Origin of the sequence: Arthrobacter ginsengisoli (assembly GCF_031456935.1) — a bacterium.
In the GTDB taxonomy this organism is placed as follows: Bacteria; Actinomycetota; Actinomycetes; order Actinomycetales; family Micrococcaceae; genus Arthrobacter; species Arthrobacter ginsengisoli.
Genome location: NZ_JAVDVQ010000005.1, coordinates 169,358 through 272,984, shown reverse-complemented (window position 1 = coordinate 272,984; position 103,627 = coordinate 169,358). Strand labels below are relative to the sequence as shown.

Annotated in this window: 87 protein-coding genes, 2 tRNA genes, 1 pseudogene and 1 riboswitch (1 of these 91 only partly in view); of the genes and pseudogenes, 31 read left to right on the top strand and 59 right to left on the bottom strand. The window is 68.6% G+C overall.

From position 1 onward, the window contains the following. The 8 genes and pseudogenes from J2X01_RS08485 to mtrA all read right to left on the bottom strand — a co-directional run. Positions 1-239, bottom strand: a pseudogene (locus J2X01_RS08485) (IS110 family transposase); the annotation flags it as partial. A 237-nt stretch (positions 240-476) separates the two neighbouring features. Next, positions 477-3,215, bottom strand: a complete 2,739-nt coding sequence (gene secA / locus J2X01_RS08480) for a preprotein translocase subunit SecA (protein ID WP_310055588.1) — start codon at positions 3,213-3,215, stop codon at positions 477-479. Positions 3,216-3,285: 70 nt separating this feature from the next. Beyond that, a complete protein-coding gene (locus J2X01_RS08475; RefSeq protein ID WP_310055586.1) occupies positions 3,286-4,545 on the bottom strand; it encodes a winged helix-turn-helix domain-containing protein in 1,260 nt (419 codons plus the stop codon). Positions 4,546-4,577: 32 nt separating this feature from the next. Next, entirely contained in the window at positions 4,578-5,303 is a 726-nt protein-coding gene (gene hpf / locus J2X01_RS08470; protein ID WP_310055584.1) for a ribosome hibernation-promoting factor, HPF/YfiA family, read from the bottom strand. 143 nt (positions 5,304-5,446) lie between these two features. Beyond that, on the bottom strand, positions 5,447-6,463 hold the full coding sequence (locus tag J2X01_RS08465; RefSeq protein ID WP_310055582.1) for a ComF family protein: 1,017 nt from the start codon (positions 6,461-6,463) through the stop codon (positions 5,447-5,449). Between the two features lie 132 nt (positions 6,464-6,595). Next, positions 6,596-8,317 carry an LpqB family beta-propeller domain-containing protein gene (locus J2X01_RS08460; protein WP_310055578.1) on the bottom strand — a complete coding sequence of 574 codons (1,722 nt, stop codon included), beginning with the start codon at positions 8,315-8,317 and terminating at the stop codon, positions 6,596-6,598. After that, a complete protein-coding gene (gene mtrB / locus J2X01_RS08455; RefSeq protein WP_310055619.1) occupies positions 8,314-10,209 on the bottom strand; it encodes an MtrAB system histidine kinase MtrB in 1,896 nt (631 codons plus the stop codon). Before mtrB ends, J2X01_RS08460 begins: the two co-directional genes overlap by 4 nt. 235 nt (positions 10,210-10,444) lie before the next feature. Continuing rightward, positions 10,445-11,119: an MtrAB system response regulator MtrA gene (mtrA, locus tag J2X01_RS08450; RefSeq protein WP_226761460.1), complete on the bottom strand. Its 675-nt coding sequence runs from the start codon at positions 11,117-11,119 to the stop codon at positions 10,445-10,447. Positions 11,120-11,304: 185 nt separating this feature from the next. On the opposite strand from mtrA, the gene J2X01_RS08445 reads away from it, so the two are divergent. Continuing rightward, the gene (locus tag J2X01_RS08445; protein ID WP_310055573.1) at positions 11,305-12,018 is read left to right on the top strand and encodes a DUF4166 domain-containing protein; all 714 of its coding nucleotides are present in this window, start codon (positions 11,305-11,307) and stop codon (positions 12,016-12,018) included. Between the two features lie 18 nt (positions 12,019-12,036). Here the strand turns inward: J2X01_RS08445 and J2X01_RS08440 are convergent, their stop codons facing one another. The 7 genes from J2X01_RS08440 to mnmA form a co-directional block, all read right to left on the bottom strand. Next, positions 12,037-13,080 (bottom strand): uroporphyrinogen decarboxylase/cobalamine-independent methonine synthase family protein, encoded by a 1,044-nt coding sequence (locus J2X01_RS08440; RefSeq protein WP_310055571.1) that lies wholly within the window; start codon positions 13,078-13,080, stop codon positions 12,037-12,039. Positions 13,081-13,082: 2 nt separating this feature from the next. Next, complete coding sequence (locus J2X01_RS08435) at positions 13,083-13,523, bottom strand: chorismate mutase (RefSeq protein ID WP_310055567.1); 441 nt, start codon at positions 13,521-13,523, stop codon at positions 13,083-13,085. Between the two features lie 154 nt (positions 13,524-13,677). Continuing rightward, on the bottom strand, positions 13,678-15,378 hold the full coding sequence (locus J2X01_RS08430; RefSeq protein WP_310055564.1) for an ABC transporter ATP-binding protein: 1,701 nt from the start codon (positions 15,376-15,378) through the stop codon (positions 13,678-13,680). Beyond that, on the bottom strand, positions 15,375-16,388 hold the full coding sequence (locus J2X01_RS08425) for an ABC transporter permease (protein WP_310055560.1): 1,014 nt from the start codon (positions 16,386-16,388) through the stop codon (positions 15,375-15,377). The genes J2X01_RS08430 and J2X01_RS08425 overlap by 4 nt, the downstream gene beginning before the upstream one ends. A gap of 2 nt (positions 16,389-16,390) precedes the next feature. After that, positions 16,391-17,482 (bottom strand): ABC transporter permease, encoded by a 1,092-nt coding sequence (locus J2X01_RS08420; RefSeq protein WP_310055557.1) that lies wholly within the window; start codon positions 17,480-17,482, stop codon positions 16,391-16,393. 134 nt (positions 17,483-17,616) lie between these two features. Continuing rightward, positions 17,617-19,245: an ABC transporter substrate-binding protein gene (locus tag J2X01_RS08415; protein WP_310055554.1), complete on the bottom strand. Its 1,629-nt coding sequence runs from the start codon at positions 19,243-19,245 to the stop codon at positions 17,617-17,619. Positions 19,246-19,571: 326 nt separating this feature from the next. Continuing rightward, complete coding sequence (gene mnmA, locus J2X01_RS08410) at positions 19,572-20,684, bottom strand: tRNA 2-thiouridine(34) synthase MnmA (RefSeq protein WP_310055552.1); 1,113 nt, start codon at positions 20,682-20,684, stop codon at positions 19,572-19,574. A 223-nt stretch (positions 20,685-20,907) separates the two neighbouring features. Between mnmA and J2X01_RS08405 the strand changes: the two genes are divergently transcribed. Then, positions 20,908-22,149 carry an NAD(P)/FAD-dependent oxidoreductase gene (locus J2X01_RS08405; RefSeq protein ID WP_310055550.1) on the top strand — a complete coding sequence of 414 codons (1,242 nt, stop codon included), beginning with the start codon at positions 20,908-20,910 and terminating at the stop codon, positions 22,147-22,149. On the opposite strand, the gene J2X01_RS08400 is transcribed toward J2X01_RS08405, so the two are convergent. Continuing rightward, the gene (locus tag J2X01_RS08400) at positions 22,128-23,387 is read right to left on the bottom strand and encodes a cysteine desulfurase family protein (RefSeq protein ID WP_310055548.1); all 1,260 of its coding nucleotides are present in this window, start codon (positions 23,385-23,387) and stop codon (positions 22,128-22,130) included. The two genes, J2X01_RS08405 and J2X01_RS08400, sit on opposite strands and share 22 nt — an antisense overlap. A 50-nt stretch (positions 23,388-23,437) precedes the next feature. Between J2X01_RS08400 and J2X01_RS08395 the strand changes: the two genes are divergently transcribed. Further along, positions 23,438-24,334: a DMT family transporter gene (locus tag J2X01_RS08395; RefSeq protein WP_310055546.1), complete on the top strand. Its 897-nt coding sequence runs from the start codon at positions 23,438-23,440 to the stop codon at positions 24,332-24,334. On the opposite strand, the gene J2X01_RS08390 is transcribed toward J2X01_RS08395, so the two are convergent. Then, the gene (locus J2X01_RS08390; RefSeq protein ID WP_310055543.1) at positions 24,331-25,083 is read right to left on the bottom strand and encodes a helix-turn-helix transcriptional regulator; all 753 of its coding nucleotides are present in this window, start codon (positions 25,081-25,083) and stop codon (positions 24,331-24,333) included. The genes J2X01_RS08395 and J2X01_RS08390 overlap by 4 nt on opposite strands. A gap of 89 nt (positions 25,084-25,172) precedes the next feature. Between J2X01_RS08390 and J2X01_RS08385 the strand changes: the two genes are divergently transcribed. The 5 genes from J2X01_RS08385 to J2X01_RS08365 all read left to right on the top strand — a co-directional run bounded on the left by J2X01_RS08385 (position 25,173) and on the right by J2X01_RS08365 (position 28,953). Then, entirely contained in the window at positions 25,173-25,592 is a 420-nt protein-coding gene (locus J2X01_RS08385) for a DoxX family membrane protein (RefSeq protein WP_310055540.1), read from the top strand. A 200-nt stretch (positions 25,593-25,792) separates the two neighbouring features. Continuing rightward, entirely contained in the window at positions 25,793-26,749 is a 957-nt protein-coding gene (locus tag J2X01_RS08380; protein ID WP_310055538.1) for a J domain-containing protein, read from the top strand. A gap of 21 nt (positions 26,750-26,770) precedes the next feature. Continuing rightward, positions 26,771-27,238 carry a tRNA (cytidine(34)-2'-O)-methyltransferase gene (locus tag J2X01_RS08375; RefSeq protein WP_310055534.1) on the top strand — a complete coding sequence of 156 codons (468 nt, stop codon included), beginning with the start codon at positions 26,771-26,773 and terminating at the stop codon, positions 27,236-27,238. Between the two features lie 229 nt (positions 27,239-27,467). Then, positions 27,468-28,073 (top strand): ECF RNA polymerase sigma factor SigK, encoded by a 606-nt coding sequence (sigK, locus tag J2X01_RS08370; protein WP_310055532.1) that lies wholly within the window; start codon positions 27,468-27,470, stop codon positions 28,071-28,073. A 1-nt stretch (position 28,074) separates the two neighbouring features. Next, a complete protein-coding gene (locus tag J2X01_RS08365) occupies positions 28,075-28,953 on the top strand; it encodes an anti-sigma factor (protein ID WP_310055530.1) in 879 nt (292 codons plus the stop codon). Positions 28,954-29,062: 109 nt separating this feature from the next. Here J2X01_RS08365 and J2X01_RS08360 read toward each other — a convergent pair whose 3' ends face one another. The 6 genes from J2X01_RS08360 to J2X01_RS08335 all read right to left on the bottom strand — a co-directional run bounded on the left by J2X01_RS08360 (position 29,063) and on the right by J2X01_RS08335 (position 35,630). Beyond that, positions 29,063-30,466, bottom strand: a complete 1,404-nt coding sequence (locus J2X01_RS08360) for a GntT/GntP/DsdX family permease (RefSeq protein ID WP_310055617.1) — start codon at positions 30,464-30,466, stop codon at positions 29,063-29,065. A 55-nt stretch (positions 30,467-30,521) separates the two neighbouring features. Further along, positions 30,522-31,055 carry a gluconokinase gene (locus J2X01_RS08355; RefSeq protein WP_310055527.1) on the bottom strand — a complete coding sequence of 178 codons (534 nt, stop codon included), beginning with the start codon at positions 31,053-31,055 and terminating at the stop codon, positions 30,522-30,524. A gap of 74 nt (positions 31,056-31,129) precedes the next feature. Beyond that, positions 31,130-31,909, bottom strand: a complete 780-nt coding sequence (locus J2X01_RS08350) for a PIG-L deacetylase family protein (protein WP_310055524.1) — start codon at positions 31,907-31,909, stop codon at positions 31,130-31,132. A gap of 4 nt (positions 31,910-31,913) precedes the next feature. After that, entirely contained in the window at positions 31,914-32,867 is a 954-nt protein-coding gene (locus tag J2X01_RS08345; RefSeq protein ID WP_310055522.1) for an electron transfer flavoprotein subunit alpha/FixB family protein, read from the bottom strand. 14 nt (positions 32,868-32,881) lie between these two features. Then, positions 32,882-33,682, bottom strand: coding sequence for an electron transfer flavoprotein subunit beta/FixA family protein (locus tag J2X01_RS08340; RefSeq protein ID WP_310055614.1), 801 nt, complete (start codon positions 33,680-33,682; stop codon positions 32,882-32,884). Between the two features lie 268 nt (positions 33,683-33,950). Continuing rightward, positions 33,951-35,630, bottom strand: a complete 1,680-nt coding sequence (locus tag J2X01_RS08335; RefSeq protein ID WP_310055520.1) for a S1C family serine protease — start codon at positions 35,628-35,630, stop codon at positions 33,951-33,953. 319 nt (positions 35,631-35,949) lie between these two features. Here J2X01_RS08335 and J2X01_RS08330 point away from each other — a divergent pair, with 319 nt between their 5' ends. From J2X01_RS08330 to J2X01_RS08320, 3 genes are all read left to right on the top strand, one after another. Continuing rightward, positions 35,950-37,995: a TPM domain-containing protein gene (locus tag J2X01_RS08330; protein ID WP_310055517.1), complete on the top strand. Its 2,046-nt coding sequence runs from the start codon at positions 35,950-35,952 to the stop codon at positions 37,993-37,995. 134 nt (positions 37,996-38,129) lie between these two features. After that, positions 38,130-38,915, top strand: coding sequence for a PspA/IM30 family protein (locus J2X01_RS08325; protein ID WP_310055515.1), 786 nt, complete (start codon positions 38,130-38,132; stop codon positions 38,913-38,915). A gap of 159 nt (positions 38,916-39,074) precedes the next feature. Beyond that, a complete protein-coding gene (locus J2X01_RS08320; RefSeq protein ID WP_310055512.1) occupies positions 39,075-40,514 on the top strand; it encodes a cryptochrome/photolyase family protein in 1,440 nt (479 codons plus the stop codon). Positions 40,515-40,585: 71 nt separating this feature from the next. Here J2X01_RS08320 and J2X01_RS08315 read toward each other — a convergent pair. The 4 genes from J2X01_RS08315 to J2X01_RS08300 form a co-directional block, all read right to left on the bottom strand. Continuing rightward, positions 40,586-40,659 (bottom strand) — tRNA-Met (locus tag J2X01_RS08315). Positions 40,660-40,815: 156 nt separating this feature from the next. After that, positions 40,816-40,889 (bottom strand) — tRNA-Met (locus tag J2X01_RS08310). Between the two features lie 179 nt (positions 40,890-41,068). After that, positions 41,069-44,044 carry a UPF0182 family membrane protein gene (locus J2X01_RS08305; protein WP_310055507.1) on the bottom strand — a complete coding sequence of 992 codons (2,976 nt, stop codon included), beginning with the start codon at positions 44,042-44,044 and terminating at the stop codon, positions 41,069-41,071. A gap of 171 nt (positions 44,045-44,215) precedes the next feature. After that, positions 44,216-45,364 (bottom strand): YlbL family protein, encoded by a 1,149-nt coding sequence (locus J2X01_RS08300; protein ID WP_310055504.1) that lies wholly within the window; start codon positions 45,362-45,364, stop codon positions 44,216-44,218. A 234-nt stretch (positions 45,365-45,598) separates the two neighbouring features. On the opposite strand from J2X01_RS08300, the gene J2X01_RS08295 reads away from it, so the two are divergent. Beyond that, entirely contained in the window at positions 45,599-47,053 is a 1,455-nt protein-coding gene (locus J2X01_RS08295) for a zinc-dependent metalloprotease (RefSeq protein ID WP_310055501.1), read from the top strand. Positions 47,054-47,140: 87 nt separating this feature from the next. Here the strand turns inward: J2X01_RS08295 and J2X01_RS08290 are convergent, their stop codons facing one another. The 3 genes from J2X01_RS08290 to nudC form a co-directional block, all read right to left on the bottom strand. Beyond that, positions 47,141-47,842 (bottom strand): M48 family metallopeptidase, encoded by a 702-nt coding sequence (locus tag J2X01_RS08290; protein WP_310055498.1) that lies wholly within the window; start codon positions 47,840-47,842, stop codon positions 47,141-47,143. Then, entirely contained in the window at positions 47,842-49,932 is a 2,091-nt protein-coding gene (locus J2X01_RS08285; RefSeq protein WP_310055612.1) for an ATP-dependent DNA helicase UvrD2, read from the bottom strand. Before J2X01_RS08285 ends, J2X01_RS08290 begins: the two co-directional genes overlap by 1 nt. Positions 49,933-50,134: 202 nt before the next feature. Beyond that, the gene (gene nudC / locus J2X01_RS08280; RefSeq protein WP_310055610.1) at positions 50,135-51,112 is read right to left on the bottom strand and encodes an NAD(+) diphosphatase; all 978 of its coding nucleotides are present in this window, start codon (positions 51,110-51,112) and stop codon (positions 50,135-50,137) included. Between the two features lie 350 nt (positions 51,113-51,462). On the opposite strand from nudC, the gene J2X01_RS08275 reads away from it, so the two are divergent. Further along, positions 51,463-52,830: a macrolide 2'-phosphotransferase gene (locus J2X01_RS08275; RefSeq protein WP_310055495.1), complete on the top strand. Its 1,368-nt coding sequence runs from the start codon at positions 51,463-51,465 to the stop codon at positions 52,828-52,830. On the opposite strand, the gene J2X01_RS08270 is transcribed toward J2X01_RS08275, so the two are convergent. From J2X01_RS08270 to J2X01_RS08260, 3 genes are all read right to left on the bottom strand, one after another. Continuing rightward, positions 52,827-56,357: an ATP-dependent helicase gene (locus tag J2X01_RS08270; protein WP_310055493.1), complete on the bottom strand. Its 3,531-nt coding sequence runs from the start codon at positions 56,355-56,357 to the stop codon at positions 52,827-52,829. The two genes, J2X01_RS08275 and J2X01_RS08270, sit on opposite strands and share 4 nt — an antisense overlap. Continuing rightward, on the bottom strand, positions 56,354-59,608 hold the full coding sequence (locus J2X01_RS08265) for an ATP-dependent helicase (RefSeq protein WP_310055608.1): 3,255 nt from the start codon (positions 59,606-59,608) through the stop codon (positions 56,354-56,356). Before J2X01_RS08265 ends, J2X01_RS08270 begins: the two co-directional genes overlap by 4 nt. A gap of 188 nt (positions 59,609-59,796) precedes the next feature. Next, on the bottom strand, positions 59,797-60,213 hold the full coding sequence (locus tag J2X01_RS08260) for an MGMT family protein (RefSeq protein WP_310055490.1): 417 nt from the start codon (positions 60,211-60,213) through the stop codon (positions 59,797-59,799). A 140-nt stretch (positions 60,214-60,353) separates the two neighbouring features. Here J2X01_RS08260 and J2X01_RS08255 point away from each other — a divergent pair, with 140 nt between their 5' ends. The 4 genes from J2X01_RS08255 to J2X01_RS08240 all read left to right on the top strand — a co-directional run bounded on the left by J2X01_RS08255 (position 60,354) and on the right by J2X01_RS08240 (position 64,117). Next, on the top strand, positions 60,354-61,064 hold the full coding sequence (locus J2X01_RS08255; protein WP_310055487.1) for a 3'-5' exonuclease: 711 nt from the start codon (positions 60,354-60,356) through the stop codon (positions 61,062-61,064). Between the two features lie 308 nt (positions 61,065-61,372). Then, entirely contained in the window at positions 61,373-62,446 is a 1,074-nt protein-coding gene (locus J2X01_RS08250) for a methionine ABC transporter ATP-binding protein (RefSeq protein WP_310055483.1), read from the top strand. Next, a complete protein-coding gene (locus J2X01_RS08245; RefSeq protein WP_310055480.1) occupies positions 62,443-63,114 on the top strand; it encodes a methionine ABC transporter permease in 672 nt (223 codons plus the stop codon). Before J2X01_RS08250 ends, J2X01_RS08245 begins: the two co-directional genes overlap by 4 nt. Before the next feature lie 160 nt (positions 63,115-63,274). Next, positions 63,275-64,117: a MetQ/NlpA family ABC transporter substrate-binding protein gene (locus tag J2X01_RS08240; RefSeq protein ID WP_310055478.1), complete on the top strand. Its 843-nt coding sequence runs from the start codon at positions 63,275-63,277 to the stop codon at positions 64,115-64,117. A gap of 110 nt (positions 64,118-64,227) precedes the next feature. Here the strand turns inward: J2X01_RS08240 and hemL are convergent, their stop codons facing one another. From hemL to hemE, 10 genes are all read right to left on the bottom strand, one after another. Next, positions 64,228-65,559: a glutamate-1-semialdehyde 2,1-aminomutase gene (hemL, locus tag J2X01_RS08235; RefSeq protein WP_310055474.1), complete on the bottom strand. Its 1,332-nt coding sequence runs from the start codon at positions 65,557-65,559 to the stop codon at positions 64,228-64,230. Positions 65,560-65,582: 23 nt separating this feature from the next. Then, the gene (locus tag J2X01_RS08230; protein WP_310055468.1) at positions 65,583-66,686 is read right to left on the bottom strand and encodes an LLM class flavin-dependent oxidoreductase; all 1,104 of its coding nucleotides are present in this window, start codon (positions 66,684-66,686) and stop codon (positions 65,583-65,585) included. After that, the gene (hemB, locus tag J2X01_RS08225; protein WP_310055466.1) at positions 66,686-67,666 is read right to left on the bottom strand and encodes a porphobilinogen synthase; all 981 of its coding nucleotides are present in this window, start codon (positions 67,664-67,666) and stop codon (positions 66,686-66,688) included. The genes J2X01_RS08230 and hemB overlap by 1 nt, the downstream gene beginning before the upstream one ends. Next, positions 67,663-68,559 (bottom strand): uroporphyrinogen-III synthase, encoded by an 897-nt coding sequence (locus tag J2X01_RS08220; protein ID WP_310055463.1) that lies wholly within the window; start codon positions 68,557-68,559, stop codon positions 67,663-67,665. Before J2X01_RS08220 ends, hemB begins: the two co-directional genes overlap by 4 nt. Positions 68,560-68,681: 122 nt before the next feature. Next, positions 68,682-69,680, bottom strand: coding sequence for a hydroxymethylbilane synthase (hemC, locus tag J2X01_RS08215; RefSeq protein WP_310055460.1), 999 nt, complete (start codon positions 69,678-69,680; stop codon positions 68,682-68,684). Continuing rightward, on the bottom strand, positions 69,677-70,951 hold the full coding sequence (locus J2X01_RS08210) for a ferrochelatase (RefSeq protein WP_310055457.1): 1,275 nt from the start codon (positions 70,949-70,951) through the stop codon (positions 69,677-69,679). The genes hemC and J2X01_RS08210 overlap by 4 nt, the downstream gene beginning before the upstream one ends. Beyond that, entirely contained in the window at positions 70,948-71,661 is a 714-nt protein-coding gene (gene hemQ, locus J2X01_RS08205; protein ID WP_310055454.1) for a hydrogen peroxide-dependent heme synthase, read from the bottom strand. Before hemQ ends, J2X01_RS08210 begins: the two co-directional genes overlap by 4 nt. A gap of 142 nt (positions 71,662-71,803) precedes the next feature. After that, positions 71,804-72,526 carry a hypothetical protein gene (locus J2X01_RS08200; RefSeq protein ID WP_310055451.1) on the bottom strand — a complete coding sequence of 241 codons (723 nt, stop codon included), beginning with the start codon at positions 72,524-72,526 and terminating at the stop codon, positions 71,804-71,806. Between the two features lie 132 nt (positions 72,527-72,658). Further along, the gene (gene hemG, locus J2X01_RS08195; RefSeq protein ID WP_310055448.1) at positions 72,659-74,119 is read right to left on the bottom strand and encodes a protoporphyrinogen oxidase; all 1,461 of its coding nucleotides are present in this window, start codon (positions 74,117-74,119) and stop codon (positions 72,659-72,661) included. 5 nt (positions 74,120-74,124) lie between these two features. After that, a complete protein-coding gene (hemE, locus tag J2X01_RS08190) occupies positions 74,125-75,222 on the bottom strand; it encodes a uroporphyrinogen decarboxylase (RefSeq protein WP_310055445.1) in 1,098 nt (365 codons plus the stop codon). A gap of 169 nt (positions 75,223-75,391) precedes the next feature. On the opposite strand from hemE, the gene J2X01_RS08185 reads away from it, so the two are divergent. Beyond that, entirely contained in the window at positions 75,392-76,729 is a 1,338-nt protein-coding gene (locus tag J2X01_RS08185) for a glutamyl-tRNA reductase (protein ID WP_310055441.1), read from the top strand. Between the two features lie 155 nt (positions 76,730-76,884). After that, complete coding sequence (locus J2X01_RS08180; RefSeq protein ID WP_310055436.1) at positions 76,885-78,558, top strand: HNH endonuclease signature motif containing protein; 1,674 nt, start codon at positions 76,885-76,887, stop codon at positions 78,556-78,558. 59 nt (positions 78,559-78,617) lie between these two features. On the opposite strand, the gene J2X01_RS08175 is transcribed toward J2X01_RS08180, so the two are convergent. Next, entirely contained in the window at positions 78,618-79,640 is a 1,023-nt protein-coding gene (locus J2X01_RS08175; protein WP_310055433.1) for an SDR family NAD(P)-dependent oxidoreductase, read from the bottom strand. 43 nt (positions 79,641-79,683) lie between these two features. Then, positions 79,684-80,904 (bottom strand): molybdopterin-synthase adenylyltransferase MoeB, encoded by a 1,221-nt coding sequence (gene moeB / locus J2X01_RS08170; RefSeq protein ID WP_310055430.1) that lies wholly within the window; start codon positions 80,902-80,904, stop codon positions 79,684-79,686. Positions 80,905-81,039: 135 nt separating this feature from the next. Between moeB and J2X01_RS08165 the strand changes: the two genes are divergently transcribed. Genes J2X01_RS08165 through J2X01_RS08155 form a run of 3 tightly spaced genes read left to right on the top strand, consistent with a single transcriptional unit; the run spans position 81,040 to position 82,296 of the window. Beyond that, positions 81,040-81,654: a TetR/AcrR family transcriptional regulator gene (locus tag J2X01_RS08165; RefSeq protein WP_374724952.1), complete on the top strand. Its 615-nt coding sequence runs from the start codon at positions 81,040-81,042 to the stop codon at positions 81,652-81,654. A gap of 54 nt (positions 81,655-81,708) precedes the next feature. Continuing rightward, positions 81,709-81,933, top strand: coding sequence for a DUF3107 domain-containing protein (locus J2X01_RS08160; RefSeq protein WP_310055424.1), 225 nt, complete (start codon positions 81,709-81,711; stop codon positions 81,931-81,933). Positions 81,934-81,993: 60 nt separating this feature from the next. Then, positions 81,994-82,296, top strand: a complete 303-nt coding sequence (locus J2X01_RS08155) for a hypothetical protein (RefSeq protein ID WP_310055421.1) — start codon at positions 81,994-81,996, stop codon at positions 82,294-82,296. Here J2X01_RS08155 and J2X01_RS08150 read toward each other — a convergent pair. From J2X01_RS08150 to thiO, 4 genes are read right to left on the bottom strand one after another with little or no spacing between them, the layout of a single operon-like run. After that, complete coding sequence (locus J2X01_RS08150; protein ID WP_310055418.1) at positions 82,293-82,631, bottom strand: 4a-hydroxytetrahydrobiopterin dehydratase; 339 nt, start codon at positions 82,629-82,631, stop codon at positions 82,293-82,295. The genes J2X01_RS08155 and J2X01_RS08150 overlap by 4 nt on opposite strands. A gap of 15 nt (positions 82,632-82,646) precedes the next feature. Next, positions 82,647-83,462, bottom strand: coding sequence for a thiazole synthase (locus J2X01_RS08145; protein WP_310055416.1), 816 nt, complete (start codon positions 83,460-83,462; stop codon positions 82,647-82,649). A 5-nt stretch (positions 83,463-83,467) separates the two neighbouring features. Beyond that, positions 83,468-83,704, bottom strand: coding sequence for a sulfur carrier protein ThiS (gene thiS, locus J2X01_RS08140; RefSeq protein ID WP_310055414.1), 237 nt, complete (start codon positions 83,702-83,704; stop codon positions 83,468-83,470). Continuing rightward, positions 83,701-85,032, bottom strand: a complete 1,332-nt coding sequence (thiO, locus tag J2X01_RS08135) for a glycine oxidase ThiO (protein WP_310055606.1) — start codon at positions 85,030-85,032, stop codon at positions 83,701-83,703. Before thiO ends, thiS begins: the two co-directional genes overlap by 4 nt. A gap of 91 nt (positions 85,033-85,123) precedes the next feature. Then, positions 85,124-85,258, bottom strand: a riboswitch (TPP riboswitch). 26 nt (positions 85,259-85,284) lie between these two features. Between thiO and thiE the strand changes: the two genes are divergently transcribed. Further along, positions 85,285-85,977, top strand: a complete 693-nt coding sequence (gene thiE, locus J2X01_RS08130) for a thiamine phosphate synthase (protein WP_310055411.1) — start codon at positions 85,285-85,287, stop codon at positions 85,975-85,977. 15 nt (positions 85,978-85,992) lie between these two features. On the opposite strand, the gene J2X01_RS08125 is transcribed toward thiE, so the two are convergent. Beyond that, the gene (locus tag J2X01_RS08125; protein ID WP_310055407.1) at positions 85,993-86,664 is read right to left on the bottom strand and encodes a ferritin-like fold-containing protein; all 672 of its coding nucleotides are present in this window, start codon (positions 86,662-86,664) and stop codon (positions 85,993-85,995) included. A gap of 41 nt (positions 86,665-86,705) precedes the next feature. Between J2X01_RS08125 and J2X01_RS08120 the strand changes: the two genes are divergently transcribed. The 3 genes from J2X01_RS08120 to J2X01_RS08110 all read left to right on the top strand — a co-directional run bounded on the left by J2X01_RS08120 (position 86,706) and on the right by J2X01_RS08110 (position 91,118). Further along, positions 86,706-88,190: an RNB domain-containing ribonuclease gene (locus tag J2X01_RS08120; protein ID WP_310055404.1), complete on the top strand. Its 1,485-nt coding sequence runs from the start codon at positions 86,706-86,708 to the stop codon at positions 88,188-88,190. A 301-nt stretch (positions 88,191-88,491) separates the two neighbouring features. Beyond that, positions 88,492-90,237, top strand: a complete 1,746-nt coding sequence (locus J2X01_RS08115; RefSeq protein WP_310055401.1) for a DEAD/DEAH box helicase — start codon at positions 88,492-88,494, stop codon at positions 90,235-90,237. Positions 90,238-90,245: 8 nt separating this feature from the next. Beyond that, on the top strand, positions 90,246-91,118 hold the full coding sequence (locus tag J2X01_RS08110; protein WP_310055398.1) for a DNA-methyltransferase: 873 nt from the start codon (positions 90,246-90,248) through the stop codon (positions 91,116-91,118). Between the two features lie 84 nt (positions 91,119-91,202). Here J2X01_RS08110 and J2X01_RS08105 read toward each other — a convergent pair whose 3' ends face one another. Further along, the gene (locus J2X01_RS08105) at positions 91,203-92,048 is read right to left on the bottom strand and encodes a PHP domain-containing protein (protein ID WP_310055395.1); all 846 of its coding nucleotides are present in this window, start codon (positions 92,046-92,048) and stop codon (positions 91,203-91,205) included. Between the two features lie 92 nt (positions 92,049-92,140). On the opposite strand from J2X01_RS08105, the gene J2X01_RS08100 reads away from it, so the two are divergent. Beyond that, the gene (locus tag J2X01_RS08100; RefSeq protein ID WP_310055391.1) at positions 92,141-93,724 is read left to right on the top strand and encodes an aminopeptidase P family protein; all 1,584 of its coding nucleotides are present in this window, start codon (positions 92,141-92,143) and stop codon (positions 93,722-93,724) included. Between the two features lie 78 nt (positions 93,725-93,802). Here J2X01_RS08100 and J2X01_RS08095 read toward each other — a convergent pair whose 3' ends face one another. Then, a complete protein-coding gene (locus J2X01_RS08095; RefSeq protein ID WP_310055387.1) occupies positions 93,803-94,699 on the bottom strand; it encodes a YflT domain-containing protein in 897 nt (298 codons plus the stop codon). 77 nt (positions 94,700-94,776) lie between these two features. Between J2X01_RS08095 and J2X01_RS08090 the strand changes: the two genes are divergently transcribed. Genes J2X01_RS08090 through J2X01_RS08080 form a run of 3 tightly spaced genes read left to right on the top strand, consistent with a single transcriptional unit; the run spans position 94,777 to position 98,079 of the window. Further along, positions 94,777-96,060 carry a magnesium transporter MgtE N-terminal domain-containing protein gene (locus J2X01_RS08090; RefSeq protein ID WP_310055384.1) on the top strand — a complete coding sequence of 428 codons (1,284 nt, stop codon included), beginning with the start codon at positions 94,777-94,779 and terminating at the stop codon, positions 96,058-96,060. Continuing rightward, on the top strand, positions 96,041-96,889 hold the full coding sequence (locus tag J2X01_RS08085) for a DUF1003 domain-containing protein (protein ID WP_310055381.1): 849 nt from the start codon (positions 96,041-96,043) through the stop codon (positions 96,887-96,889). Before J2X01_RS08090 ends, J2X01_RS08085 begins: the two co-directional genes overlap by 20 nt. A gap of 11 nt (positions 96,890-96,900) precedes the next feature. Further along, positions 96,901-98,079, top strand: a complete 1,179-nt coding sequence (locus tag J2X01_RS08080; protein WP_310055378.1) for an Mrp/NBP35 family ATP-binding protein — start codon at positions 96,901-96,903, stop codon at positions 98,077-98,079. Here J2X01_RS08080 and J2X01_RS08075 read toward each other — a convergent pair. The 3 genes from J2X01_RS08075 to sigE form a co-directional block, all read right to left on the bottom strand. Next, complete coding sequence (locus tag J2X01_RS08075) at positions 98,065-98,457, bottom strand: twin-arginine translocase TatA/TatE family subunit (RefSeq protein ID WP_310055375.1); 393 nt, start codon at positions 98,455-98,457, stop codon at positions 98,065-98,067. The two genes, J2X01_RS08080 and J2X01_RS08075, sit on opposite strands and share 15 nt — an antisense overlap. A 78-nt stretch (positions 98,458-98,535) precedes the next feature. Further along, entirely contained in the window at positions 98,536-99,645 is a 1,110-nt protein-coding gene (locus J2X01_RS08070; RefSeq protein ID WP_310055372.1) for a hypothetical protein, read from the bottom strand. 8 nt (positions 99,646-99,653) lie between these two features. Continuing rightward, entirely contained in the window at positions 99,654-100,286 is a 633-nt protein-coding gene (gene sigE, locus J2X01_RS08065; protein ID WP_310055370.1) for an RNA polymerase sigma factor SigE, read from the bottom strand. 270 nt (positions 100,287-100,556) lie between these two features. Between sigE and J2X01_RS08060 the strand changes: the two genes are divergently transcribed. Next, complete coding sequence (locus tag J2X01_RS08060) at positions 100,557-101,189, top strand: O-methyltransferase (protein WP_310055368.1); 633 nt, start codon at positions 100,557-100,559, stop codon at positions 101,187-101,189. 108 nt (positions 101,190-101,297) lie between these two features. Here the strand turns inward: J2X01_RS08060 and J2X01_RS08055 are convergent, their stop codons facing one another. The 4 genes from J2X01_RS08055 to J2X01_RS08040 form a co-directional block, all read right to left on the bottom strand. After that, the gene (locus J2X01_RS08055; protein ID WP_069949162.1) at positions 101,298-101,465 is read right to left on the bottom strand and encodes a DUF3117 domain-containing protein; all 168 of its coding nucleotides are present in this window, start codon (positions 101,463-101,465) and stop codon (positions 101,298-101,300) included. Between the two features lie 232 nt (positions 101,466-101,697). Next, the gene (locus J2X01_RS08050; RefSeq protein ID WP_310055604.1) at positions 101,698-102,978 is read right to left on the bottom strand and encodes a putative hexosyltransferase; all 1,281 of its coding nucleotides are present in this window, start codon (positions 102,976-102,978) and stop codon (positions 101,698-101,700) included. A gap of 95 nt (positions 102,979-103,073) precedes the next feature. After that, the gene (locus J2X01_RS08045) at positions 103,074-103,433 is read right to left on the bottom strand and encodes a DivIVA domain-containing protein (protein ID WP_310055367.1); all 360 of its coding nucleotides are present in this window, start codon (positions 103,431-103,433) and stop codon (positions 103,074-103,076) included. A gap of 43 nt (positions 103,434-103,476) precedes the next feature. After that, positions 103,477-103,627: the 3' end of an LOG family protein gene (locus J2X01_RS08040; RefSeq protein WP_374724951.1), read on the bottom strand. 818 nt of this gene lie beyond the right edge of the window; only the last 151 of its 969 coding nucleotides appear in the window; the start codon falls outside the window, past its right edge; the stop codon is at positions 103,477-103,479.

Sequence of the window (103,627 nt, the reverse complement as noted above, 5' to 3'; positions counted from 1 at the left end):
GGCTTCCAGTAGTCCGAAGTCGCCTCCATCACCACCCGCTCGATACGCAAGTCCACCAGATGGTTGGCCAGCTCCGTCAAGGATCGGGTCATCGTTGAATGTGTGGAGACCTCCTGCAACCGCTTTTTCGGGTTCCCGTCCGCGGGGACCCGGACACAACACACGAGTTCGGCTTTGCCGATATCCAGGGCAGCGACCCTGGCAATAATCTGTTCCTCATCTTGGGATTCGGCCAGCATGGCCCCCGTCATCTCCTCACCAAACACATCCGCTGATTGGAAAGCGGCCGCCCGCGGGGATCACCGGGAAAACGGAATCTAGTCCTCGTTCTCGGCAAAGAAACAGTGAAGGGCCCACAACGTGATCCCCAGCGTCCGGCTAGCGCACGGCCTGAAAGAACCATAGAGACACGGCGTTGACAGGCGACCACGGCACCATTTTCAGCCCGGAACGGGCGTCCGACAAGGACATATTGGCTAGCGCCGTTTCTTCTTGTTCGCGCGGCGCGTGCTGTCCTGCGCCGCGGCCTTGGCCGGGTTGCCGGAACGGCCGGAGCCCTTGGCCTCCACACGGGTCTGGGCCGAACCGTCCTCGCCGGGAGCCGTGTACTGAAGCTGGGCCGGCTTTTCGGGCGCCTCCAGCCCGGCGGCCCGGATCTGCGGCTCGTGATGTTCGGTGTGCTGGCCCGCGGCGTCCGCCACGACCACGTCCTCGGCGGGGGTCACCTCGACCTCAAGGTTGAACAGGAAGCCGACGCTTTCCTCCCGGATGGCCTCCATCATGGCCTGGAACATGATGAAGCCTTCCCGCTGGTATTCCACCAGTGGATCGCGCTGGGCCATCGCGCGCAGGCCGATGCCTTCCTTCAGATAGTCCATCTCATAGAGATGCTCCTGCCATTTGCGGCCGATGACCGACAGCACCACACGGCGCTCGAGCTCGCGCATGCTCTCGTGGCCGATGGCTTCTTCGCGCGCCTGGTAGACCAGGCGGGCGTCGGAGAGGATCTCTTCCCTGAGGAAGTCCACGGTGATCCGCGACTTTCCGCCGGCCTCGTCGATGAGGTCGCGCGGCGTGACGCTCACCGGGTAGAGGGTCTTGAGGTTGGACCACAGGAGGTTGAAGTCCCAGTCGTCGCCGGTGCCCTCGGCGGTGGCTTCATCGATGAAGGCGTTAATGGTGTCTTCGAGGAAGTACTGGACTTTTTCGTGCAGGTCGTCGCCTTCGAGGATGCGGCGGCGGTCGCCGTAGATGGCTTCGCGCTGCCGGTTCAGGACGTCGTCGTACTTCAGGACGTTCTTGCGCTGCTCGGCATTACGGCCTTCCACCTGGCCCTGGGCCGAGGCGATGGCGCGTGATACGAGCTTGGATTCGAGGGCAACGTCGTCCGGCACCGAGCTGTTCATCAGGCGCTCGGCCGCGCCGGAGTTGAACAGACGCATCAGGTCGTCGGTCAGCGACAGGTAGAACCGGGATTCGCCGGGGTCGCCCTGGCGGCCCGAGCGGCCGCGCAGCTGGTTGTCGATCCGGCGGGATTCGTGCCGTTCGGTACCGAGCACGTACAGGCCGCCCAGCAGCAGAACCTCCTCGTGCTCGTCCTTGACCGACTGCTTGGCCGCTTCGAAGGCTTCGGGCCAGGCCGCCTCGTACTCCTCGGAGTTTTCTTCCGGATCCAGTCCGCGCTTGGCGAGTTCGGCAACAGACGTGAACTCGGCGTTGCCGCCGAGCATGATGTCGGTACCGCGGCCTGCCATGTTGGTTGCCACGGTCACGGCGCCCTTGCGCCCGGCCTGGGCGACAATCGCGGCTTCACGTGCGTGGTTCTTGGCATTCAGGACCTCGTGCCGGACGCCTTCTTTGGCCAGCAGCCCGGAGAGGTATTCGCTCTTCTCGACACTGGTGGTGCCGACCAGGACGGGCTGGCCCTTGGCGTGCCGTTCGGCGATGTCTCTGACGACGGCGTCGAACTTGACGGCCTCGTTCTTGTACACGAGGTCCGACTGGTCAATCCTCGTCATGTCGCGGTTGGTGGGGATGGCGACGACGCCGAGCTTGTAGGTGCTCATGAACTCGGCCGCTTCGGTCTCGGCGGTACCGGTCATGCCGGCGAGCTTGCCGTACATGCGGAAGTAGTTCTGCAGCGTGACCGTGGCGAGTGTCTGGTTCTCGGCCTTGATCTCGACGCCTTCCTTGGCCTCGATCGCCTGGTGCATGCCTTCGTTATAGCGCCGGCCCGCGAGGATGCGGCCGGTGTGCTCGTCAACGATGAGTACCTCGCCGTCGAGGATGACGTAGTCCTTGTCCCGTTTGAAGAGTTCCTTGGCCTTGATGGCGTTGTTGAGGAAGCCAATCAGCGGTGTGTTGGCGGACTCGTAGAGATTGTGGATGCCGAGGTAGTCCTCGACCTTTTCGATGCCGGTCTCGAGCACGCCGACGGTGCGCTTCTTCTCGTCGACCTCGTAGTCCTCTTCGGGCTTGAGCCGGGTGACGACCTTGGCGAACTCGCTGTACCAGCGGTTGGTGTCGCCCTGCGCGGGTCCGGAGATGATGAGCGGGGTTCGTGCCTCATCGATGAGGATGGAGTCCACTTCGTCGACGATGGCGAAGTGGTGGCCGCGCTGGACGAGCTCGGACTTGTCCCAGGCCATGTTGTCGCGCAGGTAGTCGAAGCCGAATTCGTTGTTGGTGCCGTAGGTGATGTCCGCGGCGTACTGCTCGCGGCGCAGGGCAGGGTCCTGGTTGGACAGGATGCAGCCGCTGCTCAGGCCGAGGAACCGGTACACCCGGCCCATGAGGTCCGACTGGTATTCGGCCAGGTAGTCGTTCACGGTGATGACATGTACGCCGTTGCCGGCGAGGGCGTTGAGGTAGGCCGGTGCCGTGGCCACGAGGGTTTTGCCTTCACCGGTCTTCATTTCGGCGATGTTGCCCAGGTGCAGGGCGGCGCCGCCCATCAGCTGGACGTCGAAGTGGCGCATGCCAAGCGTGCGTGAGGAGGCTTCGCGGACGGCGGCGAAGGCTTCGGGCAGGAGATCGTCGAGCTTCTCGCCGTCCCCGTGGCGCGTGCGGAGACGGTCGGTCTCCTCGCGCAGTTCGGCGTCGGTGAAGGTCTGGAAGGAGCTTTCAAGGGCATTAATGGAATCGGCATAGTTCCGCAGTTGCCTCAGGGTTTTTTTGTCACCCGTGCGGAGTAGTTTTTCGATAAGTGATGCCACGTGAAGTTGCTCCCAGTCTCAAGCTGCCGAATTCTGGCGTGTTCAGTCTACGGGAGAGACACAGGGCAGGTTACGCCTGTTCCCTCTGAGCGGATACACCGGTTCCCGCCCCGGAGACGGCGTCGGCGAGCGCCTGCGCCAGGTCCCCTTTCGGGAAGACAATAACGCCGTCCAATGCCAACCACTCTGCCATGAGCTGCAGTTCCGCGGCGAGTTCGACGGCGGTGTCGGCGGGTGCGCCGGGCTCCGCGTAGGCAGCCTTTGCCAGCAGGAGGCCGTTGGCCCGGTCGGCCTTCAGGTCAACCCGGGCCACGATCCCGTCGCGCAGCAGGAACGGCAGCACATAGTAGCCGTAGCGGCGTTTGTCTTCCGGGGTGTAAATCTCGAGGCGGAAGTGGAAACCGAACAGGCGCTCCAGCCGCCGCCGCTCAAAGACCAGCGAGTCGAAGGGGCTCAGCAGCGCGCGGCCGCTGGCCGCACGGGGGAGTTTTGCCTCGGTGTGCCGGTAGACGGGCGTTTTCCAGCCGGTCACCGTGACGGGTAGCAGCCTGCCCGTTTCGAGGAGGTGTTCCATGGCGGTGGCGGACGCCCGCAGAGGGGTCCGGAAGTAATCAGCAAAGCACCGCAGCGTGCCGATGCCGTGGGCCCGGGCGGCGGCATCGATGAGCCGTACCAGCGCGGCCGCAGGGTCCGGGCCGGCGTCCGCGGCGTCAGGATCTGCCGCCCGCCGTTCGGGCAGGACTTTCGCGGTGAGGGTGTAGCGCCGTTCAAAGGAATCCGTGCGGGACGCGGCCGAAATGAGGCCGGCTTCGAAGAGGTGTTCCAGGACGCGCTTCACGGCGTTCCAGTTCCAGCCCCAGTTGTCCAGCTGCCGGTCCTCCACGTGCCCCAGCCGTGCGGTGAGTTCGGCGGCGGTCATCGGAGGGCCGGCGGCGAGCGCCTCGAGCACCCGGGCGGCGACGCCGCTCCGCAGCTCGGGGTCCATGGCGTGCGCCCCCACCCATTTCCGGCTCTGCCACTGGACCAGGTCCTGGAAATGGTCGGGACGGATGAAACTGGCCTCGTGGGCCCAGTACTCCATCATCCGACGCGGGTGGGTACCCGCCATCCGCGCAAGGATGGCGCGGTCGTAGTTCCCGAGACGGGAAAAGAACGGCAGGTAGTGGCTCCGCGACAGGACGTTGACGGAGTCGATCTGGACCAGCTGCAGCCGGTCAAAGGTACGGCCCACCGCCCGTGCAGTCACGGGTCCGGCGGGCCGTACCTTGTCCAGTCCCTGGGCTGCCAGTGCGATCCGCCGGGCCTGCTTGAGGCTCAGCACTTCCTGCACGTCAGTCCCTTCGGTGGATGGTCAGCACCAGCCTATGCGGTGGCCGGCTCATCCTCGGAACGGTAGGCGATGATCTTCTCGTCCAGGGCAGCCGCCCCCGGCTCGCAGGTCTGATCGAGCGAGATCACGCCATACGTCCACCCGTCGCGGCGGTATACGACAGAGGGCGCCTTGGACTCCTTGTCCACGAACAGGTAGAAGTCGTGGCCCACAAGCTCCATGTTGTCGACGGCGTCGTCGAGCGTGAGGGATGAAGCGGGAAAGACCTTCCGGCGGATCAGCACGGGCGAGTCTCCGGCCGGGATATCGTTTTCGACCTCGTACGGCGACTTTTCGGCGGGAGCGGCCTTGGGCTCCAGCCAGTGATTGGCCTCTTCGTAAATGGGTTCGCTGGTGCTTGCAGGTGCAAGGCTTGCCGTCGCCTCGGTGACGGACTTGGGGGTGTGCCTGCCGTGGTGGACCTTCTTGCGGTCCTTCGCCCGGCGCAGGCGTTCAAGAAGCTTGTTGTAGGCGAGATCGAACGCGGCGAATTTATCTGCGGCGCTGGCTTCGGCACGAATCACGGGGCCCCTGCCCAGGACGGTCAGCTCAACCGTGAGCATCTCGTCGGTCTGCCGGGCCTTGGTCTCCTTGGAAACCTTCGCGTCCACCCTCTGGACTTTGTCCCCCAGCGACGCGATCTTCGAGATCTTCTCGTCGGCGTACTCGCGGAACCGGTCTGAGACCGTCAAATTGCGTCCGCTGATCATGAACTCCATGGTGCCCTCCAAATGACTTCGGTGACACGACGGCGGCACTTCCCGGGGCTGATCTGACTGACAGTCGAGCCCCTTTCCGAGCCGCTATCGACAGGTACATCTGTTCTTGGTACCCATCTTCGACGTTAGTTCATAGCAACCCCTTATTCATCTTTTATTGGTTTATTTTTTTCGTTTACGGGCCGCCGGGCCGCCAGCGCGCGGTCAGCGGCGCCATAGTCGAGCGTGACCGGCGGGCGTGTCGCAGCAAGGACGACGGCGCCCCTCACCAGCGCACCGGCCGTACGCAGCGCGCGGGCCGCCTCGGCCAGGGTGGCCCCGGTGGTGAGCACGTCGTCAATGATGATGCACGGCCGGCCGGTCACCTCCGGCGCAAACAGACCACGGCGGACCCGCATGGATCCCCGCACCCGCCGGGCCCGGTCTCCGCGCCCCAGTCCCTTTTGTCCGCCGGCTCCCCGCAGGCCCGTCTTCCGGAGGGCGCGGACGGTGCCAAAGCCGGGGCATCGACCGGCTCCCGGCACCCGGCGGCGTTCGAGCCGGCCGAGGAGCACGTGGACCGGGCTGAAGCCCCGCCGGCGGTAGGCACTGCTGCTGGTGGGTACCGGCACAAGCAGCAGCCCCGTGGCGTCCCCGGCCGCGGCCCGGACCGCCCCGGCCAGGCCCTTCGCCAACACCTCGGCGAGCTGACCCTGGCCGTGCCTCTTGAAGGACAGGACCGCCTGCGCCAACTCCGCACGGTAGGCCCCGGCCGCCACCACCGGAAGCAGCACGGAGCCGTTCACGTCCATCAGGGCCGGGGCCTGCGCTTCCGCCCTGAACGGTTTGTTCATCAGCAGCCGGACCTGGCGTTCGCAGCCGCTGCAGAGCGCCAGGTCTTCGGCCCCGCAACAGACGCAGTCCACCGGCGCTGCGAGTGCCACGACTTCTGCCGCGGCGGCCGCGGCCCCGTCGGCCAGCCGGGCCGCGGGCCGGTGGTAGCCACCGCGGTGTCCGGCCGCCGCCGTTGCCGCCGGAACCAGGTCCGGGTCAACCGCCCGGCGGGGTCGCCGCGTGGCGCGGGTTTCCGCGCGGGTTCCCGCGCTGGCCCCGGCGCCCCGACGGGCACCGGTCCGGCTCCCGGCATGGCGGTCCTCGCGGAGTTCCCTGGGTGTTCCCACACCCCAAGGCTGCGCCCGCGTCGCAGGCGGCGCCAGGCCCCTGGGGCGCTATGTGGAAAGCTGTTGGGCGGCCCTGTCCGGGAACTCTCCGGGCTGCGTTACGGGGACGGCGCGCGTCTGGGCTCCTGGACGCTAGCCCGGGAAGGACGGATCGACCGGTCCCTTGAGCTGCGGGGACCAACCGCTGCCCAGTCTCTGGAAGATCCCCTCCGCGGACTGGGCGTAGACTTCCTCCCCGCCGTTGCCCGCACTGAGCGCAGTCAGCCCGGTCCAGGGCGCCAGCTGCTGCGGCTCGGACGAGGTGAGGGACAGCAGCTCGGGAATCACCGATCCGCTCGAGGAGCCCTTCATCACCGCGACCGTAATGTCGTCCACCCAGACGCCCTGGTCCGGGTCGTCCGACGCCAGCAGAGTCGTTGGCACGGCGAGCTCCTTGGGCGTGCCGTCCGCTGCCCGGACGATGCCCGCCACCTGGACCCTGGTCTTGCCGTTCTGCTCCGAGAGAACGAGGGCGCGGGTGCCCTCACGGGAGACCCGGAACTCCCGGACGGACCGTCCGGCGAGCCAGGCCGGCGCCAGTGTCACTGCGGGGACGCTGGCGCCTTCCGCCACGCCGACGGGCCGGAAGGCGATCATTTCCGTGGCGCCATTGGCCCCGGGCCCCGCCGTCCAGACCCAGTCGTACCGGTCGAAGGACGGGCGGGTCAGTGTGGTCCGCGTGGTCAGCGCCCTGGCGGGCTGGCCGGGCACCACGGAGTACAGCGTTCCGCGGTCTGCGTTGAGGAAGGCTGCGGACTGCGAGACGGGAGACTCCGCCGGTGACCTGGGGGCCAGTGCAGAGACCGGCTGGATGTCGGGAAGCGGGGAGATCCGGTTGTTCTCATACCGGACCAGGTCGTTGTTGTTGACGGCGATCTGGTGGGCCGGGACGTTCTTGTCCCGGATCGGCGGGAGGACCGAGCCGTTGTCCTCCACGCGCACCAGGTCCTGGTTGGCGCGGAGCTCGACGTTGATGACGCCGGGCTGGCTGCGGAAGGTGAGGGCGAGCTGGGTCTGCATCCGCAGCCGGTCCTCGTTGGAGGCCTCCACCAGGTCTTTGGCCGTGAGGTCCACCTGGGCGGCGCCGGAAACGACCGGGACCGACTCCCGGGCCAGTTTGATGCCGGACGGGAAGGCGCTGACGACCGCACCCTTGAGGTACGGGGCCGGTCCGGCGAGGAGGGCGCTGGTCATGGCCTTGACGGTCTTCTTCTTGATGAACCACCGCACATCGGGCACCGCGTACGCGAACGTCGGGTCATAGAAATAGATCGGGTAGGCACCGTAGATGACCTTGAATGTCTCTTCCGGGATCGCCGTGCCGTCCGGGAGCTCCGCGATCCGCCATTGGCCGTCCACCTGGGTCAGCGTGGCGGGGATGCTCTCCTTGGTTCCCTCCGGCAGCCGGGTCGCAACCCCGTCGGAGTCGACGGTGTAGGACACGTCAAGTTCGTAGTTGAAGACGTTTTCGACGCCGGTCGGCACCACGCGTGCGGCGCGGAAGACGAGCACGCGCTGGTCCGGCTTCCAGGTCACGGATGATGCCTGGGTCAGGTACTGGCGCGCCACCGCATAGTCGTCCTCATAGCCGCTGCCGGCGAGATAGAAGTCCTCGATCACGGCTTCCGGCCCGGCACCCGCACGCGGCGCGGACGGGAAGAACACGGGGGCATTCTTGGGGTTTCCTGCGCTCTCATCCGTGCTTTTTCCGACCGGGCCCGAGCGCGGGATCTGGGCGCACGATGTCAGCAGGACCAGCAGCAATGCCAGCAGCGTGGCCACCGCGCTGCTGGTCTTCCTCGAGCCACCGATCATGACCCCTCCTTTGTTCCGGGTCCGGCTGTTCCCGGATCCGTGCCGACCGGGTGGTCCGCGCTGACCGGGAAGGGGTCCATGCTTTCGGGGTCCGTGCTTCCCGGTCCGGCGGTGGCGGCAGCACCCGGCCCGGCGTCGTGTCCGCCCCCGGCGGCCTGGTTGCTGCCATCGGCAGCGGCCACCGGCGAGGGATCCAGCAGCAGCATCGTCCGTTGGCCATCCCCGCCATGAAGCCCGACGTCGACCGGCTCCAGCTGGAGGGGAGATTTCGTGATGGTTTCGCCCTGGCGCAGCGGGAGGGTGAGGCGGAAATTGGCGCCGCCGTCTGTCCTTCCCCACGCCTGCAGCCAGCCGTTATGGAGTTTCGTGTCCTCGGCGGCGATGGACAGTCCCAATCCGCTGCCTCCCGTCGTGCGTGCCCGGGCCGGATCGGCGCGCCAGAACCGGTCGAACACACGCGCCGCTTCCGCGGCAGTCATGCCGATGCCGTGGTCCCGGACGGCGACGGCCACGGACGTGTCATTGGCGGCCACGGAAATATTCACCGGGCGCCCGTCGCCGTGTTCGAGGGCGTTCAGGACGAGGTTGCGCAGGATCCGGTCGATCCGGCGGTCGTCCATGTCAACGATGATGCTTTCGGCGGGCGCGTTGAGCGTGACCTGGGATCCGTACTCCCCGGCCACCGGCGCAACGCCTTCCAATACGTGCGAAACGAGCTGCACGATGTCGCCCGGTTCGGCGTCGAGCGTTGCCACGCCCGCGTCGAAGCGGGAGATCTCCAGCAGGTCGGCCAGCAGTGATTGGAAGCGCTCCACCTGGTTGTAGAGCAACTCAGCGGAGCGCTTGTTGATGGGGTCGAAGTCGTCACGCGCGTCGTAGAGCACTTCCGCGGCCATCCGCACGGTGGTGAGCGGGGTGCGCAGTTCGTGGGAGACGTCGGAGACGAACCGCTGCTGCATCTGGGACAGGGTGGCGAGCTGCGTGATCTGTTCCTGGAGGCTGGCGGCCATGTGGTTGAAGGAAGCCCCGAGCCGGGCCACCTCGTCCTCGCCTTTGACCACCATGCGCTCCTGCAGCTGTCCGGCCGCGAGCTTCTCGGAAACAAGGGCGGCGTGGCTGACCGGGCTGACGACATTCCGGGTGACGTACCAGGCCACGGCACCGATCAGCAGCGCCAGCACCGCGCCGCCGGCCAGCAGCACGTTCTGGATCTCGTCGAGGGTCTTTTGAGCCGTATTGAGGTCATAGATCAGGTACAGCTCGTAAACCGTGCCATTGAAGGTGACCTTATTGCCCACGGCAATCCCGGGCCGGTCTTCCGTGCCCACCGGGAACTCCGTGGAGGCCCAGAACTGCTCCTTGCCGGAATTCTGCACGGCCTTGCGCAGTTCGGTCGGAATGACGCTGATGGTGAGCTGGTCCGATGCCCGCGACTCGACCCAGCGGTTGCGGGGCTTGGTCTGTTCGGGCATCGCCTCGAAGACATAGCGCCGCTGGATCACGGAGCCGCGGCCCTCGACGGCGTTCAGGGTGTCGTAAACGAGCGTGATGACGCTGGACTGGTCGGTGACCTGCGCGCCGTCGAACGTGTCCTGGACCTGCTTGACGTTGTAGCGGGTCTCCGACTCCGCCTGCACGAGCCGTTCCTGGAAGAGGTTGTTGGCGATCTGGTTGGACAGGTACGCGCCGACCACAGCGAAGGACGCAATGGCGAGCATCAGGGTCGTCAGCACGGTCCGGAACTGCAGCGACCGCCGCCATTTGCGGTGCAGTGAGCGCAGCAGGTAGCGGATGCCCGGCAGCAGGCGCGTAGCGCCGATACTGACCAGCCGCGCCACCCGCACACCCACGATCCGGGCACGCTTCGCCCAGAGCGTGGTGCGGAAAAGCATGGCCCGCCAGCCGGCGGCAACCCCGCCGGAGTGCGGCGCGGCGGGCGGCGGAGCGGGTTCGGCGGTGCTGGGTCCGGCGGTGGACGGATCGGGCACGCCGGCTTCCGGCGGCCTGGATGCGGGCGCCGTCACGGCCGGTGGGCGAAGGTCAACTGATGTGCGGGCGGCGTTCTCCGGGGCACCACGGTCCGGCGGACCGCCCACCGGACCGGCTCCGGGGCGGCCGTCCGTCGGCTCAGGAACCTGCTTTATAGCCGACACCACGGACCGTCAATACGACTTCGGGAGCTTCCGGATCACGTTCAATTTTTGACCTCAGCCGCTGGACGTGGACATTGACCAGCCGCGTGTCGGCGGCATGCCGGTAGCCCCATACCTGCTCCAGCAGGAGTTCGCGGGTAAAAACCTGCCAGGGCTTGCGGGCCAGTGCGACCAGCAGGTCGAATTCGAGCGGTGTCAGCGAGATGCGTTCGGTCCCGCGGCTGACGAGGTGACCGGCAACGTCGATCGTGACGTCGGCAATGCGCAATGTTTCCGGCGCTTTCTGGTCGCCGGGCCGGAGCCGGGCACGGACCCGGGCGACGAGTTCGGCCGGTTTGAAGGGCTTCGGAACATAGTCATCGGCGCCGGATTCGAGTCCGCGGACCACGTCCGAGGTGTCCGCCTTGGCCGTGAGCATCACAATCGGCACATCCGACTCAGCGCGGATCTGGCGGCAGACTTCAATGCCGTCGATGCCCGGAAGCATGAGGTCCAGCAGGACGAGGTCGGGCTTGGCGGAGCGGAAGACGTCCAGCGCCTGCCCACCGTCAGCGCAGAAGACGGGTTCAAACCCGTCGTTGCGCAACACAATACCGATCATCTCGGCGAGTGCCTCGTCATCGTCCACTACCAGAATGCGTGCCTTCATATGTATATATTCCCTTATTGCAATGGCTTTGTCGTATTCTGCGGCGCCCCGGCATGGCGCGGGCCGGCACCCGGGCCACCCGTCGCCGCAGCCGATGGGCAGCCGGTTCACTGTGACAAAGCAGCGTCCGTCCCGCATGCTGTGGACAGGAAGCCGTCAACCGTCAGGAACCCCAGGAGGATTCTGTGCGCATCCCGATCTACCAGCTTGCCCTTGGCGCCGACTTTGCCCGGCTGCAGCCGGAACTGCAGGAATATTTCGCCCTCACCCCCGGCTCCGGTCATTACGGCGTCGGGGAAGGGGTGTTTGAGGTGGTCGGCTGCCGGCAGAAGTGGCTCCGTCCCCTGCTGCGTCCTGCCGGCGGCGAGCAGGCGTTCTTCCCGGAGTACGGCGAGGGCATCCGGTTCCGGATCGAGAACCACGCCCATCTGGACCCTTTCGGCCGTTCCAGCCTCACCGCCCGGCGCGAGATTTTCTTCCCTGGCACCACCCGGCTGTTCCATGACACCACGAGCTTCGATGATTCCGGCAGCCGGCACGGGCTGGTGGACTACGTCGGCCGGTACCGCCGGCTGGTCACTGACCTCAACCTGAGCGTCACCGCCAGCGGGCGGTTGCGCGGGGTTTCGGAGGCGTCGAGGCTTTTCCTCGGACCGCTGCGGATTCCCCTGCCGGCCGCCCTCGATGCCAAGGCCTACGCCGAACAGTGGTGGGAGCCCGGGGAGGGCACGGCTGGAAAGCACCGGATCCAGGTCAAGGTGATCCAGCCGCAACTTGGTCTGATCCTGGTCTATGCCGGGCACTTCGACTATCGGCTGGAACCGTACCCCGGCGGCCTGGCGGCCCCGGGCTACCTTCCGGACCGCGCCAGGCCGGACCGCTGGGAAGCCCGCAGCTGACGGCGGCGCCGACCGGCGCTAGCCGAGCGCGAGCTGGTTGAGTCCGTCCGCCACCTGGGTGAGCCGCGTCAATACCGCCGTCGCGGACGACGGCGAATGCCCGGCCAGCCCGTCCGAGGGCGTGACCCGCAATCCGCCCAGGGTCGGGGCAGCCAGGCCGAGCTGGCGCCACGGCCGCCAGACGGTTTCCACGACGTCGGCCACGCGGGGCAGCGCCGCTGCGGGGTTGGAGACGTCGAGCGCTCCGGCCCACAGCCGCTTGCCGGCCTCCGCCGCCCCGGCGAGCTGTTCCCACTGGCGGGATGTTAGGGCGCGCAGCGGCACGGCGATCCCGTCCGCCCCGGCGGCCAGGATCCGGTCGAAGGGCGCCTCGACTTCCGGTACGGAGACCACGACCTCTACGGCGCCGGCCGCCCGCAGGGCATCGATGACCAGCTGCCAGGCCTCGGTGGCTTCCCGGCCCGGCACGGAGCGCAGGGTCCGGTACCCGCTGGAGGTGGGAATGGTGCCGGCCAGCACCGAGGCGATCTCCGGCTCGTCGATCTGGACCACGATTCGTGCGCCCGGAGCCGCAGCAGCCACCCGGCTGAGGTAGCTGCCGGCACCGGCAGCCAGCGAAGCCGCGAGGTCCCGCCGGGCGCCATAGTCGATCAGGGCGCGTTCCCCGTTGTGCAGGTGCAGGCCCGCGGCGAGGCTGAGCGGTCCGCGGAGCTGGACCTTGATGTCCTGGGCCGGGGTGTCCTCGGCGCCGATCACGTCGGCGAGGATGTTGATGTCGGTGGACAGGGCCGAACGCGCCCGCTTCAGGTCCTTGCCGGGGCGGTCCACGATGCGCCAGCCGAAGGGCTGCACGTCCACGGAGAGGTCAACCAGCAGGGACGCTGTCCGGCCGAGCGCGTCGGAGCCGACACCCCGGTCCGGCAGCTCGGCAAGGAACGGCAGGTGCGGGCTGCCGAGCTCGCCGCGGATGATCCGCGCGGCCTCGACCGGGTCCTCGCCAGGCCAGGTGCCCAAGGCGGTGGCGGTGACCTGCTGCGGCTCCGCGGACAATGGTGTGGCCACGGCTAAGCGGTGGCGGAGACGGCCGGGCCGGTGCCGGGGACTGGGCCGGCGGCCCGGGTATCAGCGGCGAGGGCAGCCTCGTGGTCCTCGGCAATGGCTTCGTGGTGCCGGATGACCTCGCCGATGATGAAGTTCAGGAACTTCTCGGCGAACGCCGGATCCAGGTGGGCCTCCGCCGCGAGCCGCCGCAGTCGCGCGATCTGGGCCGTCTCCCGGCCGGGGTCTCCGGCCGGCAGCTTGTGGGTTGCCTTCAGGAATCCGACCTTCTGCGTGGCCTTGAAACGCTCGGCGAGAAGGTAGACGAGGGTGGCGTCGATGTTGTCGATGCTCGAGCGGATCGACAACAGCTCCGCCATCACCGCAGGATCCACCTGACCGGCCAGCGAGCTGGCCCCGGGGTCATAGGAATCGTCGTCGGGATGAGTCTGGTTCTGCTCGGTCATTGACCCAGTCTAGGGGCACCGGCGCTAATCACTTCTGCTGTTAAGCGCCGACGGCACGGCTCCGCACCGACTCATTTCCGCCGCACCAATGGACATGCCCACCGTTCCAGCTGAACGGTGGGCATGTCGTTCCGGTGTGCGCTTTATGAGGAGGTCAGCTGTGGAGCACCTCGCGGAAGGCCTCGCGGCGCCGGGCCTGCTCCTCCGGATCCGGGACCGGCAGGGAGGCGATCAGCTTCTTCGTGTACGCGTGCTGCGGGTTGCCCATGACCTGGTTGCCGAGCCCCTGCTCCACCATCTTGCCCTTGTAGAGCACGCCGACCCAAGGCGAGAGGATGTCCACCACAGCGAGGTCATGGCTGATGAACAGCGCCGCGAACCCGAACTCCTGCTGGATCTCCTTGAAGAGCTCCAGCACCACGGCCTGCACGGACACATCCAGCGCCGACGTCGGCTCATCAGCGATGAGCAGCTTCGGGTTAAGGATGAGCGCGCGCGCCAGGGAGGCGCGCTGCCGCTGGCCGCCGGAGAGTTCGTGCGGGAACCGGTCGGCGTACGACGCCGGCAGCTGCACCGACTCGAGCAGCTCCCCGACGCGCTTGCGTGCCTCGGCCGCGGTCGGGTTGGAGTGGATGATCAGCGGTTCCGCCACACAGTCGCCGATGGTCAGCTGCGGATTGAACGAGGCCGCCGGGTCCTGGAACACGAAGCCGATCTCCTTGCGGAGCGGCTTGAAGGTGCGCTCCTTGTAGTTCAGCATTTCGTAACCCAGCACCTTCAGGCTGCCGCCCGTGGTCCGGTTGAGCCCGGCGATGGCCCGGCCGATGGTGGTCTTGCCGGAACCCGACTCCCCCACGAGGCCGAAAACCTCACCTTCGGACACGGTGAAACTGACGCCGTCGACGGCCTTGAAGGCCGGGCTGCCCAGCCGTCCCGGGTACTCGATGGTCAGGTTTTTTGCCTCCACCAGCACTTTGCCGCCCTGGTGGGCGCGTTCCACCATGCCCTCGGACGCGGAATTCCGGCCCAGGTGCGGGACGGCGGCAAGCAGCTTTTTGGTGTAATCCTCCTTGGGCTCGGCGAACAGCATCCGTGCGGACGCTTCCTCCACGACGTCGCCCTGGTACATGACCACGACGCGGTCGGCGAGGTCGGCGACCACTCCCATGTTGTGCGTGATCAGCACGATGGACGTCCCGTAGTTATCGCGCAGGTCCCGCAGCAGCTCCAGGATCTCCGCCTGGACGGTGACGTCCAGGGCGGTGGTCGGCTCGTCGGCCACGATGAGGCCAGGGTTCAGGGCCAGCGCGGCGGCAATGACGACGCGCTGCTTCTGGCCGCCCGAGAACTGGTGCGGGTAGTAGTTGACCCGCGTTTCCGGGTCCGGGATGCCCACTTTCCGGAGGGCTTCGACGGCCCGCGCCTTGGCTTCCTTGGCCGAGACCTTGCCGCCGCCGGTGCCGGCATGCGCGCGGATGCCTTCAGCAATCTGCCAGCCCACGGTGAAGACCGGGTTAAGGGCTGTGGATGGTTCCTGGAACACCATGGCCACGTCGCGGCCCCGGATCTCCCGCAGTTTGGCCTCGCTGACGCTGATGACGTTGTTGCCGTTGATCAGGACTGCGCCCTGGCTCGTGGCCGTCTCCGGCAGGAGCCCCAGGATGGTCTTGGCAGTCACAGTCTTGCCGGATCCCGATTCGCCGACGATGGCCACGACTTCGCCGGGGTTGACCTGGAGGCTGACGTCCTTGACGGCGTACACATCCCCGGCATCAGTGGCGAACGTGACCTTGAGGCTGTCGATGTCCAGGACCGGGCCTGCGCCCGGGCCGGGCTTGTCGATGTTAATGGTCATAGAACTCTCGATTCTGCTTCGAGTGCAGCCTGGGCACCGTCGGTCGAGTCGGGTCCGCCCTTGCCTGCCACAGCTTTCTTGCGGCCCCTGAGGCGGGGATCGTTGAGGTCGTTGATGCTCTCACCGACGAGGGTCAGCCCAAGTACGGTCAGGACGATCGCGGTACCGGGGTAGACACCTGTCCACCAGATGCCCGAGGAGGCGTCGGCAATGGCCTTGTTCAGGTCGAAGCCCCACTCGGCGGCGGAGGTCGGTTCGATGCCGAACCCCAGGAAGCCCAGGCCTGCAAGGGTCAGGATCGCCTCGGACGCATTCAGCGTGAAAATCAGCGGCAGCGTGCGGGTTGCGTTCCTGAAGATGTGGCGGCCCATGATGCGGATGCTTGAGGCACCCACTACCTTCGCTGATTCGACGTACGGCTCCGCCTTCAGCCGGATGGTCTCGGCGCGGATGACGCGGAAGTACTGCGGGACGAACACCACCGAGATGGAGATGGAGCAGGCAACAATGCCTCCCCAGAAACTGGACTGGCCGTGGCTGATGACGATTGACATCACGATGGCCAGCAGGAGCGACGGGAAAGCGTAGATCGCATCGGCGATTACCACCAGCGTCCGGTCCAGCCAGCCGCCGAAGTAGCCACTGACGAGGCCGAGGGCTACGCCGAGGAAGATCGACATGGCCACGGCGACGATGATGACCACGGCGGCCGTCTGGGCGCCCCAGATCACCCGGGAAAAGACGTCGTAGCCACCCACGGTAGTGCCCCAGATGTGGGCCGGGCTGGGGGGCTGCTGGGTCGGGAAGGGACCCGCGGCGTCGCTGAGCTGGGCAAATCCGTAGGGCGCGATCCACGGCGCAAAAACTGCCGTCAGCAGGAAGACGACGGCCAGCACCAGGCCGGTGACCAGCATTCCGCGTTGCAGCCCGACGCTCGCCCGGAAATGCGAGATTACCGGCAGCCGGTAGATGAGGGGCTGCTTGCGCCCGCTTACTGTGGTTGCATTCATGGCTAGTACCTCACTCGCGGGTCGATCAGGGCTGCGGCGACGTCCACGATGAAGTTCGTGACGGCAACGATGACCGCCAGCAGCACGACGATGCCCTGGACCGCGACGAAGTCGCGGGCGTTCAGGTATTGCACCAACTGGTAGCCAAGCCCCTTCCACTCGAAGGTGGACTCCGTGAGGACGGCGCCGCCCAGCAGGAGGGCAATCTGGAGCCCCATGACTGTGATGATCGGGATCAGGGCAGGCTTGTAGGCATGTTTGGTCACGAGCCGGAAATTGCTGACGCCGCGGGACCTGCCGGCCTCGACGTAGTCCTTGCCCAGCGTGCCGATGACGTTGGTGCGGACCAGCCGCAGGAAGACCCCTGCCGTCAGCAGCCCCAGGGTGAGTGCAGGGAGGACTGAATGGGCCGCGACGTCGCCGTATGCGGCCATGTTGCCGCTGCGCAGCGCATCCAGCCAGTAGATCCCGGTCGGTGCGGCCAGGCTTCCCATGGCCAGTTCGGTCCTGGTGGAGGCCCGGCCTGCGACGGGCAGCCATCCGAGCCACACCGAGAACGTCAGCTTCATCAGGAGGCCGGCGAAGAACACCGGGGTGGCGTAGCAGAGGATGGCGAAGAACCGCAGGACGGCGTCGGGTGCCTTATCGCGCTTGTAAGCGGAGATGAGCCCGAGCGGGATGCCGACCAACAGCGCCACGATGAGGGCATTGATAGCCAGTTCGAGGGTTGCCACGCCAAAGGTGATGACCATTTCGACAACAGGTCGGCGGTCGGTGATGGTGGTGCCGAAGTTGCCGGTCGCCAATTGGCCGAGGTATTCAAAGTACTGCACGAGGATCGGGCGGTCGTAGCCGGCTTCATGGATGCGCTGTGCCAGCGCCTCCGGGGGAAGCCGGCCGCCCTGGGCGGCGGTAATGGGGTCACCGATGACCCGCATCAGGAAGAAAACCAAAGTCACCAGAATGAAAATGGTCGGAATGATCAGGAAGAACCGGACCAGGATGTAGGTCCCCAAGCCCCCACCCGAGGATTTTTTCTTGGACGGAAGGAGTCCGTCGGCGTCGTTTGGCGGCGCCTCTATCAATGTTGTCATTGGTACCTAAAATTGGGCTTTCGCCGCCAAGGGCGGGCCGGCGTGAACTGCAGGATGCGGCTATGACCAGCAAAGGCGGGGCGCCTCGAGGGCGCCCCGCCTCGCAGGCTGGTCAGGACAGCAGGGATGCAGCCTTACTTGGAGACAGTTCCCAAACGGAACTTGAAGGAGGCATCGAGGGTGGTATCGACACCCTTGACACCGCTGCCGGAAATGGCAACCTGCGCGCCCTGGAGCAACGGAAGCGTGGAGATGTCCTTGGCGAGGGCATTCTGGGCATCCTTGATCGTGGACTCGCGCTCAGTCTTGTCGACGGTGGTGAGCTGCTTGCTGATCAGTTCGTTGACGGTGGGGTTGTTGTAGTGGTTCTTCAGGAACCCGCCCTCCGGGAAGAACGGCGACAGGTAGTTGTCGGCGTCGCTGAAGTCCGGGAACCAGCCAAACTGGAACAGCGGGTATTCGTCGGCCCGGCTTGCCTTGCTGTAGGTGACCCATTCCGTGGACTGCAGGTTGACCTTGAACAAACCGGACTTCTCCAGCTGGTCCTTGATCATGGCGTATTCATCGCCGGAGGACTTGCCGTAGTGGTCCGGGTTGTACTGCAGGTTCATGGACACGGGAGTCGTCACACCGGCGTCGGCCAGGAGTTTCTTGGCCTTGTCCAGGCTGGGCTTGCCGGCGTCGCCGTAAGCATCCTTGAACGATTCGTTGGCGCCGAGGAAACCGTTGGGAACGTTGGAGTACAGCGGCAGGTAGGTGCCCTTGTAGACCTGGTCCGCGATGGCCTGGCGGTCAACGAGGTTGGCGATGGCCTGGCGCACAGCGGTCGCCTTGGCCGGATCGGCATCCGCAGCCTTCGCACCGAACGGCATGGTGTCGAAGTTGAACGTGATGTAGCGGATTTCACCGCCGGGGCCCACGTTGACCTTGACCTTGGAGTCCTTCTTCAGGTCATCGATGTCCGTGGCGCTCAGGCTGCGGTTTGCGACGTCGATGTTGCCCTGCTGGATGTCCAGCTTCATGTTGGTGGGGTCGGCGTAGTACTTGATCGTGGGGGTGTCGTTGGCTGGCTTGCCGAGGACGCCCTGGTAGTCGGGGAACGCTTTGAAGCTGATCAGTTCGTTCTTCTTGTACGTGTCGATCGTGTACTGCCCATGGAAGGCCTTGGCCTTGACGATCGAGTCGTCGTCAAGCAATTTGTCGGCCGGGAAGACTTCATCGTCCACGATCGGCGCGGCGGGGCTGCTGAGGATCTGCGCGAACGTCTGGTCGTTGGCCAGCTTCAGCTTGAAGACGACGGTGTTGGCATCGGGGGCGGTGACGCTGTCCACGTTGGCCAGCAGGCTGGCGGGGCCGGCGGGATCGTTGATCGTGGTCTGCCGGTCGAAGGAGAACTTGACGTCCTTGGAGTCGAGTGTGTGACCGTTGGCCCACTTGAGTCCCGGCTTGAGCTTGACCGTGTATTCGGTCGGCGAAGTGAAGGATGCGGACTCGGCCAGGTCCGGAACCGGATCGGCGCTGCCCGGCTTCGAGTTGAGCAGGAAGGAGTAGATCTGGTTCATCACCATGAACGAACCGTTGTCGTACGAGCCCGCGGGATCCAGGGCCGTGACCTTGTCCGTCGTACCATAGGCGATCGGGCCGGTGGCCGCAGCCGATGACCCGCCAGCGCCGCCGGTCGGGCCGGTGCAGGCGGTCAGTGCGAAGGCGGATACCCCGACGAGCGCGATGGCGCTCTGCAGGGCTTTTTTGTTCATTGCCATCTGTGAACTTTCTGTTCGATGAGTCCTAGGGCGCAGCCCGCCGTCGATAAGACGTCGTGGCGGGCGACGCGCTGTTCCTGATGCGTAGATTCAATCAGAAGATCATTTGGTGAATCGTTACATCATGTGAGATGAGACACAAAATTTACACGAACAGGCGGAACTCGTCATTTTCTTCAGGTATCCCGCCGGAATTTCGGCAGGGGCCCACAGCGCCGCGGCGGCACGGGAGCGGGACCCGGAGCCGGGCTGCCAACAGGAAAGCCGCACACCGGGGGTGTGCGGCTTTCCTGTTGGCGAAGGAGCCTTCGCGGGCCAGCAGGCTGCTAGAGCGCGGCCCGCTGCAGCGAACGCGCGGCATCGATCGTGGCCTGGCCCAGCACGCGGCTGCCCTGGTAGAGCACAACGGTCTGGCCGGGAGCCACGCCGCGCAGCGGCTCGGTCAGGGTGACCACAAGCTCGTCCCCCGCCATGTGCGCGCGGGCCGGGACGGGGTCGCCGTGGGCACGGACCTGGGCGTAGCAGTCGAACCCATCTCCGGTTGCCACTTCGGCGATCGGCAGCCCGGCCCAGGAGACCTTGATGCCGCGGATCTCATCGATGGCCAGAAGGGCCTCCGGACCCACCACGACCTTGTTTTCCTTCGGCCGGATCTCCAGCACGAAGCGCGGCTTGCCGTCGGCGGCCGGGGTGCCAAGCTTCAGTCCGCGGCGCTGGCCCACCGTGAACGCATTGGCGCCGGGGTGCTCGCCGACCTTCGTGCCGGACTCGTCCACGATGTCGCCGGTGGTCATCTCGATCTTCTCTGCCAGCCAGCCGGCCGTGTCGCCGTCCGGGATGAAGCAGATGTCATGGCTGTCCGGCTTGTTGGCGACGGAGAGCCCGCGGCGTTCGGCCTCGGCACGGACCTCGGCCTTGGACGGCGTGTCCGCCAGCGGGAACATGGAATGCTTCAGCTGCTCGTGCGTCAGCACACCCAGGACGTAGCTCTGGTCCTTGGCCCAGTCCGCGGCACGGTGCAGTTCCGGGTTGCCCTGGGCGTCGGTAATCACCTTGGCGTAGTGGCCCGTGCAGACGGCGTCGAACCCGAGGGCGATCGCCTTCTCCAGCAGCGCGGCGAACTTGATCCGCTCGTTGCAGCGCATGCACGGGTTGGGCGTGCGTCCCGCGGCGTATTCGTCGATGAAGTCCTGGACCACGTCTTCCTTGAAACGCTCCGAGAAATCCCACACGTAGTACGGAATTCCGAGCACGTCGCAGGCCCGCCAGGCGTCGCGGGAGTCCTCGATGGTGCAGCAGCCGCGGCTGCCGGTGCGAAGGGTTCCGGGCATCCGGGACAGCGCGAGGTGGACGCCGACGACGTCGTGTCCGGCCTCTACGGCGCGGGCTGCGGCAACGGCGGAATCGACGCCGCCGCTCATGGCTGCAAGAACTCGCATACTGACTTTCGTTGGGGGTTCGGGGGTTGCTGCCGGCACCGGCGGCTGATGGCCGCGATTTAGCACAATGCCTGCCGCCCCATTCTATCGCCACGCCGATTCCGCACCCAAAAGGCCTTGACGGCCCCTCGCGGCCCTTCTAAAGTCAAATGCAATGGTTTTAGATTCACTCCCGTGAAACGCGGCACCGGTTGCGCCGGCGGCCGCAGGAATCGAGCGCATCATGGCCACCGAAAACATTGTGATCGTGGGCGGCGGACTTGCCGGCGGCACCGCCGCCAGGACCCTCCGGGCGCAGGGACATGGCGGGCCGGTGATCCTGCTGGCAGCGGAGCGGCACCATCCGTACCTCCGCCCGCCGCTGTCCAAGGACTACCTGCTGGGCAAGGCCGGCGAGGACGCCCTGCCCGTGGCGCCGGCCGACTGGTATGGCGAGAACGGCGTGGAACTGCGGCTGGGCACGCCCGTCACGGGGATTGATCCAGCCGCCCGCACCGTCGCGTTCGACGGCGGGACGCTGGAGTATGCTTCGCTGCTGCTGGCCACCGGCGCCCGGCCCCGGCACCTTCGGCTGCCCGGCAGCGACCTGGCGGGCGTCGGCACCTTCCGCACCGTGGACGACAGCCGGCACCTTCGAACCGGCCTGGCCGGCGGCGGCCGGAACGTCGTGATGATCGGCTCGGGCTGGATCGGGATGGAGCTGGCCGCGGCGGCGAGCTCCTATGGAAACTCCATAACCCTGCTGGGGCTGGAGGAAGTGCCGCTGGCCGCGGCGATCGGGCCCGAGCTGGGCGGCTTCTTCCGTTCGCTGCACGAGTCGAACGGCGTCCGGTTCCGGCTTCCCGCCTCGGCCGCCGGGATCAGGGGGAAGTCGGGCAGGGTCACCGGCGTGCTGACGGATTCCGGGGAGGTCCTTTCCGCGGATCTCGTGATCATCGCCGTGGGCGTGGTCCCCGAGGTGTCGCTGGCCGAAGCTGCGGGCATCACCCTGCGGAACGGCATCCTCACGGACGCCTCGCTGCGGACCTCAGCGCCGGGAATCTATGCGGCCGGGGACGTCGCCAACGCCCTGCATCCCTTCACCGGCGAGCACCACCGCAGCGAGCACTGGTCCAACGCCCTCAACGGCGGCAAGGTGGCAGCCCGGGCGATGCTCGGCCTGGACGCCAAGCTGGACACAATCCCCTACTTCTATACCGACCAGTTCGATGTCAGCATGGAGTACTCCGGCTTCCCTGCGCTCGTCGCCGGGAAGCCCACAATCCGCGGCTCGCTCGAGGGTAAGGAATTCCTCGCCTTCTGGCAGCGCGACGGGCGCGTGGTGGCGGGAATGAATGTCAACTGGCCGCGCGCCGCCAAGCCCCAAAAAATCATCAAGCAGCTCATCACAGCCGCTACCGCCGTGGACCCCCATGCCCTCGCAGATCCGGACGTTCCGCTGGATCAGCTCATTCCGGCCGGGTAGCCGCTCCCGGCGCCCTGGCCGGCGGAATGGCGGGCGACGGTACCGGCGGTCTGGATGCTGGACTCGTGGCCCGCCATGCCGGCCTGGCGTGCGCGCGTGTACGCGCCGGGCAGGGCGGCCAGGAGCGCGTCGACATCGGCCCCGGTGGACGCATGCCCCAGGCTGAACCGCTGGGCGCCCCGGGCCGTGTCCTCGTCCAGTCCCATGGCCAGCAGCACATGGGACGGCCGGGGAACCCCCGCGGTGCAGGCCGAACCGGTGGAGGATTCCACCCCGGCCAGATCCAGCAGGAAGAGCAGCGAATCGCCTTCACAGCCGGGGAAGGTGAAGTGCGCATTGCCCGGCAGCCGTCCGGAGCCGGGGGCCCCGCGCAGCACGGCGTCGGGCACCGCGGCCAGGACGCCGTCGATCAGCCGGTCCCGGAGCGCTGCGATGCGCGCTGCTTCCTCCGGAAGTTTGGCAGCAACGGCTTCGGCCGCCGCGGCAAAGGCCGCGATGGAGGCGGTGTCGAGGGTGCCGGAGCGGACGTCCCGCTCCTGTCCCCCGCCGTGCTGGACCGGGGTCAGTTTCACGGCGCGGCCCAGCAGAAGGGCCCCGACGCCGACCGGCCCCCCGATCTTATGCCCGGAGATGGACATGGCGTCGAGTCCGCTGGCCCGGAAATCCACCGGCACCGAGCCGAACGCCTGGACAGCGTCGGAGTGGACGGGAACGCCGGCCCGGTGCGCCAGACCGACGACCTCCGCAATGGGCTGGATGCTCCCGACTTCGTTATTGGCCCACATCACCGTGACGAGGGCGATCGACGCCGGGTCCCGGGCGAGCTCTGCCTCCAGCACCGCCAGATCCACCACGCCATCGGCGCCCACCGGCAGCCAACAGGCCTCGGCGCCCTCGTGCCGCTCCAGCCACTCGACGGTGTCCAGCACCGCGTGGTGTTCGACGGCGGAGCACAGGATGCGCGTGCGGGCCGGGTTCTCCGCACGCCGGGCCCAGTACAGGCCCTTGACGGCAAGGTTGTCGGCTTCGGTCCCGCCCGAGGTGAAGATGACTTCAGAGGGGTGCGCCCCGGCGGCGGCTGCCAGCGCCTCGCGGCCGTCCTCGACGGCGCGCCGGGCGCTGCGCCCCGATCCGTGCAGCGAGGACGGGTTGCCGGTCCGGGCCAGTTCGCGGGTCAGCGCTGCGAGCGCCTCCGGGGCAAGGGTGGTGGTGGCGGCATGGTCAAGGTATACGGGCACAGGGCAATTCTACCTGCGGGCCTGCCGCGGCACTGGTGTAGATTCGAGCGGTGAAAGCGCCCCTTTACCTGGTTCTGGCCACCCTCTTCTGGTCGGGCAATTTCGTTGTCGGCCGGGCCGCTGTCACTTCGATGTCCCCCCTCGACCTGACGTACTGGCGCTGGACCTTCGCCGCCGTGCCGCTGCTGCTGCTGGCCCATTTCGTGGAAAAGCCGGACTGGCGGGCCGTACTCAGCCGCTGGCCGGCGCTCCTGCTCCTGAGTGCGCTGGGAATGGGCGCCTATACTCTCCTGCTGTACGCGGCGCTCGGCCACACTTCCGCCGTTAACGCTTCCCTGATCACGGCCGCCAACCCTGCCCTGATCGTGGTGATGGCGATCGTCCTGCTCGGTGAGAAGGCCACACGCCTCGGCTGGCTCGGCATCGGCCTCGGCCTGCTTGGCGTGCTGCTGGTGTTGACCCGGGGCGAACTGCAGCGCGTGCTGAGCCTTTCGATTAACACCGGTGAACTCATCATGATCGGCGCGATCCTGGTCTGGGGCTGCTACACGATCATCGCCCGGAAACTGGATATCCCCGCCATCGCAGCCACCGCCATGCAGGTGGTGATGGCGTCCTTGACGCTGACACCGTTCGCCCTCGCCCTGGATGTGCGGCTTCCCCAGACGCCTGCCGAGGGCTGGTCGCTGGCCTACATCGTGGTCTTCCCGTCCCTGGGCGCCTACCTGTTCTGGAACCTGGCCTTGAAGACCACCCCGCCGGGAACCGCCGGGAACTACCTGAACCTGATTGCGGTGTTCACCGCAATCATCACGGTGGCCCTGGGCACGCCGCTCACCTCCGCCCAGATCGCGGGCGGCGTCCTGGTAATCGCCGGCGTGCTGCTGACCGGGATGAAAGTGCGGGCCAAACGCCCGGTGGCCGCAGGCTCGAGCCTGGGCTCCTAGGAAATGGGCTCCTGCACCGGCCGGATCCGCGCGCAGCACTGCGCCGGCAGCGCGGCTCCGTGCGAGCGGAGGTCCTCGATGGCGAGAGCCTGGACCCGGGCCGGATCGATGCCGCATCCTGCCGCGGCCCCCGCCAGGAAGGCGCCGTTCATGGCGCAGACAACTTCGGTATGGCCCGCGGCGATCCGGTGGAACGGGCAGTTCAGCAGCACCAGACCACCCGCGGCGTCGTCCTCCGGCCGGTAGCCTTCCGCAGCGAGGAACTCCGCGAAGCTGTCATCCGCGGCTGCGTCCCGGGCCTCCGAGGGGCCCGCACCCTGGGCCTTGGACCGGGCCGCCGCCTGCCCCCGCGCATATGCGGTCCGCTCGAGCGCGTCGCGGGCGGAACCGCCGCCGGCCGTTGACTCCTCGATGGCCGAGACCAGCAACTCGGCGGCCAGGTCGTAGTTCCGGTCCGGCACCGACGCCGCGACCTCCCGGACGGCCGCCAGATACAGCTTGGCCGGGCGGCCCGAACCGGGTCCGCCCCTGGCGCCAAGTTTCCGGAACTCCACGGCCAGGAGCCCGTCCTGCACGAGACGGTCGAGCTGGAAGGACGCCGTGCTCCGGGGCAGGCCGAGGGCGCCGGCGGCATCGTCACGGCTGACCGCGCACCCGGCGGCGGCGACGAAGTCGAACAGCTTCCGGCGGTTCTCATCCCCCAGTGAGGCAACGGCCGCGATCCTGCGGTTCCAAGGGGCTCGCGTCATGGCATCAGCCTAACTCTAAAAACAAGATTCATTGCTTAACTGTCGTCTCCATTCTAAAATCAAACTACCTACTTTTAGAAGGAGTCATCATGAAATCCTCGACAGCACTTAACACCCCCGCCGGGACGCTGGCCGCGGCTCCCCAGCAGCAGGCGTTCCTGCTGCTGCGGACGGTCTTCACCGTCGCACCGGTGCTCTTCGGCCTGGACAAGTTCACCAACGTGCTGACCGACTGGACCATGTACCTGGCGCCCGTGGTCACGGACGTTGTCCCGCTGCCGGCGCAGACCATCATGTACGCCGTCGGCGTGGTGGAGATCCTCGCCGGTCTGGCGGTGGCGCTGAAGCCGCGGTTCGGCTCGCTGCTCGTGGCGGTCTGGCTGCTCGGCATCATCATCAACCTGATCGTGCTGGGCAGCTTTTTCGACGTGGCCCTGCGCGACTTCGGCCTGCTCGTCGGCGCACTGGCGCTGAACCGGCTCGCCTTGGCGCAAGGACAGGGCCGGTAACCCGGACGATCCGCCGCAGTCGGTCGGGTGCTCAGTCCGACAGCGGAACGACGGCGGGTAGGGCCGCGGCGTCGTCCGGCGCGGTGGCGGGGGTGGCGGGAACAATAAGTGCCGGTGCGCTCGTTGTTCCCCTAGCCGGTTAAACTGGCCGGGCCGGACGTCCAGGATGGGCTGGCACCATCGACACAAAGGATTCTTGCTTGACGCAGGGCAGCAGCTCGCATTATCAGGTCCTCCGGATCCCAGTGACGGCGACGGACAAGGAAATCAAGGTGGCCTACCGCAAGGCCGCCCGCACCGCGCACCCGGACCACGGCGGCGACCCGGCTGCCTTCCGGCGCGTCACGCTCGCCTATGAGACGCTGATCGATGCCAAGAGCCGGGCGGACTACGACCGCTCCTACGGCAGCGGCCGTGGCGGCTTCGCCGGTCCGCCCGCCGACGAGGGGGCCCACTTTGACGCCCCGGCGGCAGGGAGCCGTGCATCCGCCAACGTCCGGCGCCCCAATACGCCCCGCAATACCGCGGCCGACGCCCCGGTCTACGTCCCTGCCTTCGAGCAGTACGCCCTGACCGGCGAGGTTCCGCTGATCCCGGAGGAGCTGGCCCGCCAGCAGGTTCACGGCGTGCCCCGCAAGCGCGGGATCTTCGGCGCGGAGGCCAGGATCCAGCGGGAAATGCGGACCGTTCAGCTCATCAGCCGGCAGATCCTCCCCGTCATCCCGGCCGCGCGGCTCATCAACGGCCTGCAGTCCCCGGCGGACAACAGCCACATCGACCATGTGGTCCTCGCCGGCTACCGCATGGCGATCGTCGGCTCCATGCTGCTGCCACCCGGGGCCTACGCCTGGAACGGCAGCGCCCTGACCCACGGCGGCCGGTCAGTTGCCCCGCCCCAGCTGGCCCACGTGGTGCGCCGGATGCAGGACATCTTCCCGGAACTGAATGTCACCGGCTGGACCGTGGTCCACAGCACCAACGGCAACCTGCACGAACCGGTGATCGACCGGCACCGCCGCTCGGGCCTGCACGAGACCGTCCAGGTGGTCAATGCCGCCGGCCTGGCACGCGGCCTCAAGCAGTTCCTGAGTTCCGGGCCTGCCCCCAACACCGTGATCGTTCCGGTACTGGCCCGGCTGCTGCGCGGGATGCACTAGCACAATCGCTAGGATGGAACAGTGTTCCGCATCCTCTTCCACACTCCAGAAATTCCCGGCAATACCGGCAACGCCATTCGGCTGGCTGCCATCACCGGCGCCGAGCTGCACCTTGTCGAGCCTCTGGGCTTCGACTTCTCCGACGCCAAGCTGCGCCGGGCAGGCCTCGACTACCACGACCTCGCGGTCGTGACGGTGCACCGGGACCTCGACGCAGCCTGGGCGGCCCTGGCTCCGGAACGGGTTTTTGCCTTCACCTCGGACGGCGAAGCCTCCTACACTGACATCCATTACCGGGCCGGGGACGTGCTGCTGTTCGGCCGCGAATCCGTGGGCCTGCCCGAGGAACTCAAACACGACCCCCACGTCACGTCGCGCGTCCGGCTTCCGATGCTGCCCTCGCTCCGCTCGCTGAACCTTGCGAACGCAGCCTCGATCGCGGTCTACGAGGCCTGGCGCCAAAACGGATTCGCCGGCGCCAAGCTGTAGCCACCGTAATTCTTTCCGCCGCAGGGCCCATCCGGGATCCCTGCTGTCCCGAATCACTGGTGAAGCCCAGTTGAACAAACGGGCCGGGAGCAGGGAAAGGAGCGAGGAGGGGCGGGTGACAACAGCGAAGACGGACAGACGTCCGGCCCCGAAGTGCCCGGGCGACCTCGCCGCGGGCGTCTCCACTCCTGATCCGTGTTCGGCGGCGGGCACCTTATGCTTGAAGGTGATGGAAACTCCCAACGCCCCGAACCCCGAGGCCGCTGCTCCCCCGGGCACTCCAGCCGACGCAAACCGCCGGCTGGAAGCGCTGCTGGAACAGATCTCCCGCGGTGACGAGGCAGCCTTCGCCGAGTTCTATGAACTCACGTCCCGGCGCGTCTTCGGCATGGCCCGGCGCGTGCTGATTGACGTGGAACTCAGTGAGGACACCACCCAGGAGGTCTACCTCCAGGTCTGGCAGAACGCCGCCAAGTTCAACCCCGACGCCGGCAGCCCGCTCGCCTGGCTCATGACCATCTCGCACCGCAGGGCCGTGGACAAGGTCCGTTCCTCGCAGTCATCCACGGACCGGGAGGCGAAATACGGCGCCAGCAGCCAGGACATCGACCATGATTCCGTTTCCGACGAGGTCGGCAGCCGGCTCGAGGCCGAAGCTGTGGTCCGGTGCCTGGACACGTTGACCGATACCCAGCAGGAATCCGTGCGGCTTGCCTACTACGGCGGTCTCACCTACCGGGAAGTCGCAGAAAAGCTCAACGCTGCGGTGCCCACCATTAAGTCCCGCATCCGCGACGGACTGATCCGGCTGAAGACCTGTCTGGGGGTGAGTTGAAATGACCGACATGAACGCGCAGCACAAAGGCCGGGTCCCCGGCGGTTTTGCAGCCGATATCGCCACCGACCTGGCATCGGGCCGCGCGGCTGACCTCGCCGAGGTGTATGCCCTGAACGCCGTGGACGACGCCGAACGTGCCGCCATCGAGGCTTACCTCGCTTCGGCTCCGCAGGCAGAACATGCCGCCTTCGACGACCGGGTCCGCCAGGCCCGGGAAACGCTCGCCACCAGCTTCACCGCCGAGGAGGAACCCCCGGCTGCCCTGCTGGAGAGAATCATGGCGTCCCTGCCCGCCCAGAACTCCGCCGCGCCCCCGGCGCAGGAGCCGCCGGCGGTCCCGCCGGTTGTGGCCAGGCCCGTCCGCGAGGCGACCGGACTTTCCGTCACCGATGAGCTCGGCGCGGCCCGCAAGCGCCGCGACGAACGTCGCCGGCCGCAGGGGATGCGCAACTGGCTGGTCGGTGTGGCCGCCGCTGCCGTCATCGCCCTGGGCGGAGTTGCCGTCGGTGCCTACGTGGCCAACCAGAACGATCCGCTGAGCCAGGTGCTGCAGGCCGGCGATGTGCAGCAGGCGACGGTCAACGTCACCGGCGGCGGCACGGCCACCGTCTCACTCTCGCCGTCGAAGGACGCGATCGTCGTCAAGATGAATGACGTCCCGGCTCCGCCGCCCGGCAAGGTCTACCAGATGTGGCTGATCCCCAAGGACGGCTCGGCTCCGGTGTCCCAGGGCCTGATGGACGAGGAAGCACTGTCCAAGCCGGCCGTCGTCAAGGGCGTCAGCACGGCATCAGCCCTGGGCATCACGGTGGAACCTGCCGGCGGCTCGACGTCGCCGACCACGCCGCCCGTGGCCGAGGCCCCGCTGGGCGCCTAGCGTCGGGACCGCGACCCAACAAAGCCGCGCGGGCGTTGATCCTTACTTAAGGTTCAACGCCCGCGCGGCTTTTGGTTTGCGTCCCGGGCTGGCTTGGCGGCTTAGCCGGCTAGATGATGAGCGACAACAGCATGATCAAGCCGAAGCTGACTACCGAAATCAGGGTCTCCATCACGGACCAGGTCTTGAACGTCTGGCCCACCGTCAGTCCGAACAGCTCCTTGACGAGCCAGAATCCGGCGTCGTTCACGTGCGAGAAGAACAGCGAGCCGGCGCCGATCGCGAGTGCCAGCAGGGCTGCGTGCGTCGGCGGCAGCGAACTGGCCAGCGGTGCCACGATGCCGGCGGCCGTCACGGTGGCGACGGTGGCCGATCCTGTCGCCAGGCGCAGGGCGACGGACACGATGAAGCCAAGCACCAGGACGGACATGTTGGCCCCCTCGGCCCACGCCTTCACGGCATCACCCACCCCGGCACCAATCAGGGTCTGCTTGAAACCGCCGCCCGCACCGACGATCAGGAGGATCCCCGCGATCGGGCCGAGGCTGGCACCGATCTTGCTCGTGATCCTGGCGCCGTTGAGACCCACGGCGTAGCCAAAGGTCACCATCGCGAGCAGGACGGCCAGGGTCATGGCGACCAGCGGCTGCCCGACGAAGTCGAAGAACATCCGGATGGCCGGGGCCGTCCTGGGATCGGGCCAGATAATGTCCACGACAGCCTTGAGGAGCATGAGCACCACCGGGAAGAGGATGGTCAGCAGCGTGACGAGGAAGCTCGGCGGGCGTTTGACTCCTTCCATGTCCGCGCCGTGCACCGTGTCGACGCCGCCGGCGACGGCGGGCGCTCCCACCGGCACCCACCGCGCTGCCAGCCGCGAGAACAGCGGGCCACAGATGATGACGGTGGGGATGGCGACGAGGATGCCGAGGGCCAAAGTGGTCCCCAGTTCAGCCTTGACGGCGCTGATCGCGATCAGGGGTCCCGGGTGCGGCGGCACCAGGCCGTGCAGCACGGACAGGCCGGCCAGCGCCGGGATCGCGATGCGCATCAGCGGCATCTTCGAGCGCTGGGTGACCAGCACGATCACCGGCAGCAGCAGGACGAGCCCGATCTCGAAGAACATCGGCAGGCCGATGATCACAGCGACGAGCGTGATGGACCAGACCAGCTTGTTCCCCGTGGCCTTGGCCAGGAGGGTGTCGACCACCCGGTTGGCACCGCCGGAGTCGGCAAGCAGCTTGCCCAGCATCGCGCCGAGCGCGACGAGCAGCCCGACTTCCTTCAGGACGCCGCCCACACCGTCCTCGAAGTTGGCGATCACCCTGGCCGGTTCCACGCCGGCGGCGAGGCCGACGAATCCGGAACCCAGAATCAGGGCCAGGAAGGGGTGGAACTTGAACTTGGCGATCAGCACCACGAGCAGGGCGATGCCCAGGCCCGCGATGAGCAACAGTTGGGTGTTGATACCGGCCGCCGCCTCAACGGCAGCCGGATGCTGCAGGGCTAACAGAGTGTGCAAAGGGTGTTCCTAGCTGGAATGACTGGTGGACGGACTGGCAGGATGGCTACTGGCTGGTGGCGCCGCCGTCGCCGAGACCCAGCCGGTCGATGATCTCCTGGGCTTCTTCCGCGGGTGTGGCGGAGACGCTGAGGCTGATGTAGGTTTCGTCCCCGCCCGGCGCTTCGAGTGCCTCGAACTGGGACTCGAGCAATGCCGGGGGCATGAAGTGCCCGTGCCGGGAGGCCAGCCGGTCCGAGATCCGGTCCTTGGCGCCGTCGAGGAAAACAAACACCACACCGTCGCCGCGCAGGACATCCCGGTAGCGCTTTTTCAACGCGGAGCACGTGACGACGCCGGGCGTCCCGGCTGCGGTGTGGGCACGGATCCACCCGGCGATGCTCTCCAGCCAGGGCCAGCGGTCCTCGTCGGTCAGCGGCTGTCCGGCGTGCATCTTGGCCACATTCGCCGGCGGGTGCAGGTCGTCGCCTTCCGCGAGATCCCAGCTGAGCCGGCCGGCCAGCAGCCCGGCCACGGTGGACTTTCCTGATCCCGAGACGCCCATGATGACAAGTACGGGGTGCTGCGCAGTCTTCGCCATTAAAGTCTGCCTTCCTCAATTAAATATGATTTAAACAGAGGCCAGCTTAGAGGAGAGGACAGCGGGGGGCAACACTAGAAGCCGGCGATGGTCCCGGGGCCGTTGACTGTGACGACGTGGAACGCCTCGGCGCTGCGACCGGCCGGGAATCCGCCGCGTTCCGCCGTCCAGTGCATGAGTCCGCGGACGGTGCGGTCCATGGCCTCGATGTCGGGGTGTTGGCTGACGTGGACGTGGATCGCGGCGAGTTTGCCCTCGACATGTTCCGTGACGTCGACGAAGTGGTTGTCGCGTTCCGCCGGGCCCGCGAAGAGCCACAGCCACGGCAGCTTGTAGGCCTCCAGCCCGGCTGCTGCCAGCTCCGGATACGCAAACGGGTTCTCCAGTGCCGGATACACCGCCCGGGTCACTGCCTCCCCCACCGCCAGATGGTCCGGATGGCTTTTCTGGAGCCTGCTCCAGTCCCGCTCCGGGTGCATCGAGAGCACGACGTCGGGCCGGAGCTGCCGGATCAGCCGCACCACGTCGCGGATCACCCCGTGCGAGGGCTCGAGGTAGCCGTCGCGCTCGTGCAGGTAGTGAATGTCGGTCACCCCGACGAGGGCGGCGGCCCGGCGTTGTTCCTCGTTCCGCAGCCGGACAATCTCGTCCCGCTGCCCGGGGTCGAAGCCGCCGGCGTCGCCGTCGGTCATGATGCAGTAGCTGACCTGGACACCCGCGGCGGTCCAGGCGGCGATGGCGCCGGCGGCGCCGAAGTCGATGTCGTCCGGGTGCGCGGCGAAACAAAGCACCCGCTCGATCCGGTGGCGGTCCGGATCGAACGGGCTCTGCGCCTGCGCGGCAACGGTGTTCAAGGAATCAGCCCCGGCGCTTCTTGATTTCTGCAGTGGCCTGCGGCAGGACCTGGAAGAGGTCCCCGACGATGCCGAAGTCGGCGATCTCGAAGATGGGCGACTCGGCATCCTTGTTCACGGCGACGATCACCTTGGCGGTCTGCATTCCGGCCTTCTGTTGGATGGCCCCCGAGATGCCGGCTGAGATATACAGCTGGGGCGAAACGGTCTTCCCGGTCTGCCCGATCTGCGCGTCGTGGCCGATCCAGCCCGCGTCCGTTGCGGCGCGCGAAGCCCCGATGGCCGCACCGAGGGCATCGGCGAGCTCTTCCACCGGGCCGAAGTTGCCGTCGACGCCGCGGCCGCCGGCGACAACAATCCGCGCCTCGGCAAGATCCGGGCGGCCGCTGGCGGCCTTCTCGCTGCGGGCCGTGATCCGGGCCGCGGCCGTGGTTGCACCCGCCGGCACGTCCACGGTAACGGAAGCCGGCGCCGTGCCCGTGACGGCCGGTTCAGGCGTGAGGCTGTTGGCCTTGACCGTCAGGACGGCGACCGGGGTCGTGGCCTTCGCGGCCGTCAGATAGGAACCTGCCAGAACGGACTTGTGCGCGGTTCCGTCGGGGTCCACCGCGACGACGTCGGTGATCACGCCGGCCCCGAGCTTGATGCCGAGACGCGCGGCGACTTCCTTGGCCTCCGCCGAGTTCTCGGTCAGGACGACAGTGGCACCGGCGGTCTGCACCGCGGCAGCCAGGTAGGAGGCCTTGGGACCGACGAGGTAGTCGTCGAGGTCCGCCACTGAAGGCCGGTAGACCGCCTGGGCGCCATAGGCCGCGAGGGTTTCCGCGACGTCGTTGTGCAGGTCGCCGTTGAAGGCGACCGCAGGCTCGCCCAGGGACCGGGCCATGGTGAGCAGCTCCAGGCTGGCCTTCTTCAGGGCCTGACCGGGGTTGTCAATGAATACCAGTACTTTTGCCATGTCTGAGAATCCCCTTAGAGCAGCTTCTGGGCGGCCAGGAACTCAACCAGCTTGATGCCGGCGTCGCCCTCGTCGGTGATGATGGTGCCGGCGGTGCGTGCCGGGCGTGCTTCGGCGGATTCGACGGCGGTCCAGGACCCGGACCGTCCGACGTGCGCCGGGTCGACGCCGATGTCGGCAAGGCTCAGCGTGGTAATGGACTTCTTTTTGGCCGCCATGATGCCCTTGAAATTCGGGTACCGGGGGTCGTTGATCTGGTCCGTAACCGAGACGAGGGCGGGCAGGGTGGCCTCGACCGTATCCGCGTGGGAGTCGCCGTCGCGGCGGGCGATGAGTTTGCCGCCGTCGAGCTCCAGCGAGGACGCGAAGGTGAGCTGCGGCAGGTCGAGCCGCTCCGCGAGCTGGGCGGGGACCAGGGACGTTTCGCCGTCGGTGGAGGCCATGCCGGTGATGATGAGGTCTGCGGGGGTGTCAGCGCCGAGGTGGCGGATGGCTGCGGCCAGCGCGAGCGAGGTGGCGGCGGCGTCGGACCCGGCCAGCGCGTCGTCGCAGAGGTGGACGCCTTCGCTGGCGCCAATCTGCAGGGACTTCTTCACTGCGTTGACGGCACCGGCGGGTCCCATGCTCAGGGCAATGACCTTGTTGCCGGCCGCTTCCCCGCCCCGGGCCTCGGTCAGCTGCAGCGCGGCTTCGAGGGCGTACTCGTCCAGTTCGGACAGGATGCTCTCGGAGCGGTCCGTGGTGTGGCCCTCACCGGTAAGGTGACGGTCGAACTGGGCGTCCGGGACGTGCTTGACCAGCACGATGATCTTCAATGTCTCTTCCACTGTGTTTACAGCAGCCTTCCATGCGGGTGGACAGCCAGCCGGGTGGGGTCGTGGCCACGGAACACCGGGGAGTGCCGGGTAGTTCCTAGCTAACCATATCGGGGGTGGCCGGCGAGGCTTGGGTTAAGGCCTGTGTCAGGGCCGCGCACCGCAGTGCGAAGGCCGGACAGCACCTTGTGGTGCTGCCCGGCCTTTCGGCTTGGATCCCTGCCAGCCTTACTGTTCGGCGGCTGCGCTTACTGTTCGGCGGCTGCGCTTACTGTTCGGCGGCTGCGCCGAGGGTCACGTCGAGCTGCTGTTCTTTGCCGTCGCGGACGACGATGACCTTGACCGATGCCCCGGCCGGCTGCTCGCGCACGGCGGCAGTGAGCTGGTTCGGATCGCTGATGGCGAGTTCCTGGAACCTTGTCACGACGTCGCCGACCTTCACCCCGGCCTTGTCGGCAGCGGAGCCGGCTTCAACGGTGGCGACCTCGGCCCCGACGGAGAAGCCGGAAGCCGAGGAGCTCGCGGTCTTCTGCTTCACGCTCACGCCGAACTGGCCGTGGGTGGCTTTGCCGTTGCTGATGATCTCCTGCGCGACCCGCTTGGCGTGGTTGATCGGGATGCTGAACCCAACGCCGATGTTGCCGCTGGCCGAGGAGTCACCGCTCGCCGAGGCGATGGCGACATTCACGCCGATGATCTCGCCCTTCGTGTTGACCAGGGCACCGCCGGAGTTGCCGGGGTTGATGGCTGCGTCGGTCTGGATCACGTTGATCGAGATGCTGCCCTGGTTGGTGTTGGTCTGACCCTGCCCGCCGTCCGGCGGGGCAAACTGGAAACCCTGGTCACCGCCCTGCGGGCTGTCCGCGCTGTTCTTGGGAGCTGCCGACGAGGCAACGCTGATGGTGCGGTTCAGGGTCGAGACAATGCCGTCAGTGACGGTCCCCGTGAGGCCCAGGGGCGAGCCGATCGCGACGGCGGTGTCGCCGACGTTCAGCTTGCCGGAGTCGCCCAGCACTGCCGGGACCAGGCCGGAGGCGTTCTGGATCTGCACCACCGCGAGGTCCGACAGCGGATCCGTGCCGACGATCTTGGCGCTGTAAACCTTGCCGTCACTGAGCCGGACTTCGATCGAGGCGTTCGCCGCCGTGCCGTCGAGGGTGACGACGTGGGTGTTGGTGAGGACATGGCCTTCTCCGTCCAGAATGATGCCGGAGCCGGTGCCGCCCTCACTGCCGTTCGTGGCCTTGATGGTGACCACACTGGGAGTGGCCTTCACCGCGGCCGCGGTGATGGCATTCACGTCATCCCTGTTGTTCACGATCACAGGGCCGGCCTGGCTGCTGCTGCTGTTGGAACCCAGGGACGTGATGGCCCGGTCCCCCAACAGCTGGGTGGTCCCGGCGACCACGCTGCCGCCGACCAGGCCAGCGGCGAGGATGCTGGCCACCAGGGTCGGGACACCGAAGGCAGCCTTGCGCTTGGGGGCGTGGGCAGGGTTGGACGCGTACGGCGAACCTGGCTGGTTGCCGCCAAAGCCGCCGTACTGCGGCTGGCCGTACGGGACCTGGCTGTATGGGGCCTGGCCGTGCTGGACGTTTCCCTGCTGGCTGTGCGCCTGCTGCGGAAGGCCAAATGCCGGGTTGGCCCCGGCCTGGCCGTATCCGTGGTTCTGCTGCGGGTTGGGCTGGCCGGGAGCGCCCTGCTGGACGCGCTCCTGCGCGGCATCGAACTGCTGCGTCTCCGGTGCCGGGGGATGGCCGTAGGACGGCCGGTGTTGCGGGTAGACCGGCTGCGGGGCGTTGTCCGCAGCCGGGTCCAGCCGGAGGGTCGGATTCGCCTGTGCTGAGTCCGGCGCCGGGGCAGCCTGGGGGCGCCCCGAAGTGCCCTCGTTCGGCGTGGCAGGCTCCCGGTTCTCTGGTGACGCGCCCTGCGCTGGGTTCTCAGACATAAGACTTCCTTTCATCCTCGTTTGTATTAACTATGGACGATCTCACTGATACTAGAGCGCACGTTTGCTGGGAGGTTGCTGAACGCCACGAATGGCTGCTGGCAGCGTTGCTGCCGGGGCTGCTGACGGCTTTGTTGACCACCTTAAGCGCTTTTCGCTGGTGGCATATTCCCGCCGGTGGACTGCCAATTGGGTGCACCATAGAATCAAATGGAATTGCCACAGCGACCTGCGGCTTTACATCTGCGTGGGGGCGCTGCTGCATTCTGTGACGACCGGTTCGGCCCGAACTGGTCGCAGAAGTGCCGAAGGGTTGCACATGCGGTCTACCTATAAACGTCTCCTCGCCGTTCTTGGCGTCGCCGGGCTGCTGGCGCTTCCCGCCGCCCCGGCCCTCGCTGAAGATCCGGTTACGCTCGACCCCGTCACGAAGGTGGTTGACTCCGCCGGCGTCCTGCGCGACCGGAGGGGCGAGGTGGAACAGGCCATCCAGCAGCTCGGCACCGACCACGCGATGACGTACCACGTCGTCTACGTGAAGAAATTCGAGAACCCCACCGACCGGGTTGCCTGGGCCACCGAGGTGGCGGAAAAGGCAAACCTTGGCGCCAATGCCATGATGTTGACGGTTGCCACGGACACCCGCCAGTACCAGTTGAGCAAGCCATCGAACAGTAAGATCACGAACGCCCAGCGCGACACCATCGTGTCCAGCGCGGTTGACCCGAACCTGCGCAAGGGAGACTACGCGCAGGCAGCCATCGACAGCGCGGCAGCCATCGGCGATGCCGCCAGCGGAGGCAAAGGTACTGTCCCGTCTGAAGATGGCGCCGGAAACGCCGTGCTGGTTGGCATCGGTGTTGTCGCGGCCGGCGGCGCAGGCACGTACCTCTACCTCCGCAACCGCCGGAAGAAGGCCGCCGCGGGAGCGGCGGCGGGCAACGGCCCGCAGGGGGCCCAGCCGGATCCGCTGGCCGGGCTCACGGTCGAGGAATTGCGCCGCAAGAGCGGCTCACTCCTGATCGAGGCCGACGACGCCATCAAGTCCAGCGAGCAGGAGCTTGGCTTCGCGCAGGCACAATATGGTGACGCCGCCGTCGGAAACTTCACGAAGGCTTTGCAGGACGCCAAGGGGCACATGTCCGAGTCGTTCAAACTGCAGCAGCAACTCGATGACCACATCCCCGATACCGAGGAGCAGCAGCGGGCCTGGCTGACTGAGATCATCCGCCGTTCCGAGGCCGCGCTTGGCTCCCTGCTGGAGCAGAAAACCGACTTCGATTCACTGCGGGAGCTGGAGAAGAACGCCCCGCAGGCCCTGGCCGCGGTCAGCACCGGCGCGGGTGAGGCGGAAGCAAGGATCGCCAGCGCCGAGCATTTGCTGACGGAACTGCGGGGCAAGTACGCCGAGGGCGCGCTGGTACAGGTGGCCGACAACATCACCCAGGCCAAGGAAAGGCTCGCGTTCGTACAGAACGCCTCCGTCACCGCCCGGGAGAAACTCACCGCCGGCGAAGGTAGCCTCGCGGCCGTCGCCGTCCGGGCGGCGGAAGAGAGCCTGCACCAGACGAACGTGCTGATCGGTGCCATCACAAAGGTCGCCGGGAGCCTCGATGAGGCGCGCAGCGGCCTTGAGTCCGCGGTCGTCGACACCTCCCAGGACCTGGCCCAGGCCCGGGCCCTGATCCAGTCCGGGGCGCACCCCGAGCTGGCCGGGCCGGTCGCCGCGGTGGAAGCGGCACTGGCGCAGGTCAAGGCCGAAATCCAGGGCGGCAAGATCGATCCGATTGCCACTCTGGAGCGGGTCGAGACGGCGCACCAGTCGCTGGATACTGCCCTTTCCGGCATCCGTGACCAGCAGGAACAGATCCGCCGTGCGCAGGCGTCGCTGCAGCAGAGCATCATGTCCGCGCAGGCGCAGATCAGCGCCACCTCGGACTACATCACGGCCCGCCGCGGCGGCGTGGGCACCGAGGCCCGAACCCGTCTGGCAGAGGCCCAGCGGAACCTGGACTACGCACTGTCAATCTCCCGCACCGACCCGGTCACGGCGCTGCAGTACGCCCAGCAGGCGCACGCACTGGCGGCGCAGGCGGCACAGCTGGCCCAGTCCGACGTCGACCATTTCGGCGGCTACGCCAACCAGGGCTACGGCCGGGGCGGAATGTTCGGCGGCGGCGGAGGCGGAGGCCTGGGCGGCGCCATCCTCGGCGGCATCCTGATCAACTCCATCCTGCATGGTGGCGGCGGAGGCGGCGGCCTGGGCGGAGGCGATTCCGGCGGCGGCTGGGGTGGCGGCTGGGGCGGTGGCGGCGATTCCGGCGGCGGCTGGGGCGGCGACTTTGGCGGCGGCGGCGACTTCTAGACAACCCGTGGCCAACAACCGGGTTACACAGACTAGGCGCCGGCGGGAACGCTCCGGCCGGCGGATAGAAGCGGTACATTTCTCTGTTCACCGAAATTCAGTGGGAACCACTGAGCAGGACGAAAGGTAACACCATGAAGCAGTCCATTTTCGGCCGCATGGCGCAGCTGGCGAAGGCCAACATCAATTCCCTGCTGGACCAGGCGGAGGACCCGCAGAAGATGCTGGACCAGATGGTCCGGGACTACACCAACAACATCGCCGAAGCCGAGTCGGCCGTGGCCCAGACCATCGGCAACCTGCGGATGCTCCAGGACGACTACAACGAGGACATCAGGAATGCCCAGGACTGGGGCAAAAAGGCCCTCGCTGCGTCCCGCAAGGCTGATGAGTACCGCGCCAAAGGCGACATTGGCGACGCCGAGAAGTTCGACAACCTCGCCAAAGTGGCGCTGCAGCGCCAGATGTCCGCGGAAAACGAAGCAAAGTCCGCCGAGCCAAGCATCGCATCCCAGTCCGAGGTCGTGGACAAGCTCAAGCACGGCCTGGACCAGATGAAGGGCAAGCTCAACGAGCTCACCAGCAAGCGCAACGAGCTGGTGGCCCGCTCCAAGACCGCCGCGGCCCAGACCCAGGTGCACGATGCCATGAAGAGCATCGACTTCATGGATCCCACGTCCGAGGTGGGCCGCTTCGAAGAGAAGATCCGACGCGAGGAAGCCAAGGTGCGCGGCCAGCAGGAACTCGCCGCCTCCAGCCTGGACGCACAGTTCAACTCGCTGGAGGACCTCGGCGAGCAGACCGAGATCGAGGCCCGGCTCGCCGCGCTGAAATCCGGCACCTCTCCCGCCGCCATCGGCGCCGGTGAAAGCCGCCCCGCCGGTTCGACCGTCGACGAAACAGACTTCGACAAGCTGTAGGCACTCCCCCGGCGCGTTTCCGCCGGACCCTGACACCGGACAGGCCAGAGGCCGGGCCCGGATCGTCCACGGACGGTCACCGGGCCCGGCCTCCGTCGTCGCGGACGGGGCCCGCCGTTGTGGCGCGGCCTGGGGCGGCTCCGCGTGTACCGTGGATCCATGGATTCCGGCTCCCCGTCTTCGACCCTGGTCTGGCTCCGCGACGATCTCCGGCTGGACGACAACCCCGCCCTGAGCGAAGCGGCCTCGCTGGGACAGCCGCTGATCGTGGTCTATGTTCTGGACGAGGACTCCCCGGGCGTGCGGCCCCTGGGCGGTGCCACGAAATGGTGGCTGCACCATTCACTGACCGACCTCGCCGCCGCACTGGAGGCCGCCGGATCCAGGCTGCTGCTGCGCCGCGGCCCGGCCACGGACATCATCAGGGACCTCGCGCTCGAAACCGGGGCCTCCACGGTGCTGTGGAACCGCCGCTACGGGGGCCCCGAACGCCGTGTGGACGCCGGAGTCAAGGACTGGGCGGCGGAACACGGTCTCAAGGCGGCCAGCTTCCAAGCGAACCTGATGTTCGAGCCGTGGACGGTGCGGACCGGGGCGGGCGGACCGTACAAGGTCTTCACGCCCTTCTGGCGCGCCTGCCTCGACGGTTCCGAGCCGCGGCTCCCGCTGGATGCCCCGGAGCGCCTCCCGGCCCCTTCCACGGACGCGGGGGGCAGGCCTCCCGCCGGCGACGCCCTGGACAGCTGGCGGCTGCTGCCCCGCAGACCGGACTGGAGCGGCGGCCTCGCGACCACCTGGCAGCCCGGGGAAGCCGGAGCCTGGCAGCGCCTGGCGGACTTCCTCGATGGACCCGCTGAAGACTACGGCACCGGCCGGGACGTCCCGGGGGTCGAGGGAACCAGCCGGCTCTCCCCGCATCTGCGGTTCGGCGAAATCAGCCCTTTCCGGATCTGGCACGCGTTGCGCGAACGCTTTCCGCACTCGGCACCGGCCGACGTCGGGATCTTCCGCTCCGAACTCGGCTGGCGGGAGTTCTGCTGGCAGCTGCTCTACGAGAACCCGCAGCTGGCCACGCGGAACTACCGGCCCGAGTTCGACCGCTTCGCCTGGCAGGCGCCCTCCAACGCCGAACTCGCGGCCTGGCAGCAGGGCCGCACCGGCTATCCGCTCGTCGACGCCGGCATGCGCCAGCTCTGGCAGACCGGCTGGATGCACAACCGGGTCAGGATGGCAGCCGCGAGTTTCCTGGTCAAGAACCTGCTGGCCGACTGGAGGCTCGGCGAAGCCTGGTTCTGGGACACCCTGGTGGACGCCGACGCCGCGAGCAACCCGGCGAACTGGCAGTGGGTGGCCGGATCCGGCGCCGACGCCTCGCCGTATTTCCGGATCTTCAACCCGGTCACCCAAAGCAGGAAGTTCGACGCCGGCGCCCGCTACCTGCGCGAATACCTCCCGGAGCTGTCCGGCCTGGACGACAAGGCGATCCACGAACCGTGGAAGGCCGGCGGCCTGGCAGCGGGCTACCCGGAACCGATCGTCGGGCTGCCGGAGTCCCGGGCCAGGGCGCTGGAGACCTACCAGCGGCTCAAGGACGGCTAGCACCGCCACGCGTGCCGGGGGCAAAAGGAAAGGCCCGGATCAGCAGATCCGGGCCTTTCCTTCTTCTTCAGTTGCGGGGACAGGATTTGAACCTGTGACCTCTGGGTTATGAGCCCAGCGAGCTACCGAACTGCTCCACCCCGCGTCGCTTGATCAACACTACCCTACTTTTGGAGCCGCCCGAACCACCGCCCTGGCCGCTAATCCCCCGCGGCCGGCGAGACCCCCACATTTGGGCCGCTAACCCCTTAAAGCAGAAGGTCCGGAACACTGTTTCCAGTGTTCCGGACCTTCCCTTCAGTTGCGGGGACAGGATTTGAACCTGTGACCTCTGGGTTATGAGCCCAGCGAGCTACCGAACTGCTCCACCCCGCGTCGCAAGATCAACTCTACCTTCCGGTGAACATGAGGCCAAATCGAGGGGGCGTGATGTGCGTCTCCCGGGGCCGGAGACGGCACCCGGTGCCACCGAAAAGGCCGGGTTCGCGCTCCGCTGGAGCGCCAACCCGGCCTTCGGCCGTGCAGCGGTTCGACCTGTCTGGCTTAGCCGCGCGTCAGCTGCTCGGCGTGGGGGCCGGGGTTGCCTCCGGAGTGGTCGCCGCCGGCGTCGCGGCGATCTTGGCTTCGGCGTCGATCGCCCGCTGCAGGGCCGCGGACAGCTTCTTCTGCTGCTCCCCGTACGCGGCGAAGTCGCCCTTCGCGAGGGCCTCCTGGCCGGCACGGATGGCGGCATTGGCATCGTCCAGGGCGGCCTTCAACTCGGCCTTGGCGTCGGTGCTGCCCGGAGCGGCCGGGGTGCCCGGCGTCGCGGGCGTCTGCCCGTTGTTGGCCGAGTCGCCGGCACTTGCACCTGACTCACCGCCGAACAACTGGTTCAGGGCCTCGTCCAGGGTCGGCGCGAATCCGATCTTGTCACCAAACGCCACCAGGACGCGCTGCAGCGTGGGGTAGGACGTTTCGCCCGTGGACCGGAGGTAAACGGGCTGCACATACACCATGCCGCCACCAACCGGCAGCGTCAGCAGGTTCCCGTTGAGGACCGCCGAGGCACCCTGGCGCAGCAGGTTCAGCGCCTGCGACACGGTGGGGTCAGAGTTGAATTTGTTCTGTGCCTGGCCGGGGCCGGGAACATTGGCTTCGGGCGGGATCTGGAGGAGCCGGAGCTGGCCGTAGCTCTCCGCCTTCACGCCCTTCTCCTTGCCCGCGTCGGAGTCCGCGGCCAGGAAGCCGTAGAGCACGTTGCGGGCGTTTCCGTTGACCACCTGCGGAATAAATGACGACGTCAGCTGGAACGCGGACTTCTCCTGGTCAGGCATTTTCAGTGACATGTAGTACGGGGGCTGCTTGACCTCGTCCTGGACGGTCGGATCGTTCGGGACGCTCCAGGCATCATTGTTGGTGTAGAAGTTGTCCGCCTGGGTGACGTGATAGCGGCCCAGGAGTTCGCGCTGGACCTTGAACAGGTCCTCCGGGTAGCGGACGTGGCTCATAAGCTGCCCGGACATTTCCGAAAACGGCTTCAGCGAGGACGGGAAGACGTTCTGCCATGCCTTCAGGACCGGGTCCTGGTCGTCCCAGGCGTAGAGCGTCACTTTGCCGTCGTAGGCGTCCACCGTGGCCTTGATGGAGTTGCGGATGTAGTTGACGGAAGTGTTTGGCAGCGAAGCAGTCCGCCCCGCGGTAGTCTGCGAGTCGGCGGTGGCTTCGGAGAGCTGCTCCTGCTGCGAGTAGGGGTAGTACTGGCTGGTGGTGTAGCCGTCCACGATCCACTTCACCCGTCCGTCGACAACGGCCGGGTACGCGTTTCCGTCCACCGTGAGGTACGGGGCAACCTTCTCGACCCGCTCGCGGGGATTGCGGTCGTAAAGGATCTGCGACTCGGCGTTCACGCCGTCGGAAAGCAGCAGGTCCGAAGACTGGAACTTGATGGCGTAGAGGACCTTGTTGAAGAAGCTGCCGACGTTCGGTCCGCCGTCTCCGGTGAAGGTGTACTGCGTTTCGCCGTCGCCTTCCTTGGCTGCCGGCCGGTCCTGCTCGCGGTGCTGGGAGCCCTCGGGCGCTCCGACGATCGAGTAGTCGGGCGAGTTCTCGCCGAAGTAGACCCGCGGCTGGTACGTCGAGTCATCGCCGAGCACGCCGGTGGACGGGATTCCGGACTGCAGGAAATCGGGCTTGCCGTCGACGGTGAACTTGTTGCCCTTGGCGGCGACGACACCGTAGCCGTGCGTGTAGACGACGTGCCGGTTCAGCCAGGACTGCTGGTTGGCACTCAACCCGTCCGGGTTGAGCTCGCGGACGGCGATGACGGTGTCCTGGATCTTGCCGTCGATCTCGTAGCGGTCCACGTTCAAGGCGCTGGGGAACTGGTAGTACGGCCGGTACTGCTCGAGCTGGGAGAAGGCGTCCGAGATGAGGTTCGGATCCAGCAGCCGGATGTTGGCGGCGGTCTGCGCATCGGGAGCGAGGGCGCCCGTGGTGGTGACGGTGGTGGCGTTGTACCTCGTCTCCTGGACTTTATCCAGGCCGTACGCCGTGCGGGTCATGGCGATGTTGCGCTCGATGAACCGCTTCTCCAGCGTCTGCTCCGAAGGGCGGACCTGGAACTGCTGGATCACCCAGGGGTAGACGCCACCGGCCAGGATCGAGGTGATGACAAGCATGGCAGTACCGATGACGGGCAGCCGCCACTTGCCGATCACCGCGGCGACAATGAACAACACGGCAACGAGGGCCGCGGCCACGGCCAGAATGGATTTGGTGGGGATGACGGCGTTGACGTCCGTGTACAAAGCACCGGCCCAGCGACCGCCGCTGTTCTGCACGGTGGCGTAGCGGTCAAGCCAGAAGTTGACGCCCAGCAGCAACAGGAAGGCGGCGCCGGAGACGGCAAGGTGGATCTGCGCCGCCCGGCTGGTGAAGATGCCGCGTTCCATGATCCGGATGCTGCCGTAGAGATAATGGGTCAGGACGCCGGCAATACCGGCGACGATGGTGACGCTGATCAGGAATCCGGTAACGAAGCCCAGGAAGGGCAGGGTCATCAGGTAAAAGCTGATGTCGAGCCCGAACTGCGGATCGTTCTGGCCGAAGGATTCCTGGTTCAGGAACAGGAGCACCTTCTGCCACTGGCTGGCCGCGGCGCTTCCGGCAAACAACCCGAAGAGGATGGGCAGGCCGACCATGACAACGCGGCGGACCGGTTCCAGCTGTACCTGGTAGCGGTTGAGGTTGTCCCGGATGTCCGAGTCCGGCGCGTACACGGGTCGTGCGTGGTAGGCGATCCTGATGGCGAAGAACACGGCGGAGAACATCAGCGCGAATCCAACCAGGAAGATGACGATCCGTGCCACGTTCTCGGTCACGAAGACTTCGAAGAAGCCTAGCTGCTGGTACCAGAGGACGTCCGTCCAGACATTGGCGAAGAAGATGAAGCCGACCACGATCAAGGCGACAACAATCAACGTCGGCGTCAGTGCGCCTCGTCGTTGCTGGGGTCTTCCGGGCGGGACTGGGCTGGCGGGACGGGACAAACTCGGTACCTCATAGCTGGTCGACAGTTACTGGATTCAGTTATCAGTGCGGCGCTTCCTGGCCGGAACTCAAAGTTGCTGCCGTGAAGCGACCGTCGGCCCCGCCCCAGCTGGGCGGCGAAGCCGTCATAGGTGCCACGAGTGGCGGCGGTTCTTAGTTCCGCGGCCAGTCTAGTGGCTGGAGCAAGCCGGAAGACCAGATGTGTCGGCCCCAGACGCGGCCAGTTCAACCGCTTTCCGTGCATCTGCCAGATTCTCGACCCGAACCACCTGCAATCCGTCCGGGATATGCCCAACGACGTCGTCGCAATTGGCGGCCGGGGCAAGGAACAGCGTGGCGCCACCGGACCGGGCGCCGTGCATCTTTTGGCTGATGCCGCCAATCGGGCCGACGGCGCCGTCGGGGGTGATGGTTCCGGTTCCCGCGACGTGCTTGCCGCCGGTCAGGTCACCGGGGGTGACGGTGTCCGCAATGCCCAGGGCAAACATCATCCCGGCGCTCGGGCCGCCCACCTTCTCCAGGGAGATCTTGACGTCGAAGGGGAACTTGAACTGATACTGCAGCATGACTCCGAGGATGAACCGCCCGGCAGCGGTTTTGGTCGGTGTAACGCTTGCAGTCACCTTGCTGCCGTCACGGTCGGCAACGACCTCCACCGGGGAACCGTTGCCGGCCGCCAGTTCGTCCTGGACGACACTCAGCGCGGTGGCGGGCTTGCCGTTGACGGACACGAGGACGTCGTTTTCCTGAAGCTTGCCGGTGGAGGCGGAGCCCTCCGGCACTCCGGCGATCTGCATCTTCTGCTCGAACGGGATGCCCAGTTCCTTGAGGGCGGCGGCTACGGCGTTCTCCTGCGAGGTCGTCATCGCGACGGCGCTCTCCTGCTGGGACTGCTCCTTTGTCACCCCGGTGGGGAAGACCAGTTCCTCGGGATAGACGGCTTTGGCGCCGCTGAGCCAGGCCGTGAACGCTTCCATGACCGTCACCGGCCCGTTTGGGCCGCCGTCGACGTAGACGGTGGTGAGGTCCAGGTTGCCCTTCGCGGGGAACGCCTCATGGCCGGTGACGCTGATGACCGGTTTGCCGTTGTCGGTGCCCAGTGTGTTGAACGTCGGACCGGGTGACTCCACGACGTACGGGACCGGCAGGGTCAGGGCGGTGACCCCGAGCCCCAGTGCCAGCAGCCCCGACACCAGCATGGCTGAGGACCGTTTGTCCCGCTTCCGCCCGGAACGCGGCCCGGCGAGGAGGGCCCGGCGGCCCCGGGACTGGCCGGCCGCCGGCTCGCTGGCGGGCTGCTCGCCCTGCGTTATCGTCAATGAAGGACCTCTCCGTGCCGGCGCCGGGGACCCTGCAGACCCCTGATAAGCGCGCCGCGTCCGCAGCCTGCGCCGCGGCTGCCGCCTGCAAATATTCCAGTTTCCAACACTACGCGCTCGGCTGCCGGCTGGGCTCTTTGCCGACAGCGAACGTCGCGGGGTTTCGGCAGACAGCCCGCTGGCCGCGCGGTACCGTGAACGTGAGAAGCAGCTACACCGACGATCGGCGGGATCATGACCTCCAACCCACTTAATCCGTCCAATGGCGACGAGGAACCCCAGGATCCGCTGGCAGAAATGCTGAAGAACCTGATGGGTGGCAAGGGCATGGGGAACATCGACCCAGCGGAATTGGCGAAGGCCGCGGGGCTGCCGGACGACCCGAATCTCCTCGCCCAGATGTTCTCCCAGGTCCAGGCCATGATGAGCGCTTCCTCGGAGGGCCCCGTCAATTGGCAGCTGGCGCACGAGAACGCCCGGCGCGTGGCAGCGAGCGGCTCCGACCCGTCCGTCACGGCACAGCAGTCGCGCGAGGTCGACGAGGCCCTGCGGCTCGCCGAACTGTGGCTTGACCAGGTCACTGGCCTCCCGGCCACCGGTCTGATCGGCCGGGCCTGGTCCCGGGCCGAGTGGGTCGAAGAAACACTCGGCACCTGGAAACGGCTGACCGAGCCGGTCGCTAACAGCATCGCGAATGCGCTGTCCACCGCCATGACCGAGCAGATGCCCGAGGAAATGAAGGCAATGATGGGCGGCGCGTCCTCCATGCTGCAGAACATGGGCGGGGCAATCTTCGGCATGCAGCTCGGCCAGGCCATCGGAGCCCTGTCAGCCGAGGTCGTCAGCTCGACGGACATCGGCGTCCCGCTCGCCGACCTCGAAATGGCGCTGCTGCCCTCCAACGTGGCGAAATTCGGCGAAGGCCTCAGCCTTCCGGAGAATGACATCCGCTTGTTCCTGGCGGTCCGTGAAGCCGCCCACGCCCGGCTGTTCGTCCAGGTTCCCTGGCTGCGGGGCCACCTCCTCGGCGCGATCGAAGCGTACGCCCGCGGCATCCACATCGACACCTCGAAGATCGAGGAGCTCGCCCGCGAGCTCGATCCGGGCAACCCGGAGGGCATTCAGGAGGCCCTGTCCCAGGGGGTCTTCATGCCGCAGCGCACGCCCGCCCAGGAGCAGGCGCTGGAGAAGCTTGAGACCGCCCTCGCGCTCGTGGAAGGCTGGGTCGACGAACTGAGCTGGGCCGCCACCGAAAAGCTGCTGCCCTCGGCCGCGGCGCTGCGTGAGACGGTACGCCGCCGCCGCGCCACCGGAGGGCCGGCCGAACACGCCTTTTCCTCCCTGGTCGGACTGGAACTGCGGCCGCGCCGGCTTCGTGAGGCCGCCGCGTTGTGGGCCTCACTCAAGGACGAACGCGGCGTCGACGGCCGCGACGCGATCTGGCAGCACCCTGATCTGCTGCCCACCGCCGAAGATCTGGAGGACCCGAAGGGATTCAGCCAGCGCCGCCAGCTGGCCGAGGCCAGCGACTCCGAGGTTGACGACGCCCTGCAGAAGCTGCTGAACGGCGGATTCGACGAGCCGGAGGACACGCAGGCAGCTGCGGACGACACCGGAAAGGCCGATGGCGACGGCGATGGCGGCACCGGCGACGACACTCCCGGAGAAGGCGAAAACCCCAAGCCCTAGCGGATCAGGGGGCCGCCCCGGCCGGATCTTCGGATCCGGCCGGGGCTTTTCCGTGACAGTCGCGGACCCCGCCGGATCAGGGCGGTATCAGTCGGAGATCTCCGCCGGGTCGACGTCGGACACGTCATCGTCCTCGCCGCCCGGTGTGATGCCGCGGGAGGCGGCGAAGGAAACGCCTTCGAGGAAGGCCTTCGCCCGTGCGGTGTCCGGGTAGGCCTCGAGCAACCGCCAGAACGCGGCGTTATGCCCGGCCACGAGCAGGTGCGCGAGTTCGTGGAGCAGTACATAGTCGATGACCCATTGAGGCATGGGCTGGAGCTTGTCGGACAGCCGGATACTCCCGTCCGACGGTGTTGCGGATCCCCAGCGGGAGTTCTGGTTCCCCACCCAGCGGACCGAGGTCGGCACCGCCCGGCCGCCGAAGTACCTTGCGGAGAGCTCGGCGGCGTGGGCCGCCAGGGCGGTGTCGCTGCGCGGGCGGCGCCGTCCGGCGCCTCTGCTCCCCCGCTCCCCCTGCCGCCGCAGCTTCTCCAGCATCCGGTGCACCCACTCGTGTTCCTGGGCGCGGCTGAAGGAGGCAGGAATGGCGACCACGGCAGTGCCGTTTTCCCAGAAGGCCGCAACGGTCCGCTGGCGGCGGGCGGAACGCCGCACTTCCACCGGCGCGCCGTCGGCGGTGGTCAGCGGTGTGGCTGCCGGTACCGCCGGGCTGGCGGCCCGCTTGCCCGCCGGTCCGCCGGCCTGCCCGTTTGCCGGCTTGCCCGCTGGCGGGGGGTTGCTCCCGGCCATCAGAGGGTCGTGCTTTCGACCAGCACAGCCAGGACCGCTTCGCCGTACTTCTCCAGTTTGGACGGTCCCACGCCGGGAAGTTTGGCGAGCTGTTCGAGGGATTCGGGCCGGGCCTCGGCAATGGCGGTCAGCGTGGCATCGGTGAAGACCACAAACGCGGGAACGTCGGCTTCAAGCGCAATGTCCTTGCGCCACTGCCGGAGCGCGTCGAAGGTCTGCTCCTCGTAGCTGGGCGGGCACTGGTTGCAGCGGCCCACTTTGCGTTCGGCGCCCGACGAGAGCATGGTTCCGCAGACCCGGCAGGTGGCCGGCACGGCTGCCTTGCGGCGCGGCGCCGTCCCCTTGCCCCGGACCGATGAGCTCGCCACCGAGTCCGGGCGCAGCCCGTCCAGGAAACGCGAGGGCTTCCTGTTGGCGCGCCCGCCCGGGGTCCGGGCCGTGGACCAGGACAGGAACAGGTGCTCCCTGGCCCGGGTGATCCCCACGTACAGCAGCCGGCGCTCCTCGTCCACGGATTCGGGGCTATCGGCAAAGGAGATCGGCATCAGCCCCTCGCTGAGTCCAACGAGGAAAACGGCGTCCCATTCGAGTCCCTTGGCGGCGTGCAGTGAGGCGAGCGTGACACCCTGGACGGTGGGAGCATGCTGGGCCAGGGAGCGTTCCTGGAGTTCGTTGACGAAGTCCGAAAGGGTGAATTGGATACCGCGGCTGATCACGAGTTCGTCGGCCAGCGCGACGAGCGCGGCGAGGGATTCCCAGCGTTCCCGGAGCGCGCCGCCGCTGTGCGGGGCCGCCTCCGTATAGCCCAGCGAGGCGACGATGTCGCGGACCAGCTGGCCGAGAGGCTCGGGGCTGGCGGTCTCGGCGACAGCCCGGGTGGCCGCCCGCAGCTGCAGGATGGCGTCCCGGACTTCCTTGCGGGCAAAGAACCGTTCCCCGCCGCGCAGCTGGTAGCCGATCCCCGCCGAGGCCAGGGCCTGTTCGTAGGCCTCGGACTGACCGTTGGTGCGGAACAGCACGGCGACCTGGCTGGCCGGAGTGCCGGCGTCGAGCAGTCCGCGCACCTTCACCGCCACGGTGGCGGCCTCGGCCTCATCGTCGGAGCATTCGGTGAACACCGGCACCGGACCGGGCGGCCGCTGCGCTACGAGCTGCAGCGGTGATGCCCAGGCGGCATCGGCGACCGGTCCGCCGCTGCGCCGGCCGGCCAGCAGCTCGTTGGCCAGTTTCACCACCTGCGGGGTGGAGCGGTAGTCGCGGATCAGCTTGACCACGGTGGCCCCGGGGTACTGGGCCTTGAAGCCGAGGAGGTGCTTTGGAGAGGCGCCGGTGAATGAGTAGATGGTCTGGCTGGCGTCCCCGACGACGCAAAGCTCGTCGCGTCCGCCGAGCCACAGTTCCAGCAGACGCTGCTGCAGGGGCGAAACGTCCTGGTACTCGTCGACGACGAAGTGGCGGTACTGCTCGCGGACCGTGGCGGCGACCTTCGGGTCCTCCTGCAGGATGCCCACCGTGATCAGCAACACGTCCTCGAAGTCGATCACGTTCCGGTCGGTCTTGACGTCCTCGTACGACTGGAAGACGCGGGCGACGGCGGTCAGGTCGAAGCCGCCCGGGGTGCCGCGGCCCTGGGCTTTTTCCAGGTAGTTGGCCGGGGTCAGCATGGACACCTTGGCCCACTCGATTTCGGAGGCCAGATCGCGGATCGAGGCGCGGTCGGTGCTCAGACGCAGCCGCCGGGCCGCCTCGGCAATCATCTGGGCCTTGTGGTCCAGCAGGTTGGGCAGGACTCCGCCGACGGCCTGCGGCCAGAAATACTGGAGCTGTCGCAGCGCGGCGGCGTGGAAGGTGCGGGCCTGGACGTTGCCGACGCCGAGGTCACGGAGGCGGCTGCGCATTTCGGCCGCTGCCCGCGCGGTGAATGTGACGGCCAGCAGCCGTTGCGGGTTGTACACGCCGGAATGCACGCCGTACGCGATGCGGTGCGTGATGGCGCGGGTCTTGCCGGTGCCCGCGCCGGCCAGGACGCAGATGGGCCCCTGCAGCGTGCTGGCGACTTCGCGCTGTTCGGCGTCCAGACCGCCGAGGATTCGCTCCTCGAGCGAGCGGTTGTCCGGCGCCGGGGGTTCGGTCTCCGGGACGCTGTCGTTGGACTGGGCGGGCGGGAAAGCGCTGGGCTGGAAGATGTCTGTGTTCACGAGTGCTGCTCAGTCGTTTGAGGGTGTCCGGTGGATGCTCCGCGATGGTGGAACCGCGCCGCGGGGGGTGCCGCCGCGTGGTATCACCCAGGTCTCATGCGCTGTCCACGCGGTCCTGGATGCGGCCGCCGAACCAGTGCTCGATCAGTGCCCGCGCGATGGACAGCCGGCTGGAGATGACGATCTCACCGCTGAGCACCGCTTCCTGCAATTCGCTCCGGCTGAACCAGCGCGCCCGGGTGACCTCGACGCCGTCAGGTGTGGCGTCGGCGTCCGCGGTGGTCGCCGTGAAGCCGAGCATCAGCGAGGCCGGGAAGGGCCAGGACTGGGAACCGAGGTACTGGCAGGCGGTAACGCGCACGCCGACCTCCTCGCCGATCTCCCGGACCACTGCCTGTTCCAGCGACTCCCCCGGTTCGACGAAGCCGGCGAGGGTGGAATAGTTCCGGGCGTCGAGCGGACCGCCGCCGCCGAGCAGCAGCCGGTCGTCCGGACCCACGACCGTGACGATGATGGCGGGATCGGTGCGCGGGTAGTGCTCTGAGCCGTCCGAGGGGCAACGGCGGACCCAGCCTCCCGCCTCGGGCTCGGTGGCGGTCCCGCAGCGCGGGCAGTGGGTGTGGGTGGCATGCCAGTTGGCAATGGCGCTGGCCTCGATGAAGATGGCCGTGTCCGTAGGGTTCAGCGTGGCCGCGACATCACGGAACCCTGCCCACTGTGCGTCCTCGGGGATGCCGGCAATGTGGGCTTCGAATTCCTCCGCACGGACCTCGAACTGCTGCGGCAGGAGGAAAAGGACCAAGGGGGTGCCGGCTACAAGGTCCGAGCCGGGCAGTGCCGAGCCCAGATAGATCAGCTGGTCCGGGGCGTAGGGCGTGTCCTGCAGGTGCTGGGCCAGTTCGGCCGCATCCAGCAGCACCAGGCTGCTGCCGTTGATGAGGGCCTGCCGCCCGGACAGCACCATGGCCAGTGCACCGCCGGAGCCGATGAGCTCCTCGAGCATTCCGGGCCTCAGCCGGGCAGCGGATCCGCGGTCGACCAGCGCCGGCCGCACCGGAAGGACGGTGTCCATCAGCAGGTTGGCCGCCGGGCTGCCGTGCGGGGCGAGGGACGTGCCCTCGTGGGTGTGGATCTCCGGGGTTTGGCTCTTCGGGGTTTGGCCCGTCCGGGCCTGGCCCTTCTGGGCTTGGCTTTGGGGTGCCGCTGACTCCGTAAGACTCATGTACCCACCGTACTGACTCCCGCCGACAAATGACATTTTTCTCCGGCTTATGTGGGCATCCGCACGTGCCCCGATGGGGACGCCCGGGCGCGTCACGGGGCTGCCCGGCCAGCGGCATCCGGAGCGGAATTTATTCCTGATCTTTCAGACTCGCCGTGGTGCATCACCGTCTTGGGCGCCGCTCAACCTACCGTGGAACGGTGAGAAGAAAACCAATCGAACTGGCAGCTGTGGCAACCGCGGCAGTCCCCGGACTGACCCCGACGGCCGTCAGCTCTGCGCCCGACGATCCGGCAGACTTCGATTCGGCGCTCCTCCTGGACTCCGAAGGCAAGCGCTGGCGTGTCCGCTCGCCCCGCCACCCCGAGGCCAGCGCCCGGCTGGAAACGGAATTCCTGGTGCTGCGCGCGTTCGCCCCCGGCATCCGGGCCGAACTTCCCTTCCTTATGCCCACCGTGGCCGGCACCGTACGGCAGGGCGCGCTGAGCACGTTCGTTTACTCGCACCTTGCCGGCTCGACCCGGTCGGTCGAGGAACTCGGTGCCGCATCACCCGGCGTGGCCCGAGAGATCGGTGCAGCACTCGCAGCCATCCATGACCTGCCCCGCACACTGGTCAGCAACGCGGATCTGCCCAGCTACACCCCCAACGAATTCCGCCAGCGCCGCCTCAACGAACTGGACCAGGCCGCGACCACCGGCAAGATTCCGCCGCTGCTGCTCCGCCGCTGGGAACACGCCCTTGAGGATGTCTCACTCTGGCGTTTCAACCCCTGCGTGGTCCACGGGGACCTCCACGAAGACAACCTGCTGGTAGACGGCGACCGTGTGACGGCAGTGACCGGCTGGACCGATCTGCGCATCGGCGATCCGGCCGACGACATGGCCTGGCTGGTCGCCTCCAACGACCAGGACTTTGTGGACGCCGTATTGGAGCACTACACCGCGTCCCGGCGCGATGTGCCCGATGCCCACCTGCTCCGGCGTGCCGCGCTGTCCGCCGAATTCGCCCTGGCGCAATACCTTGTCAAGGGCCTCGCTGCGGCAAACCAGGACATGATCGACGAGGCCGAGTCCATGCTCACCGCACTCGCCGAGGACGTCGCGGAACACGGCGGGCAGCCGATCAGCGTTGAACCGCTCCCCCAGCCCGCCTCTGTTCCCGCCACCGCCGCCACCGCGTCTGGTTCCGCCCCGGACGCCGCGCCGGCCGTTCAGGTCACGCCGATCCCGGCCGAAGCGGTTCAGGGTGGCCGGGACGTCGGTGCCAGGGCAGGTACCGACGACGGCGTGGTTGATGCCGGCCGGACCGGGCCTGTGGGTTCCAAGGTATCCGTTGTCTGCGTGACGGCGATCCCCGACGACGAACCGGCCAGCGACGACAAGCCGGCCAGCGAGGACTCTTCCGGCGACGACACCTCAACCCAGTCGGTCGACGTCATCCAGGCTGACGCGCCAGTCCCTGCAGTCCCTGCAGACGCCGCCGCACCCGCAGCTGCCCCGGCGAATCCGCCGGCGGATGACACCTCGACGACCGCCCTCACGGTGGTCGAGGCGCCACGCCGCTAGACGTCCGCCAGGGCCGCGGCGACAATCTGCTCGAGCCGTTCCGCTGAGCCAAGGTCATGCGGCCGGACCACCGCGTTGTCGGCAACGTAGTAGAACGCCGCCCGGACCTGATCCACCGGGATACCTTTGAGGCGGGCCCAGGCCAGCCGGTAGACGGCCAGCTGGACCGCTTTGGTCTTCAGCGCGGTGGCGGACGGCCGGCGGCCGGTCTTCCAGTCAACGAGGTCCCAGCCGCCGTCGGCATCGCGGAAGACGGCGTCGATCCGGCCGCGGACCACAACATCACCGATCCGGGTTTCCACCGGAACCTCAACGTGGGCCGGGGCTCGGTTGGCCCACTCGGACCGGCGGAAGGTTTCCACCATGGCGTCCAGACCGTAGGCCGCGTCAATGTGGTCATCGGAGCCCGCCGCCTCGCCGAGGTCCAGCATGCCGGCGGCGCCGAAGTACTCCTCCACCCAGGCGTGGAAAGCGGTGCCCTTGCGGGCGGACATCCCCGGCTCCCGCGGGACCGGGCGCCGCAGCCGGGCCACGACCGCGCCGGCGTCATCCTCCAGATCCACCAGGGTCGACGCCGAGATGTGGCCCGGCAGGTGCACGTCCTGCACCGCAGTCCGGCGGGAGCGGCGTTCCAGCAAGGTCGCAGCCTCGTGCGCCCAGCCGCCGGCCGGGCCGCGCAAAGGCCGGCGCTGCGCCGGTCCGGCGGCGCCTGCAGCGGCGGCGCCGGGCCCGTCCATGTCCAGCAACACTTCAGAGTCCAGAGATTGCAGCACCCGTGCCGCGGCGGACTGCATGGCCGCCCGCCGGCCCGGAACCAGCCGCAGCCGGTCTCCGGTGCGCGGATCAGTTGGCCCCTCGAGGGGGTCATACGGCCAGCCGGCGACCTCGAGTTCCGAGGTCAGCGGGCTCTCCTCCGGCAGTGATTCCTCAGCGACGGACAACGGGTGGATTTCTGCCGTCCCGTCGGCGACGAGGACCTCCAGTTCGGCCAGGAAAGGGGACATGTCAGCCAAACCGGCGCGCGAGCCCACCCAGGCGGCGCTGGAAACCCACAACACGTGTTTGGCCCGGGTGTACGCCACATACGCGAGGCGCCGCTCTTCGGCCTCGCCGTGGACCTGGACGGCGGACTTGAACTCCTTCTCGGCGTCGATCCAGCCTTTTTGGTCCGGATGGTCGAGGTCCCATTGCGGCAGGTCCGCCCGGTCCCCGCGCAGCGGCCAGGGCAGGGCGGCGCTCCCGCTGCTCCAGCGGGAATCCCGGCTGCTGGGGAAGGCCCCGGCGTTGAGCCCGGGCACGAACACCACATCCCATTCCAGGCCCTTGGAGGCATGCACGGTCAGGAGCTGCACGGCTTCATGGTTCACTTCGGGGGCGGCGGCATCCAGGCCGTTCTCCTCGGCGGCCGCGGCCTCCAGCCAAGCCAGGAAGGCGAGGACGTCCACCCGATGGGAGGTGTGCAGGAACCCGGCGGCGGCGTCCTGGAAGGCGTCCAGGTTGCGGCGGGCCTGATGGATGCTGATCCCCGGCCGTGCGGCGACTTCGATGTCGAGAAGCATGGCCCGCTCCACCTCGCCGAGCAGCGTGGACAGATCGTCGCCCATGTAGCCGCGCAGTTGCCGGAGTTCGGCAGAAAGCCGGTGGAGCCGCTCCAGACCCTCGGGGCTGAGCTGGCGGCCGTGCGCGGACGTCCAGCCTTCGCGCGGCAGCCAGTCGAGAGCTTCGACCAGGCTGGCGGCGTCCGTGAGGTCACCCTCAATCACCGCTGGATCCGCGCCTTCTTCGGCGGCGGTCTCGTCGTCCGTGGTGCCGGGGCGGCCGCGGCGCCGGGCAAGGAAGCTGGACCAGTCCCGCAGCGCCATCAGGTCCGCGGGGCCGATCCGCCAGCGGGCCCCGGCGAGCAGGCGCATCAGCGAATCCGAGCGGCCCGGATCGGCCAGTACGCGGAGGGTTGCGACCAGATCGACAATCTCGGGGGTATCGAGCAGCCCGCCGAGGCCGACGATCTCATAGGGGATCCCGCGCGCCTCGAATTCGCGGCGGATGACTTCCATCTGGGCGCGCCGGCGGCACAGCACGGCCAGGGCAGGAGGTTCGGGCTCCGCTGCCGACCCGTCAAAGTCGGTCACCCGGAACTTCAACACGTCGCCGGCGATCGCCGAGGCCTCGTCCTCATCGGTGCCGAAGCGGCCCATGACCACGCGGCCCTGGACCGCGGCCGGGCTGGGCTGCAGCGGTGGAACCTCAACGCCCCCGGCGGTGTCCCGCTCGCCGGCGGGGCCGGTCCGGGCGGCGGCACTGCTGAGGGGTGCCGAGATGACGTTGGCCGCGGCGAGGATGTTCCGGCCGTTGCGCCACGCGGTGGTGAGGTACGACGTCGGGGCGACGGCAAAGCGCGCAGCGCCGTCGGTGGCGGCAGCGCCGTCGCCGGACCCGAGCCGCACCGGGAATTCCCGGACAAAGTGGAAGAGCTGCCCGGCGGAGGCGCCGCGGAAGCCATAGATGGACTGGTTTGGATCCCCGACCGCGGTGACCGCATGCCCGTCGCCGAACAGCCTGGAGAAGAGGACGAGCTGGGCGTGCGAGGTGTCCTGGAATTCGTCCAGCAGCACCACCTTGAAGCGCTGGCGTTCGGTTACCGCCGCAACCGGGACGTCGTTGGCGACCCGGGCGGCCAGGGCCACGAGGTCGCCGAAGTCGAGGGCGCCGCGGGCGCGCTTGGCGTCCGTGTAGCGTCCCACCATCTCCGCGACGCTGGCCCGCGTGCGCAGCAGGCCGCTGAGCTCGCCCACGGCCTGGCTGGGGTTCTTTTTGGCAGAGGCGAGGTAGGGCAGCGCCTCGAACCCGGCGACCCGTTCCAGCAGCCAGCCGCGGACCCCGGCCGGGTCCTGGAGATGTTCCGCGCACTCGCCGGCGAGCTGGATGACCGCCTTGACCAGCGTGGACTTGGCGGAGCGGAAGTGCTCGTACTCGCCGTCGAAGGCTTCCACCACCTCGCTCGCGAGCTGAAAGGACTGGGCGCCGCCGAGCAGCACGACGTCCCGTTCGACGCCGAGCCGGAGACCGTAGTCGGAGACAATGCCGCTGGCGTAGGAGTGGTACGTGGAGACCTTGGGCTCGAGCGCGTCGGTGCTGAGCAGCCCGGCGGGGAAAACGTCGTTCTGCGTATCGGCCGCGGCGACGCGCTGCAGCGCAGCCAGCTTAGCGCGGATCCGGGTGGCGAGCTCCCCGGCGGCCTTCCGGGTGAAGGTCACGCCGAGGACTTCCTCCGGCCGGACCCAGCCGTTGGCGACGAGCCACACCACACGGTCGGCCATTGTGGCGGTCTTGCCCGAGCCGGCACCGGCTATCACGAGCCGGGGTGACAGCGGCGAGGAAATGATGCGCGACTGTTCGGCGGTGGGGCTGTTCTTCTCCCCCAGCATCGCGGTGAGCTCCTCGGGAGTGAACCGCGCAGCGGGGAGACGGGCGGGCAGGGCAGCGGGAAGGGCTGCTGTGGAGTCGACGGGAGGAGTATCGGTGCTCATTCGGTAACCTGCTTTCCCCGCAGGCACAGCGGGCAGACTTCGGGAAGGCGGCAGCCGTGGCCGCCGTGGCCGCCCTTGGACGGGTCGTGGCGGGCCTCGAAGGTGTTCCCGGACATGACGCGGGCGGCATCGCCGACCATGTCGAGGGCCCAGTTCCCGGCCGGGTCCAGCGGGGTCTGGGCCTGGATGCCCGGGCTCTTCGTGCCGGTGCCGAGCTGGGCGAGGATGGCCCCGCCCGGCAGCGGGGGCGGGCCGTCGTCGGGACCGGCAAAGCCTCCGGCCAGCACCGCCGCCTGGTAGGCGCCCAGCTGGGGATGCCGCTCAAGATCGGCCTTTCCCGGCTGGCGCTTGCCGGTTTTGAGGTCCACGACGACGAGCCGGCCCTCGGCGTCGATCTCCAGCCGGTCGACCTGGCCGCGCAGGACGGCCGGACGGGCGGGCCAGGGCCCGCCGTCCGTGCCGGCACCGGCGCTTCCGGCCGGGGACGCCACGTCCGGGAGTTTGACTTCGAAGTCCTGCTCGACGCCGACCAGGGACCGGCCTTCGCTGCGCATCACCAGCACGTACTGGGCGAGCTTGCGGACCATGGTTTCGGCGCGCTGGAAGTCCAGCTTGCCTTCCCAGTTGTCCTTCATCCCGAGTGCCGGCCAGCGGCGGACCAGCTCGGCCAGGTACTCGCTTCCGGAAGCATCCGGAAGATCCTGCGCGATGGCGTGGACGAGCGTGCCCAGGCTGCGGGCAAAGTCGGTGGCGGCCTCGCCGCCGGCGGCCTGGACAAACCAGTCCAGCGGCGATTTCTGCACCGTCTCAACCTTCGACGGCGAGACGTAAACGGTGCCGCCCGGCGGAATGACGGGCTCCTCCGTGGACAGCGGGGCAAGGCCCCACCAGCTCGCGGGATGCGCCCCGGGCACGGGCGGCTCGGCGGCCGCCAGGGCACCCAGAACGGCGCTGGCCTGCAGGGCTTCGGGGGTTCCGGCATCAAGCTGGGCGTACTGGCGCAGCTCGGCCACGAGGGCCCGCAGGGTGAGCGGCCGCTCCACCGGAGTGAAACCGCGCCGGTCCTGGTCCGGGCCCAGCGGCGCCACGTAATCCAGGAACGAGGACGGCTGTTCGTCCTCCGAGGAAACCGCCGTGCAGATCAGGACCTGCTGTGCCCGCGACACGGCGGTGGAGAAGCTGCGCAGCTCGTCGTAGCGGATTTCGCGCAACCGGCTGAGGGGATCCAGCTGCAGCGCGTAGTCCACACCGTGCTCGACGGCGTCCGCGAACAGGGTACTGCCGAGCAGTTCGCCGCGGAGCCTGGTGTTGGGCCACACGCCTTCCTGCAGGCCGGGGACGATGACCACCGGCCACTCCCGGCCGGCGGCACTGGCCGGGGTCATCAGTTCCACGGCGTCCTCCAGCTGCGCCCGGGCGGCGAGGGTGTCCATCGGAAGTTCCTGGCTGAGCAGGTATTCCAGGAACTGCTCGGGTCCGGAACCGGGCAGCTGGTCCACGAAGCGTTCGGCCGTGTGGAAAAGGGCCATCATGGCATCGAGGTCCCGGTCCGCCCGGGCCCCGGCCGCTCCCCCGGCCAGCGCGGCCTCGGTCCAGCGCGAGGCGAGGCCGGTGGAGTTCCAGAGCGCCCACAGCACGGTTTCGGCGTTGCCGCCGGGGGCGCCGGCCGCGTCCCGGCCGGCCTGGATCATCCGGGCAATCCGGCGCGCGGAGTGCCCCTCGATGCCGAGGGTCGACAGTGCGCCAGGTTCCAGCAGCGCCTCGACAAGGAGCACGTCGCTGGTGCGGCCGCCGCCGCCCAGAAGCTCCTCGCGGCGCAGGGACTGGCGCAGGCGGCGCAGCTCGATTGCGGTGGCCCCGCCGATCCGAGAGGTCAGCAGCGCCACGGCCGCCTCGGGGCTCAGCACCGCCGGGTCCAGGGCCACGGCGTAAGCATCCAGCAGGGGCCGGACGGCGACCTCGTCGCGGACGGCGGATTCGGCCACCGGGATCCGCACCGGAATGCCCTGGCCCGCGAGGTAGCGCTGCAGCTGGCCTAGTTGGCCGCCGTTGCGCACGATCACGGCGATTTCTCCGAGGTCCCGGCCGTCGTGGAGCTGGGCCTCCAGGATCCGCTGGGCCACGTAGCGCAGTTCGTGGACCGGCGAGGGCAGCAGGTGCGCCTCCACAGTGCCGCCGGACGAGGCAGCGCCGTGGCCCGCTGGAACCCGGGGCTGCTCCAGCCGGCGCGCGGACTGCCCGCCGGCCCGGCGGGAGATCCGGCCGGCGACGCCGAGCCAGGCGTCAGCGACTGCCGGGGTGTGGCGGTGGGCGGTCCACAGCGGCCGCTCGAGGACGGTCCCGGCGGGGGCGAGCAGCCGCGGAAGCTCGGCCACGAGGTCCGGGCGGGCGCCGCGGAAGCCCTGGACCACGGTGTCCGGCGAGAACGTGATGAGGGCGTCCTTGCCCGCGGCGATATCCGCGAGCAGTTCGAACACGGCAGGGTTGGCTTCCTGCATGTCGTCCACCAGGACCAGTTGGAGCCGGTCCCGTTCGGCGGCCAGGAAGTCGGGTTCGTCCTGGAAAATCTGGCGGGCGGCCGTGATGATCCCGGCCGGGTCGAAGGACTCCGGCATCCGCAGGTCCAGCACATCGCGGTATTCCGCGTACAGCGCCGCGGCAGCGACCCAGTCCGGCCGGTGGCAGCGCCGGGCGAGCACCACAAGGTCCTCGGCGGTCCGCCCGGATTCGATGATCCGGTCAAAGAGCTGGCGGACCTCCTGCCGGAAGCCGCGGGTCTGCAGTGCCGCGCCCAGGTCCGCCGGCCAGGGCAGCTCGAGTCCGGGCTGCGCGTGGCCTTCGAGGAGTTCCTTGATGATCAGGTCCTGTTCCGGGCCGGACAGCAGTTTCGGCGGGCGCGGCAACGGCAGGATCCCTTCGGCCTTGGCGCGCCGGATCAGGTCGAAGGCGTACGACGCCCAGGTGCGGGCCGGCGTCGTACTCAAACTGCGGTCCAGCCGCGCGGTGAAGCGGTCCCGGAGCGTATCGGCGGCGAGTCGTCCGGGGGCGAGGATGAGCATCCGTTCCGGATCAAGGCCGTCCCGCTGCGCACGCCGGACGGCGGCCTCGACGAGCACGGTCGATTTCCCGGTGCCCGGGGCTCCGGGGATCAGGACGGGGCCGGAGCCATGCGGGACGTCGACAACGGCGAGCTGGTCGGCCGACAGCACGGGGACCGCGCCGTGCAGCCTGCGCGGCGGCAGCAGGCGCAGGGCGGAGCCGGAGGAGCCCGGCCTGGCGGGACGCTGCCCGCCTTTCGCGGGCCGGCCTGCGGCGGGCCGGCCTGCGGCGGGCCGGCCTGCGGCGGGCCGGCCTGCGGCGGGCCGGCCTGCGGCGGGCGGTGGTGCTGCATGTGGTGCTGATGTGGGCGGGGCGGACGTTGGGTTCTTGCTGGGAAGGCTCACACGGTCATTTCATCATCGGGGGCCGACAGTTTGCGCAGGGTGCGTTCCAGCCGCTCGGCCACGGCGTCGATCCGGTCGAAGTCGCCGTCGCTGGGTGCCCAGCGGGCAGCCATCAGGTCCACACGCCAGCGTCCCTCGCCGGTGCGGAGGTATTCCGCATAGTTTCCCAGCAGCGGGGTTCCTTCCAGGACATAGAGGGCGAGGGCCTCACGCTCGTGCCCCGGGGGCGCGTCACCGCTGGCCTTCAGGACCCGCCACCAGGGCACCGCACTGCCGTGGTGGCTCATGACGGCACCAATCTGCCGGGCACCGCCGGAACCGAGCAGTTCGGCTACGTCACCATAGGCCACCGCGGTACCTGCGGGGATCAGCGCCACCACGTCCAGCACCGCCTCCACATACTCCATCCGCATGGCACCAGCCTAGCGGCCGGAGGCTGGTGGGCGGGCAGCCGCCGGCCCACCCCAGCCGCTCCCATACCACGGTCTGGGGCGCGGGCCGGGACACGGGGTGGTGGCGCAATACTGTCAGTGCCGGCAGGTAGCGTTGACGCATGAGCACTTGGAACACCCTCCCCCGCGCAGCGTTCGACCTGGAAACCACCGGCCGGAATTCCCGTGCCGCGCGGATCGTCACCGCATCCATCACCGTGGTGGACGCTGACGGCGGAATCATCAAAGAACACGAATGGCTTGCCGATCCGGGCGTCGAGATTCCGACAGAGGCCAGTGACATCCACGGCGTCACGACAGAGCGGGCCCGCAGCGAGGGCCGCCCCGCGGCCGACGTGACCCGGGAGGTCGCCGCGGTGCTCCAGGACCTCTTCGATACCGGCGTGCCGGTCATCGCCTTCAACGCCAGCTACGACTTCACCGTGCTCGCCGCCGAATCGGCCCGGTATGGGGTGCCGCAGCTGAGCCGCTTCCCGGTGCTGGATCCGTACATCATGAACAAGCAGGTGGACCGCTACCGCAAGGGCAAACGCACCCTCACGGCCCTCTGCGAGGAATACGGGGTGGATCTGGACCACGCGCACACCTCCGCCGCCGACGCCCTCGCCACGTCGCGCATGCTCGACGCGATGGCAGGGAAGTTTCCGAAGCTTCGGATGCCGGCCAGCCACCTGCACCAGCTGCAGATCGAATGGGCCTCGGCCCAGGCCTCCGACTTCCAGAGCTACCTGCGCAAAACCAAACCCGCCGCCGTGATTGAAGGCGACTGGCCGGTGCTGCCGCCCGAGGACGCCAGCCGCGGCGACTTCTAGAGGCATATCGGCCGCTGCCCGCCGCATCCGTTCCTACCGCAGTGCCGGTCCACCGAGGCCTCTCTGGGATAAAAATCACACGCCGGGCCCGCACGCGTCCGCCAGCTGAGTTAGGCGGGGATTCCGCCGGCCGCAGCCCTCCCCGCGCGCCGCCCGGGACATCCCGGCATTCTACGAATTTTCCACGCCAAGGACCGCTTTGTTACGAAGATGGTGCGCGAGTGGCCGCCAATTGGCACCGCTGACATAATTTAGTTCAGAACGGGACGTGTGTTATGCCGCCCGTGCACCCAACCGCCAAGGGATCAATGATCACAGTTACCGACCTGCGCAAGGTCTACCAGCAGGGCAAAAAGGAAGTGGTGGCCCTCGATGGCGTCACCCTCTCCGTGCCGAAGGGCTCAATCCACGGCATCATCGGCCATTCGGGCGCCGGCAAATCGACGCTTGTCCGCTGCCTGACCCTGCTGGACCGCCCGACGTCGGGGTCCGTCAGCATCGACGGCACCGAGCTCAGCTCTGTCAGGGACTCGGAGATCCGGGCTGCGCGGCGGCGCATCGGAATGGTCTTCCAGCACGCGAACCTGATGGACTCCCGGACCGCGGCCGGCAATGTGGCACACCCCCTGGAACTCGTGAAAACCCCGAAGGACCGCATCCGGACCCGGGTTGCCGAACTCCTGAAGCTTGTGGGGCTCGAGGGCTTCGAGAACGCCTACCCCTCGCAGCTTTCGGGCGGCCAGCGGCAGCGTGTTGGCATCGCCCGGGCCCTGGCGTCGGATCCGGACGTGCTCCTGTGCGACGAGCCCACCTCGGCCCTGGATCCTGCCACCACGGACGAAATCCTGGACCTGATCCAGGACCTTACCCAGCGCCTCCAGCTCACCGTGCTGATCATCACGCACGAGATGAACGTCGTGAAGCGCGTCTGCGACTCCGTGTCCCTGCTCTCCCGCGGCCGCATCGTCGAACACGGCGCCCTTCGCGACGTGGCCGGCGATCTGGACAGCCAGCTCGCCCGGGCTTTGCTGCCGCTGCCGGCATCCGAGCCGCTCCCGGGCGCGCTGGAGCGCGGACCGGTGCTGGAGATCCTCTTCTCCGGTGACAGCGCCAAGGAGCCCGTCCTCACCGGCGTCGCCCGGCGCTTCGACATTGACATCAACGTCCTGGCCGGCAGCGTCGAGACGCTCGACGGCCAGCAGTTCGGCCACCTGCGCGTTCAGCTGGCCGAAAACGCCGACCTCGACGCCGTCCTCGCCTACCTTCGCGAGCGCGGCATCTCCGCGAAGCGCGCGGCCCCCGCAGCACCCGCCCCTGACTTCGCCGACGCGGCGCCCCCGACCTCTGTCCCCTCCACCGGGGAACAGGGAGGTAACGAATGAACGACATCTTCAGCAATCCCATCCTGGCCAAGGCCCTGCCCGAAGCCATCATCGAAACACTGCAGATGGTGGGGATATCGTCCTTCTTCACCGTGCTGATCGGCCTGCCGCTGGGCGTGTTCCTGCACGTCTCCGCCCCGGGCGGACTGCGCCCGATGCCGGTCACCAACCGGATCCTCAGCGACGTGGTCGTCAACATCACCCGTTCCGTCCCCTTCGCCATCCTGATGGTGGCGCTCATACCAGTGGCCCGGACCTTGACCGGCACGAGCCTCGGCCCGGTCGCCGCCTCCGTATCCCTCTCCATCGGCACCATCCCGTTCTTCGCCCGGCTCGTGGAAAACTGCCTGCGCGATGTGCACCACGGCAAGATCGACGCCGCCCAGGTGATGGGGTCCACCAAGATGCAGGTCATCAACAAGGTGATGCTGCGCGAATCCCTGCCCGCACTCGTCGCGGCCGTCACGACCACGGTGGTCACGCTGGTGGGTTTTTCCGCGATGGCCGGGCTGGTGGGTGGCGGAGGCCTCGGCAAGCTCGCCTACAACTACGGCTTCCAGCGTTTCGACGTCACGGTCATGCTCGTCACCATCGTGCTGATCATCGTCCTGGTCCAGGTCATCCAGCTGGTGGGCGAGCGGATCTCCCGCAGCCTCGACCACCGATGAGACCCGGTTCCAGCGGCCCCTGACACGGACACCCCGGCCTGACCCGGCCGGCCTGCCCGTCCTCACACACCACCCCACCTGCAGCGGGTAGCCGCCCTCTGCATCTGCGCGGATCACGGCCAACGCCGCGAATCCAGCTATTTCGAAAGGAACGCATCCAATGCGTAAGTCACTCACCCTCTTGGCCACCGGCATTGTCACTGCCCTGGCGCTGACGGCTTGCGGTGGTTCGTCCACCCCCAGCGCCCAGGTCACGACCCTGGACCCCGCAAAGCCCGCCACGCTCACGGTCGGCGCCAGCCCCGTGCCGCAGGCCAAGATCCTCGAGTTCATCAACCAGGACCTCGCCCCGAAGGCCGGCCTGAAGCTGGACATCAAGGAGATTGAGGATTACCAGACGCCGAACACCGCGCTGAGCGACGGCTCCCTGGACACCAACTACTACCAGCACCTGCCGTGGTACGAGGACCAGGTGAAGACCAAGGGCTACAAGTTCGGCCACGGTGCCGGCGTGCACATCGAGCCGTACGCCGCGTTCTCGGAGAAGGTCAAGGACATCCAGGACATCCAGGACGGCGCCAAAATCGCCATCACGAATGACCCGTCCAACCAGGTCCGTGCCCTCAAGGTCCTCCAGGTCGCCGGCCTGGTCAAGGACATCAAGGATGACACCTCGGTGCTGACCCTGAGCGATGAGCAGAACCCCAAGAAGCTGAAGTTCTCCGAGAACCAGCCCGAACTGCTGATCAACGACCTCAAGGACCCCTCCGTGGACCTGGCCCTGATCAACGGCAACTTCATCCTGAAGGCCGGCCTGAGCACCAAGGACGCCCTTGCAGTCGAGTCGGTGGAGAACAACCCCTACGCCAACTTCCTGGCCTGGCGCGAGGATTCCAAGGATGACGTGCGCATTAAGAAGCTCGACGAGCTCCTGCACTCCCCCGAGGTCAAGGCCTTCATCGAGAAGGAATGGCCCAACGGCGACGTGACCGTGGCTTTCTAGGGCCCAGTTCCCTGGCCGCTTAAACACTTGGGGCACCCGCCGCGGCGGGTGCCCCAAGTGTTTAACAACGGGCGCCGGAACCCGCGCCGGGGCCTTTGCGGCCCCCGGTGTCAGGCCTTCGCGGCGGCCGCAGCCGTGGCGGCGGCGGGCAGCGCGTCGAAGATCCGGTTCATCGCCGCGTCGTCGTGTGCGGCAGACAGGAACCAGGCTTCGAAGACCGACGGGGGCAGGTAGACGCCGGAGTCCAGCATGGAGTGGAAGAACGGCGCGTAGCGGAACACTTCCTGGGCCTGGGCGTCGTCGTAGTTGTGCACGCCGCGGGCGGAGGTGCCGAACGCCACCGAAAACAGGTTCCCGGCACGCTGGATCGAGTGGTCCACCCCGGCCGCCTCCAGGGCCGAGGAAAGGGCAGCGGACAGCTCCAGCGAGCGGGCATCCACGAAGGAATAGACCTCGGGGGTGGCGTGGGTCAGGGTCGCGACGCCGGCGGCCATCGCCACCGGATTCCCGGACAGCGTGCCGGCCTGGTACACGGGGCCCAGCGGCGCCAGGTAGTCCATGACGTCGGCGCGGCCGGCGAGGGCCGCCGTCGGCATCCCGCCGCCGATGACCTTGCCGAAAGTCAGCAGGTCCGGGGTCCACGGCTGCGCGGCGGCGGCCGCGCCGCCGGTGAGTCCCCAGTAGCCCGAGTACCCGGTCCGGAAGCCGGTGAGGACCTCGTCGAGGATCAGTAGGGCACCGTGTTCCCGGGTGATCCGGGACAGGCCGGCGTTGAAGCCGTCCCCCGGGGTGATGACGCCCATGTTGGCGGGCGCGGCCTCGGTGATAATGGCCGCGATGTTCCCGCCGTGTTTGGCGAAGGCGGCTTCGACGGCGGCGAGGTCGTTGTAGGGCAGCACGAGGGTTTCCGCGGCCGTTGCGGCCGTGACGCCGGCGGAGCCCGGCAGCGCCAGGGTGGCCACGCCGGAACCGGCAGCCGCAAGCAGACCGTCGAGGTGGCCGTGGTAGCAGCCGGCAAACTTGATGATCAGGTCACGGCCCGTGAATCCGCGGGCCAGCCGGACGGCCGTCATGGTCGCCTCGGTGCCGGTGGAGACCATCCGGACGCGTTCGGCGGCGGGGACCCGCTCCTGGACCATCGCGGCGAGGTTGGCTTCGTCCGGTGTCGAGGCACCGAAGGACAGCCCGCGGTCGACGGCGGCGTGCACGGCGGCGAGGACCGCCGGGTGGGCATGTCCCAGCAGCGCCGGCCCCCAGGAGCAGACCAGGTCGACGTACTCGGCGCCGTCGGCGTCGGTCAGGTAGGGGCCCTTCGCGGAGACCATAAAACGGGGTGTCCCGCCGACGGAGCCGAATGCGCGGACCGGCGAATTGACACCGCCCGGCATCAGCTGGCGGGCACGGTCGAAGAGTTCCTCGTTGCGAGGGTGGCTGGAAGTCATGGTTGCTATTCTTTCTGTCGCTTTCAATGGAGTGGCGCAGCCCCGGCCAGCAGGGCGGCCACCCTGGGCGCCACCTCGGTGCCGAACAGTTCGATCGAGCGCATCATCGCCTTGTGCGGCAGGGTGCCGTTGCTGTACTTGAGGTCGAAGCGGTCCACGGCCAGGGTGTCTTTCAGCAGGGCGATCTTCGCGGCGACCGTGTCCGGGGAGCCGACGTAGAGGGCGCCCTCGGGGCCGCACATGGCATCGAACTCGGCACGGTTGCCCGGCCCCCAGCCACGCTCGGCGCCGATCAGGTTGCGCTGGCCGAGCCAGTGCGGGAAGAACTCCTCCCGCGCCTCCTCGTCGGTCCCGGCAACGTGGCCGGGTGAATGAGTGGCGACCTGCTGCATCGGGTGGCCGTACTTGGACATCGCCTCGCGGTAAAGGTTCGCCAGCGGGGCGAAGGACCGCGGCTGTCCGCCGATGATCGCAAAGATGATCGGGTAGCCGTATTCGGCGCAGCGCAGCACCGATTCGGGGGTCCCGCCGACCCCGATCCAGGCGGGCAGCAGGTGGTGCTCCAGCGGCGGGTAGGCGCTGAGCCCGTTGATCGCCGGCCGGGTGCGGCCCTCCCAGTGGATGGGCGTCTGGGCGCGGGCCTTGTCGAAGAGCTCGAGCTTCTCCTCAAACAGGACCTCGTAGTCGGCCAGGTCGAGGCCGAAGAGCGGGAAGGACTCGACGAAGGAGCCGCGGCCCAGCATCACCTCGGCCCGCCCGTTCGAGATGGCATCCATGGTGGAGAAGCGCTGGAAAACGCGGATGGGGTCATCTGAGCTCAGGACCGTGACGGCCGAGCCGAGCCGGATGTGCCGGGTCCGGGCGGCCGCCGCCGCGAGGAACACCTCAGGGGCGGAAACTGCGAAATCGCGGCGGTGGTGCTCCCCGACGCCGAAGGCATGGAGTCCCACTTCGTCCGCGAGTTCGGCCTGTTCGAGCAGTTGGCGCAGCACCTGGGCGTGCGGGACGGGGTGCCCGTCGGGGAAGACCCCGACGTCGCCGAAGGTGTTCAGTCCGAGCAGGATGCGCCCCGGGCCCACGGGGGCGGTAGGGTTCGTCCCGGACGCCGGGTCAGTCGGCGTGGTCATCAGGACTCCTTCAGCCAGCCTGCGAGTTCGCTCGCCCAGTACGTCAGGACCATGTTGGCCCCGGCCCGTTTGATGCCCAGCACGGATTCGTTGATTGCGGCCCGGCGGTCGATCCAGCCGTTCGCGGCGGCGGCCTCGATCATCGAATACTCACCGGAAATCTGGTACGCCGCGACCGGGACGGGACTCATCGCGGCGACGTCGGCGAGGATGTCGAGGTAGCTCATGGCCGGTTTGACCATCACCAGGTCGGCGCCTTCCTCGAGGTCCAGTTCCACCTCGAGGAGCGCTTCGCGGCGGTTTGCGGCGTCCATCTGGTAGGTGCGGCGGTCACCCGTGAGCTGCGAGTCGACGGCTTCGCGGAACGGGCCGTAAAACGCGGAGGCGTATTTCGCGGCGTACGCCACGACGGCCGTGTTGGCGTGGCCGGCTGCCTCGAGGGCCTGCCGGATCACGGCGACCTGGCCGTCCATCATCCCGGACGGGCCCAGCATGTGGGCGCCGGCCTCCGCCTGGGCCACTGCCATCTGGCCGTAGATCTCCAGCGTGGCGTCGTTGTCGACATAGCCGTTCGCGTCGAGGACGCCGCAGTGCCCGTGGTCGGTGAATTCGTCCAGGCAGACGTCGCTCATGATGACCAGCTCGTCGCCGACCTCGGCGCGGACGTCCCGGATCGCTTTGTTCAGGACGCCGTCAGGGTCCAGCGAAGCGGTGCCGGTGGCGTCGCGGACGGCGGGGATTCCGAAGAGCATGATGCCGCCGACGCCGAGCTCGACGGCTTCGGCAGCGGCGCGCTTGAGGGTGTCGGTGGTGTGTTGCTGCACGCCGGGCATCGATGCAATCGGGTTAGGCTCGGTCAGGCCCTCACGGATGAACGCCGGAAGGATGAGCTCCGAGGCCGCGAGGCGGTGTTCGGCCGTCAGCCGGCGCATGGCCGGGGTGGTGCGGAGCCGGCGGGGGCGGTGGGTCGGGAAGCTCATACGGTGTCCTTTGCTGCGGTCTCTTCGGCTGGCTGATGGGGTGCGGACGGCCGGCCGGCCAGGGACCGTATGACGGCGTCGACAAGGCCGGAGGCGGTGGGTTTGTCGGCGACGGCGGCGACGGCGAGGCCGAGTGATTCCGCTTCGTCGGCTGTCGACCGTCCGATCGCGACAAAGCGGCAGCCGCCCAGCGGGGCGAGGTCCTCGTGGATGCGCCGGGCCGCGCTGGGGGAAGCGGCGACGACGGCGTCCAGCCGGCCGGCACCGATGTCGGCCTTCGCCTGGGCCGGGGTGAGTACGTCGGCTCCGGTGTCCGCGGGGGCTCCGGGACCGGTCGGCTCGGCGGGCAGGCACGCGGCGAGGCTCCGGCCCGGGTCGGCCGGGTAGTCCACGGTGCGGTAGGCGGTGACGGCCTGGACGAACGCCCCCCGGGATTCCAGCCCGCGGCGCAGCCTGGGGTCGGCGATGTCCGCCTGCGGCAGCAGCACGCTGCCCTGGTGCTCGGGCCAGATCTCGGTCAGCCCCGTTCCGGACTGCTGCCCGGTGGGCGCCAGGTCGACGGCGACCCCCCGGGATTCGAGGAAACGGCGCGTCGCGGGCCCGATCGTGGCCACGAGGAGGCTCCCGGGGAGCCAGCGGCTGAGGGTTGTTCCCCGCTCGGCCGCCTTGGCCTCGAGCGCCTGGACGGTGGTGACGCTGCTGACCACCAGCCAGGCGTAGGCGCCGGCGCCCAGCGCGTCGAAGGCCACGTCCAGGGAGTGCTGGTCGCTGGCCAGCTCAAAGTCGATCAGCGGCAGCAGCAGTGGCTCGGCGCCGGCGCCGCGCAGGGCGGCGACAAGGTCCGCGGCGCGGTCGGGGCTGCGGGCGACGAGGATCCGGGCACCGTCCGGCACCCTCGTCCCTTGCCCTTCCGGCCCGGCGGGGGCCGGTGGGTTCTGGACCTCCTGGGCACGTGGGATTTGGGCACCGGGGTTTTGGGCTTTGAACCGTCCCATGAATTGCCGGAGTCCGCGTTTCAGGATGCGGCCAGGTCCGCGATGTCGGCGGCCCCGCGGGCCAGCAGGACTTCGGCGAGTTCAATTCCGAGCAGGGTCGCCCCGACCTCGGTGAGTCCGTCGGTAGCCTTTTTGTCGCGGATAGTGGCTGTTCCGTCGACGGCGCAGACCACGGCTTCAAGGTGCAGCAGGCTGCCCTTGCGGTAGGCGTAGGCGCCCACAGGGGCCGCGCAGCCGGCCTCCAGCCGGGCGAGCAGCGCCCGTTCGGCCGTGACGGCAAGCCGCGTGTCCGGGTCGTCGAGGGCCGCGAGGGCCTGCGCCAGCACACCCTGCGAGCCCGCGGTGGATCCTGCCTTGCGCGGCGCGTCGGCGGAGCGGCATTCGATCGCGAGGGAACCCTGCCCGGCGGCGGGCAGCATAACGTCGGTCTCGAGGAACTCGCTGACCGCGTCGAGCCGGCCGATCCGGTGCAGTCCCGCGGCGGCGAGCACGACGGCGTCGAGGTCGCAGCTCTTGCCTTCGACCACGTCATCGGTGCTGTTGCCCGGCAGGCCGGGGACGCGGCCGAGCCGGGTGTCCACGTTGCCGCGGATGTCACGGATGTCCAGATCCGGGCGGGCGGCCCGCAGCTGGGCTGCTCGTCGCGGGGAACCCGTGCCCACGGTCGCCCCGGAAGGAAGATCGGCGAGCTTGAGCCCGTCGCGGGCGCACAGCACATCCCGGACATCCACGCGTTTCGGCGTCGCGGCCAGCGTCAGTCCGAGCGCGGGACCGGTCGGGAGGTCCTTGAGCGAATGCACGGCAACGTCGCATTTGTCCTGCAGCAGCGCGTCGCGCAGGGCCGCGACGAAGACGCCGGTGCCGCCCATCTGGGACAGCGAGCCCTTGAGGACATCGCCGTCGGTCCGGATGTGGACGAGTTCGACCGGGAAGCCGCCGACCGCGGCCAGCTGGTCAGCGGTCTGCTGGGTCTGCGTCAGGGCCAGTCTGCTGGCGCGGGTTCCGATCCGGACAGTCACAGCGTGTCCTGACCCGCCGCCAGGGCGGCTGTGCCGGCGGCGTCCGGGTAGGGATCATGGCCGATACCGATGGTGGTGTCGGCGCCCGCGATGGTGGGCTTTTCGCCGCGGAAGTTGGCGCAGCAGCCCGGGCGGCAGACGTCGTACCAGGGGCCGAGTTTGGTCAGGTGCGGGCGGTCCGCGATGTTGTTCGCGGCGGTCCGCTCGCAGATCAGGTCCACGATTCCGGCGACGAATTTGCGGTGCGTTCCGGGCGTCGGAACGCGGCTCGCGGTCAGGCCCAGCTTGGCGCAGGTTTCCAGGGCTTCGGTGTCAAGGTCCCAGACGACTTCCATGTGGTCGCTGACGAAGCCCAGCGGCACAATCACAATGCCCTGGACGCCTTTGCCGGCGAGGTCCTCGATGGCGTCATTGATGTCAGGTTCGAGCCACGGCACGTGCGGGGCGCCGGAGCGGGACTGGTAGACCAGGGACCAGGGGGCGGTGTCGCCGGTCTCGGACTCCACCCGGCGGATGACCTCGGTTCCGGTGGCGAGGTGCTGCGCGACGTAGGCGGAGTCTTCCTCGAACTGGCGGGGTTCGGCGTCGGAGCGGCCCGCCGCCCCGGCGTCGCGGGTGGGGATGGAGTGCGTGGCGAACAGGATGTGCACGGGCGCGTCCGGGGTGCCGGCAGCGGCCAGCCGGGCGCGGACGTCGGCGAGGCCGGCGGCGGTACCTTCAATGAAGGGCTCGACGAAGCCGGGGTGGTCAAAGTACTGGCGGACCTTGTCGACTTCGAGCTTGCCGTCGAGGCCGGTGTCCGTCAGCGCGACGCCGATGTCCTCGCGGTACTGGCGGCAGCTGGAGTAGCAGGAGTAGGCGCTGGTGGTGACCATCAGGACCTTGCGGTGCCCGGCGTCGTGGATGTCCTGGAGGGTTTGCGGGATATACGGGGCCCAGTTGCGGTTGCCCCAGAACACCGGCAGTTCGATCCCGCGGGCGGCGAGCTCGGCTTCGATGCCTGCCTTGAGCTGGCGGTTCTGCTGGTTGATCGGGCTGATGCCGCCGTTGGCGCGGTAGTGCTGCGAGACCGCTTCGAGCCGCTCGTCCGGGATTCCGCGCCCGCGGGTGACGTTGCGCAGGAACGGAATCACGTCGTCCTGGCCCTCGGGGCCGCCAAAGGAGGCGAGGAGCACGGCGTCGTAGTCCTTCGGGGCCATCCGGCCGGCTTCGGTCAGCTCGTTGAGGGCGGTGGCGGCCTGGACGGCTGACTGTGGATCCAGGGGGCTCATGAGAGCACCTCGGCGATTTCGGCGGCGCTCACCCGGCGGCCGGTGTAGAACGGGATTTCTTCGCGGACGTGGTGGCGGGCTTCGGTGGCGCGGAGGTGGCGCATCAGGTCCACGAGGTCCACGAGGTCCGGGGCTTCCAGGCCGAGGATCCATTCCCAGTCGCCGAGCGCGAAGGAAGACACCGTGTTGGAGATGACCTGGGGGAATTCCCGGCCCAGCATGCCGTGGTCGCGCAGCATCGCGCCGCGTTCGGCGTCGGGCAGCAGGTACCACTCGTAGGAGCGGACGAACGGGTAGACGCAAAGCCATTCCGCCGGTTCGACGCCGCGGGAGAAGGCGGGGGTGTGGTTCTTGGAGAACTCGGCCTCGCGGTGCACGCCCATGGCGGACCAGGCTATCTCGGTGCCGGTGAAGAGCTTGCTGCGGCGGATGTCCCGGACGGCGCGCTGGAGGGCTTCCGGCTGGGAGCCGTGCAGCCAGACCATGATGTCCGCATCGGCGCGCATCGCCGAAACGTCGTAGCTGCCGCGGTGGACGACGCCGGCCTCGGCCAGCCGCGCGGTGAGGGCGTCGAACTCGTCGGCAGCCTCGCCGCCGCGGACCACGTCGGCGGAGCGCTTGAAAACCGTCCAGAGCGTGAAGAACTGCTCGGCTGATTCTTCGCTGGCGGATTCAGTTTTAGTGACAGTTTCGGCAGAAGTGTGGCTCATGGTTACCAGTCTGCCTGTTCCCCTCAGCGAAGTCGAAATAAAGCACTTCTACGACGTGTAGAAGTGCTTTATTTCACATCGATGGGGATTTGGGCGCCGGATCCGTGCGCGCTCCGGCGCCCGTCCGGCCAAGTCCGGCCGGTCAGACGCGGCGGATCCGCAGGACCACAACGCCGGCGACCAGGGACAGTACAACGAGGCCGATGCCCAGGCCGAGCAACGGCGACGCTTCAATGGGCTCGCGTGTTGACGTTGCCTCCATCGAAGTGCTCCCGGAACGGGGCTTGGCGGACGCCGTTGCCGGGCCGCCGGTGGCTGTTGGGGCGGCTGAGGCCGTGTTCGACGGCGCCGTCGAGGCTTCAGCAGCGGTCGGCGTCCCGGACGGTGTGGCGGCACCGGTCCCTGCCGGGGCCTCGGCGGCGGGTGCTCCTGCGGCGGGCGCCGCGGGCAGTGCCGGCTGGGGCGCAGCAGGCGCGCCGGGCTGGGGTGCCACGGGTGCCGGGGGTGCCACGGGTGCCGGGGTGGCGGTCGGCGTCGGAGTGGGCTTCGGGCTGCGGCTGGGCTCCGGCTCGTCGGGTTCTTCGGTGGGCGTCGGCTGCGGTGAGGGGCTCGAGGGCGAGGGACTCGGCGTGGGCCGCTTCGACGGGGCGAGCAGGCCGTCCATCAGGGTGTCGAGGTCAATGGACAGCACGTCCGTTGCGGCAGGTCCTGCGGCGGGAGCGGAAACACCGGTGGCTGCGTGCGAGGCGGGCGCGCCCGCGGCGAGAGCCAGCACCACTCCGAGCGCGGCTGCTGCCGTGCCGCGGCGAAGCCCCCCATGGCGGCCGGCAGGCGTGTTCTGGACGTGGGACCTGTGCGTAACCATGGTCATCGAGCCTAGCCGCCAACAGACGCGGGGGAAAATTTGCGGATCCGGCCAGTTTCCGGGTATCCCGCGCCGCGCACGGGTCCGGCAATGGCGCCGGAACCGTGCCCGGATTGCGGACCCCCGCACCCTTCAGGACAGCAGGTGACGGATCTGTTGCGGGGTGTCGGCAACGATCGCCGCGAGGCCGTTGCCGGACAGCCAGCCGCCCACCACCATCAGGGTTCCGTCCGCCGCGCAGATGCGCCGCACGTCGGCGACGCGGTGCCTGTGCCCGAGCGAGGCGAAGGGCAGTGCGCCGCCCCAGCGCACGACGTCCCAGCCCACCACGTCCGCGGCGGTGACCGGAACGGACAGCAGGGCGGACGCGTCCTTCAAGGCAGCAGCGAGCAGCTCGTCATCGGTGCGGGGCTCCAGCCGCGGCTTGGCCCCGTGCCGGGCATCACCTCGTCCGTAGGACAGCCGGAGGACATGGGTGCCGGGGCCGGCCTGATCCGCCAGCCACCGCCATTTGGCGGTGGCATGGGTGAGGGCCTTGGCCTGGATGCCCGGGCTTTGCGGTGCGACCAGGACGCCGGTTCCGCGCGGCCGGGCGTCGAGCCGTGGCAGATCGACCACAAGCGTGACCAGGCTGACGTCGGGTCCGGCCTCGGGCCGGCGGGCGGCAAGTTCCGGCAGCGCGCCGGCGAGCAGCGCGACGGCGGCCGGGCCTTCCACGGCGACGACCAGGAGCCCGGCGTCGTACGCGGTGCCGCCGGCGGAAACCCGCCAGCCGTCGGCCGTGCGTTCCACGGAGTCGGCCCGGGTGCCGCCCAGCAGCGTCACCCCCTGGCCGCGCAGCTCGGCAAGCAGAGCGGAGATGAGCGTGTACATCCCTCCGTGCAGCCCGGCGACGGCGGAGCCGGCCTTCTGCAGCCCGGCGGGCTGTTCCCCGGGCCGGGTTCCCTGACGCTGGGCGCCGCGCTGGGCCGCGACGGCGGCGGCGAGGGACCCGTGCTGCCGGATCCCGGCGCGCAGGCCGGGGGCCACCATGTCGATGTCAAGGACGTCCGGGTCAGCGGAGTGGACGCCGCCGACAACGGGTGCGACCAGCCGTTCAAGCACGCGCCGCCCCATCCGTGCCCGGACGAGCGTCGAGACGCTCGTGGCCTCGGCCCTGGTGCCCAGCGAGGCGGGCAGCAGTTTGTCCAGCGAGGCCCGGAGCGAACCCGGGAGGCCCAGGGAGCGGCGGACCTCCGGGTCCCACGGGTTGGCCGGGATGCCGAGAACCCCGGTGCGGGGAAGTTCGCGCGGGCCGTCGGGCAGCTGGACCCAGGCGCCGCCGGGATTGGGTGCAACGATCGCGCCGGCCAGGCCGAGCTCGCCGGCGAGGTCCGCCACGGCGGCGGAGCGGGTCGCGAAGGACTCGGCGCCACTGTCCAACGTCAGGCCGGCCACCACGTGGCTGCCGACGCAGCCGCCCCACTCGCCGGAGGCCTCCAGGACCGTGGTCCGAACGCCGGCCCGGGCGAGCTCGCGGGCGGCGAGGAGGCCTGATATCCCGCCGCCGACCACCACGGCGGTCCGCGCCGCGGTCCCGCCGGCTGCCTCCATGCCCCCTACTCCGGGGAGATCGAGTGGATGAGTGCGACGACGCGGGTCAGCACCTCGGGGTCGGTTTGCGGCGGGACGCCGTGGCCGAGGTTCAGCACGTGGCCCGGGGCCGAGGCGCCGGCGGCGATGACTTCACGGACGTGGGCCTCCAGCACCTCCCACGGGGCGGAGAGCAGGGCCGGGTCGATGTTGCCCTGCAGCGGAACGGTGCCGCCGAGGCGGCGGTTGGCTTCGTCCAGCGGCAGCCGGTAGTCGACCCCCACGACGTCGACGCCGACGTCGCGCATCGCGACGAGCAGTTCCGAAGTGCCGGTACCGAAGTGGATCAGCGGTGCGCCAAGGTGCCGGACATGGTCCAGGGCACGGGACGACGCCGGCGCAACGAAGCGCTGGTAATCGGCCAGGCCCAGCGAGCCCGCCCAGGAGTCGAAGAGCTGGCCGGCGGAGGCGCCGGCTTCCAGCTGGGCACGAAGGAACATGCCCGAGGCGTCCGCGGCCCAGTTCGCCAGGGCGGTCCAGGTCTCAGGATCGGCGTGCATCATGGTGCGCGGGCCGAGGTGGTCACGGGAGGGTTTGCCTTCCACCATGTACGCGGCGAGCGTGAACGGCGCGCCGGCGAAACCGATCAGCGGGGTCTTTCCCAGCTGGGCCACGGTCAGCCGGACCGCTTCGCGAATCGGTTCCAGGGCCTCCCAGGTCAGCTGGGGCAGGGCGGCGACATCGGCCGCGGTGCGGACCGGCCTGTCCAGCACGGGACCGACGCCGGGAACGATGTCCACGCCGACTCCGGCCAGCTTGAGCGGAATGACGATGTCCGAGAAGAAGATGGCGGCGTCGACGTCGTGCCGGCGGACCGGCTGCAGGGTGATCTCGGAGGCCAGCTCGGGGCGCAGGCAGGAATCGAGCATCGCAACACCCTCGCGCACCTTGAGGTATTCGGGCAGTGAGCGGCCGGCCTGGCGCATGAACCAGACCGGACGGCGGGAGGGCTTGCCGCCGCGGTAGGCGGTGATCAGCGGGGAATCCGCCGTGCGGCCGTCCATCAGCGGGTGCCCGGCGTCGAGGCCGGAGATTTCAGGAGTTGCCGCAGTGCGAGGAGTCATGACTTCGATTGTGCCGAAAATCGGTCCCAAAAGATAACGACAGCTTGTCACCGACACGGGCAGGAGCGCGGCCGGGACCCCGCGGTGGCGGGAATCACAGGCCGGTGTGTGCTGTCCCATGCCTGCCAGTTGTTCTACAGGGGGACGAAAAAGCTATGATTGTCCTGCTGTGGTTCTATTTTCTCTGGTGGCGACCCACGCCGACATCGATCTCGAGACCGTTGCTCAACTGAGCACCGGCGCTTCAGAGCTCGCCACATCCGCCCTCGCCGGGTCGCCGGCCGTGGCGGGTGCCATTGTGCTTGCCACCTGCAACCGCTTCGAAATCTACGGTGAAGCGCCCCGCGCGGATGATGTCGACGACGCCCGCGCTGCCCTCATCGCCCAGCTCAGCGGATCCACCGGGCTCAACGAACAGCTTGTCGCGAGTTCCTTCAACACCCGCACCGGCCCGGACGTCACCCGGCACCTGTTCTCGGTCAGCTCCGGCCTGGACTCCGCCGTCGTCGGTGAACGCGAGATCGCGGGCCAGGTGCGCCGGGCCCTGATTACCGCCCAGCACGAGGGTACGGCCAGTTCCGGCCTTGTCCGGCTGTTCCAGGCGGCGTCGAAGACTGCCAAGGACGTCGGCGCCCAGACCGCCCTCGGCGCCCGCGGCCTCTCCGTCGTCTCTGTTGCCCTGGACCTCGCAACGGAGCTCTCCGAGGATCCCGACTGGTCCACCAAGAAGGTCGTGGTGTTCGGCACCGGCGCCTACGCCGGCGCCACCATGTCGCTGCTGCGCGAACGCGGCTGCACGGACGTCTCCGTCTACTCGTCCTCCGGCCGCGCCGCCGGTTTCGTCGCCACCCGTGGCGGGACCGCGCTGGACGGCGAAAGCCTTGCGGCCGCCGTCGCCGCTGCCGACGTGATGATCGGCTGCAGCGGCGCGGACACCCGTGTCGAGGCCGCCGAACTGGCCAAGGTCCGGGCGGACTCAGCCCAGCCCCTGATCGCCATCGACCTGGCCCTCACCCATGATTTTGATCCCGCCGTTGGAGGACTCGACGGCGTCGAACTGCTCACGCTGGAATCGGTCCGGCTGGCGGCCCCGCAGGAACAGGCCGAATCGCTGGCCCAGGCCAGCAGCATTGTGTCCGGTGCGGCCAGCGCCTTCGAGCAGGAACGCGAGGCCCGCTCGGTGGACTCGGCAATCGTCGCCCTGCGCCGGCACACCATGAATGTGCTCGACGCGGAAATGGAAAAGGTCCGGGCCCGGCACGGCTGCACCGCCGCGGCCGAGGAAGTTGAATTCGCGCTCCGCCGGATGGTCAAGCAGCTGCTGCACGTCCCCACGGTCCGGGCCCGCGAGCTGGCCGCCAACGGCCAGCAGGAAGACTATGTGGCTGCCCTGGAGGCGCTGTACGGCATCACGGTCGAACCGCCGGCGGCAAAAACCCCCGACGCCGGATGCCCGGTGGCGCACGAGGAACGTCCCGCAGCGGACGGTGTGCGGGAAACCGCGTAGACAGCGCTTCCCGCCGGACGGAACTTCCCCTGAAGGTCCTGCTGCTCATGGGTGCAGGGTAAGCGCCGCGGGTGCAGGCGGCCGGTTCGACGGCAGTCGACGACGGCGCCGCCGCTGGGCCCTAAGTTGTCGGAGCCACCTGTTTTACTGGGTTTATGGAAAGCACAGCGTGGAGTGCGGAGTGCAGGGAGGCCCTGGCGGCCGTCGCCGCGTCCGCTGCCGCGCTGACCGCCTTCGCCGACGCCGCCGCGGACCATGCCGATCCGTCCGGCGCCGACCCTACTGAACTTTCCAGCTCGGACCCGGCTGATCCGTCCGGCGCGGAGCACACTGATCCGTTGCGGGTGCTGGCGGATGGTTGCCTGGACGGCATGGCCCTGGCGGCCCGGCTGGATGCCAGCACCGCGGCGCTGAAAGTCACGCTGGCCGCCGGCTACCTGCAGGCCACCGAAGCCCTGGCGCCCCCGGCCTTGTCACCGCACGACGCGACCTGCCAGGAAATGGCCGTGAGGGCCGAAGTCGCGTGCGTCCTGACCGTCAGCGAACAGACCGCCGGCGCGTTCCTGTCCGACTGCCAGGACCTCACGCAGGGCCTGCCGCTGACCCTCGCGGCGCTGACGGCCGGGACGATCTCCTGGGCCCACGCCCGGATCCTCGTGGCCGAAACCACGGGCCTGGACCCGGCCGGGGCGGCCGCGCTCGAGGCGCACTTCCTGGACCCCGCAGCACCGGACCCGGCCCGCGGGTGCCCGGCCGGGGACCTCGTCCCGGGACGGTTCCGCGCCAAGGCCCGCGCCTGGCGCGAACGCCACCACCCGGTCAGCATCGAAACCCGCCACACCAAGAGTGCCGCGGACCGGCGGGTCGAATACCGCCCGGACCGGGACGGGATGGCCTGGTTCTCCGCCTACCTGCCGGCCGACACCGCCGCCGGGATCTGGGACCGGACCACCGCGGCCGCCCGCGCCCTGCAGGGCCCCACCGAGGCCCGCACCCTGACCCAGCTCCGCGCCGATGCCGCCGCGACCTGGCTCCTCACCACCGGCACTGATGGAGAGGGCGTGGGCGGGGGTGTGCCGTCGCCGCGGGCGCAGGTCCTGGTCACCGTCCCGGTCCTGTCGCTGCTGGGCGCCGGGGAGGAACCGGCCACCCTGGACGGGTACGGGCCGATCCCGCCCTCGATGGCCCGCCGCCTCACCGCCGGCGGCGCCGGGTCCTTCTACCGGGTCCTGACCGACCCGCGGGACGGGGCCCCGCTGGAAATCGGCCGGACCAGCTACCGCCTCACCACAGCCCAGCGGCACTGGCTCCAGCTCCGCGACGGCCGATGCCCCTTCCCCGGCTGCAACAACCACTCCCTGGACAACGACGCCGACCACCTCCTGGCCTGGGCCCACGGCGGCACCACCGGCATCACCAACCTCGGCCAACCCTGCCCCAAGCACCACCGGCTCAAACACAGCTCAACCTGGACACCGGCCGGGGCCAGCAAAAACGCCCCGCCCGGCTGGACCTCCCCGTCCGGCCGGCACTACCCCAGCGAACAGCAGGACTGGGAACCACCCCACTGGCCACCCGGCCTCCTGGAAACATACCCGGACCCGAACCCCGACGCGCACATGGACGCAGCCCCGGACCGCGGCCTCCCCCCGGACCCCGGCCAGGATCCGGAACAGAAACAGGAACAGGAACTTCCCCCGGATCCCTTCCCGGACTGGCACCTGCTCACGCCCGGGCACGCAGTGCCCGCCGCAAAGGTGGACGATCCTGGCTGGCAAGAACCCCTCGAAGCCAGCATCCTGGAACACTTCCTGCTGCACTACGCCTGACCGGCTAAGTCCCGTCCCGTTCCAGCGCGGAATTCCGACCAAGGTGATGACACACGGCCCTAGCTGCCGAAGGCGTTGATCCCCGTCAGGTCGGCAGACAGCGCCCAGAGCCTGGCGGCGTCAGCCCGGTCCACCGCATGGGCGTCCACACCGCGGATCCGAGCCTCCGGCGATCCCGCCACGGTGGGGTCCGCGATGTCGCAGTCCTCACAGTAGACGCCCCCCATGCCCTCAAGCGCCGGAGAGGTCGCCGCCCACACAGACGTCGCCGCCCCCTGGGCGGGGGTCTTGAACCGTGCGTCGACCCTGCCCTCCTCATCCATCCAGCCGGCGGTGATCATTTCTTCCCGCGGCAGGTGGCGCTGAAGTTCCGTCATGATGCCGCCCGGGTGCACCGCGAAGGCACGCACCCCCAAGTCCCTGCCGAGTAGGTCAAGCTGCACGGCAAACAAGGAGTTCGCCGTTTTGGCCTGCCCGTACGCGCGCCACTTGTCATAGCCGGTCTCGAAGTTGATGTCATCGAAGCGGATCGGCGAGAGCTTGTGCCCGGTGGAAGACAGCGACACCACCCGGGCCCCGGAGCCGGCAGCCAGCGCGGGCCAGAGCAGGTTGGTGAGGGCAAAATGTCCCAGGTGGTTTGTGACGAACTGCGACTCCCACCCGGGACCCACGCGGCGTTTAGGGCTGGCCATGATCGCGGCGTTGTTGATCAGAATGTCCAGGCCACGAACCCCGCCGGTTTCCGCAGAGCCCAGGAACGTCGCTGCGAACTCTTTCACGCTGGACTGGTCTGCCAGATCGAGCGCGCCGACGCTCACCTCGCCGTCGGCTGTCCCGAAAGGGATTCCCGCCGCCGCAAGCACTTCGCGGGCCTGTGCGGGCCGCCGGGCCGGCACCACCACCACGGCGCCGGATGATGCCAGCGCCCGGACGGTTTCCAGTCCCAGACCGGAGTAGCCGCCGGTGACGATGGCGGTTTTCCCCCGCAGGTCGATCCCCGCCAAAACCTCCGCCGCCGTTGAGTCCCGGCCGAAGCCGGAACCGATCTTGTGCTGCGGGGTCACGCTCGCGTCATCGCTCATGTCACCGGCCTTTGCGCAGCAGGTTTACTTCAGGCTCATCCGGTCAGTAGACCGGTTTGCCGGGCTCGACGTCGCGCACCCAGGCCAGGATTCCGCCGTCGAGGTGGCTGACGCGTTCATAACCGGCTGCCCTGGCGGCGGCGAGGACGGCCGCGGAACGCGTTCCGGCCTTGCAGTGGAACACGATGTCCATGTCCTGCGGCAGCTCCTGCCACGCTTCGCCGGCCAGGATCCGGCCCTGCGGGATCAGCTCCGACCCGTCGATCCGGACGATTTCGTGCTCCCCGGGCTCCCGGACATCGACGAGGTGGAAGTCCTTGAGCCCGGCCGTGCGGGAGGCCAGCATCGTGGCCAGCTGGGTAGCCGTCACGGTATGTTCGGTCCCGGCGTCCGTGGTGGGGGTGATGCCGCAAAAAGCCTCGTAGTCGGTCAGCTCCGTGATCCGCTCCGCCTCGGGATCGCGGGAGACACGGATTTCCCGCCAGGTCCCGCCGAGGGCGTCGAAGAGCGCCACGCGGCCCAGCAGTGAGCGGCCGACGCCGGTGATCAGCTTCACGGCCTCCGTCACCATGAGCGCGCCGACAGCGGCACAGAGCATCCCGAACACTCCCCCTTCCCCGCAGGAGGGAACAGATCCTGCCGGCGGGGCTTCCGGGTACAGGTCCCGGTAGGTCGGTCCGTGCTTTTCCCAGAAGACGCTGACCTGCCCGTCGAAGCGGAAGATCGAACCCCAGACGTAGGGCTTGCCCAGGATCGCCGCGGCATCGTTCACGAGATACCGCGTGGCGAAGTTGTCGGCGCCGTCGAGGATCAGGTCGTAGCCGGCAAAGAGTTCCAGGGCGTTGGAGGCGTCCAGCCGGACCTGGTGCAGCCGGACGTCCACCAGCGGGTTCAGGGCGGCTATGGCATCGCGGGCGGACTCGATCTTGGGCCGGCCCACGTCCGCGACGCCGTGGATGACCTGACGCTGGAGGTTGCTCAGGTCCACCGTGTCGTCGTCGATGATTCCCAGCTTGCCCACGCCCGCGGCGGCCAGGTACAGCAGCGCCGGAGAGCCGAGGCCGCCGGCTCCGATCACGAGGACCCTGGCGTTCTTCAGGCGGCGCTGCCCGATCGCCCCGATTTCCGGGATGATCAGGTGCCGGGAGTAGCGTTCCACCTCATCCGGGCTCAAGCCGTCGGCCGGCTCCACCAGCGGCCCGGGCGCCGCGGTCGCATTTTCCGGGGTTGCAGGGGCTGAGTTGGGAGGGAACTTGGAAGCCATACTTCAATCTATGCCCGAAGATGCCGCCAGGTCATATTACCGGCACGTAAAGTGGACGTAACAGCAAGCGAAAGAAGGCCCACAGTGGTTCATCAGGCACCGGTTGAGCGGGGAAATGCCGGAAAGGCGACGGAGGTGCCCGCACGAAGCGGGCAGCGCTCGGCGCGGCTGCCCCGCGATGAACGCCGGGCGCAACTGCTCGCAGCGGCCCAGGAAGTCTTCGTTGCCAACGGCTACCACGGGGCCGCGATGGACGAAATCGCCGAGACGGCGCACGTGAGCAAGCCCGTGCTGTACCAGCACTTCCCGTCCAAACGCGAGCTGTACCTGGCCCTGCTGGACAACGAGCTGAGCAAACTGATCGCGCTGCTGCTGGGTGCCCTCAACTCCACCACGGACAACGATGAGCGCGTCCAGGCCGTCATGCGCGCCTACTTCCGCTTCATCGCCAGCGACGACCAGGCCCACCGCCTTGTCTTCGAGTCCGACCTCGTCAACGACGCCGACGTCAGCGCCCGGCTGGAGGCCTTCAACAAGACCTTCGCCAACGCCGTCGCCCGGGTCATCGCGGAGGACACGAAGCTGCCCGAGCTGGAGTCCCAGCTGCTGGGCCGCGGACTCGCGGGAATGGCCCAGGTCAGCGCCCGGTACTGGCTGGAAACCGACGGCAATCTTGACCTCGATGTGGCCAGCGATCTGATCTACCGTTTAGCTTGGCGCGGAATCTCCCGCTTCCCCAAGGAAACCTAGACTACAAATAGACATGACACCCAAGAGAACTTTGATTGGCTGGGAGGCCTTGCAGTGGAAGTAAAGATCGGCATACAGAACATCGGCCGCGAAATTGTCCTGGAATCGGCCCAGGACGCCGACGCCGTGGCCAAGGTGGTCGGCGAATCCATCACGAAGGGAACGGAGCTGCGCCTAACGGACGAAAAGGGCCGCCTGATCATCATTCCCGCAAACGTGCTGGGCTATGTTGAAATCGGCGCCCAGGAAGCCCGCCGCGTCGGTTTCGGCGCGCTCTAGCCCTTACCCGGTGCCGGCCTTCGGGCCGCACCGGTCCCCCGACCGGCGAGGAGTCCGAACATGCTTTCCCTGATTGTGGTTGCCCTGGTGACCGTGGCCGCGGGCTTTGTGGTCTGGGCCAATGACAAGCGGCACGCCAAATACGGCATCGCGGTGCCGGCGGGGATATCACTGGCCGTCGGAATGCTGAGCTGGATCATCTTCATCGCGGCAGGGCTGGGCTACCAGCCCGGGCTGACCTGGATTCCGTGGGTGCTGCCCATGGTCCTCGGCACCGCCGCCGCCGTGGCGGCGGTGCTTTACCTGGGCAAGACCCGCACCCGGCGCGACACCGCCCGGCTCACCGCCATCCTGCGCTACTAGCCGGTCCGGGACCGGCCGGGCTCGGCGGTGGCGCCGATCCGCGCTGCGGCTGCGCCGGCGGCCGTTGCGGCCGCGACGTCCCGCCGCGTGACGGCGCCCCCGGCGTCGTGGGAGCTGTACCGGAGGAAGACCCGGTTGTAGCGCCAGTCCAGATCCGGGTGGTGGTGTTGTTCTTCGGCCAGGCGTCCGACGGCGGCGATCAGTTCCAGCGCCGCGGCCGCCGTCGGCACTTTATAGACCGTGACGAGACCGCCGGACTGGTATCGCCAGTCCGGCAGCCCGGTCAGGGCCGCTTCGACCTCGCCCTCGTTGAGGATGTCCTCCGTGGCTGCCATGGCAGGCTCCTTTGCCTAAAGGAATTCGGCCCGGCCCTCCATAGCCGAGGAGGCCAGCGCATGCTCCCGGCGAGGGATCCTGCCGGCCCTCTTTGCCAGCCTACCGGCGATCACCGCGTGCTTGAAGGCCTCCCCCATCAGCACCGGATGCTGCGCCCGGGTTACGGCGGTGGCCAGCAGCACCGCGTCACAGCCAAGCTCCATGGCCAGGGCCGCGTCGGAGGCGGTGCCAATCCCGGCGTCGAGGACCACGGGCACCGAGGCACGCGAGACGATCAGTTCGATGTTGTGCGGGTTCAGGATGCCCAGCCCCGTGCCGATCGGCGCTCCCAGCGGCATCACCGCGGCGGCGCCCAGGTTCTCGAGCCGCAGGGCCAGCACCGGGTCGTCATTGGTGTAGGCGAAGACCTTGAATCCGCGGCCGACGAGCTGCTCCGTGGCCTCGACGAGTTCCACCGCATCCGGCAGCAGGGTGGTCTCGTCTGCGATCACTTCCAGCTTCACCCAGTCTGTTTCGAGGGCTTCGCGGGCCAGCTCGGCAGTCAGCACGGCGTCCTTGGCGGTGAAGCAGCCCGCGGTGTTGGGCAGCACCCGGATATTGTTCTCCAGCAGCAGCTGGAACAGCGACCCGGCCTCCGCCGGCGAGTAGCGTCGCATCGCCACCGTGGTCAGTTCCGTGCCGGACGCCAGCAGCGCGGCCGCCAGCCCGTCCAGGCTCGGCGCCCCGCCGGTGCCCATGATCAGGCGCGACCCGAGCTGCACGCCGTCGACGGTGAACGGGTCCGCTGCCGCGGGGGAAGCTTCCGGGGCCGACGCTGTGGCGTTCGCCATGCTGCTCATCCTCCCTGCACCGCCGTGACGAGTTCGATGTCGTCGCCGTCGGCGAGCGCGGTGCCGTGCCACTGGCTGCGGGGAACCACTTCAGCGTTGCGGGCCACCGCGACCCCGAGTTTGATGCCGTCGGCAGACTGGCCGTTCGGGGCCAGCGGCCGGCCGGTGACCTGGCTGACCAGGGTGCCCACGGAGGCGCCGTCGGCGAGCGTGCGCCCGGTTCCGTTGAGGGTGATATTCATAGCGTTTCCTTGCTGTGCTCGGGGGTGGAAGGGGTGTTCCGGGATGGCGTGCTCCGCGGTCCGGCGGCCGGCGCGCCGTTGTTCGTGGTGTTGTTGCTCCTGGTGCTGCTGCCCCCGGTGCCTGCGGCACGGGGACCGGCAGCGAATCTGTCCGGCCGGAAGCGCGCCCAGCGGGGGTCCGCGACGCCGTCCAGCAGCTGCCGGCAGATCTCCGCGGCGGCGGGCGTGAGCAGGATTCCGTGCCGGAAAAACCCTGTGGCGATGATCAGCCCCGCAACGTCCCCATGGCTGCGCTGGTCCGCCACGCGGCCCAGCAGCGGCGCGTTGTCCGGGGTCCCCGGCCGGGCCCGGGCGGTGGCTTCGAGCAGTTCCAGTTCGGCGACCGCGGGGACCAGCTGCTGGGCGTCGCGCAACAGCTGGTAGACGCCGCCGGCGGACACGGCCCCGCCGGCCGGGGCCGATGCCCGGCTGCCGCCACCGAGATCGTCCTCCCGCGCGGTGGCGCCGATCACGACCGTGCCGTCCTGCCGGGGAACGATGTAAACCGGCACGCCGCGGACGAGTCCCCGCACCGTTGCGGTCAGCAGCGGCCGCAGTTTCTCCGGCACGCGGAGCCGGAGGATGTCCCCGTGGACCGGCCGCAGCGGCAGCCGGAGCCCCTCCGGCAGGCCGTCGAGCTCGGCGGCGCCGAGGCCGTTGGCGACAATCGTCTCGCGGGCCCGGACGGAGCCGCCGCCGGCGAGACTGGCGCCAGCCACCCGCCCGTCCTCCCGGAGCAGCCCGGCGGCCCGCCTGTTAATGGTGTGGGACTGAGTGTCCGCGGCCAGGAGTTCCCCGATCCGGGCGAGCAGCCGGCGCGGGTCCACCTGGTGGTCGGCGGGAATGTCGAAGGCACAGGAGATGCCCGGGCTCAGCAGTGGCTCCCGGCCGCGAGCCGCCCGGACCGTCAGCGGCTCGACGGCCAGGCCGTACGACTGCTGGACGGTGCGCAGGTCCGTGAGCGCCCGGCGGTCCGCCGCGTCGGCCCCCACGGCGAGGGTCGGCGTCGTGAGGTATCCCGTGCCGGGGCCATCGACAGCGCCGGTGTCCGTTCCCGGGGCCCCGCCGGGCTCCAGTCCGGCTGCGAAGGCCGGCCAGAGGCGGGAGGACTCCAGCATGAGCTCCAGGAGGGCCTCCTCCTGGTAGTGAAGTTCACTCACCGGGGCGAGCATGCCGGCGGCGGCCCAGCTGGCGCCGCTTCCGGGGGCGTCGTCGATCAGGGCGACCGATCGGCCCGAGCGGCGCGCGGCCCAGGCGATCCCGTGGCCGATGACGCCGCCGCCGATCACGGCGACGTCGTAACATGGGCCGGCTGCGGCGTCATCAGCGGCTGCAGCTGCCGCTGCGTCGGTGCCCGCGGCCACGCCGCGGGCGGAGGTCTCGTCCAAAAGGATTCCTTCCCTACGCCGGTACTAACCGGATCAGGTCAAGCGGTCGGCTCTGATGCCCTCTCAGCCAGCCGGTGCCGGACGCCAAGGGCGTGGACGGACGCGGCGGGCTCCCGCGGTACTTGCCCAGTTTAGAGGAACTAGGCTGGACCCATGAGCCCGGATGCCCTCCACACCACTGCCCGCCTTTACCTTTGCACCGATGCCCGCCAGGACCGCGGGGACTTCGCCGACTTCGTGGACGCGGCATTTGCCGGCGGCGTCGACATCATCCAGCTGCGCGACAAGTCACTGGAAGCGGCCGAGGAACTGGCGTACCTGGCAGTCCTGGAACAGGCGGCCCGGCGCCATGACCGGCTCTGGGCCGTCAACGACCGGGCGGACCTCGCCTCGTTCTCGGGCGCTCCGGTGTTCCACATCGGGCAAAAGGACATCCCCCTCGGAGCCGCCCGGAAATTCCTCGGCCAGGACGCCGTGATCGGGCTGTCCACCCACAGCCCGGAGCAGGTGGACGCAGCCATCGCCGCGTCCCCCGGCCGCAACGGCCTGGACTACTTCTGTGTCGGACCGGTCTGGGCCACTCCGACGAAGCCGGGCCGCGCCGCCGTCGGGCTCGGACTGGTGCGCCACGCGGCGGACGCGATCCGCCGGGCCGCGGACCGGGACGGTGCCGGGGCGGACGTGGTGCCGTGGTTCGCGATCGGGGGCATCGACCTCGGAAATGTGGAGCAGGTGGTGGACGCCGGGGCGCGCCGGATCGTGGTGGTCCGCGCCATCACGGAGGCCGACGATCCGGCCGGCGCCGCCAGAGCCCTGCTCGCGGCACTCGACGCCGCGGGGAACTGAGCCCGGTCCCCCGACTCAGCCGGTCAAACCGAGTTCTGTCATCCGGCGTGAATGGTTCGCCGCCACTTCCGCCATCATCCCGCGGACAAGCTCCTCGGACCGTTCCTCATCCGCGCCGATCAGGCCGCCGACGAACGAGTGCTCAAAACTCACCCGCTGCGCCTGGGTCAGGGCCTCCCCGAGCAGGCGCCTGGCCCACAGCGCCAGCCGCGAGGCCAGCCGCGGGTCGTCGGCAAGGGCCGTCCTGAGCCGATCGCGGAGCACCGCGGTGGCCCCCTCATCGGCCTGGACCTGCTCCACCAGGGCCCGGGTCCCGGCATCGACGTAGCGGGAAATGGCGCGGTAGAAGTCGGCGGACACGGTGTCGATCACGTACGCCTTCATGAGGGATTCGTACCAGTCCGCGGGGCGGGTGCGTTCGTGGAAGTGGTCCACGGACGGCTGGAACGGCAGCATGGCAGCCTCAACGTCCTGGTCCATGGCGTCGAGTTTGGCGCTCACGAGCTCGTAGTGCCGGAACTCGATCACGGCGAGCCGGCCCAGCACCGCACGGTCGTGCAGCGTGGGGGAATACCGTGCGTCGGAAGAGAGCCGCTCGAACGCGGACAGCTCGCCATAGGCGATCACGCCCAGCAGATCCCTGAGGAAGCTGTAGTAACTGGCGGGATCAGCCGGCGATGTGCTCATGATCCAAGACTAATGGCGCAAATGAAGCTAATCTGATTTTCGTGTCCCATCATCGCCTGACCCCGAGCGTCCACCAGCAGAAGAACCAGCTTGCCGAGGCCCTCAACGCGCTGCGCACGACGCTGGAACTGCCGGGGCCCTTCCCCGAGGACGCGCTCCGGGAGGCCAAGGAGGCAGTCGCCGGGCACGAGCTGCCGGAGCTGGATTTCACCCATATCGAGTTCGTGACCATCGATCCGGCGTCCTCCACCGACCTGGACCAGGCCCTTTTCATCGACCGTTCCGGCGAGGGCTACAAGGTCTTCTACGCGATCGCCGACGTCCCCTCCTTTGTGGCCCCCGGCGGGGCGCTCGACGCCGAGACGCGCCGCCGCGGGCAGACCTTCTACACCCCGAACGGCCGGATTCCGCTGCATCCGGAAGTCATCAGCGAAGAAGCCGGAAGCCTGCTGGCCGGGCAGCTGTGCGCCGCCTTTGTCTGGGAGTTCGAGTTGGACGCCGCCGCCGAGGTGTCCGCGGTGCTGGTCCGCCGTGCGACCGTCCGCAGCCGGGCCAAGCTCAGCTACCGCGGTGTGCAGGCCGAGCTCGACGCCGGCACCGCCGCACCCGTCCTCCAGCTGCTCCGGGAAGTCGGGATGAAGCGGGTGGAGCTGGAACGCCTCCGCGGCGGGGCCAGCCTGAACATGCCGGAGCAGGAAATCGAACAGCTGCCCGACGGCGGCTACCGGATTGTCGCTGCACCGCCGCTGCCTGTGGAGGACTGGAACGCCCAGATCTCCTTGATGACGGGGATGGCCGCCGCGGGAATCATGCTGGCGGGCAAGGTCGGCATCCTGCGCACCATGCCGCCGCCGGATGAAGCCTCACTCGGACATTTCCACCGCCAGACCAGGGCTCTGGGCAAGCCCTGGGACGGCGCGATGAGCTACGGCGAATACCTGCGCACCCTTGACCCCACGGACCCCCGGCAGCTGGCGATCGTGCACTCGGCCGGCATGCTGTTCCGCGGAGCCGGCTACACACCCTTCGACGGAACGGTTCCCGGGGCCGCCGTCCAGGCCGCCATCGGCGCCGCCTACGCCCATTCCACGGCCCCGCTGCGCCGGCTCATCGACCGTTTTGTCCTGGTCATCTGCGAGGCGCTGAGCAACGGCACGGCTGTGCCCGACTGGGCCCGCGCCGCGCTGCCGTCCCTTCCCTCGATCATGGCCGCGTCGGACCAGCTGGCCGCCAAGCTGGAGCGCCTCGCGCTCGACACCGTCGAGGCAGCGCTGCTGGTCAACCACGTCGGCCAGGAGTTCGACGCCGTCGTGATCTCCGGCTCCAAACCCGGCAAGAACGGCCGGAACGGCAACGGCGGCGCCAGGCCGGGCAACGGAAGCGGGCCTTCCGGGATCGTGCAGATCGCCGAGCCCGCGGTGACGGCCCGCTGCCCCGGCGAACTCGAACCCGGCACCGAGGTCCGGGTCCGGGTTCTCTCTTCCGACATCGCCACCCGTGAGGTCCGTCTGGAGCTGGTGGGCTGAGCCAATCGGCAGGGTTCCCGCGCGCCGTCTGCGGTCACCGTCGAGGTTCCGGGCCGCATACAGCTAGACTGGGAAGGTAGATATGGATGCCCGGTCGTTGATTTCCTTGATTTTCGAATTCAACAAGCCCGCCCCTACGCGATCTTGAGATAGACCCGCTGGTCCCCAGTGCCAGCATTTAGATAGCCCGCGATCGGCTTCCACTGGATTTGCTTGCGCGCCTGAGCGTGCTCCGGAACGGCCACCCGGCCGGCCCCGTTGAGCAAGCAGCGCAGCCCAAAATGAATAAGGAAACTCCCCCGTGAGTGAATTGCACACGCACCAGCTTCTGACCGACGAATCCGGAACGGAAACGCTCGAGCCGGAAGAGACCATTATCTCGGACGAGAAGCCGCACGAGATTGCCGAGAAAACCTTCGCCGACTTCAACGTCCGCGCCGACATCGTGGAGTCGCTGGCCGACGCCGGCATCACCCACCCCTTCCCGATCCAGGCCATGACCCTGCCGGTCGCCCTGAGCGGTCACGACATCATCGGCCAGGCCAAGACGGGCACCGGCAAGACCCTCGGCTTCGGTATCCCGGCGCTGCAGCGCGTCGTTGGACCGGACGATGCGGGGTATGCCTTGCTCCCGGCTCCCGGCGCCCCGCAGGCCCTTGTAATCGTGCCGACGCGCGAACTGGCCGTCCAGGTCGCCAATGACCTGCAGAACGCCGCCCGCAAGCGCAACGCCCGCATCACCACGATCTACGGCGGCCGTGCCTACGAGCCGCAGATCGAGGCCCTGCAGAAGGGCGTCGAGGTTGTTGTCGGTACCCCCGGCCGCCTCATCGACCTGTACAAGCAGAAGCACCTCGTGCTGAAGAACGTCAAAATGGTCATCCTTGACGAAGCCGACGAAATGCTGGACCTCGGCTTCCTGCCCGACGTCGAAACCCTCATCGCCGGCACCCCCGCCGTCCGCCAGACCCTGCTGTTCTCGGCCACCATGCCCGGCCCGGTCGTCGCCATGGCCCGCCGCTATATGACGAAGCCGACCCACATCCGCGCCGCCGACCCGGACGACGAGGGCCTCACCAAGCGCGACATCCGCCAGCTGATCTACCGTGCCCACAGCATGGACAAGATCGAGGTCGTCGCCCGCATCCTGCAGGCCCGCGGCCGCGGCCGCACCATCATTTTCACCAAGACCAAGCGCACCGCGGCCAAAGTTGCCGAAGAACTCGTGGACCGCGGCTTCGCCGCCGCCGCCATCCACGGCGACCTCGGCCAGGGCGCCCGTGAGCAGGCCCTGCGCGCCTTCCGCAACAACAAGGTCGACGTCCTCGTCGCCACCGACGTCGCCGCCCGCGGCATCGACGTCGACGACGTCACCCACGTCATCAACTACCAGTGCGTGGAAGACGAAAAGATCTACCTGCACCGCGTGGGCCGCACCGGCCGCGCAGGCAACAAGGGCACGGCCGTGACCTTCGTTGACTGGGACGACATGCCCCGCTGGGGCCTGATCAACAAGGCCCTGGGCCTGAGCGTCCCGGAGCCGGTGGAAACCTACTCCTCCTCGCCGCACCTTTTCGAGGAGCTCGACATCCCCGCGGGCACCAAGGGCCGCCTGCCCCGCGACAAGCGTGTGCTGGCCGGCGTCGACGCCGAGGTCCTGGAGGATCTGGGCGAGACGGGCAAGAAGAACGCCCCCCGCACAGGACAGGGCACCGGCGGACGCGACAGCGCCCGCAGCGGCGGCGCCACGGGTGGCGGTCGCGACGGCGGCCGTACCACCGGCGGCAGCCGCGAGACCCGCCGCAGCGGCGGCGCCAGCGCCGGCAAGGACAGCGGACGCTCCGGCGACCGCCGTCGTCGTCCGGCTGAGGCGGAAGCCAGCACCGGCCCGGCCGCCGAGGCACCGGCCAGGTCCGTCGCCAGCGCGCCGACCGAGGTCGACCGCGCCACCCGCGCACGCCGGCGCACCCGCACCCGCCGCCGCAACGGCGAAGTGGTTGCAGGCGAGGCACAGGCCGGGGCACCGGCAGGCAGCACCGAGGCCTAAACCCCCTCATGACTGACACCGTCTGGGCGCCGGACGGCAGCAACCTGGTGGTACACGCGGACAACGCGGCGTACCTCCCGACGCTGCCGGACGGCGCCTTCACACTCATTTACGTGGATCCGCCCTTCAACACCGGCCGGGTCCAGAAGCGCCAGGAAACCAGGATGGTGCTCAACGCCGGCGGCGACGGCGACCGGGTCGGGTTCAAGGGCCGCTCCTACGACACGATCAAGGGCGCGCTGCACAAGTACGACGACGCGTTCAGCGACTACTGGACCTTCCTGGAGCCGCGCCTCGTCGAGGCCTGGCGGCTGCTCGCCGACGACGGCACCCTGTACCTGCACCTGGACTACCGCGAGGTGCACTACGCCAAGGTCATGCTCGACGCCATCTTCGGCCGCGAGTGCTTCCTGAACGAGATCATCTGGGCCTACGACTACGGCGCCCGCGCCAAATACCGCTGGCCCACCAAGCACGACAACATCCTCGTGTACGTCAAGAACCCCACGAAATACCACTTCGACAGCGCCGAAGTGGATCGGGAACCGTACATGGCCCCCGGACTCGTGACGCCGGCCAAACGCGAGCTCGGCAAGCTGCCCACCGACGTGTGGTGGCACACCATTGTCTCCCCCACCGGCAAGGAAAAGACCGGTTACCCGACGCAGAAGCCCGAAGGGCTGATCCGCCGCGTGGTGGCGGCCTCCAGCCGCCCCGGCGACTGGTGCCTGGACTTTTTCGCCGGCTCCGGAACGCTCGGCGCCGTCGCCGCGAAGCTCGACCGGAAGTTCGTCTGTGTGGACCAGAACCAGCCGGCCATCGACGTGATGGCCAAGCGGCTGGCGGCCCACGCCGAGTTCAGCGTCTTCCCGGGCAACTGAGGCGCATCCCAACTGACTCGCAGCAGGGGCCGTTCTGAGCGCCCAAAACGGCCCCTGCTGCCAGTCAGTTGGGTGGGACGGGGATCAGCGCACCACTGGTGTTCCGGTTCCCAGTTCCTCGATCCTGGCAAAAACCTCCGGCGAGGTCAGGTTCTCGCCCAGCCGGTTCGGTTTACCCGCCCCGTGGTAGTCGGAGGACCCCGTGACCAGCAGCCCGTGCCGGGCCGCGAGTTTGCGCAGGAACGCCCTGCCCTCCTCGGGGTTGTCCCGGTGGTTGATCTCCAGCCCGGCCAGCCCGGCGTCGATCATTTCCTGGTAGATGCGTTCCCCCACGGTCCGGCCGCGGGCGGACGCCACCGGATGCGCGAACACCGGCACCCCGCCGGCGTCCCGGACGAGTTCGACGGCGAACGCCGGGTCCGGCGCGTAGTGCTGCACGAAGTAGCGGGATCGCGAGGTCAGGATTGATTCGAACGCCTCGGTACGGTCCGCGACCACGCCTGCGGCCACGAGTGCGTCGGCGATGTGCGGCCGGCCCAGGGTGGCGCCCGGCGCCACGTGGTGGATGACATCGTCCCAGCTCAGCGGATAGTCCTCCGCGAGCAGGCTGACCATCCGCTCGGCCCGGGTGAAGCGGGCGTCCTTGGCCTTGGTGATTTCCTCCAGCAGCCCGGCGTGCGCCGGGTCATGCAGGTAGCAGAGGAGGTGGACGCTGATGCCCTCCGACGTCCGGCAGGAAATCTCCATCCCGGGAACCAGTGCCACGCCGTGCCCCCGGGCAGCGTGGGCGGCCTCGGCCCAGCCGTCGGTGGAGTCGTGGTCGGTCAGGGCGATGACGTCCAGCCCCGCCTCCGCGGCAGAGGCCATCACCGCGCCGGGCGCTTGGGTGCCGTCGGAAACATTTGAGTGGGCATGCAGGTCGATCCTCACTCCACCAGCCTAGTAGATCGCCGCCACGGCGCCCCGGGATGGGCCCGCCGGCCTGTTGGCCTAAGCCGCCGCGCTGGTGAGACTATGGGACGGTGAACGATGCAGATAACACCCAAGTCTCCGCTTCCCAGCCCCTCGACGAGCGCGTCAACAACCGCTCACAGCGTCCCACCTCCGCCGCCTTCAAGGCGTTTATGGCCAGCAACTGGGCCCCGTCCCGCGAGCAACTGCCGGAACGCGACACCGTCGCCGGCCACGCAGCGGGCCGCCGTCGGGCCATTTCAGTGCAGTTCAAAGGCGAACGCCTGGTCATCCCCGCCGGTCCGCTGAAGGTCCGCTCGAACGACTGCGACTACCGCTTCCGCCCGCACTCCGGCTTCGCGCACCTCACCGGACTGGGCCTGGACCACGAACCCGACGCCGTGCTCATCCTGGAACCCGTGGAGGAAGGCAAGGGCGACGACGGCGGCAACCACCACGCCACGCTGTACTTCCGTCCGCTGGCCGGCCGCGACACCGAGCAGTTCTACGCCGACTCCCGCGCCGGCGAATTCTGGATCGGTGCCCGTCCCACCCTGGCGGAATTCAAGGCCCGGCTCGGCCTGGACACCGCGGACATCAGCGAACTCGAACTGGCGGTCACGAAGAATGTCGGCGCCCCCGAAATCGGCGGGATTTCGATCCGCCTGGTGCGGAAGGTGGACGAAAACCTCGATGCCCTCGTGGACACCGCCCGCTACAACACGGCCAAGGATCCGGAGAACCTGGACCTGGAAATCCTGGACGCGCTCGACGAGAAGCTCACCGAGGCCCTCTCCGAGCTGCGCCTGCTCAAGGATGAGTGGGAAGTCGAGCAGATGAAAACCGCCGTCGCCGCCACCGTGCAGGGCTTCACGGAGGTCGTCAAGGCCCTGCCGCGGGCGCTCACCCACCAGCGCGGCGAGCGCGTCGTCGAAGGCGCATTCTTCGCCCGGGCGCGGGAGGAAGGCAACGAGCTCGGCTACGACACCATCGCGGCCTCCGGCAACAACGCCACCGTGCTGCATTGGACCCGGAACACCGGCAAGGTCAACGCCGGCGAGCTGCTGCTGCTCGACGCCGGGGTCGAAGCGGATTCGCTCTACACCGCGGACATCACCCGCACCCTTCCGGCCAACGGCACGTTCTCCGAAATCCAGCGCAAGGTCTATGAGGCCGTGCTGGACGCCGCTGACGCCGGTTTTGCCGCCGCGCAGCCCGGCACCAGGTTCCGCGAAATCCACACCGCCGCCACGACCGTGCTGGCGGAACGGCTGGCCGAGTGGGGCCTGCTGCCGGTCTCCGTCGAGGAAGCCATCAGCGCGGAGGGCCAGCAGCACCGCCGCTGGATGCCGCACGGCACGAGCCACCACCTGGGCCTCGACGTGCACGACTGCGCCCAGGCCAAGCGTGAGCTGTACCTCGACGGCGTGCTGACCCCCGGCATGGTCTTCACGATCGAACCCGGGCTGTATTTCAAGGAAGAGGACCTCGCCATCCCCGAGGAGTACCGCGGGATCGGCGTCCGCATCGAGGACGACATCCTGATGACCGCCGACGGTCCGGTCAACCTCAGCGCGGCCCTGCCCCGGAAGGCCGACGACGTCGAGTCCTGGATGGCGGGCATCTACCAGGAAGCCGACGGCAAGACGGCGTAATCTGCTGCCGGCCACGGCCCGGACACGCAGAAGGCCTCCGCCCGGATCATTTCCAGGCGGAGGCCTTCTGCGTTGCGGTCAGTGCTGGGAGTTGCCCTGGCCGGGATCCTGCCTGGGCACGTCGGTGACGCGGACCCCGTACTGCGGCCGGCCGTCCGGCAGGTCCGGGTAGGCGAACCCGGCCGGCTTCGCGGACTCTTCCGCGGCCGGCTCGGTATCAGCGGCCCCCTGGCGGGAAGGCTCTGCCTGGTGGGCCGGCTCGGCGTGCTGACCTGCTGCCGGCTGCTGTCCGGGCTGCTGCTGTCCGGCTTCGGGAGCCCGCTGCCCATAAGGGTCGTTCCAGCCCGCGGGGCGCTGCGGACCCTGGCCCGGCTGCTGGGCGCCCTGGCCGGGACCGGGCTGGTACGGCTGATGCTGGTAGTCGCGCTGGGAGTAACCGGCCGATCCGGCGGACGCCGAGGCGTCCTGCCGGGTCATCGGAAGCTGGTGCAGCAGCCGCCGCGCCTCGTTCGCCGCTTCGAAGGAGACCACGACGTCGTAGTTGGTCGCCACGACCTGGCTCGTGGAGGTGAAATCGCGTTTCCCCCGCTGCATGGCGTAGGTGACGATGCCGAACAGCATAAAGAACGCCGCACCCATGAGCACCGACGTGACGATCGAGAAGGCACCGTCCGTCGTGGAGAAGAAGGAGAGCATGATCCCAACGAACAAGCCGAACCACATGCCGCTCAGCGCGCCCGAAAGCGCAACCCGGGGGTAGGTCAGCCGGCCGGTCACCCGTTCCACCATCTTCAGGTCGTTACCGACGATCGAGACCATCTGCACGGGGAATTGCTGGTCCGCGAGGTAGTCCACCGCCTTCTGGGCATCCAGGTAGGAGGTGTAGGAACCAACGGTGTCGCCCTTGGGGACACTGCGGGCCTCGTCCGGGCCGTTGGGGGCGCCAGCCCTGGGAGCACCAAAAATGTTTGACATACGACCATTCTTACCTATCCGGCTGGGCAGCGGCTGTAAATTCAGCTAAAAGAGAGCGGACTCGGTAGCCTGTACAGGTGAGCACAAATCTATCGCGGGTGTTTGTTGCGCGCCTCCTCGGCCTCGACGTCTTCGACCCCCTGGGCGACCGTCTGGGCCGGCTGCGCGACGTTGTCGTGCTGTCCCGCGGCACCCGCGGCGCACCGCATGTGGTGGGCATCGTCGTCGAGGTTCCCGGGAAAAAGCGGGTCTTCGTGCCGATGACCCGGATCACCTCGATCGACCAGACCCAGATCATCTGCACCGGGCTGGTGAACCTGCGGCGCTTCGAACAGCGCGGCGCCGAAACCCTCGTCGTGGCCGAAATGTTCGACCGCCGGGTCACACTCGCCGACGGCAGCGGGGACGCAACCATCGAGGACATCGCGATGGACAAACACCGCTCGGGCGACTGGTTTGTCAGCAAGCTCTTTGTCCGCCGCGGCCACTCCCTGTCCCCGCTGAGCAGGCTGCGCCGCAACGAGACCCTGATCATCAACTGGGCCGACGCGCAGCAGGGCGCCCGCACCGAGCCCCAGGCCGCCACCCAGTTCGTTGCGACCCACGAGGACCTCAAGCCAGCCGACTTCGCCGAGGCCCTGCAGGAAATGAGCGACAAGCGCCGCTTCGAGGTCGCCAGCGAACTCCAGGACGAGCGCCTCGCCGACGTCCTGCAGGAGATGCGCGAAGGCGACCAGGTGGAGATCCTCTCCGCGCTCGACGTGAACCGGGCCGCGGACGTGCTCGAGGAAATGGACCCGGACGACGCCGCCGACCTCCTCGCCGAGCTCCCCAGCGCGCAGGCGGAGGAGCTGCTCCAGCTGATGGAACCCGAGGGCGCCGAAGACGTCCGCCGGCTGCTCGAATACGACGAGGACACCGCCGGCGGCCTGATGACCCCGGTCCCGGTCATCCTGCCCCCGGAAGCCACCGTCGCCGAAGCCCTGGCCCATGTGCGCCGCGAGGAACTCTCCCCCGCCCTGGCCTCGTCGATCTTCATCGCCCGGCCCCCGCTGGAGACGCCCACCGGCCGTTTCCTCGGCGTCGTCCACATCCAGCAGCTGCTGCGCTACCCGCCGCCCGAACCGCTGGGCAACCTGGTGGACAAGACGCTGGAACCGGTGTCGGACCAGGCCCACATCAGCGAGGTGGCCCGCACGCTGGCCACCTACAACCTCAACTCGCTCCCCGTCGTCAACAGCGACGGTCGGCTTGTGGGGGCGGTGACTGTTGACGATGTGCTGGATCATCTGCTGCCCGATGACTGGCGCGCCCACGAGGACGATGTCCCGATAAGGAAGCTTGGAGGCCGCATTGGCTGATAACAGCGCACCACGGAACCCCCACGTCCGGGCGGGCAGCAAATCGGACAAAGGCGGCCTCGATACACCCCTGAGCGGCCGCCAGCGGATCCTGCCGAAGTTCCGGCCCAACCCGGACGCCTTCGGCCAGACCACGGAAGGCTTCGCCCGATTCATGGGCACGCCGCAGTTCCTGGTCTACATGTCGGTGTTCGTCGTCGTCTGGCTGGCCTGGAACACCTTTTTGCCGGACGAGTGGCAGTTCGACTCGCGGGCCCTGGGTTTCACGCTGCTGACCCTGATGCTCTCGCTGCAGGCCTCCTACGCCGCGCCGCTCCTGCTCCTGGCGCAGAACCGGCAGGACGACCGTGACCGCGTCTCCCTCCAGCAGGACCGCCAGCGCGCGGAACGGAACCTCTCGGACACCGAATACCTGACCCGGGAACTCGCCTCGCTGCGGATCGCGCTGCGGGAAGTCGCCACCCGCGACTACGTCCGTGCCGAACTTCGCAGCCTGCTCGAGGAGATGCTGGAGGCGCAGGAAGAACTGCGCACGCATGATCCCTCCGTCGGAGCCCACGGGTCGCCGCGGGACAAGGTCAAGGAAAAGCTGAAGGAACGCCGCGACAAGCGCAGCCCCCGGACCCAGCAGATCCCCCGGGTCAAGACCAGCAGCAAGAGCAATCCCAAACCGGGCAGGAAGGCCGACACCGCGCCGGACAGCAGCGCCGATACCGCACCGGACACCTTTCCGGGCACCGGCGCGGACAGTGCCGGCGCGGACACACTTCCGGGCACCAGTGCGGACAGCGCCGGCGCCACGGTACCCACCGCTTCCCCCGAGAACTGAGCAGCCACCGCATGAACCCCAGCCAGGACAGCACCACCCAGGGCACCTCCCCGGCCTCCGCCGTGGAACGGGCGGTGCACGCCGCACTCGCCACCGTGATCGATCCCGAGCTCCGCCGTCCCATCACTGAGCTGGGCATGGTGGACACCGTGGAGGTGTCCGACGACGGCCAGGTGCGGATCGTGGTGCTCCTGACCATCGCCGGCTGCCCCCTGCGCGGCACCATCACGGCCGACTGCGAGGCGGCGCTGTCCGCCGTGCCCGGGGTCACCGGCGTCGAGGTCGATCTGAAAGTCATGACGCAGGCGCAGCGCGACGCCCTCAAGGAGCAGCTCCGCGGCGCCGGCGGGCAGCGCGGGATCCCGTTCAACGACCCCGGCTCGCTGACCAAGGTCTACGCCGTCGCGAGCGGCAAGGGCGGCGTGGGCAAGTCCTCCGTCACGGTGAACCTCGCCTGTGCCCTGGCCGCCCAGGGGCTGCGGGTGGGGATCGTGGACGCGGACGTCTACGGCTTCTCCGTGCCGGCGCTGATGGGCATCACGCAGGCCCCCACCCGGGTGGATGACATGATCCTGCCGCCGGTGGCGTACGGGGTGAAAGTCATCTCGATCGGCATGTTCGTCACCGGTAACCAGCCGGTCGCCTGGCGCGGGCCGATGCTGCACCGGGCCCTGGAGCAGTTCCTCACCGACGTCTACTTCGGCGATCTCGACGCCCTCTTCCTGGACCTTCCGCCCGGTACCGGCGACATCGCCATCTCCGTGGCCCAGCTGCTGCCGCAGGCCCGGATCCTCGTGGTGACCACGCCCCAGGCCGCGGCCGCCGACGTGGCCGAGCGGGCCGGCGCCATCGCGACGCAGACCGGCCAGAGTGTCGTGGGCGTCGTGGAAAACATGTCGTACCTGGAAATGCCCGACGGCGGCCGGATGGAGCTGTTCGGAAGCGGCGGCGGCGCGGTGCTCGCCGAACGCCTGTCCGCCACGGTGGGCACCGACGTTCCGCTGCTGGGACAGATCCCGCTGGACATCCTGTTGCGGGAAGGCGGCGACGCCGGTGTTCCCCTCGTGCTCGGCCGTCCCGAGACCCCGGCGGCGCTGGCCCTGCTGGACATCGCCGGGAGGCTCGCCGCTGTCCCGCGCGGGCTGAGCGGTAAGCCGCTGGGCCTGCAGCCTAAGCTAAGTAGCTTCTGAGTCGAAGGGTGCCGCCTCGCCGTCCGCGAGGCGCTCCACCGTCCGCTCCGGGCGGCGTTCCGCCGCGGAAGCTGCGGCCACGGTGGCGACCGCGGCCGGGGTGCCGGCGCTGACCGGTTTGGTATCGTCATCCAGCAGCGCTTCTTTGATGATCCTGCGCGGATCGTACTGCCGGGGGTCGTACTTCTTCCAGTCGACGTCGTCAATGTCGATGCCGACTTCTTCCTTGATCTGCTCCCGGGCCCCGGACGCCATCCGGCGTACTTCCTTGACGATGTTGGACAGTTTCTGGGTGTATTCGGGCAGCCTGCTGGGACCAATCACCAGAAGGCCGATGATCAGCAGAAGTAAGAACTCCGGTCCATTGATTCCAAGCACTGTAGGAAGATTACCCTCTCAATCCCGGCCGGGACGATTCGGCTGCGACACACGGTGCGCGCCCGACGGTTCCGCCGGTCATGGTGCCAGCAACTCCACAATCCTGCCCAGCCCGCGTTCCAGCCGCACGCCGATGTCGTGGCCGGGCTCGGCCCCTGCCCCGTGACCGGCGGCAGACCCGGTAGCGGATGTGCCGGGCTCGACGGACGCGCCGTGAGCGGCGGTCCGCACGGCCTCGCTGCGGGACCGGACCAGCGCTGCCCCGCCGTCGGCGGCATGTTCCGCGGGCTGATCCGAGACGAACGTGAAGGTGGCATCGCCCGCCTGGTAGATGGCGGCGAAGGGTGAAGAATGGTTGAGCCACAGGATCCCGCTGCCGGTCCCTGCCGCGGCGTTCGTCGCGGGCTCGTGCTCCGGCAGCGTCGCGGACGTGAAGCCGTCCGCCGTCGCGGGGCGGCCCGTAAGTGCGTTGACCGGCACCGGCGGGGCAGCCTGCGGCCCGGCGCCCGGCGTGCCGGACTGCCCGGACACGCCGCCGTGTTGTTCCAGCACCGTGGCGAAGTTCCGGCCATTGGTAAGACGCAGCTCCAGGATGTCCCCACCGGCCAGCTCCCCGGCCCTGGCCCAGACCAGGCGGTAGCCGAGGTCGCGGAGCTCGGGGCAGGTCCAGCCCGCGGACCGCAGGGTGGCGAGCTGGGCTCCCGTGAGCGCCCCGGCCGGGGTGAAATCCGGTTCCCCCGTGAGGCCCCAGCCGGAGGGCGCGCCCGCCGCCGGTTCGGCCCCGGCGGCAGCAGCCCCGGAGACGGCAAGGTCCCGCTGCAGCAGGGCCGAGGCGGCCGCCCCGCCCGTCGGGGCGGGGTCGCCGCCCACCAGGTAGGCCGATCCGCCGAGCAGGACGGTCGCGGCTGCCGCCCCGCCGGCCACCAGCATGGCCACCTTCAGTGGCGGGCGGAAGCCGCGGTCCGACGCCGGCCGGGGAACTGCCGGGAGGTCCTGGCTGGCCAGTTCCTCGGTGCGTGCCAGCAGCCGCGCGGTCAGGTCGTCGCTGGCCATCGGCACCTCGGCACCGCGCAGCCGCTCCAGGTACTGGCGCTCGCGGCGCTGCTGCAGCCGGCACTCCGCGCACGATTCCAGGTGCTGGCCACTTCGTTTATGGGGGCCGCGGAGCAGTCGTTGCAGCAGACGCATCGTTTGGTTCAGAGCAGACCGGCCATGCGCGGCATCTTTAGCCGCGGCTTCAGCGAGGTCTTGGCGGACTGCGGCCGCGGGTCGCGGTGTGCCAGCTTCTCCCGGAGCATCGTGCGGCCGCGGTGGATCCGCGAGCGGACCGTTCCGAGTTTGATGCCCAACGCGACGGCCACCTCGTCGTAGGACAGCCCCTCGAGGTCGCAGAGGACGACGGCGGCGCGGAAATCCGGGGGAAGTTCTTCGAGGGCGGCCTGCACATCGACGTCGAGGTTGTTGAACTCGAAGCTCTGTTCCGGTCCCGGCTCGCGGCCGGGCAGGCGGGATTCGGCGTCGTCGGCCAGCGCGTCGAAGCGGATCCGGTTCTTGCGCCGGGCCTGGTCCAGGAAGAGGTTGGTGGTGATCCGGTGCAGCCAACCGTCCAGGGTGCCCGGCTTGAAGTTCTCCAGCGAACGGAAAACGCGGACGAACACCTCCTGGGTGAGGTCCTCGGCGTCGTACTTGTTGCCGGTGAGCCGGTACGCGAGGCGGTACACCTTCGCGGAGTGGTTGGACACCACTTCCTCCCAGGTGGGACGGACCCATTCGGCGTCCGCCGCTGGCCGGGACTCTTCAGTTGCAGGGACAGCTGCCGAAACCGACATAGTCCGCTCCCCTCATGGATGGTGCTTACGCCGTGGACGGTGCTTGCGGCTGCAAGCTCCTGCATCGTTGATTCGGCGCCGGTCACCACGCGGATGAGCGGATTACCATCATTTCAAAATAAGCTGGGAATTTCCTGACGCCGGCGGTCCTTCCGCCCACGGCGGAACCGGCAGCCGGCGCCGCTGCCCCGGCGGCGCCTCCCGGCCCGGTACCACCGGACACAGTAGGCTGGAGTGGACAACCCCCCTGCCGCCCAGAAAGCGAAATCCATGAGCGCCGATAAGTCCACGAGCTGGTCCTACGCAGAAGATCTGCCTGCCGAGGATGAGGTCCTGTTGCACGCGCGCGAACAGTCCTTCGAACTGGGCGTCACCCCGGTCGGCCCGGGCGTCGGAGCCGTCCTGACCGTCCTGGCCGCCGCGTCCAAGGCACAGACGGCGGTTGAAATCGGCACCGGCGCGGGCGTCTCCGGCGTCTGCCTGCTGCGGGGCCTGGGTCCGCACGCCGTCCTGACCACCATCGACGTCGACGTCGAGCACCTGAAAGCCGCCCGGGAAGCGTTCCAGGAGGCCGGCAGCCCGGCCAACCGCACCCGGACCATTTCCGGCCGCGCCCGCGACGTCCTCCCGCGCCTGACCGACGGCGCCTACGACCTGGTGTTCATTGACGCCGACAAGCCGAACTACCCCGGCTACGTGGAACAAGCCATCCGCCTGCTCAAGTCCGGCGGCCTGCTGATCGTCAACGATGCGCTGGACCAGGACCGCGTCGCCAACCCGGCCTCGCGCGAGGCCACCACGGTCGTGCTGCGCCAGGTGGGCAAGTCCATCCGCGACGACGACCGCCTCGCGTCAGCCATGCTGCCCACCGGCGACGGCCTGCTGGTAGCCGTCAAGAAATAAGCTTCCGTAAACCGCGGCTTCCGGGGCCCAGCCGCCGGAAACCACAAGCGGGCGGGATCCGCAGCCATCCGGCTGCGGATCCCGCCCGCTGTCAAAGAGTTGAGAAAGCTATTCGGTAACGCCGACGAGGCATTCCTTCAAGTTGGTCGCTTCGGCAGAATTGAGTTCGACCACGAGCCTGCCGCCGCCTTCGAGCGGGACACGCATGATCAAGCTTCGTCCTTCTTTGGTCACTTCCATCGGGCCGTCGCCGGTGCGTGGTTTCATAGCCGCCATAAGGAATATCCCCTTCATTAGTCCAGTGACATACCAGCCCGGCCGGGCTGCGTCCGCTTAGTCAATCAAGCTGCCCGGCGGCCGTGATGGTAGCCATCAGGGCCATAAACTCAGTTTGCTTCTTGTCCTTGCTTACCATCTATTATCGCGTAACAATGCGGCTGTAGCTAATCGTTGGACTTTCCGACGCGCCGCGTCACGCCGGGTCGGGAGCCGCAAAAGGTGTGGCCCGTCACGGCGGATAGTCCCCGCCGCCGGGCAGCGGCGCCCAGGCCCAGAGCCAGACGATCCAGACGATCTGCAGCAGCGCGAACATGACGAGCACGGCTCCCCGGTACGCACGGGACCGGGAGATCAGAGCCGCGCTGAGGGCCAGCGGGAAGAGCGGGAGCAGCATCCGGAACGTGCTCGTCTGGGGGTGCAGGAAGAGCAGCAGGTAGCCCATGTAGCAGGCACACCACAGCCGCAGTTCGGTGCCCAGGGCCCGGACCGGGCGGCACATCATGAACAGGGCGAACAGCGCCACGAAGACGAAGGGCGCCAGCAGGCCCAGGACGGGCCCGAAGAGCAGCACGCCGGTGTCGAACCAGGGTTTGAACGGCACCAGGTCGTGGCCGCGCCAGACAGTTTCGGTCTTGGTGTAGGCCTGGATATCCCCCGTGACGGCCCACGCGAAGGCCGGCCACAGCAGCGCGCCGGTTCCGCTGACCACTGTCAGCCCCGCGAGCGACCAGAGCTGGCTGCGGCGGTGCGGAACGGACCCGGCCGGCCCGGCGACGCCGGCCGCGGCGCCGTCCCGGCCGCCCTCCCGGGGTGCGGTGCTGCGGGCGGCCAGGAAGTACTGCCCCGCCCGGTAGAGGAACAGCAGCCCGGTCATCGCCGCGAACGGCACTCCGGTCGGCCGGGACAGGCACATCAGCACTACGACCGGCATGGCCCACAGGTAGCGGCGTTCCACCACCAGCAGCAGGGCAGCCGCCAGCAGCAGCAGGTTCAGTGACTCGGCGTACGGCACCTGGAGCACCGGCGAGACCGGAAAGGTGGAGACGAACACCGTTCCCCACAGAGCCGTGCTGTGTGCTGCCCGGTGCCGGAACAGTCTGAAGATCACCAGTGCCGCAGCCAGGCCGCACACCATGGCGATCAGCGTCAGGGTGAACGCCGGGTGCATTCCGGTCAGGCCCGAAAGTGCGCGGCCCAACAGCGGAAAGAGCGCATAAAAGGCCCAGGCATTCTCCTGGACGGTGCCGGCGCCGTCGGTGGGGAGGACTTCCGGGTAGCCGTTCTGGAGGACTTCGCCGTACCAGCGGGCGTCCCAGATATTGACGAAGGACCAGTAGTCCGGCTTTGCGGGAAACCACGGGTTGACGCCCTGGTGCAGGGCCGCGGCCATGAAGATGCCGGCACTGATCAGCCGTGCGGCGAGATAGAGCCCGCCCACCTGGACCCACCAGGGCCAGCGGGCGGCCCTGGTGCCGGCTGCCGCGGCAAGCTTCCAGGCCGCGCCGGTCAGATCCGGCAGCCCGGGGGTCCCGGGCCCGCCGTCCGCGCCCCTTCGCTGTTGCCGCTGCACCGTCTCCGGCGCCCGGGCGGGGTGGTGCTCACTGCTCACGGAGCGGGCTCCGTTTCATCCCGGCGGCGCCCCAGTTCGGCCCCGAGGTCCGCGATCTTCCGGTCCTTGGCTGCGAGCTGGTCCCTCAACTCGTCCAGCACCTGGTCGACCTGGTCCATCCGGTATCCCCGCAGGCCCACAGCGAACCGGAGACGGTCGACGTCGGACGGTTCCGGCTTGGCCGGCAGCAGCACCGGCGGGAGGTTGGCGACCGGCTGGTCGAACCCGTCATCCAGGGCCGGCCCGGCGTCGTCCGCTCCGCGGCGGCTCCCGAAGACTGTCGACGCCCTGCCGGTGCCGAGGAGGAAAGCGGCGCCGGCCAGTGCAATCGCAAGGAAAACCAGGAAGAAACTCACTCCCCCATCGTGCCAGACGACGGCGTGTCCGGCTGGTGGCCCGTCAGCCGCTTGTGCCGCCGGGACGTCCGTTGCCGGTGCTCACGTTGCCGCCGTTGGGGTTCCGGTGCCGTGCGGCGCCTTCCACCACCAGCTCCACGGCGAGCGCCGGATCATCGACCACCTGCAGCAGGTCCAGGTCCTCCTCGGACATC

What these genes read in the sequence shown, in the direction of transcription:
- J2X01_RS08155 (WP_310055421.1), top strand. Translation starts at nt 81,994, where the DNA reads ATGCTTTCCCTGATTGTGGTTGCCCTGGTGACCGTGGCCGCGGGCTTT.
- J2X01_RS08210 (WP_310055457.1), bottom strand. Translation starts at nt 70,951, where the DNA reads ATGAGCCCCCTGGATCCACAGTCAGCCGTCCAGGCCGCCACCGCCCTC.
- moeB (WP_310055430.1), bottom strand. Translation starts at nt 80,904, where the DNA reads ATGGCTTCCAAGTTCCCTCCCAACTCAGCCCCTGCAACCCCGGAAAAT.
- J2X01_RS08245 (WP_310055480.1), top strand. Translation starts at nt 62,443, where the DNA reads ATGAACGACATCTTCAGCAATCCCATCCTGGCCAAGGCCCTGCCCGAA.
- J2X01_RS08060 (WP_310055368.1), top strand. Translation starts at nt 100,557, where the DNA reads ATGAGCGCCGATAAGTCCACGAGCTGGTCCTACGCAGAAGATCTGCCT.
- J2X01_RS08405 (WP_310055550.1), top strand. Translation starts at nt 20,908, where the DNA reads ATGGCCACCGAAAACATTGTGATCGTGGGCGGCGGACTTGCCGGCGGC.
- J2X01_RS08365 (WP_310055530.1), top strand. Translation starts at nt 28,075, where the DNA reads ATGACCGACATGAACGCGCAGCACAAAGGCCGGGTCCCCGGCGGTTTT.
- J2X01_RS08345 (WP_310055522.1), bottom strand. Translation starts at nt 32,867, where the DNA reads ATGGCAAAAGTACTGGTATTCATTGACAACCCCGGTCAGGCCCTGAAG.
- thiE (WP_310055411.1), top strand. Translation starts at nt 85,285, where the DNA reads ATGAGCCCGGATGCCCTCCACACCACTGCCCGCCTTTACCTTTGCACC.
- J2X01_RS08250 (WP_310055483.1), top strand. Translation starts at nt 61,373, where the DNA reads ATGATCACAGTTACCGACCTGCGCAAGGTCTACCAGCAGGGCAAAAAG.
- J2X01_RS08070 (WP_310055372.1), bottom strand. Translation starts at nt 99,645, where the DNA reads ATGCGTCTGCTGCAACGACTGCTCCGCGGCCCCCATAAACGAAGTGGC.
- J2X01_RS08415 (WP_310055554.1), bottom strand. Translation starts at nt 19,245, where the DNA reads ATGGCAATGAACAAAAAAGCCCTGCAGAGCGCCATCGCGCTCGTCGGG.
- mtrB (WP_310055619.1), bottom strand. Translation starts at nt 10,209, where the DNA reads ATGCTTTTCCGCACCACGCTCTGGGCGAAGCGTGCCCGGATCGTGGGT.
- J2X01_RS08420 (WP_310055557.1), bottom strand. Translation starts at nt 17,482, where the DNA reads ATGACAACATTGATAGAGGCGCCGCCAAACGACGCCGACGGACTCCTT.
- J2X01_RS08325 (WP_310055515.1), top strand. Translation starts at nt 38,130, where the DNA reads ATGAAGCAGTCCATTTTCGGCCGCATGGCGCAGCTGGCGAAGGCCAAC.
- J2X01_RS08435 (WP_310055567.1), bottom strand. Translation starts at nt 13,523, where the DNA reads ATGACCGAGCAGAACCAGACTCATCCCGACGACGATTCCTATGACCCC.
- J2X01_RS08430 (WP_310055564.1), bottom strand. Translation starts at nt 15,378, where the DNA reads ATGACCATTAACATCGACAAGCCCGGCCCGGGCGCAGGCCCGGTCCTG.
- J2X01_RS08255 (WP_310055487.1), top strand. Translation starts at nt 60,354, where the DNA reads ATGAGCACTTGGAACACCCTCCCCCGCGCAGCGTTCGACCTGGAAACC.
- J2X01_RS08335 (WP_310055520.1), bottom strand. Translation starts at nt 35,630, where the DNA reads ATGTCTGAGAACCCAGCGCAGGGCGCGTCACCAGAGAACCGGGAGCCT.
- hemL (WP_310055474.1), bottom strand. Translation starts at nt 65,559, where the DNA reads ATGACTTCCAGCCACCCTCGCAACGAGGAACTCTTCGACCGTGCCCGC.
- J2X01_RS08425 (WP_310055560.1), bottom strand. Translation starts at nt 16,388, where the DNA reads ATGAATGCAACCACAGTAAGCGGGCGCAAGCAGCCCCTCATCTACCGG.
- J2X01_RS08200 (WP_310055451.1), bottom strand. Translation starts at nt 72,526, where the DNA reads ATGGTTACGCACAGGTCCCACGTCCAGAACACGCCTGCCGGCCGCCAT.
- thiS (WP_310055414.1), bottom strand. Translation starts at nt 83,704, where the DNA reads ATGAATATCACCCTCAACGGAACCGGGCGCACGCTCGCCGACGGCGCC.
- J2X01_RS08080 (WP_310055378.1), top strand. Translation starts at nt 96,901, where the DNA reads ATGAACCCCAGCCAGGACAGCACCACCCAGGGCACCTCCCCGGCCTCC.
- J2X01_RS08175 (WP_310055433.1), bottom strand. Translation starts at nt 79,640, where the DNA reads ATGAGCGATGACGCGAGCGTGACCCCGCAGCACAAGATCGGTTCCGGC.
- J2X01_RS08150 (WP_310055418.1), bottom strand. Translation starts at nt 82,631, where the DNA reads ATGGCAGCCACGGAGGACATCCTCAACGAGGGCGAGGTCGAAGCGGCC.
- J2X01_RS08330 (WP_310055517.1), top strand. Translation starts at nt 35,950, where the DNA reads ATGCGGTCTACCTATAAACGTCTCCTCGCCGTTCTTGGCGTCGCCGGG.
- sigK (WP_310055532.1), top strand. Translation starts at nt 27,468, where the DNA reads ATGGAAACTCCCAACGCCCCGAACCCCGAGGCCGCTGCTCCCCCGGGC.
- mtrA (WP_226761460.1), bottom strand. Translation starts at nt 11,119, where the DNA reads ATGAAGGCACGCATTCTGGTAGTGGACGATGACGAGGCACTCGCCGAG.
- J2X01_RS08110 (WP_310055398.1), top strand. Translation starts at nt 90,246, where the DNA reads ATGACTGACACCGTCTGGGCGCCGGACGGCAGCAACCTGGTGGTACAC.
- J2X01_RS08390 (WP_310055543.1), bottom strand. Translation starts at nt 25,083, where the DNA reads ATGACGCGAGCCCCTTGGAACCGCAGGATCGCGGCCGTTGCCTCACTG.
- J2X01_RS08290 (WP_310055498.1), bottom strand. Translation starts at nt 47,842, where the DNA reads ATGGCCGGGAGCAACCCCCCGCCAGCGGGCAAGCCGGCAAACGGGCAG.
- sigE (WP_310055370.1), bottom strand. Translation starts at nt 100,286, where the DNA reads ATGTCGGTTTCGGCAGCTGTCCCTGCAACTGAAGAGTCCCGGCCAGCG.
- J2X01_RS08180 (WP_310055436.1), top strand. Translation starts at nt 76,885, where the DNA reads ATGGAAAGCACAGCGTGGAGTGCGGAGTGCAGGGAGGCCCTGGCGGCC.
- hemE (WP_310055445.1), bottom strand. Translation starts at nt 75,222, where the DNA reads ATGACTCCTCGCACTGCGGCAACTCCTGAAATCTCCGGCCTCGACGCC.
- J2X01_RS08320 (WP_310055512.1), top strand. Translation starts at nt 39,075, where the DNA reads ATGGATTCCGGCTCCCCGTCTTCGACCCTGGTCTGGCTCCGCGACGAT.
- J2X01_RS08355 (WP_310055527.1), bottom strand. Translation starts at nt 31,055, where the DNA reads ATGGCGAAGACTGCGCAGCACCCCGTACTTGTCATCATGGGCGTCTCG.
- nudC (WP_310055610.1), bottom strand. Translation starts at nt 51,112, where the DNA reads ATGGACACCGTCCTTCCGGTGCGGCCGGCGCTGGTCGACCGCGGATCC.
- hpf (WP_310055584.1), bottom strand. Translation starts at nt 5,303, where the DNA reads ATGGAGTTCATGATCAGCGGACGCAATTTGACGGTCTCAGACCGGTTC.
- J2X01_RS08230 (WP_310055468.1), bottom strand. Translation starts at nt 66,686, where the DNA reads ATGACCACGCCGACTGACCCGGCGTCCGGGACGAACCCTACCGCCCCC.
- J2X01_RS08125 (WP_310055407.1), bottom strand. Translation starts at nt 86,664, where the DNA reads ATGAGCACATCGCCGGCTGATCCCGCCAGTTACTACAGCTTCCTCAGG.
- hemB (WP_310055466.1), bottom strand. Translation starts at nt 67,666, where the DNA reads ATGAGCTTCCCGACCCACCGCCCCCGCCGGCTCCGCACCACCCCGGCC.
- J2X01_RS08145 (WP_310055416.1), bottom strand. Translation starts at nt 83,462, where the DNA reads ATGGCGAACGCCACAGCGTCGGCCCCGGAAGCTTCCCCCGCGGCAGCG.
- J2X01_RS08385 (WP_310055540.1), top strand. Translation starts at nt 25,173, where the DNA reads ATGAAATCCTCGACAGCACTTAACACCCCCGCCGGGACGCTGGCCGCG.
- hemQ (WP_310055454.1), bottom strand. Translation starts at nt 71,661, where the DNA reads ATGAGCCACACTTCTGCCGAAACTGTCACTAAAACTGAATCCGCCAGC.
- J2X01_RS08260 (WP_310055490.1), bottom strand. Translation starts at nt 60,213, where the DNA reads ATGCGGATGGAGTATGTGGAGGCGGTGCTGGACGTGGTGGCGCTGATC.
- J2X01_RS08055 (WP_069949162.1), bottom strand. Translation starts at nt 101,465, where the DNA reads ATGGCGGCTATGAAACCACGCACCGGCGACGGCCCGATGGAAGTGACC.
- hemG (WP_310055448.1), bottom strand. Translation starts at nt 74,119, where the DNA reads ATGGAGGCAGCCGGCGGGACCGCGGCGCGGACCGCCGTGGTGGTCGGC.
- J2X01_RS08460 (WP_310055578.1), bottom strand. Translation starts at nt 8,317, where the DNA reads ATGATCGGTGGCTCGAGGAAGACCAGCAGCGCGGTGGCCACGCTGCTG.
- mnmA (WP_310055552.1), bottom strand. Translation starts at nt 20,684, where the DNA reads ATGCGAGTTCTTGCAGCCATGAGCGGCGGCGTCGATTCCGCCGTTGCC.
- J2X01_RS08295 (WP_310055501.1), top strand. Translation starts at nt 45,599, where the DNA reads ATGACCTCCAACCCACTTAATCCGTCCAATGGCGACGAGGAACCCCAG.
- J2X01_RS08270 (WP_310055493.1), bottom strand. Translation starts at nt 56,357, where the DNA reads ATGAGCACCGATACTCCTCCCGTCGACTCCACAGCAGCCCTTCCCGCT.
- J2X01_RS08095 (WP_310055387.1), bottom strand. Translation starts at nt 94,699, where the DNA reads ATGTCAAACATTTTTGGTGCTCCCAGGGCTGGCGCCCCCAACGGCCCG.
- J2X01_RS08240 (WP_310055478.1), top strand. Translation starts at nt 63,275, where the DNA reads ATGCGTAAGTCACTCACCCTCTTGGCCACCGGCATTGTCACTGCCCTG.